At 42.6% G+C, this 115343-nt stretch carries 84 protein-coding genes and 1 tRNA gene (1 of these 85 running past the window's edge); 60 read left to right on the top strand and 25 right to left on the bottom strand.

Annotated elements, in window-relative coordinates; translation table 11 throughout:
• A protein-coding gene (gene ppdK / locus JHU38_RS01320) for a pyruvate, phosphate dikinase (protein ID WP_107582483.1) crosses the window boundary here: on the top strand, window positions 1–1069 show its end. 1652 nt of this gene lie to the left of the window's left edge; only the last 1069 of its 2721 coding nucleotides appear in the window; the start codon falls outside the window, past its left edge; its stop codon occupies window positions 1067–1069.
• 259 nt (window positions 1070–1328) lie between these two features.
• Here ppdK and JHU38_RS01315 read toward each other — a convergent pair whose 3' ends face one another.
• Complete coding sequence (locus JHU38_RS01315) at window positions 1329–1949, bottom strand: DUF3256 family protein (protein ID WP_107582484.1); 621 nt, start codon at window positions 1947–1949, stop codon at window positions 1329–1331.
• Between the two features lie 167 nt (window positions 1950–2116).
• On the opposite strand from JHU38_RS01315, the gene JHU38_RS01310 reads away from it, so the two are divergent.
• From JHU38_RS01310 to JHU38_RS01270, 9 genes are all read left to right on the top strand, one after another.
• A complete protein-coding gene (locus JHU38_RS01310; protein WP_107582485.1) occupies window positions 2117–3364 on the top strand; it encodes a nucleoside permease in 1248 nt (415 codons plus the stop codon).
• Complete coding sequence (locus JHU38_RS01305; protein WP_107582486.1) at window positions 3342–3893, top strand: bifunctional nuclease domain-containing protein; 552 nt, start codon at window positions 3342–3344, stop codon at window positions 3891–3893. The genes JHU38_RS01310 and JHU38_RS01305 overlap by 23 nt, the downstream gene beginning before the upstream one ends.
• Window positions 3880–4605, top strand: a complete 726-nt coding sequence (locus JHU38_RS01300; protein WP_107582487.1) for a 16S rRNA (uracil(1498)-N(3))-methyltransferase — start codon at window positions 3880–3882, stop codon at window positions 4603–4605. The genes JHU38_RS01305 and JHU38_RS01300 overlap by 14 nt, the downstream gene beginning before the upstream one ends.
• On the top strand, window positions 4602–5957 hold the full coding sequence (locus JHU38_RS01295; protein ID WP_107582488.1) for a DUF4836 family protein: 1356 nt from the start codon (window positions 4602–4604) through the stop codon (window positions 5955–5957). Before JHU38_RS01300 ends, JHU38_RS01295 begins: the two co-directional genes overlap by 4 nt.
• Entirely contained in the window at window positions 5957–6604 is a 648-nt protein-coding gene (locus JHU38_RS01290) for an ATP-binding cassette domain-containing protein (RefSeq protein WP_107582489.1), read from the top strand. The genes JHU38_RS01295 and JHU38_RS01290 overlap by 1 nt, the downstream gene beginning before the upstream one ends.
• Window positions 6605–6615: 11 nt before the next feature.
• Window positions 6616–7815 (top strand): FtsX-like permease family protein, encoded by a 1200-nt coding sequence (locus tag JHU38_RS01285; RefSeq protein WP_107582490.1) that lies wholly within the window; start codon window positions 6616–6618, stop codon window positions 7813–7815.
• Window positions 7816–8811: 996 nt separating this feature from the next.
• On the top strand, window positions 8812–11985 hold the full coding sequence (locus tag JHU38_RS01280; RefSeq protein ID WP_107582492.1) for a TonB-dependent receptor: 3174 nt from the start codon (window positions 8812–8814) through the stop codon (window positions 11983–11985).
• A 172-nt stretch (window positions 11986–12157) separates the two neighbouring features.
• Entirely contained in the window at window positions 12158–12490 is a 333-nt protein-coding gene (locus tag JHU38_RS01275; RefSeq protein ID WP_107582493.1) for a cupin domain-containing protein, read from the top strand.
• A complete protein-coding gene (locus JHU38_RS01270) occupies window positions 12487–13176 on the top strand; it encodes an HAD family hydrolase (protein WP_107582494.1) in 690 nt (229 codons plus the stop codon). Before JHU38_RS01275 ends, JHU38_RS01270 begins: the two co-directional genes overlap by 4 nt.
• Here the strand turns inward: JHU38_RS01270 and JHU38_RS01265 are convergent.
• The 3 genes from JHU38_RS01265 to JHU38_RS01255 are packed head-to-tail and all read right to left on the bottom strand — an operon-like array spanning window position 13140 to window position 21298.
• Window positions 13140–16046 carry a PD-(D/E)XK nuclease family protein gene (locus JHU38_RS01265; protein WP_107582495.1) on the bottom strand — a complete coding sequence of 969 codons (2907 nt, stop codon included), beginning with the start codon at window positions 16044–16046 and terminating at the stop codon, window positions 13140–13142. The two genes, JHU38_RS01270 and JHU38_RS01265, sit on opposite strands and share 37 nt — an antisense overlap.
• Window positions 16043–19228, bottom strand: a complete 3186-nt coding sequence (locus JHU38_RS01260) for a UvrD-helicase domain-containing protein (protein WP_107582496.1) — start codon at window positions 19226–19228, stop codon at window positions 16043–16045. Before JHU38_RS01260 ends, JHU38_RS01265 begins: the two co-directional genes overlap by 4 nt.
• A gap of 30 nt (window positions 19229–19258) precedes the next feature.
• Window positions 19259–21298, bottom strand: a complete 2040-nt coding sequence (locus JHU38_RS01255) for a DUF5686 family protein (RefSeq protein WP_232369794.1) — start codon at window positions 21296–21298, stop codon at window positions 19259–19261.
• Between the two features lie 140 nt (window positions 21299–21438).
• Between JHU38_RS01255 and JHU38_RS01250 the strand changes: the two genes are divergently transcribed.
• Window positions 21439–22929, top strand: a complete 1491-nt coding sequence (locus JHU38_RS01250) for a glycoside hydrolase family 10 protein (protein WP_107582498.1) — start codon at window positions 21439–21441, stop codon at window positions 22927–22929.
• A gap of 40 nt (window positions 22930–22969) precedes the next feature.
• Here the strand turns inward: JHU38_RS01250 and JHU38_RS01245 are convergent, their stop codons facing one another.
• Together JHU38_RS01245 and JHU38_RS01240 are read right to left on the bottom strand one after the other, a co-directional pair.
• Window positions 22970–23359, bottom strand: coding sequence for a rhodanese-like domain-containing protein (locus JHU38_RS01245; protein WP_107582499.1), 390 nt, complete (start codon window positions 23357–23359; stop codon window positions 22970–22972).
• Between the two features lie 605 nt (window positions 23360–23964).
• Window positions 23965–24522: an NAD(P)H-dependent oxidoreductase gene (locus tag JHU38_RS01240; protein WP_107582500.1), complete on the bottom strand. Its 558-nt coding sequence runs from the start codon at window positions 24520–24522 to the stop codon at window positions 23965–23967.
• 228 nt (window positions 24523–24750) lie between these two features.
• Here JHU38_RS01240 and purN point away from each other — a divergent pair, with 228 nt between their 5' ends.
• A complete protein-coding gene (purN, locus tag JHU38_RS01235) occupies window positions 24751–25335 on the top strand; it encodes a phosphoribosylglycinamide formyltransferase (protein WP_107582501.1) in 585 nt (194 codons plus the stop codon).
• Window positions 25336–25351: 16 nt separating this feature from the next.
• On the opposite strand, the gene JHU38_RS01230 is transcribed toward purN, so the two are convergent.
• Window positions 25352–26272 carry a DMT family transporter gene (locus JHU38_RS01230; RefSeq protein WP_107582502.1) on the bottom strand — a complete coding sequence of 307 codons (921 nt, stop codon included), beginning with the start codon at window positions 26270–26272 and terminating at the stop codon, window positions 25352–25354.
• A gap of 48 nt (window positions 26273–26320) precedes the next feature.
• Window positions 26321–26698: a YccF domain-containing protein gene (locus tag JHU38_RS01225; RefSeq protein ID WP_107582503.1), complete on the bottom strand. Its 378-nt coding sequence runs from the start codon at window positions 26696–26698 to the stop codon at window positions 26321–26323.
• A gap of 247 nt (window positions 26699–26945) precedes the next feature.
• Here JHU38_RS01225 and JHU38_RS01220 point away from each other — a divergent pair, with 247 nt between their 5' ends.
• The 4 genes from JHU38_RS01220 to JHU38_RS01205 all read left to right on the top strand — a co-directional run bounded on the left by JHU38_RS01220 (window position 26946) and on the right by JHU38_RS01205 (window position 30647).
• Window positions 26946–28022, top strand: coding sequence for a bifunctional hydroxymethylpyrimidine kinase/phosphomethylpyrimidine kinase (locus JHU38_RS01220; RefSeq protein ID WP_107583123.1), 1077 nt, complete (start codon window positions 26946–26948; stop codon window positions 28020–28022).
• A 168-nt stretch (window positions 28023–28190) separates the two neighbouring features.
• Window positions 28191–29063, top strand: coding sequence for a pyridoxal 5'-phosphate synthase lyase subunit PdxS (pdxS, locus tag JHU38_RS01215; protein ID WP_107583125.1), 873 nt, complete (start codon window positions 28191–28193; stop codon window positions 29061–29063).
• The gene (gene pdxT / locus JHU38_RS01210) at window positions 29063–29641 is read left to right on the top strand and encodes a pyridoxal 5'-phosphate synthase glutaminase subunit PdxT (RefSeq protein ID WP_107583127.1); all 579 of its coding nucleotides are present in this window, start codon (window positions 29063–29065) and stop codon (window positions 29639–29641) included. Before pdxS ends, pdxT begins: the two co-directional genes overlap by 1 nt.
• A gap of 40 nt (window positions 29642–29681) precedes the next feature.
• A complete protein-coding gene (locus JHU38_RS01205; protein WP_233246623.1) occupies window positions 29682–30647 on the top strand; it encodes a winged helix DNA-binding domain-containing protein in 966 nt (321 codons plus the stop codon).
• Between the two features lie 43 nt (window positions 30648–30690).
• Here JHU38_RS01205 and mnmE read toward each other — a convergent pair whose 3' ends face one another.
• From mnmE to JHU38_RS01175, 6 genes are all read right to left on the bottom strand, one after another.
• Entirely contained in the window at window positions 30691–32079 is a 1389-nt protein-coding gene (gene mnmE / locus JHU38_RS01200) for a tRNA uridine-5-carboxymethylaminomethyl(34) synthesis GTPase MnmE (protein WP_107582505.1), read from the bottom strand.
• Window positions 32079–32948 (bottom strand): nucleoside phosphorylase, encoded by an 870-nt coding sequence (locus JHU38_RS01195; protein ID WP_107583128.1) that lies wholly within the window; start codon window positions 32946–32948, stop codon window positions 32079–32081. The genes mnmE and JHU38_RS01195 overlap by 1 nt, the downstream gene beginning before the upstream one ends.
• Window positions 32949–32953: 5 nt before the next feature.
• Window positions 32954–34126: a hypothetical protein gene (locus JHU38_RS01190; RefSeq protein ID WP_107582506.1), complete on the bottom strand. Its 1173-nt coding sequence runs from the start codon at window positions 34124–34126 to the stop codon at window positions 32954–32956.
• A 90-nt stretch (window positions 34127–34216) separates the two neighbouring features.
• A complete protein-coding gene (locus tag JHU38_RS01185) occupies window positions 34217–36556 on the bottom strand; it encodes a bifunctional dihydroorotate dehydrogenase B NAD binding subunit/NADPH-dependent glutamate synthase (RefSeq protein ID WP_107582507.1) in 2340 nt (779 codons plus the stop codon).
• 64 nt (window positions 36557–36620) lie between these two features.
• Window positions 36621–37910 (bottom strand): serine--tRNA ligase, encoded by a 1290-nt coding sequence (serS, locus tag JHU38_RS01180; RefSeq protein WP_107582508.1) that lies wholly within the window; start codon window positions 37908–37910, stop codon window positions 36621–36623.
• A 691-nt stretch (window positions 37911–38601) separates the two neighbouring features.
• Complete coding sequence (locus JHU38_RS01175) at window positions 38602–42972, bottom strand: translocation/assembly module TamB domain-containing protein (RefSeq protein ID WP_158267312.1); 4371 nt, start codon at window positions 42970–42972, stop codon at window positions 38602–38604.
• A gap of 229 nt (window positions 42973–43201) precedes the next feature.
• On the opposite strand from JHU38_RS01175, the gene JHU38_RS01170 reads away from it, so the two are divergent.
• The 16 genes from JHU38_RS01170 (at window position 43202) to JHU38_RS01095 (ending at window position 62251) form a co-directional block, all read left to right on the top strand.
• The gene (locus tag JHU38_RS01170; RefSeq protein ID WP_107582510.1) at window positions 43202–44554 is read left to right on the top strand and encodes a Na(+)-translocating NADH-quinone reductase subunit A; all 1353 of its coding nucleotides are present in this window, start codon (window positions 43202–43204) and stop codon (window positions 44552–44554) included.
• A 5-nt stretch (window positions 44555–44559) separates the two neighbouring features.
• The gene (locus tag JHU38_RS01165) at window positions 44560–45714 is read left to right on the top strand and encodes an NADH:ubiquinone reductase (Na(+)-transporting) subunit B (RefSeq protein ID WP_107582511.1); all 1155 of its coding nucleotides are present in this window, start codon (window positions 44560–44562) and stop codon (window positions 45712–45714) included.
• An 11-nt stretch (window positions 45715–45725) separates the two neighbouring features.
• A complete protein-coding gene (locus JHU38_RS01160; RefSeq protein ID WP_107582512.1) occupies window positions 45726–46352 on the top strand; it encodes an FMN-binding protein in 627 nt (208 codons plus the stop codon).
• Window positions 46353–46358: 6 nt separating this feature from the next.
• A complete protein-coding gene (locus JHU38_RS01155; protein ID WP_107582513.1) occupies window positions 46359–46982 on the top strand; it encodes an NADH:ubiquinone reductase (Na(+)-transporting) subunit D in 624 nt (207 codons plus the stop codon).
• 3 nt (window positions 46983–46985) lie between these two features.
• Window positions 46986–47612 (top strand): NADH:ubiquinone reductase (Na(+)-transporting) subunit E, encoded by a 627-nt coding sequence (gene nqrE / locus JHU38_RS01150; protein WP_107582514.1) that lies wholly within the window; start codon window positions 46986–46988, stop codon window positions 47610–47612.
• 16 nt (window positions 47613–47628) lie between these two features.
• Window positions 47629–48897, top strand: a complete 1269-nt coding sequence (gene nqrF, locus JHU38_RS01145) for an NADH:ubiquinone reductase (Na(+)-transporting) subunit F (RefSeq protein ID WP_107582515.1) — start codon at window positions 47629–47631, stop codon at window positions 48895–48897.
• Window positions 48898–49766: 869 nt separating this feature from the next.
• Window positions 49767–52394, top strand: a complete 2628-nt coding sequence (gene gyrA / locus JHU38_RS01140) for a DNA gyrase subunit A (RefSeq protein ID WP_107582516.1) — start codon at window positions 49767–49769, stop codon at window positions 52392–52394.
• A 45-nt stretch (window positions 52395–52439) separates the two neighbouring features.
• Window positions 52440–53660 carry a tetratricopeptide repeat protein gene (locus JHU38_RS01135; RefSeq protein ID WP_107582517.1) on the top strand — a complete coding sequence of 407 codons (1221 nt, stop codon included), beginning with the start codon at window positions 52440–52442 and terminating at the stop codon, window positions 53658–53660.
• Between the two features lie 138 nt (window positions 53661–53798).
• Window positions 53799–55004: a tetratricopeptide repeat protein gene (locus JHU38_RS01130; RefSeq protein ID WP_107582518.1), complete on the top strand. Its 1206-nt coding sequence runs from the start codon at window positions 53799–53801 to the stop codon at window positions 55002–55004.
• A gap of 18 nt (window positions 55005–55022) precedes the next feature.
• A complete protein-coding gene (locus JHU38_RS01125; RefSeq protein WP_199222672.1) occupies window positions 55023–56369 on the top strand; it encodes a DEAD/DEAH box helicase in 1347 nt (448 codons plus the stop codon).
• A gap of 271 nt (window positions 56370–56640) precedes the next feature.
• Window positions 56641–57714, top strand: a complete 1074-nt coding sequence (serC, locus tag JHU38_RS01120; RefSeq protein ID WP_107582519.1) for a 3-phosphoserine/phosphohydroxythreonine transaminase — start codon at window positions 56641–56643, stop codon at window positions 57712–57714.
• A gap of 17 nt (window positions 57715–57731) precedes the next feature.
• Window positions 57732–58649, top strand: a complete 918-nt coding sequence (locus JHU38_RS01115; RefSeq protein ID WP_107582520.1) for a 3-phosphoglycerate dehydrogenase — start codon at window positions 57732–57734, stop codon at window positions 58647–58649.
• A 78-nt stretch (window positions 58650–58727) separates the two neighbouring features.
• A complete protein-coding gene (locus JHU38_RS01110; RefSeq protein ID WP_107582521.1) occupies window positions 58728–59975 on the top strand; it encodes a DUF1015 domain-containing protein in 1248 nt (415 codons plus the stop codon).
• The gene (locus JHU38_RS01105; protein WP_107582522.1) at window positions 59976–60560 is read left to right on the top strand and encodes an IMPACT family protein; all 585 of its coding nucleotides are present in this window, start codon (window positions 59976–59978) and stop codon (window positions 60558–60560) included.
• Between the two features lie 94 nt (window positions 60561–60654).
• Window positions 60655–60745 (top strand) — tRNA-Ser (locus JHU38_RS01100).
• 198 nt (window positions 60746–60943) lie between these two features.
• A complete protein-coding gene (locus JHU38_RS01095; RefSeq protein WP_107582523.1) occupies window positions 60944–62251 on the top strand; it encodes an NCS2 family permease in 1308 nt (435 codons plus the stop codon).
• A gap of 75 nt (window positions 62252–62326) precedes the next feature.
• Here the strand turns inward: JHU38_RS01095 and JHU38_RS01090 are convergent, their stop codons facing one another.
• The 6 genes from JHU38_RS01090 to JHU38_RS01065 form a co-directional block, all read right to left on the bottom strand.
• The gene (locus JHU38_RS01090; protein ID WP_107583132.1) at window positions 62327–65149 is read right to left on the bottom strand and encodes a M16 family metallopeptidase; all 2823 of its coding nucleotides are present in this window, start codon (window positions 65147–65149) and stop codon (window positions 62327–62329) included.
• A gap of 90 nt (window positions 65150–65239) precedes the next feature.
• Entirely contained in the window at window positions 65240–66976 is a 1737-nt protein-coding gene (locus tag JHU38_RS01085) for a hypothetical protein (protein WP_317195999.1), read from the bottom strand.
• Window positions 66977–67060: 84 nt separating this feature from the next.
• Complete coding sequence (locus tag JHU38_RS01080) at window positions 67061–68596, bottom strand: DUF6850 family outer membrane beta-barrel protein (protein ID WP_107582525.1); 1536 nt, start codon at window positions 68594–68596, stop codon at window positions 67061–67063.
• A 19-nt stretch (window positions 68597–68615) separates the two neighbouring features.
• Complete coding sequence (locus tag JHU38_RS01075; RefSeq protein ID WP_107582526.1) at window positions 68616–69935, bottom strand: DUF4876 domain-containing protein; 1320 nt, start codon at window positions 69933–69935, stop codon at window positions 68616–68618.
• A gap of 13 nt (window positions 69936–69948) precedes the next feature.
• Complete coding sequence (locus JHU38_RS01070) at window positions 69949–72744, bottom strand: TonB-dependent receptor (RefSeq protein WP_107582527.1); 2796 nt, start codon at window positions 72742–72744, stop codon at window positions 69949–69951.
• 620 nt (window positions 72745–73364) lie between these two features.
• Window positions 73365–74027, bottom strand: a complete 663-nt coding sequence (locus tag JHU38_RS01065) for a nitroreductase family protein (protein ID WP_107582528.1) — start codon at window positions 74025–74027, stop codon at window positions 73365–73367.
• A gap of 343 nt (window positions 74028–74370) precedes the next feature.
• Between JHU38_RS01065 and JHU38_RS01060 the strand changes: the two genes are divergently transcribed.
• From JHU38_RS01060 to uvrA, 15 genes are all read left to right on the top strand, one after another.
• Window positions 74371–75024 (top strand): carbohydrate-binding family 9-like protein, encoded by a 654-nt coding sequence (locus JHU38_RS01060; protein ID WP_107582529.1) that lies wholly within the window; start codon window positions 74371–74373, stop codon window positions 75022–75024.
• A gap of 79 nt (window positions 75025–75103) precedes the next feature.
• Entirely contained in the window at window positions 75104–76816 is a 1713-nt protein-coding gene (locus tag JHU38_RS01055) for a glutamine--tRNA ligase/YqeY domain fusion protein (protein ID WP_107582530.1), read from the top strand.
• 129 nt (window positions 76817–76945) lie between these two features.
• Window positions 76946–77575, top strand: coding sequence for a DedA family protein (locus tag JHU38_RS01050; RefSeq protein WP_107582531.1), 630 nt, complete (start codon window positions 76946–76948; stop codon window positions 77573–77575).
• A 17-nt stretch (window positions 77576–77592) separates the two neighbouring features.
• Window positions 77593–79116 (top strand): DUF4301 family protein, encoded by a 1524-nt coding sequence (locus JHU38_RS01045; protein WP_107582532.1) that lies wholly within the window; start codon window positions 77593–77595, stop codon window positions 79114–79116.
• Between the two features lie 15 nt (window positions 79117–79131).
• Window positions 79132–81348 (top strand): RelA/SpoT family protein, encoded by a 2217-nt coding sequence (locus JHU38_RS01040; RefSeq protein WP_107582533.1) that lies wholly within the window; start codon window positions 79132–79134, stop codon window positions 81346–81348.
• A 28-nt stretch (window positions 81349–81376) separates the two neighbouring features.
• Window positions 81377–82285 carry an N-acetylmuramoyl-L-alanine amidase-like domain-containing protein gene (locus JHU38_RS01035; RefSeq protein WP_107582534.1) on the top strand — a complete coding sequence of 303 codons (909 nt, stop codon included), beginning with the start codon at window positions 81377–81379 and terminating at the stop codon, window positions 82283–82285.
• Window positions 82286–82468: 183 nt separating this feature from the next.
• Complete coding sequence (locus JHU38_RS01030) at window positions 82469–84085, top strand: ABC-F family ATP-binding cassette domain-containing protein (protein WP_107582535.1); 1617 nt, start codon at window positions 82469–82471, stop codon at window positions 84083–84085.
• A gap of 78 nt (window positions 84086–84163) precedes the next feature.
• The gene (locus JHU38_RS01025) at window positions 84164–84760 is read left to right on the top strand and encodes a nucleotide exchange factor GrpE (protein WP_107582536.1); all 597 of its coding nucleotides are present in this window, start codon (window positions 84164–84166) and stop codon (window positions 84758–84760) included.
• Between the two features lie 18 nt (window positions 84761–84778).
• The gene (gene dnaJ, locus JHU38_RS01020; protein ID WP_107582537.1) at window positions 84779–85933 is read left to right on the top strand and encodes a molecular chaperone DnaJ; all 1155 of its coding nucleotides are present in this window, start codon (window positions 84779–84781) and stop codon (window positions 85931–85933) included.
• An 8-nt stretch (window positions 85934–85941) separates the two neighbouring features.
• Window positions 85942–87243 carry a bifunctional folylpolyglutamate synthase/dihydrofolate synthase gene (locus tag JHU38_RS01015; protein WP_107582538.1) on the top strand — a complete coding sequence of 434 codons (1302 nt, stop codon included), beginning with the start codon at window positions 85942–85944 and terminating at the stop codon, window positions 87241–87243.
• Between the two features lie 129 nt (window positions 87244–87372).
• Complete coding sequence (locus JHU38_RS01010; RefSeq protein ID WP_369917266.1) at window positions 87373–88452, top strand: aldose epimerase family protein; 1080 nt, start codon at window positions 87373–87375, stop codon at window positions 88450–88452.
• A 57-nt stretch (window positions 88453–88509) separates the two neighbouring features.
• The gene (locus tag JHU38_RS01005; protein WP_107582540.1) at window positions 88510–89820 is read left to right on the top strand and encodes an MFS transporter; all 1311 of its coding nucleotides are present in this window, start codon (window positions 88510–88512) and stop codon (window positions 89818–89820) included.
• Window positions 89821–90426: 606 nt separating this feature from the next.
• Window positions 90427–92451 carry a transketolase family protein gene (locus JHU38_RS01000; RefSeq protein WP_232369793.1) on the top strand — a complete coding sequence of 675 codons (2025 nt, stop codon included), beginning with the start codon at window positions 90427–90429 and terminating at the stop codon, window positions 92449–92451.
• A gap of 86 nt (window positions 92452–92537) precedes the next feature.
• A complete protein-coding gene (gene rpiB, locus JHU38_RS00995) occupies window positions 92538–92984 on the top strand; it encodes a ribose 5-phosphate isomerase B (RefSeq protein ID WP_107582541.1) in 447 nt (148 codons plus the stop codon).
• 163 nt (window positions 92985–93147) lie between these two features.
• Complete coding sequence (gene uvrA / locus JHU38_RS00990) at window positions 93148–96006, top strand: excinuclease ABC subunit UvrA (RefSeq protein WP_107582542.1); 2859 nt, start codon at window positions 93148–93150, stop codon at window positions 96004–96006.
• Between the two features lie 141 nt (window positions 96007–96147).
• On the opposite strand, the gene JHU38_RS00985 is transcribed toward uvrA, so the two are convergent.
• Both JHU38_RS00985 and JHU38_RS00980 read right to left on the bottom strand, forming a co-directional pair.
• The gene (locus JHU38_RS00985) at window positions 96148–97065 is read right to left on the bottom strand and encodes a glycosyltransferase family 2 protein (RefSeq protein ID WP_107582543.1); all 918 of its coding nucleotides are present in this window, start codon (window positions 97063–97065) and stop codon (window positions 96148–96150) included.
• Between the two features lie 8 nt (window positions 97066–97073).
• Entirely contained in the window at window positions 97074–97451 is a 378-nt protein-coding gene (locus JHU38_RS00980; protein ID WP_107582544.1) for a hypothetical protein, read from the bottom strand.
• A gap of 157 nt (window positions 97452–97608) precedes the next feature.
• Here JHU38_RS00980 and JHU38_RS00975 point away from each other — a divergent pair, with 157 nt between their 5' ends.
• The gene (locus tag JHU38_RS00975; protein ID WP_107582545.1) at window positions 97609–98421 is read left to right on the top strand and encodes an MBL fold metallo-hydrolase; all 813 of its coding nucleotides are present in this window, start codon (window positions 97609–97611) and stop codon (window positions 98419–98421) included.
• An 11-nt stretch (window positions 98422–98432) separates the two neighbouring features.
• On the opposite strand, the gene tamL is transcribed toward JHU38_RS00975, so the two are convergent.
• Window positions 98433–100664, bottom strand: a complete 2232-nt coding sequence (tamL, locus tag JHU38_RS00970; RefSeq protein ID WP_107582546.1) for a translocation and assembly module lipoprotein TamL — start codon at window positions 100662–100664, stop codon at window positions 98433–98435.
• 29 nt (window positions 100665–100693) lie between these two features.
• The gene (locus tag JHU38_RS00965; RefSeq protein WP_107582547.1) at window positions 100694–101887 is read right to left on the bottom strand and encodes a transglycosylase SLT domain-containing protein; all 1194 of its coding nucleotides are present in this window, start codon (window positions 101885–101887) and stop codon (window positions 100694–100696) included.
• 141 nt (window positions 101888–102028) lie between these two features.
• On the opposite strand from JHU38_RS00965, the gene hisG reads away from it, so the two are divergent.
• The 8 genes from hisG to JHU38_RS00925 all read left to right on the top strand — a co-directional run bounded on the left by hisG (window position 102029) and on the right by JHU38_RS00925 (window position 110471).
• A complete protein-coding gene (gene hisG / locus JHU38_RS00960; protein WP_107582548.1) occupies window positions 102029–102880 on the top strand; it encodes an ATP phosphoribosyltransferase in 852 nt (283 codons plus the stop codon).
• A gap of 30 nt (window positions 102881–102910) precedes the next feature.
• Window positions 102911–104194: a histidinol dehydrogenase gene (gene hisD, locus JHU38_RS00955; protein ID WP_107582549.1), complete on the top strand. Its 1284-nt coding sequence runs from the start codon at window positions 102911–102913 to the stop codon at window positions 104192–104194.
• A 6-nt stretch (window positions 104195–104200) separates the two neighbouring features.
• Window positions 104201–105238, top strand: a complete 1038-nt coding sequence (gene hisC, locus JHU38_RS00950) for a histidinol-phosphate transaminase (protein ID WP_107582550.1) — start codon at window positions 104201–104203, stop codon at window positions 105236–105238.
• A 101-nt stretch (window positions 105239–105339) separates the two neighbouring features.
• Window positions 105340–106905, top strand: a complete 1566-nt coding sequence (locus tag JHU38_RS00945) for an acyl-CoA carboxylase subunit beta (protein ID WP_107582551.1) — start codon at window positions 105340–105342, stop codon at window positions 106903–106905.
• 44 nt (window positions 106906–106949) lie between these two features.
• Window positions 106950–107099, top strand: a complete 150-nt coding sequence (locus tag JHU38_RS00940) for a hypothetical protein (RefSeq protein ID WP_199222673.1) — start codon at window positions 106950–106952, stop codon at window positions 107097–107099.
• A gap of 18 nt (window positions 107100–107117) precedes the next feature.
• Window positions 107118–107543, top strand: a complete 426-nt coding sequence (locus JHU38_RS00935; protein ID WP_107582552.1) for a biotin/lipoyl-containing protein — start codon at window positions 107118–107120, stop codon at window positions 107541–107543.
• 633 nt (window positions 107544–108176) lie between these two features.
• Window positions 108177–108980: a glycogen/starch synthase gene (locus JHU38_RS00930; protein WP_107582554.1), complete on the top strand. Its 804-nt coding sequence runs from the start codon at window positions 108177–108179 to the stop codon at window positions 108978–108980.
• A gap of 27 nt (window positions 108981–109007) precedes the next feature.
• Complete coding sequence (locus tag JHU38_RS00925; protein WP_107582555.1) at window positions 109008–110471, top strand: DUF4270 domain-containing protein; 1464 nt, start codon at window positions 109008–109010, stop codon at window positions 110469–110471.
• Between the two features lie 433 nt (window positions 110472–110904).
• Here the strand turns inward: JHU38_RS00925 and JHU38_RS00920 are convergent, their stop codons facing one another.
• Entirely contained in the window at window positions 110905–111795 is an 891-nt protein-coding gene (locus JHU38_RS00920; protein ID WP_107582558.1) for an RluA family pseudouridine synthase, read from the bottom strand.
• A gap of 35 nt (window positions 111796–111830) precedes the next feature.
• Here JHU38_RS00920 and JHU38_RS00915 point away from each other — a divergent pair, with 35 nt between their 5' ends.
• The 4 genes from JHU38_RS00915 to JHU38_RS00900 all read left to right on the top strand — a co-directional run bounded on the left by JHU38_RS00915 (window position 111831) and on the right by JHU38_RS00900 (window position 115222).
• A complete protein-coding gene (locus JHU38_RS00915) occupies window positions 111831–112757 on the top strand; it encodes a glycosyltransferase family 2 protein (protein WP_207859270.1) in 927 nt (308 codons plus the stop codon).
• Window positions 112709–113683, top strand: coding sequence for a glycosyltransferase family 2 protein (locus tag JHU38_RS00910; RefSeq protein WP_107582560.1), 975 nt, complete (start codon window positions 112709–112711; stop codon window positions 113681–113683). The genes JHU38_RS00915 and JHU38_RS00910 overlap by 49 nt, the downstream gene beginning before the upstream one ends.
• A 26-nt stretch (window positions 113684–113709) precedes the next feature.
• Window positions 113710–114888 carry a glycosyltransferase family protein gene (locus tag JHU38_RS00905; protein WP_107582561.1) on the top strand — a complete coding sequence of 393 codons (1179 nt, stop codon included), beginning with the start codon at window positions 113710–113712 and terminating at the stop codon, window positions 114886–114888.
• A gap of 166 nt (window positions 114889–115054) precedes the next feature.
• Window positions 115055–115222 carry a PG1828 family lipoprotein gene (locus tag JHU38_RS00900; protein ID WP_199222674.1) on the top strand — a complete coding sequence of 56 codons (168 nt, stop codon included), beginning with the start codon at window positions 115055–115057 and terminating at the stop codon, window positions 115220–115222.
• Window positions 115223–115343: the final 121 nt, after the last annotated feature.

Below are 115343 nucleotides of genomic sequence, written 5' to 3'. Positions count from 1 at the left end.
AAGCGGTGATTTTAAGGAGTTGATGGATCTCTGCGATAAGTACACCAAACTGCAGGTGCGTACCAATGCCGATACTCCCCATGACGCGAGTGTTGGAAGAGCTTTTGGAGCCAAAGGAATCGGCCTTACCCGTACGGAACACATGTTTTTTGATGACAAAAAAATCATCGCAATGCGTGAGATGATTCTGGCAGACACACCAGAAGGCCGAGAAAAAGCACTCAATAAACTGCTCCCGTATCAGAAAGCGGACTTTAAAGGAATCTTAGAAGCCATGGATGGACTACCGGTTAATATCCGTTTACTGGATCCTCCTTTGCATGAATTTGTTCCTCATGATTTAGTCGGCCAACAGGTAATGGCAGATGAAATGGGTGTAGACTTGTCTACGATACAACGTCGGGTAGCCTCTTTGGCTGAAAACAACCCAATGCTGGGACATCGTGGTTGCCGTTTAGGCATTACTTTCCCGGAGATTACGGCCATGCAGACCAGAGCAATTATCAGTGCCGCCTGCGAACTGAAGAAGGAAGGCAAGAATCCTAAACCGGAAATTATGGTACCATTGATTGGTACAGTGGCAGAATTCCGTCAGCAGAAGGCCGTCATACTAAAGAGTGCCCGTAGAACATTTGACGAGTACGGATTCAAGTTGGAATTTGAAATCGGTACGATGATTGAAATTCCAAGAGCGGCTCTTACCGCTGATCTTATTGCTTCAGAAGCACAATATTTCTCATTTGGTACCAATGACTTAACCCAGATGACGTTTGGCTATTCACGTGATGATATTGCTTCATTCCTGCCCGCATATCTTGACAAGAAGATTTTGAAGGTAGATCCATTTCAGGTATTGGATCAAGAGGGGGTTGGCCAGTTGATTCACATGGCTGTAGAAAAGGGTCGTCGTGTGCGTCCGAATATCCGTACGGGAATCTGTGGAGAGCACGGAGGAGAACCAAGCTCTGTGAAATTCTGTGCAAAATTAGGTATGAACTATGCTTCATGTTCACCGTATCGTGTACCAATCGCACGACTTGCAGCGGCGCAAGCTGCCGTGGAAGAGTAACAACCTTTACATTTTACACTAAAACAATAACGAGGATAAAGTCCAAACTAATTTGGCTTTATCCTCTATTTTGTTATATGAAGTATGATAAAGCGCGGATAATTAGCCGGTAAATTATGAGACAAAAAAAATTGATTGTCTCACGACAACCAATCTTTATTAACCTTAATAATCTAATACCATGAAAAACACATTGCAAATTTAGCCTTTATAATTGAATGGACAAAGCTTTTTAAAAGCAATATTGTTTCATTAAACATTAATTAAATGTTTTCCCGTTCCATTTAATGGTTGTTTGCAAAAGATTAGTGTTTATATCTTTCTTTTCTGTATTTGTCACCATAGTGACTGACCTATGTATAACTAATATATCATCGTTGATGTCTAACGACATCCAAATCATAACCGGATCTGAAATATAGGTGGAATCATTTGTAAAAGAGGTGAGTTTGCTTTCCGTGACAGATGGACTACTTATTTGAGCAACGTTGATTGGCAATAAGGTCCAATTCTGGTCGTAGAAATATATCTGACTTTCTTTATTCTCGTCACCATAAGTTTTTACCACACAGAGAATGCTGTCATTATTGGCGTATGGCAAAAGCCGCATCTCTATCGAAGAACAGGGAGTTAGGCTTACGTGTACATAGTTGGATGTAAGCGTGTCCATTTTACATTCACCCTGTAATTTATTGGTTACGGTAGCCTGAACATGCAGATCGTTGTAATCAATAAATTGAAGGCGGTCGTTAGCATTTAAGTATGGAATAATGGAGTCGGGCATTGTCAGCCATAAATCTTTCATACTTTTAGCATATAAAGTATTGTTTATGGCTATGAATAGTAGTATAAAGATAAATAATTGTTTTATCAGTCGCATTGTACAGACATAATTTATAGACTACAAAATTAAATAATAATTCTGATAACGTCTCTTTTTTATTGAATTATTAATGATTTGACTTTTAAAGATAAAAAAGTATATTTATTTTGCGTAGTATTAATAATATATTAATTTTGCAGGGAATTACATATTATAGGACCACAATGAATCTAAAAGTGCGTTTAGCCATCATGAATTTCTTAGAGTTTGCTGCTTGGGGCGCTTACTTGACATCGATGGGAACTTATTTGACGAATATTGGAATGGCTTCACAAATAGGTTGGTTTTATGCCATTCAAGGTGTAGTTTCTATTTTCATGCCAGCCTTGGCCGGCATTGTGGCCGACCGCTGGATTCCGGCTCAGCGCATGTTGGGTGTTTGTCATCTTCTGGCCGGCCTCTGTATGTTTGCCGCCGCTTATGCAGAGGTCTCTGGTAATGCGGATTATATCTTCCCGCTTTATTCTTTGAGTGTCGCGTTCTATATGCCAACCCTCGCTTTGAGCAATTCTGTGGCTTATTATGGTTTGACAAAGGCCGGCATGGACACCGTGAAGGACTTCCCACCTATTCGTGTGTTTGGCACCATCGGCTTCATCTGTATGATGTGGTTTGTCGACTTAAAGGGATTTCAGCCTAACCAGAATCAATTTGTGGCATCGGGCGTTGTCAGCCTATTGCTGTTCCTTTATACATTCTCGTTGCCGCATTGCCCAATCAGTAAGGACACCGACAAGAAAAGTATGGTCGATGCGTTCGGCCTGCGTGCCTTTGCGTTGTTCAAGCAAAAAAAGATGGCTATCTTCTTCATCTTCTCCATGTTGCTGGGCGTGAGTTTGCAAATCACGAATGGTTTCGCCAACCCATTCATTACATCGTTTAAAGACATTCCCGAATATTCCGACACATTTGGTGTACAGCATGCCAATATACTGATTTCGCTGTCCCAAATCAGCGAAACCTGTTGCATTCTATTGATTCCATTTTTCATGAAACGGTTCGGAATCAAGAATGTCATGCTGATAGCCATGTTTGCGTGGGTGCTTCGCTTCGGACTTTTTGGTGCCGGAAATCCCGGTTCAGGCGTTTGGATGTTCGTTTTGTCCATGCTTGTCTATGGCGTAGCCTTCGACTTTTTCAACATCTCCGGTTCGCTGTTTGTTGACCAGTCCACCGATCCGTCGCTTCGTTCCAGTGCCCAAGGCCTGTTCATGCTGATGACCAATGGTATTGGCGCAACCGTAGGAACGTTGTCGGCTCAGGCTGTCGTGAACGACCGCACTGTCAATGGCGTGACGGATTGGCAAAGTTGCTGGTTTATTTTCGCGGGCTATGCCTTGGTCGTTTGTCTGAGCTTTGGCCTAATGTTCCGTCCGAAGAAAAAAACAAATGAAAGTAAAGTTACATTATAAATCTATCTCCGAAGTCGTCGGTATCGATGATGCCGGACTTATAACGCTGCTTGATGAACTCGAGCAGCGTCAATTGAATATAGTCTGTGACAAGTTTATTGTCGACCAGATTCAGTTGCGCGACATGGGGCAGGCCATTGATAGCAACATGTTGCTGCCCGAGGCCCTGCTGTCCCTGTTGCAGTCCGAAGCGGAGCCGTCGTTTGAGATATTCATCGCAGCGGTCAATGAGGGTGAATACGTTGCCGAACTGCGTATGGAGCAGGCCAATCGGACGGTGAAATTACGTGCGCCCGACGCAGTGTTGCTTTCCTTCATCAGCCGGCAACCTATCTTCATAGACGAACAGCTGATGAATTTTCAGAGCGTTCCTTATCAGGGGCATTCCAAGTCGATGGCCTTACCTATTAATACATTGAGCGCCAAGATGATCAGAAAGTCGCTGAAAAAGGCCATTGAGGAAGAGAATTATGAGTTGGCGTCGCAGTTGCGCGACGAACTTAATTCGCGAAAGAATGAGAGAAGTTAGATTTTTTTATGTGCCCGACGCTTCTACGGTAACAGAGCTACCTGTAGAGGAGGCCGCGCACGCCGTGAAGGTTTTACGACTGCACCAAGATGACGAGATATTCCTGATTGACGGTAAGGGCATTTTCTATAAGGCCGTGGTAGATATGGCGAACCACAAGCATTGTCTTTATCACGTGGTAGAAACTTTACCACAAAAGAAAAGCTGGCGGGGGCGCATCCAATTGGCTATTGCGCCAACCAAACATATTGACAGGATAGAATGGATGGCTGAGAAAGCGACGGAGATAGGCTTTGACGGCTTATATTTTTTACGTTGCGATTATTCGGAGCGCACGGTCATTCGCCGCGATCGAGTCGAAAAGGTGGTCGTGGCGGCTGTGAAACAAAGCCGCAAGCCTTATATGCCGGAGATCGGCGAACTGATGGCTTTTGGCGACTTCATCCATCTTCCTTTGCAGGGACACAGGTTCATTGCTCATTGCTACGACGAAATTTCCAAGACAGAATTATACAAGGAACTGGACGCGTTGTCGCCGGATGATGACGTGACAGTATTAGTGGGGCCGGAAGGTGATTTTTCTGTCAACGAAGTACGAGAGGCTATAGCCTGCGGTTTTAAGCCTATTTCCTTGGGGCAAAGTCGATTGCGAACGGAAACGGCAGGCTTGGCGGCAGTCATGATGTGTAATCTTAAAAAGCAATTTGTATGAAAACAAGCAATCTCCGTCTGCTGGTAAAAGGCTGCTTAGCACTGGTCATCATGTTGGCTTTGGCCTCTTGTCATGATTCTGATTATCTGAACGCCATACCCACCGAAAGCAAGGCCTTGATGTCAATCGATATCTCCGGACTGGACGCGAAGCAGGCTGCGGCATTCACGCGGTTGTTGCCCGGGCAGAATGTAGAAAAGAGCGGTTTGGACTTTTCTAAGAAGGTTTATCTGTTTGAATCATCCGACGGCAATCTGGGATTCTGCGGGAGAGTGAAGAGTGCGGATGATATCGTTTCATTCCTCGAAAGTATGAAATCGTCAGCCGTTTCGCGAGTTGAGCAATATCGGGGCGCACGTTTTGCGATGGTTAAGGACGCTTGGCTCGTAGGCTTTAACGACCGAAGTTTTCTGTTGATGGGACCTGTTTCGGCTGACGGGCAAAAGGTGTTGCGCCAACAGATGGCCAAATATCTTAACCAAGACGAAGACCAAGGCGTTACCGGTAGTCGTATATTCGCCAGACTCGACAGCATAGACAGCCCGATGGCGCTGGTTGCTCAAGTCCAGGCCTTGCCCGACAAAATGATTGCGCCGTTTACTTTGGGGGCTCCGAAGTCGGCCGATGCGTCTCAAGTCTTCATTGCGGCGAAAATGAATGTCAGCGACAAGATGTTGACGATAGAAGGCGAGACATTCTCATTTAACAAATCCACTAACAACGCATTGCAAGCTGCTTATAATGAGTACTATCCCATCACGGATAAGTTCGTCGGCAACGTGTCTGCTTCCTGCTTATTCTCTATTTTTATGAATGTAGACGGAAGCAAATTCATCCATCATCTTCATGATAATAGTTTGCTGACAGGCTTGCTGGCCGGCATCAATGCCGCCATAGACATGGACAACATCATAAAAAGTTTTAAGGGTGATGTGCTAATAGAGATACCGAGCTACGCCAACGAGCAATTACAACTGGCCATGACCGCACGGCTGGGCAACGCCCAATGGCTCAAGGATGTAGCCTATTGGAAGAAATCGTGCCCGCCCGGCAGCAAGATTATCGATTGGCAGAAAAATGCCTATTATTATAAAGGTGACGATATTTCCTATTATTTTGGCGTATCTCCTTCCAATCTGTTCTATAGTGGCAGCAGCGCGATATTGGCGCAGTCTACCTTAAATAGGGCAACTTTGCCTTTACCATCGGCGGTTGCAGAACGGGTTAAAGGAAAGAAGATAGCCATGGTTATCAATTTGAACGCAATCGACAATGACAAGGCCGGACTGATAAGAGATTTCCTGAAACCGGTCTTTGGCGACTTGTCCACGATTGTATATACATTAAAATAATGGATCAGATAACGTTTAGCTCCGTAGTTCCACAAGTCTTTTCCGCTCAAGTTGCACGGCTGAATACCGATATTTGGAATGCGGAAACGGTTTTTCAAAAGGGTAAACTTTATTTGTTAGAGGCCGATAGCGGCAAGGGCAAGAGCACTTTCTGCAGCTATGTACTGGGCTATCGGCATGACTATAGTGGTCAAATTTTGTTTGACACACGGCCGGCCGAAGAAATGAAAATCCGCGATTGGACCGATATTCGTAAGCGACATATCAGTTTGTTGTTTCAAGAACTCAGATTGTTTCCCGAACTGACAGCACTTGAAAATGTGCAGATTAAAAACCGATTGACGGAATTCAAGTCTCGGCAGGACATCGTAAGATGGTTTGAACAGCTGGGAATCGCCGACAAATTAGACGCTCCCGTCAGATTCATGTCATTCGGTCAGCAGCAGCGTGTAGCCATGATGAGGGCGTTGGCTCAGCCTTTTGACTTTATCGTGGTGGATGAGCCTATCAGTCATTTGGATGACAACAACTCACGCGTCATGAGTGACATTCTGATGAGCGAAGCGCGTGCGCAGGGTGCCGGTATTATCGCTACAAGCATAGGAAAACGTATGGAGTTGCCGTATGATAAGGTATTGAGGTTATAAGCAGACACAGGATGAATATTGTTTGGAAATTATTGCGACAGCATATCAGCATGCCACAGATGTTCGGCTTCTTTTTTGCCAACCTGTTCGGTATGCTTATCGTTCTTTTGGGATATCAGTTTTTTCAGGATGTAGTGCCCGTCTTCACAGCCGAAGACAGCTTCATGAAGCAAGGTTATCTGATTGTCAGTAAAAAGGTGGGCACGGCCGGAACGATATCCGGACGGGCAAGCATGTTTGATAACGCAGAGATAGACGAGCTGAAGGACCAGAAGTTTGTCACTAAGTTCGGCGTTTTCACAAGTACGGACTACAAGGTTCTTGCGAACATGAGCATCAATGGAGTGAATATCGCCAATACAGAGCTTTTCTTTGAAAGCATTCCCGACGAATTTATTGAAGTAGACAAAAGTCTGTGGCAATACAAACCGGGCGACCATGTGGTACCTATCATTTTGCCGAAGACCTATCTGACGATATACAATTTCGGGTTTGCCCAAAGCCACAGCCTGCCAAAGTTGAGTGAAGGCCTGGTCGGAATGATCGACTTTCGGCTGTTCATCCAGGGAAATCACCATGAAGCGAGCTTTCAAGGAAAGGTTATCGGCTTCTCCGGTAAGCTGTCCTCGATTCTCGTTCCGCAATCTTTCATGGATTGGAGCAATGATTATTTCTCCCCGGGACGGAACGCCGAACCCACACGATTGATTCTTGAAGTGGGAAATCCTTCAGATATGGCCGTTTCAAAATACTTCGACAAGAAAGGTTATGAGCTGGAAGATGACAAGTTGAATTCGGAGAAATCCATCTATTTTCTGAAACTTGTCGTGATGATCGTGATGACGGTAGGGCTTGTTATTTCTGTCTTGAGTTTTTATATTCTCATGCTGAGCATTTATCTTTTGGTACAGAAAAACGCGGATAAGCTTGAAAATCTTTTACTCATAGGTTATAGTCCGGGCGCGGTCGCCAAACCCTATCAGCTGTTGACGCTGGCTCTCAACGCTGTCGTGCTGGTCGTTGCGCTCTCGGTTCTGTTTTTTATACGCGGCTATTATATGGATATCATCCAAACGCTTCAACCTGCCGTCGACGACAGTTCCATGATACCGAGCTTCATACTGGGACTCATTTTATTGCTGCTCGTCACCGTATTGAATGTCGCTGTTATCCGACGAAAGATACTTCGAATATGGTTTAGAAAAGATTAGACCACATTTTGTTCAACCCATAAAACAAGTTTGAATGTAAATTGACTCTGCTTGTTTTGTGGGCGTTTTCTTTTGATGATGCCATATCGTGGAAGTTTCGGCTCATGATAAACCTTCTCCCGTGATTTTGTCAGAAAAAACTACCAGATTTTAACACTTCCGCAACATGTCATCTAAGTGCCGGCATGCCGAAAAAACATTTCGGTTTGCCGATTTTTATACCCCTTTATGCCCAAAGCTGTCCTTTTATCGGCTCAAAGCATAGCGATTACCTTGTCAAAGCATAGCTTTTAGCAGATGAAAGGGCCGCGATTACGGCCTGAAAGCATAGCTATTAAGGGCAAAAAAGCGAAGGGAAAATACCATGAAAAACGCAAAATGTTGATAACCAGCATTTTATAACGTTGCTCTACAATCGCTTATTTTCGTCCGTCTCTTTTCTTTTTCAGAATAATGCCACTTTTTTGATGGTATATGTAAAGATTATTCAGGGTAAAGACATAAGGACATATTCTTCGCATGATATTTTTTTTGACATAAAGACATAAAAACATATTTTTCAGGCTGTGAGGAACAAAGACATAAGGGCCGCAAGCGGCCAAGAAAGACATAAAACTAAGTGGGAAATGTGAAGAGTGAAATAGGAAGTGTGAAGCGTGAAATGTAAAATAGAGTGCGAAGTATGAAAAGTAGATAGCTTACCTTTTCGCATTTCACACTCTTCAGTTAGTTCACCCTCCCTTTGGGTAGGTCTTCCAATTCCGTTTTTTGGGCATAAAGACCGGCAGGCCTCGATCTTTCGTACCCCCTTCTTTAGCACACAACTTGACAACCCGTCCCCACTAATTTCCTACAGCCTCCGAAGATTCTCTTATCGTCATGCTGTTTTTTTATTACTTTGTACTTCTTTTTTGGAAAGTTTTAATTAATTTTGTATCTGTATCGTGTTAACTGGGTTTATCCCTCAATTTATTCATTAAATTTCAGTTAAAGTCTATGCAAAAGAAATTGCATTTTTTAATGGCGGTCATGCTCTTTTTTGCAACAAGCATGATGGCTCAAGTCACAACTTCAGGTATTAATGGCAAGGTGCTTGCCGGCGGCGAAGATGTAATTGGCGCCACAGTTACAGCCGTTCATGTGCCTTCCGGTACGACTTACAACAGCGTAACCAACACGAGTGGCCGTTTCAACATTCAGGGTATGCGTGTAGGCGGACCTTATACCGTGACGATTTCTTACATCGGTTACAAGAATGATGTGCGTTCAAACATCTTTTTGAGCTTAGGTGAGAATTCTGTTATTAATGCCGATCTGAAAGAAGACGCTCAGGTCTTGGGCGAAGTTGTCGTGTCTGGTGTTGCCGGCAAAAGCGGTATGGGAGCTTCCTCTAACTTTAATCAGAAGCAGATAGATAATACGCCGACTATCAACCGTAATGTATACGACGTGGCAAAACTCTCTCCGCTGGTAAACGCTTCTAAGATTGGAGGTCTTTCTATCGCGGGTTCGAACAACCGTTACAATTCTTTCCAAATCGACGGTATGGTTTCTAACGACGTATTCGGCCTTTCCAGTTCCGGTACAAACGGAGGTCAAACCGGTACAAACCCTATTTCAATGGATGCCATTGAGCAGATTCAGGTGGTAGCTTCTCCATTTGATGTTCGTCAGGGCGGTTTCACCGGTGGTGGCATCAACGCTATTACAAAATCAGGTACCAATACTTTCCGTGCTTCCGCCTATACATATTATACGGATGAGAACATGTTTGGCACTTGGAGCCAGGTGCTTGACAAGAAACAGAAGCTTGGCGACCAGTCGACCAAGACTTACGGCGCTTCTTTAGGCGGCGCTTTTGTAAAGGATAAGGTGTTCTTCTTCACTAATTTTGAATATAAGAAAAACTCTTATCCTTCAACTTATTTCCCCGGCTATAAGTCTGATTATATTACAGAGAGCCAGGCTCAGGAGGTTATTGATATCTATAAAAAGTATACCGGCGTAGAGGAAAGTAAAGCTCACCGTTCACTCGACACCCGCTCTATCTCTGCCTTGGCCCGTTTGGACTGGAACATAGATGACAATAACAAGTTCACTTTCCGTTATCAGTTGAATGATTCTTACAAAGATGTTTACGCTGCAGGTTCGACCACTTATTACTTTGCCAATAGTGGCTATCGCATGAACAATCGTACCAACTCTTTCGTTGCGGAATTAAACTCTCGCTTGAACGACGCGCTCTATAACGAGGCTCGTGTAGGTATGACTTTCGTTCGTGATAACCGTGGCGTAGCCTATGGTGCTCCAAATGTTGAAATCCAGGGCTTTGGTGAGAAGAAAGGCCAGAGAGTCTATATTGGTACGGAATACTCTTCCGGCGCCAACATGTTGGATCAGGACATCTATACCATCGAAGACAACCTGACATGGTCTACCGGCAACCACAGCATTACTTTTGGTACGCATAACGAGTTCTATCATATGCAGAACCTTTTTATTCAGGCGAACAATGGCGCTTACTATTATAAGTCTTTAGAGGATTTCAAAAATGATAACGCTTGGAAATTTGTCTATAACTATTCTGATGTCGATATGACCGGTACAACCAAATGGGCCGGAACCGTAGAAGCGGCTCAGCTTGGTTTCTATGTACAGGACAAATGGGACGTAAGCACAAACTTGAATCTTACTTATGGCTTGCGTTTGGATATGCCGATGACGATGAGCAGTCCTACGGCAAATCCGGAGTTCAATGCCAGCGACTACGCAAAGGACTTTGGCGTGAAGGTTGGCGAACTCCCATCTACAAAGTTTATGTTTTCCCCTCGTCTCGGCTTCCGTTGGTATACGGATGACAGCCACAAGAACCTGATTCGTGGCGGCGCGGGGCTCTTCACAGGGCGTGTTCCTTTTGTATGGTTGTCCAATGCCTGGAACAACACAGGTATGGAAATGAAGGGTACTACCATCCAAAACAAGAATGTACCTTCTTTCAGCAAGTACGGTGTCGATGCTTACGCTGCAGCCATGTCTGCCGCAGGCAAAGCAGCCAAGCCGACCATCAATACTATTGGCAAGAACTTTAAGTATCCGCAGGTGTTCCGTGCCAACTTGGCTTGGGAAACAACGTTGCCCGGTGATGTTAAAATGACGTTGGAAGGCTTATATTCCAAAACGTTGAACAATGTATGGTTTGAGAATCTTGCCATTAAGGACAACGGCAAGAGAGTATACGCGGTGAGCGAAGACGTTCCGGCTTCTGAAACTACATATTTCGACACGAAGGCAGGTGACTATTACGCTATCGTGAACTTGAAGAATACAAACAAGGGTTACAGCTATAGTGTCAGTGGAAAGTTGGAGAAGAGTTTCGCTTGGGGCCTCGATTTGATGGCAAGCTATACCTTTGGGCATTCTTATGGTGTCATCGACGGTACTTCTTCGATTGCTTATTCTAACTGGAAATACAACTATTGCGTAAACCCGAACAACAAGAATGAGCTTTCAAAGACGATGTTCGATATTCCTCATCGTGTTCTTGCCGTGGCTTCTTATTCTTCTCCTAAATACGCGAACGGACGCTTCTCAACCAACGTTTCCGTAACCTATAACGGAACTTCCGGCCAGCGTTACAGCTTTACCATGAATGAAAACGGTGCGGATTTCAATGGTGATACCCAGAAAGGCAATACCTTGCTTTATATCCCAACGAAGGATGAATTAGCCAAGATGACATTTGTTGATGTTAAAGATAAGTCTGGTAAAGTAATCATGACAGCCGAAGAAGGTCGTACAGCCTTTGGTAACTGGATAGAAGGAAACAGGTATGCCAAAAACAATCGCGGTAAGTATTCTGAGCGCAATCAAGCTGCAGCTCCTTGGGAGAATCGCTTCGACGTTCACTTCGCGCAGAGCTTCTATTACTTGAAAGAACGTGGCAGCAAGGTTGAATTGACATTGGACATTCTGAACTTTGCGAATTTGCTGAACCATGATTGGGGGACGAACTACGCAAGCGCCTATAGTGAAACCATCTTGAAAGTGGAAAAACTTACCGAGAATAACGGCAAATATACCCCTTCTTATACATTCCTCGGCTATGCGCCAAACAAGAGCGACATTTACAGCCGTTGGCAAATGCAGGTAGGTTTGCGTGTGACTTTCTAAGATTTCATCAAATCCGGATAAATTAAAAAGTGCATCTCTCTTATGGGGTGCACTTTTGTTTGTATTTACTTCATACTTTTTGTGGCGTCCTAACTTAGAATTTAGTATAAAAGTATTTTGTGGCGACATGGATTTTATATAATTTTGCGAAAACTAACTATACGCAAAAATTATGATAATAGATTTTAATGACATACCGGAAACACGCATTCTGGGTTTCAAAGGCGGAGAGGGAGAGTTGCGGACACACAACTATGTGGATGACAACATTAAGATTATGAAGAGTGTCCTCACGCCCGGTGCTTCCAGCGGCGACCATCCGCATGAAGTAAACTGTGAGGTGATTTATATTTTAAAAGGTGTAATGACCTTTTATTATGATGGTGAGAAAGAATGGGCAGAAGCGGGACAAGTTCATTATTGTCCCAAGGGCCATAAACATCACTTTGTGAATGAAACGACAGAAAATGTCGAGTATTTAGCAATCGTTCCTGAACTTCGATGAAAATAAAAGTTATCGCGTTTGACGCAGATGATACATTGTGGGATTGTCAATCTTATTTTGATAAGGTTGAAACACAGTATACTTCTATCTTATCTGCTTATGGTACGGCAGAGCAGGTTAAGAGTTGCCTGTTTAAGACCGAAACCGCCAATATGCCGGCGTTGGGATATGGCTGTAAAGCATTTACCATTTCATTGGTTGAGAATGCGATAAAAATGAGTAGGGGGGATATTCCGGCGTCAGCTATCGCAGACATTGTGACTCTTGGCAAGTCCCTGCTTAACATTCCTGCGCATCCACTGCCACAAGTAGAAGATACATTGAACTTCTTTCGGAAGCATACACCATTTAAGCTGGCAGTATTCACAAAAGGAGAATTACTCGATCAAGAAAATAAATTAAAGCGCTCCGGCCTTACCTCATATTTTCATCATGTCAAAATCGTTTCTGATAAAACGCCGGCAGAGTTTCAAAACTTATGCGAAACCTTGCATGCGCGTCCTCAAGATTTATTGATGGTTGGCAATTCCCTGAAGTCCGATATTATCCCTGCGCTGCAGATTGGCGCGCATGCTGTTCATATCCCGTTTCATACGACATGGCTGCATGAGAGCGTTGACGATTTCGTGCATAATGACCTCATCACGATTCAGCATTTTTCTGAGCTTTTACAGATTTGCCTATAAGGACAATTTGTACAGCGATGAGTTTCTGCCGTTGGTTCAAAATTATTATCGGGATTCAGTATTTCGGCGACGAGTCTCATAACTTCTTCGGTGAAAACATCCTTGTAGTCCGCTATATCTGTAATTTCTTTTTTATTAATAGCCAGTATTGGATTGTAATCATTATTGAATGTGCTCTGAATGAATAGAAGCGAAGGACTGACAGCCCTTTTATTTGGATTGATTTTAGTATCTTCGCTCACCATTAGGGCATAGAGCATGGCTTGAAGGTAATAATCTGCGTGCTTGTCAACACTTTTAGGAGTGAAGATTTCGTCTACACTACCAAAGACCATACTTTTGCTTGCGCGGCCTGTTTTATAATCTATAATCTGAAGCTCATCTTGAACCGTTCTGTCTAATCGGTCTATTTTGCCATAAAGGTTGATTCTTCTTTCTGCCGAACCAACTTTTATGTTATACCACAGATCTATCTCTTTTTCTGTTCCAATAACAAAGAAGGGGGCTTTCTTCATATCCAGTTCGATGAGATTCTTCATATAGGATAAGATCACCTGCCGAGTTATCAGTTGCAGCCCATTATATTCAACTTGCTCATTTGCGGAAGAATTAAAGAACTCTTCTTTAAAGGCTCGATCTATCAATCGTTTCAAAGCAAGCTCGTCCTTTTTGATTTGCTGAAGATCTTCTAATTCTATCCGATTGCCACGCTCTGTATAAGGTAAGTATAATAATTCTGCCGCTCTATGGAATATATTGCCGAAAATGCGGTTGTCGATCTCTTCTTCTTGATTATCAGGTTGTTTTATTCCGGCAATATATTGATAATAAAATCGCAACTGGCATCTTAAATATACTCCTAATGCCGATGGTGATATCTTTTCCATCCCATCGAGAACCTTCATTACGTTTTCATCCTTCTTTATACCGGCACTCATCAGAGAGAGCGGTGTCTGGCCCGCATTCAAGTTTTCCCGCCTAATGGGATGATTACTTTCAACCAACAGCTGAAGCATAAAGCGACTCATTTCTCCCTTTTGACCGTCGTTGCATGCGTTGTTATAAAGAATAGTTACGTCTTGGGCACGCTGCAGCAATCTATAAAAATAGTACGCGTAGATATTTACTTTGTTATCGATGGTCGTAAGTTCATTAGCCTTACGTATAGAATAGGGGATAAACGAAGCGTCATTGACACCTTTGGGCATATTTCCTTCATTACATGAAAGAATCAAAACATGCTTAAAGTCTAAGTTTCTGGTTTCCAGCACTCCCATCACTTGTACCCCTATGATAGGTTCACCATGGAACGGAATGGCTGTGGAAGCTATGAGTTGCTGTAAAAGACTTTGTAAAGTCATGACATCTACCGACAGATCGCCGGATTGAATGAGAGAAAGCAGCCTATTCATCAGCGTGTACATCCTAAAGAGTGACTCCTGCAGTAGGGGATCTAATGCTTCTTGACGATTGTTCATTTGTTTGGCCACGGCTATTCCTAAGTACTGTAGCACCTCACATATCCAACTACAGATCGCCTCATTCCCTTCCACCGGTTTGAAAAGAAGTTGCGTGCCCTCATCATCTCCAAGCTCTTCTTTTTGAAGTAAAACTCTGGGCCTATCATTCAATTTAATCAGCAATTCATGTATGTTCTCTGATAGATATGCGCTATAGGGGTGGCCTAAGACTTTCTTTACCCAATACCATCTATATTTTCTAAGATCCGCCTTATAGCCTTCTGTCTGAAGCAAAAATAACGATTTGACAAATGTAGAAACGGGAGATTGCTGAAGCGGATAACCGGTTGTAACATTCACTTTTAGCTCTTTTTCCCCGCTGATATCAGAATATGTCGACGGCAAACTGTGAATAACCGTTTGCAATAACCCTTCATTGCACAAAATGATAGCTGTTTGGGAACCGTCTTCCATACGCCGGCCCTGTTGCAACCAGTGACTTACGTAGCGTCCTTGAATATTTTCCGTGGCCGAACTGACAAAAGTTATAGCCTTGGGTTCCGTAAAATGGTTATATATGGCAGGATCGTGATTGTCAAATTCATTAGGGTAGTTGCGCAGATAGGAAGCTACGTAGCGACCGGCTTCTTGATCTATTTCGCTTTCTTTTTCTTTTGGCATATAATACCGGTCAAAATCCCAGTAAAATTTTGCTTTCCCTATTGCTCGTAGTTTATCGCAGATAGCTAACTCCGCCTTGTGCATCATGTTGAACCCTACGAAAATATATAAATCATACTTGAACTCAATATCCCGCAGTTCGGCAACCTCGCGGTAAAGCATCCCTTCATAAGCGATGTTTTGTCGCGCAAGTCGTTTTTTGAAATCATTGTAAATCAATTCAATATTGCTCCATAATTGTAGGAAACGCCTCTTTAACTCTGAATCTTGTTCCTCACTGAAATTACTGAAAAAACGCTTGAGCGCAACAAGTTGATCGCTTGTCAAATATTCCAGATTATCCAACTCGTGGATATCTTTCAAATTGGAGAATATCAATTGCGGATTCCCCATGTTTTTATCAACATCATCAAAGTCCGACAATAATAACTCCCCCCATCCATAAAAGTGATCAAGTGATTCATTCAGCATCGTCACTTCGTTAAAACTTTTATGCAAATCGCAAATCAACTTGATAGGATCTGCAACGACTTTAGTCGAATGTTGTCGGAACAGATCACTAATGGTTATGTACGCCGGACTCCATAGCGGTTTATCCACCGATTTAGCCAGATACTGGTTCAGAAACAAAGAAGCTCGTTTATTGGGAAAGACGACTGCTATTCTTGACAGGTTGGTACCGTATTTTTGAATAATGTCATTGGCGACATCGTGTAGGAATGTGTTCATAATACTTGCTCTATATGATTTGCGTAAACATACCAAAGATACCCTTCAACTTGTTGATATCCCATATCTCGAAGCAGTTGCATGTATTCTTTCACTTGATCTTTATATTGTTCTCGCTCTTTTCCAAACTTAAAGTCGACAACAACCATTCTTTTTCCGTCACTCATCACACGATCCGGACGCCTTTCTATCACTTGATCCGTAATAGGATCATAACGAAGAATAGTACACTCGTTAAACAACTCCCACTTATCTGAAAACCAGTCTTTTACTATTTTATTACTAAAGCGTTTCTCAAGCATGGATGTAAGTTTTTCTCTCGTCAAATAATTGTCGAAGAGAATTCCTTCTTTTTCCAAGTCCGCAAGGATCTTCGGAATATCCTGTGTTGTTTTGATAGATGCGAATATCTGGTGAAATACATTGCCAAGTTGAATGTATTGCCGTTGTTCTGCGGAACTATCCTCTGCTTCTGCTGTAACAAAATCTTTGCTTTTATTGCTTTGCCTGAAGTCTACAATCGCTTTAAAGTTCTCTATCTTAATGGTAATATCACGGGGTATCGACTCAAAGACATTCTTCGCGACCGTAATCTTCTGCTCACGCTTAGGCCGAGGCACATCAAGTGCTCCCATACGGTAATTGTCACCTTGAATATATTGCTGTAATATTTGAGATCGGCTACCGGCTTTACTGTTTTTTTGTCCATAGACAAACAGATTTCTTTTAGCCCGGGTAAATCCTACATAAAGCAGATTAAGGTTATCTACGACATTCTGTAAGTGCTCCAGCTTGTAGTCTTTGTCAAATATACTGTTTGTCATCTTGTATTTGTTATAATCGACAGGAACCAAGCTAAGTTGATTATAAGGGGCTTCGGTTGGTTTACACCAGATGACATTCTGTTTTTCCATGGGCCAATCGCAGAATGGCATGAGTACATTATCAAATTCCAAGCCCTTGCTCTTGTGGAGGGTAATCAACCGAATTCCCTTGTGCTCACTGCTTTGGATTGATACTTTATGCAGGTCTTCATCCCAATACTTCAAAAAAGACCCAATGTCTGTTATATTGTCTTTCAGATATTCGCCTAACTGGTCGAAGAAAGCACAAATATACGCGCTTTGTTTTTCCAACAAACAGAGTTCGAAAACCTGGTACACGCTTTCTGCCATTTCCATAATAGGCATTACGGCCAAGTTTTCCAGACGATCTATAAATTCTGTTGGAAGCTGGTCATCTATACTCTTATCTCTTATTAGTATTTCTGATACCGGCCCATCAAAACCTTTGATGTTTTTGCGATAGTTTAATAGAAGAGCCGCTTTAGCCAGGGTATTACTTGGATCGACGATGACACGCATGGCCTCGATCATCATATTGACCGCCAGCGAAGCGTCCAAATGAAAAGCTTCGTCGCTGACAAGTCTCACATGGGGCATATATTCCATGAAATAATCGCCTATTTCCTGAATAATCGGGTTTGTACGGACAAGGATGGCTATCTGATCTTCGGCAATCCCTTCGTCAAGAAGCTCCTGCACTTGACCGGCCACAAGTTCTAATGTTTCACGGTGATAGGCTTCTGACTTGCTGTCTATCAGTTTTATTTCAACTAATCCCTTCTCTTCCTTATTCCGGTCCGGAATGAGTTGAACTACATCTGCATAAGCTTTCAGCAGCTCTTCAGCCTCTACCGGATTGTCAGCTTTAAGCGTCTTATATTCCTCTTCTTTCGCAAAGGTGAAAAAGTCGTTATTAAAACGAATGATATTGCTGTCAGAACGATAATTCGTTCTTAGGGTTTGCGAATTGAGTTGACTGCTGTTGAATTGCTTTTCCAGATTATTGAGTAATTGCCAATTTCCGTCTCGCCAGCGATATATGCTCTGTTTTACATCGCCAACAATCAAGTTGAAAGCATTTTCATGGCTCATACACTCTTGAAGCAGCACTTTGAAGTTATTCCATTGGATATTACTTGTGTCTTGAAACTCATCGATCATGATGTGTTCCAATTGCATTCCTATTTTCTCAAAAACAAAAGGAGAATCACTTTGCCCTATCAGCTCATGCAACAAGGTTTGTGTATTACTCAATAAAAAGCGGTTATGGTCATTATTTAATTCTCTTACTTTGTCTTCAATTTGTTTCAATAGGCGTAACTGATCAATATGTTTTCTGATTATTTGCGCAGTAAATATCTGTCGCAATTGGCTTGTCCGCAACGATTCTGTTTGTTGTAAAAAAACGACCAATTGATTTTGAGCCAAGTCATAGGCGGCGTTCCCGTTAACTCTGTCTGCTTTCCTTACCCATCCGTCAGCCCCTGATGCGGCCGTTTGCATCGTTTTATTGTAAATTTCCTGTTTGTTTACGTCCTGATACTTACCGGCCTTTAGTTTAGCAAAGTAATTAACGACATTATTTAAATAAGCGTCTGTAGAAATGCCATGCTCTTCGAGTATGCCGAAAAAGGAATTCCCTTGCTCGATTATGGAATGAATGCCTTGATCTTCAATATCTTTCAATTGCTTTTTAAAACGATAGAAGAATTCTTTGTCCTTAAATATATGCTCTAATCCTGCAACGTTAGCTTTATAATCATCACGGAAAATATTTCTTCCAAACTCTTTTATTTTCCCAATCACATTCCATGATTTATCATCACGCATCGTATCAGAAATATACTCCATGATCCAGTATAGTACGGGAGCGTGTTCGTTGAGTTCTTCTATCATTTCATCCACAGCAGCATCCTCTATTTGTTGATCATTCAGCGCGATGTTCAGATTTGCGTTCAACTCAAGTTCGCGTGCCAGATTTCTCAGTACGGTTTGAAAGAACGCGTCTATCGTCTCAACTCTGAAATAGTTATAATTGTGAAGCAGAAGCTGTAGTGCCGTCTTTGCTCGGCGGCGGATGGTCGCGTCGTCCAGTCCTGTTTTAGCCTTTATCTGTAACAGATAATTGTTGTTGTCCTCTTTCGGCAGGTATGCTAAGGCATAGAGCTGTGAAAGAATCCTCATTTTCATCTCTTCGGTGGCTTTGTTGGTAAAGGTCACAGCCAAAATATGCTTATAGGCATGGGGATTGCTAATCAACAAAGCCATGTACTCTACAGCCAGCGTAAATGTTTTGCCAGAACCGGCACTGGCTCTATATATTGTCAAACTCGCCATAAATTATCTCCTCAAATCATTCGATGATTACTACCAACGTCTGAACAGTTCAAAACCAAACTTACATCCCCATTCTTTAAACTTTCCGTTTCTGCTGCTTACAAACAATCCCATACTGAATAGCCGGGTCGTAAATCCTAATCCCGCTTCAAGATGGGGGTGTAACTTCTTGGCTGTCAGGCAACTCAAATAGATTCGCTCCATTTCAACGAAATTACCAACCCATGGTAGATGTGAAACAACAAGAATTGGACTCTCATACGTCAGGTTGCTTCTTACGTACCAGTTGGACATGTTATACTCTTCACTGCCTAAGAGCGCGAACTCACAGCTCCAATCATCATTCCATCCTCCTGGAATGTTATTCGCCCTAAAATTAGAATAGTCTAAAAAATAGGCATGCCCATCTTTTCGTGTATAAAATCCAGTGCCCATGCGCATCTGAATGGCATGGAGTTTCGTAGGCTTTAGAATCCACTGACCGTCCAATTCCCATTGCTCATAATTGATATCCCCGTTTAAAAACTTCTTGATACCCCGCTCCCAGCCTAATGTGATATAGGGACCATTCCATCCTGTCGGCCGCCATTGCCATTCAATCATAGGCGCCACAGATTTGTAAACAGTGGGAAGTTTTGCCTTCTTGTAAAAACTCTTTTCTACCGCGGATCTACAGTGATAGATAAAACCTGCCTGAAAACTCCAGTTATCACTGATATCATAATTATTCGCGATTTTAAAATGGGTGTTTTTGAAAAAAGCTCTTCTGTCTTCCTGTCTTCTTGAGATAGGATCATTGGGGGGCGTAGCCTGAGGTTGAGATTCATGCTGTTCTTTTATTGCCTGATCAGCGCTATTCTTAATCCATTGGTTTCCAATCCAGTTGCCATTTCCTACTTCTATATTTAAAAAGCCATTTCTGCGCTTATTATAATAAAAGTACAATGGAATACCGAAATAAAACTGCTTTTGCTTGAATGCGTATCCGGCTTTAAATCGCAGGTTTAGTTCGCGGTTTGGTGTAAAAAGGTAGCTTGTTCTGACATTGATTTTATACGTGAAGCCTCGCTTGTGATCATATTCCATATACAGCGGATTCATAATCGGGTTGATACGGATATAACCTTGGTTTTTATTACCGAAGTTACTCTTGATTCTATTGATGAGATTATCTCCGATCATATCCCATATAATAGCTGAAAGTTTGGGAGTTTTGCTCTTTAAAGAATCCTGCCGAAGGGCGTGCTCTGCTCTTTCCCGCACATGTTGCGAAAGAATTTGAAGTTCCTCGGCGTTTAAGGTAATAGGTCGCAACTGCTCCATGTAGTGAAAGTCGTCAAGGGTAGCGCATGAGTCCAGATTGATTTGAGGCAGATCGTATACAGCTCTGAAACTGCCTTTCGTATGATTACCCATGAAATTAAAATTACAGAAGAGCCGCACATCCTTAGGCATAAGCGATTTGATGCCATTTTCACCCATGTAAATGATCATGTTGAATCTGATCATATCATATTCACCGCTAAATGTCGCGCTGATGATTTTACCGTCATCATAGTTTGCCATAGCCTGCCCTTCGACAAGCTGCGTGTTCTTGTACCTGGGCTTGAACGTAACTCTTACGATTCGGTTAGGCAGATATATGATATTATATTTGTAAAACTTGTAATTATTGATGTGGAAGGGAGAAAAAATAGTATTATCAATTACAGTTTCATCATAGATTTCGGGGGTCATGTATTTTAAAACAGTCGACATGCTTTTCTGACGGTGTGGAATTGTCGTCAATTCAAGTATTTTTTGAGTGTCGTACTTTTTCGCGCCGTTGAAGATTACTTTCTCATACGTCTCTGTGACATATTTGCGTTTCTTCCCATGGGCAATGGCATACATGTTTGGGACGGCCAAAAGTACCAGGTTTCGCCTACTTACCGTTAGTGTATATTTAGTATAGGCGTATGTCGTAAGGCCGTGGCTGTTTGTCGTATCAACCTGCCGGGCATAGTTGAGTATCTTGCTGAGCATGAAAGAATCGGGCCGCTCGATACTTCTCGATGGCAGAAAGCGCATTGCTAAAATAATCACTAACAACAATAAAGTTAGTGATCTGTTATGTATAAGTCGTGCTTTCATCGAGCTACAAATGTATAAGATTTTTTCTACATCTCAAAATTTATAATTATTTTTGTAGCGAAATAAAAAAGAATGAAATGAAGAATTATCTTTTATTCCTGCTTATCTTCGTGTCTGTTCAATTGGAAGCACAGAATAAACGGGAATTTCGAGGTGCTTGGATTCAAATTGTCAATGGCCAGTTCCAGGGTTTAAGCACAGAAAAAATGCAGTCTACTTTATCGTCACAGTTGAATGAACTCCGGCGTGATGGCGTCAACGCGATCATCTTTCAGGTTAGGGCTGAATGCGATGCGCTCTATCCCAGCAAATATGAACCATGGAGTCGTTTTCTTACCGGTGAACAGGGTAGGGCACCATCGCCCTATTGGGACCCCTTGGCCTGGATGGTTGAGCAGTGTCATAAACGTGGTATGGAAATTCACGCTTGGATCAATCCCTACAGAGCCAAGACAAAATCGACATCGCAGCTGGCTTCAAACCATATTGCGGTAACGAGACCACAAAGCGTATTCGCATACGATCAACAATATATCCTTAACCCCGGACTGGCAGAAAACAGGCGTTATATTTGTCAAGTCGCGGCCGATATTATCCGCAGGTATGACATTGATGGTTTTCATATTGACGACTATTTCTATCCTTATCCTGCCGCAGGACAGCCCATTCCTGACCGGGAGACTTTCAGACAGCAAAACAACGGATTCAGAGATATTGCGGATTGGCGACGCGATAACGTCAATCTTTTTATCAAACAACTGAATGATACAATCCATTCCATCAAGCCTTGGGTTAAGTTTGGCGTATCACCATTTGGCATTTATCGGAACAAGAAGCAGGACCCTCTGAATGGCAGCGACACACATGGTTTGTCAAACTACGATGATCTCTATGCCGACGTGCTTTTCTGGGTCAATAAAGGATGGGTCGATTACACGGTTCCTCAAATCTATTGGGAGATAGGAAACAAGGCCGCAGACTATAAAACACTGATTACCTGGTGGAATCGTTATGCCTCCAATCGTCCTCTTTTTATTGGAGAAGATATCGTCAGAACTTCAAAATTCCCGGATCCGGCCAATCCCAACAGCCATCAACTGCCGGCAAAGCATAATTTGCACCAGCAAATGAAAAACGTGCAAGGCACTGTTTTATGGTATGCCAAGGCGGCGGTTGATAATATCGGCAATATCGGCTCTACACTTCGCGATTATTATTGGAAATATCCGGCTTTGTCACCACGCATGCCCTTTATTGACGGAAAAGCTCCTAAAAAGCCCCGAAAACTGAAAATAATCACGACAGATGACGGTCCGGTATTGTTCTGGACTGCTCCACGAGGTAAGAAATGGGGTGATATTGCCGCCAAATATGTGGTTTATAGATTTGAGACAAATGACGCCGTCAATCTGGCCGATCCGTCAAAGATCGTCAATATAACAACTGAAACCATGTATAAGCTGCCTGCGACAGCGGCAAAAGGTCGTTGTATCTATATCGTAACAGCCCTTGATCGCATGAGTAACGAGAGCAAAGGAGCCAAAAGAAAAGTCCGCTTAAAAGAATAAGCGGATTATAACTTCATAAAAGAAAAATAGTTTGGCAAGATTATTCTCGGTTACTCTTGATAGTCTTGCCTTTTGCTGACCATTCCATGATACCTCCTCGAAGATTCACAACCTTAAACTTCGATTTTACGAGTATGTTGGCGCCTACCAGACTTCGCTTGCCCGAACGGCAGTAAATGCCAATAGGCTTGCTCTTGTCGAAGGTAGATTCGGCCTTTTCTTTAAAATCACTCTTCTTAACGTCAATATTGACGGCATTAGGAATAAAGCCCTCGGCATATTCCTCGGCCGTGCGTGCGTCGAGTAATTGTATTTTATTGAGTGATATCATTGATTCAAACCGGTCCGCGTCGACAGTTTGAATATCTTGATGATTGCAACTACTCAGCGAGGCGATTGCGCCCATGAGCGCCAAAACAATTTTCTTCATAATGTTCCATACATTTTTGTTCGGTGCAAAAATACAAAGAATTTGCGATAATATTTTACAAAAGGTACTAAAATAGTGCCATTATTATTCTTGAGCCACTAATCGGCCGCAAATAATCAATTTAAACGCGAAGTTACATATTGCTGAATATCAAACAGTTAGGCGTTATGTCTCTTAAAAAGCGCTTCTTGGATGGCTCGTTTTGCATGCTTTTACGTTATAATTAGCCCTCTTTTACTAACTAAAAGCATAGCTTTTGGCCGGTAAAAGCACTGCTTTTGGCTGCTTATAGCTATGCTTTTACGATCAAATGGGCTCAAATGACCTCTCAATACCTGAATTTCGACCTCACAATTATTCATTAATAGCCTTATTCCAATCTATTTGAAGATTTTAATACACACCTTTTTATGGTAATGAAACTTAACAAAACATGACCATCATGTCCTACCATTATCCTCAAATATGGTGGGGTAGTGTACCTTACGCCTGTCTGCAGCCCGTTTTAAATAAGAGACTGTAGATTATAAATACAAAAAACGATCGGAATAGGGCTATATGTCTCTATTCCGATCGTCAATTATGGTCTATAAGAAAGTCGCTTTTTAAGCTTGTTTGATTTGCTCGAGAAGCCGTTCCGCATGCTCCTTGCTGAGCTTTTTGATTTCTTCGAGTTGCTGTGCGTCACTTCGCAAGGCATAAGATACACCTCCGGTATAAACCGAAGGTTGTAGATCGAGTTTGCACAATCCGGCAATCGATTTGATTTGTGAGCCTATAAGTTCGTCTATTGTATACCCCAAGGCTTCATGCGAATAGTAGACTTCAGGCGCGCCGGTCGTAAATGACGGAATCAGTTTTTTACCTTCGAGTGCCGTACCTGTTGAACCGTGGGCAAAACCATGTACGCAAACCTTCTCGATCCAACGATGCAGGATAGAGGGCATGCTATACCAGAAAACAGGGAACTGCCATACGATGACGTCAGCTTTTCTCAATTTGTGCTGTTCGGCCTCTACATTAATATTGAAAGTCGGGTATTCCTCGCTCAAAATGTCAAACTCCGCCTGGGGAAGCGCCTTCTTTAATTCCTCCAACACAATCTTGTTGGCGACAGAGTCGTTCAAGTCCGTATGACCTGAGATTACTAATACATTCTTCATCTTTTATTGTTTAATTTGTATATTTTTGTTTCGTTGTGCTACAAAAATAGTACGAATCTCTAAACCGGCGAAATAAAAGTTCATTTAGTTTGCATCTATTACATTATTTTGACACTATAAATAGAAAATAATTATAACTTTGCAACGCATCAACTTTCGAAAAGTTATAAATTGGAATTATCCTTTATAAAGACTACAATATAAACTGCTCCATTTATCTTTTATCGTATGTCAACAATCAACATAGCCATTTTCGCTTCGGGCAATGGCACTAACTGCGAGAATATAATACGCTATTTTAAAAATTCCGAAACCATCCGAGTGGCTTTAGTCGTTTCCGACAAGAGCCGGGCGTATGTGCTTCAAAGAGCGGAACGCCTCCAGATAGAAACGAGAATTATTTCTAAAGCTGATCTCAGTAACGCGGAGATACTGTTGCCATTGCTTCGCGACTTTGATATTCAGTTTATCGTATTGGCCGGTTTCCTGCAAATGATACCCGCTTATTTGATCCGGAGGTACCGGCGGAAAATGATAAATATTCATCCTTCGCTCTTGCCCAAGTTCGGAGGTAAGGGGATGTATGGCATACATGTACATGAAGCGGTGTTCATGGCGCGTGAGAAAGAAACCGGAATGACGGTGCATTGGGTTTCGGAACAATGTGATGGCGGCGAAATTATTGCGCAGTACAAGACGCCTCTTTCATCTTCCGACACAATAGAAACGATTGCGGCCAAGGAGCATGAGCTGGAAATGGCGTATTTCCCCAAAGTGGTAGAGAGTGTGGTTCTGGATAGTTGTCGTTTATAACAACAGAAACAAAAGATTATCCTTTATATCGATTAATAATGAATATGCCCGAAGCGGACAGGAGACCCGCAATGACATATTTCCAATAAAACGGTTCTTGCAAACAAATGCAAGACGTAACCGCGCCGACAATGGGAATAAGCGAATTGTAAATGGCGACTTTACCCACCGGGTTGCATGTCAACAATTTGTTATATAGCGTGAATCCCAAAGTACTGATACCTATCAAGAAAAGAAGATAGATACAGCCTAAAATCGTTATTTGTGGGAAATGGCCACCCAACAGGACACCCGGCATTATCAACAATACGCCTCCTATGGTCAGACTCACGCCTGTTCCGACAAAGACATCCATACGCTGCCCCAATCCCCGAATCATCAGTGAGGCGGTAGCGCCACACAAGGCATTCAGTATGATCATACCATCGCCCAACCATGTGAAACGTCCACTGTCTACAGAACCAAGATTTAAGGACAGGATTCCCGCAAAACCGAGTATGCAACCAAGAAGTTTATGCAGCGTCATCTTGTCGCTTTTAAAGAAGACGCATGCGAAGATGACAACCAAGAAGACGCTCATAGAGTTGAGGATTGCCGCCCGTGAACCCGCACTGTGAGAAAGGCCGAAATAGAAAAACGCGTAGTGGAGAGTTGTATTGATCAAGCAAAATAACAAAATATACCACCAACTCCCCGCCTTCTTTAATCTGAATGTTCGATGAGTAGATTTTGCGGCAAGGAGAATTATGATTCCGGCCAGACTGAACCGTACACCCGCAAAGAGCATTTTGCTACCCGTCATGCCGGGAGTAATCCCAAATTCATGAAATCCGAGCTTGATGAGCGGATAGGCCCATCCCCAAGCTATCGCAACCAACAGGGCAAACAAAGACACGAATAGGGGGCGCTGAAAGATGCTGGTATTTGGTTCTGTCATTTGATATCCTTTTATTTTAATCTTTAATCATGCCACATGGCCCCCCTTTTATAAGCCTAACTCTACCTCTTTGCCAAAAGGTGCCAATGCCAATCCTGCCATCTTAAAATGTTGTTTGCCAAAAGGTATCCCTATCACGGTGATACATAGCAGAATTCCAAAGAAGACATGGGAAAGCCAAGCCCACAATCCTCCGAATATCAACCATAATATATTCAAAGGAACAGTGATGCACCCGCCGGGGGCCTTAGCCTCTTTGACTGTGGACCCGAATGGCCATAGGCAAAGCAAACCAATCTTAAATGTCTGCAACGCGACCGGAATTCCTATAATAGTAATGGCTAATACTAAACTGCCTGTAAAATAGCCGATAGCTGATTGAAGCCCTCCGCAAAGCAGCCATATAATATTTCCGATTATTTTCATGTGCTAATGAATAAAAGAGAAAGTTCTTATTATTTATTGTCAATCTCTATGATTGATTCACGTTTTTATCCTTTTCAGCAGGATAGGCGTTACAAAAGTAAGGCTATTCTCCGGATTCCGGCCTAAGACACTTATCTTTTTTCACCTCAAGGCGCTCTTTTCTCTATTTATTTTCAGTAACTTTGTCATGAGGAATCTATATAATTTACACCAACCAGTAGTAAAACCATATTATTTCAAGTCAACAATGAAGCGAATTGTACCGGTTTTAAGTGTCACGGGGTCAGATTGTAGCGGAAACGTTGGGGTACAGGCTGACGTGAAAACCATAGCCGATATGGGCGGTTATCCATTGACGGCAGTCACGGCCATTACGATTCAGAATAGCCAGTCGCTTATAGATATTTCGCATCTATCTGCAGAGTTGGTATTGAAGCAAGTAAGAACTGTTCTTGATGACATGCGTCCGGCCGTTGCCAAAGTAGGTTTGTTGGGAGATAGCGATGTTATCTCACCACTACGTAACGAAATCATCAGTTGTAAATATATAGTGCTCGATCCGGGAATCATCAGTTCGAGTGGGAGGAGATTGATTGACAACGAAACACTGGCAGCCATCCGGAATTATCTGATACCGGAAACATCTTTGCTCATGCTCAAATGTAAAGAAGCGGAATTGATACTTAAAACACCCATATTGTCGGATGAAGATATGCTGAATGCCGCCCGACAACTACATGAGATGGGAGCTCAATGGGTGTTGTTACGTGGGGGAAGCCATGTTCGGGGACAGCTGACCGCGCTTCTCTATGGGCAAAATAAGAAAAAGTTCTTTACCTCTTATAATACGGAAGGCTGGCGACGGCATGGAGTCGGTGGAGCTTTGTCTGCCGCGATAGCAACTCGTCTGGGATTTGGTGATGACATGGAGCAAGCCATCAGTAAGGCACATGAGTATATACATAGTCAGGTTGTTTACGCGGTATCTGCGGAAAACAAGAGTCTGCGCCCCTCTGATATTTATAACCAGTTTCTTTCTTTAATCGCCGAAAACTATCAGACGGCTCATGATGTGCGGTTTTATGCGGAAAAATTATGTATTACTCCCCGCTATTTATGCCAAATAACGGACAAGGTGGTAGCCAAAACACCCAAACAGGTAATTGCTGATTATGTGATAAGTCAGGCCAAGGTTTTGCTTGATTCTTCTCGATTGACCATTCAAGAGATTGCCAATAAACTTGGATTCTCATCGCAGGCTTTATTTGGCAGGTTCTTTAAGAGCCAGGAAGGGCGCAGCCCCTCGGCGTATAGAGGATTGTGATTTCAGTTGTATGATATGATAATTTTTCTTCATCATACAACCGTCGTGAAATAATAGAAATATCTTACTTGTGATTTTCAGAGCAATCTTTTGCAGGAAAGGAACATGTTCTTCCTTGTTTTGAAGATTATGCTGACTTTTGTTGCCGAAAATCATAAATTAAAGAAAATGGAAGACAGAACAAAACTTAATCGCCAGTTGGCTCAAATGCTGAAAGGTGGCGTTATCATGGATGTTACAACACCTGAACAGGCACGCATAGCAGAGGCTGCGGGCGCTTGTGCCGTGATGGCTTTAGAGAGAATTCCTGCCGACATACGTGCCGCGGGAGGCGTGAGTCGCATGAGCGATCCTAAAATGATACGGGGAATCCAGGAGGCCGTGACTATTCCCGTCATGGCAAAATGCCGTATCGGTCATTTTGCGGAGGCTCAGATTTTGGAGGCTATCGAGATAGATTATATTGATGAAAGTGAAGTGCTTTCGCCTGCTGATGACATTTATCACATTGACAAACGCCAATTCAAGGTTCCTTTTGTCTGTGGTGCCAAAGATTTAGGTGAGGCTTTGAGGCGTGTCAACGAGGGGGCAACGATGATTCGGACCAAGGGAGAGCCCGGAACGGGAGATATCATTCAAGCTGTCAGACACATGCGTATGATGCAGAGTGAGATTCGTCGGCTCACCTCACTTGCGGAAGAAGAGCTTTACGAAGCAGCCAAACAACTTCGTGTTCCTTTTGAACTTGTAGCATATGTTCGTGCCAATGGCAAACTCCCTGTCGTTAACTTTGCTGCCGGTGGCGTGGCTACACCCGCGGACGCGGCCCTTATGATGCAGCTTGGAGCAGAAGGCGTATTCGTCGGTAGCGGAATCTTTAAGAGTGGGAATCCTGAAAAGCGTGCGCAAGCTATTGTCAAGGCCGTAACTAATTATCAGAATCCAAAGATTCTGGCAGAGCTAAGTGAAGACTTAGGTGAGGCAATGGTTGGTATCAATGAAAGCGAAATTCAACTGCTCATGGCAGAAAGGGGCAAATGATGCGCATTGCGATTTTGGCTCTTCAGGGAGCGTTTGCCGAGCATCGGCAAATGCTCTCAAGAATAGGGATCGACTCTTTTTTCGTGCGTAATGCCGCCGATTGGCAGCAGACAAAGGATGGGTTGATTATTCCCGGTGGTGAAAGTACGGCCATGATGCGGATAATCTCGGATGAAGGATTGTCGCAACCGATTCGTGAAGCCATCACGCATGGTTTACCTACCTTTGGAACATGCGCCGGGCTTATCATGCTTGATCGCGTTCATCTCAATACTATGAATATCTTGGCCAAACGTAATGCCTATGGACGGCAGCTGGGAAGTTTTAGAACAATAGCGGAATTCAAGGAAATAGGTCGTGTTCCGATGACTTTTATCCGTGCTCCTTTTGTAGCTGAAACCGATACTGATGTGGAGATATTGGCCGAGGTGGATGGGCGTATTGTTGCCGCCCGTCAGGGAAAGCAGCTGGTAACAGCCTTCCATCCGGAACTGGATGAGGATGAACGTATTCATCGGTTGTTCATAGACATGTGTAGAGCTTTCAAATATGAATCCAATCACGCTTCGACTTCTTAATCAGCAACTTATTTGTCCTCTGTTTAATACTCCGGTTGAAGTGGTTGATTATATGGGGGCTATGCAGGCTCAGGAATATCGTATGATGCGATGGGCTGTAGCTATGCGAACTCGTAAACCATCTGCTGAGGCATTCAAAAAGGCTTTTGACAGTGGAAAAATCATTCGTCTGCACTTGCAGCGTGGGACGTGGCAGTTGGTTGCGGCTACCGACTATTGGGCTTGGCTTGCCCTTTGCGCTCCCAAGGCAATAGCGATGACCAAAGGATGGATGAGCAGTAATAAAGTCGTTATTACGGAAGAGGAGCTAATGCGCATCCGTGATATCCTTGTCCGAACGGCGGCAGACAAGGGCAGTGCAACGAAAGAGGACTTTATTCAGTCGCTGGCGGAAAAGGATGTGCGAATGGACGCCCATCGATTATCATATCATATCCGAATGGCTGAATTTGCTGGAATTATTTGTAGTGGAAAGTTATTGCCTGGGAAGGTTACTTACGCATTGGTGACAGACAGGGTAGGGGCACCGGTCCAAATCGACAGGGATGAGGCTTTAATGCGTTTTGCCTATAAATATTTTCAGAGCCATCAACCTGCAACATTGGAGGATTTCGTATGGTGGTCGGGACTGAATATCACAGATTGCCGCAGAGGCATGGCATTGTTGGGTAAAACTATCCATCTTGAGAAATGGGATGGCCGAGACTTTTATCTAACAGACGATGGGCGTACGCGAGGATTTCGTAAGGGGAAATATCTTTTGATTCCCCCTTATGATGAGTATTTAATAGGTTATAAGAGTCGCGATATCGTGTTGGCGCCCGAACACAAGCACAAGGCTTATAACAATAATGGGATATTCCAACCTGTCATTATCCATGACGGGCGGGTATGTGGTAACTGGAGCCCCTTTAAAGATACTTGCCAAGTGGAATTCTTCACGGGAGAACACGATAGGGATATACATGAAGAATGGACTACTTATATGAGATTTCAAACAAGGTAAAAAAGCATTTTGTGAAATAATGGCAAGTATCAGACAGCTAAGTCTATTTGCCGATGCAAAAGTGTTGAAAGATATTTCCCAAGACTTCATCTGTTGTTATCTGACCGCCTGTTATCTCCGCGAGTTGCTCAAGACAAATGCGGAGATCTTCACTGATCAGATCGCCACTAAGGCCCATTTCCATGGACAGGAGAACTCGTGAAATACTTTCGTTTGCGTGAGTAAGGGCTTCATAGTGGCGTGCATTTGTTACGATGATGCTATCTTCGCTGATTTCCGGAATACGCGCACTCTCATAGATAGCCTTTTCCAATGCTTGGAGGCCTTGATTTAATTTGGCAGAAATAAACACCTCCGCGGCAAAAATATTGTTATTACCGCAGGAGAGAATAACTGGACGATTACTACTATTTGTTTCTTTATCTATTTTGTTATGTACAAGGATGAGCTGTTTTCCGACGGTCCGATTCAACATGCCTTTTATTTCATCTTTTGTGGGCAAGGTATCAATAACCCACAAAACGATAGTCGCCTCTTCCAGCTTTTTATACGCACGCTCTATTCCCAATTGCTCTATAGTATCCTGTGTTTTGCGTATACCCGCCGTGTCTATAAAGCGGAAAGTTACTCCTTCTATGACGGTCGTATCTTCTATAATATCCCTTGTCGTCCCATGAATATCGCTCACTATCGCTTTTTCTTCATGGAGCAATCGATTGAGCAAGGTGCTTTTTCCAACATTCGTTTGGCCAACAATGGCAACGGGTATTCCTTTTTTTAAAGCAATCCCTGTTTCAAATGAGTGGGCAAGCGTTGAAATACGATTCTGAATCTTATGGGCAAGTTCCAACAGTTCACCTCTGTCAGCGAATTCTAATTCTTCATGGTCTGAAAAATCAAGTTCCAATTCCAACAGAGATGTAATCTTGAGAAGTTGCTCACGCAAAGTTGCCAGTTCACTACTGAAATGTCCTTTCAGCTGACTTAGCGCCAACTTATACGATGCTTTATTGGACGAACTGATCAAGTCAGCCACAGCTTCAGCTTGGCTCAAGTCCATTTTCCCATTCAGATAGGCCCGTTTGGTATATTCACCCGGCTGCGCCTGCCTGCATCCTGCATCGATAAGCGCTTGCAACACCGCCTGTAGAACATACTGTGAACCGTGACAGGAAATTTCAACACTGTCTTCCCCCGTATAACTATGTGGCGCACGATAGACGCTGGTAACGACCTCATCTAAGAGCGTACCTTGTTGGTCATATATCTCACCATAATGTAAGGTGTTGCCTTTGGCTTGATTTAGCGGTTTCTTATTTTTAGCTATAAATACCGAATCGGCAATGCTGATAGCACAGTCACCGCTGATTCGGATTATACCAATAGCCCCACCGGTAGATGTGGCCAACGCACAGATAGTATCGCTCCCCATTAAATACGTTCTAAAACTTTTTCTATGAGCCCGTCAATCGTGTTCTTATATCCGGTATTGGCCTCTTTGGCTCTTCTGTTGGCTATCACCATGCAACATGTTAAAGCTTTATGTCCCATCAGTTTGCTTAGGCCGGCAAGTGCCGAACTTTCCATTTCAAAGTTGGTGACCTTGAGATTGTTAAACGAAAATTGCTCAATCTTTTGATTTAAATAAGGATCAGCCAATGGCAACCGTAGCTTTCTTCCTTGCGGGCCAAAGAAGCCTCCGCAGGCGATTGTTACACCGCGAATCATATCATCGGCTGCAATACGGTCAAGAAGTTCCGGATCGTTATCTACAACATAGGGATTGCCAATTTGGTCGTTCCATTTGACTTGTGACTTAAACGCTTTTTCAAATTCCAAATCACACGCTTCATTGCGTCCTGCATAAAAATTCAACAAACCGTCAAAGCCAATACTTTTTGCACTGGCGATAAAAGTGCCGGTAGGCGTATTTGGCTGTAAACCGCCACATGTGCCAATGCGTACGAATGTTAATGATTTTAATTGGTCCTTATTGGTCCGTGTCTCAAAATCGATATTAGCCAAAGCATCCATTTCGTTCACAACAATGTCAATATTGTCGCAGCCGATACCTGTGCTTTGCACCGTGATGCGCTTACCTTTGTAACGTCCCGTAATCGTATGAAATTCTCTGCTTGTTACCTCGCATTCTATTTCTGAGAAATGAGACGCAACAAGAGGAACTCGGCCCGGATCGCCTACAAGGATAACATTGTCTGCCAGTTGTTCCGGCTTTAAATGCAGATGGAAGATACTTCCATCCTGATTGATAATTAGTTCTGATTCTGGATAATAGTTCATGATGCTCAATTGTTAATTAGATTGTTTTCTGAATTTATAATACTTTTATGAATACGCTTTACGCGCAGATTTAATTTTATATATTCATTCTCCAACATCCTTACTTTCTCCGTCAAATTGGCTTTAAGAGCTTCACCACTCTCTTTGTATTTGTCCCAAAACTGATTCAGTTGCTGTTCAAGCTCTGTTAATCGTTGCAGTCCTGCTTGATATTCTTCCAGTTGTCGAATATTCTGTGGTTCCTTGAAATCTTCTTTTCTCGTATAAATCGTATGATCATCAATGGGAAAAGAAAATCTTCGAGTAACTGAAGTCTCTGCTCCTTGTCTAAGTCGTTTCAGTCTCTTAAAGGCTGCTTGTCGATCACCAAACTGCCAAGTATCTGCTATTCTGTTGATGATGGCAAAATTGTAGAGCTCCGTTTCTGTCAAGTTATCAACTTCATAGGTCTGCCGGACCTTTGTTGGCACAAAGGTATAGATACATACCTTGCCTTCCGGCTGACGACGGTCGGTAACCAACCAGCCCAGTGAGTCGGGCTCGTCTATAACCAGCAGATAATCATTAGCTGTAGAATTAAAGGGCAATCCGTAATTCTCAGGTACCAGGTATGAACCTTTTTCACGGTCATAGCGTGTCATGAAGATATCATAACCGCCCAATGCTTTTTTGTCTTTCGCAGCAAAGAACAGAGTCATGCCGTCAGACTGTTGACAAGGATAGCCTACAAAGTTAAAGTTGTTATCAATATCTTCCATCTTCTTAGGCTCTCCCCAGCCGTTAGCGAGTTGATCCATGCAGAAAAGAGAAGATGAAATCGTATCCCCTGCAGCATAGAAGCATTGCTTACCCAGTCCGTTTATGAACGCGGCTCCAACGAGATCTTGTTTCTTAGTAGGTGTTGTTGCGACAAATTTACCAATCTCCACCGGCAATGGAATATATTTGTAAAAATCATCTTTCTCGACAACAATACTGTCGACAAACATTAGTTTTGCGGTCGAAGCAAGCAACTCTTTCGGTAACAAGTGTTCCTTTGGGCGAGAATTCGCCGCAACCGGCAGACTTTTTCCTTTTTTAGAAGCAGCAGTGACGGTTCGGTTCTTCAACACCTTGCGTTGCGCACTTCCGGGAATAGCCATCAGGCAAACCAGTAGAATGACTAACAATTTCTTCATTGACAATCAATAATGCTATTTTATGAATATGAAATAAACGGCAGCCACTAAATAAATTAATTATTCATACTGCAGTCGATACTCTTTGTGTCAAGCCAGAGCTCCCGCCATGTTGGCCGCGGCCCTGCGCCCATCACCCATCGCCAAGATGACCGTGGCTCCGCCTCTGACGATATCACCTCCCGCATAGATGTTCTTTCTTGAACTTTGCATTGCCTCATCTACAACGATCGTATTCTTCTTGCCCAGTTCCAGTCCTTCAATACTCTTGGGTACCAGTGGATTCGGACTGACACCTACAGCGATAATAACCTGGTCGCAGTCTATCGTGACTGTCTTTCCCGTAGTTTCAGGGCGGCGTCTGCCCGAGGCGTCGGGGGCGCCAAGCTCCATCACGTCGAGAACAGCCGCTTTCACGGCACCGTTTTCATCGGTCAGGTATGCTTGTGGATTGTGCAGCGTCAGGAAATGAATGCCTTCTTCCTTCGCATGTTTCACCTCTTCAAGCCGAGCCGGCATTTCGGCCTCAGACCGCCGATAGACCAATGTAACATCGGCACCCAGCCGTTTAGCTGTACGACAGGAGTCCATAGCCGTGTTGCCACCACCGACCACTACCACTTTCTTACCAAGATTGATAGGCGTATCTGTCCTTGGGTTGGCCGCGTCCATTAGATTGACTCTTGTCAGATACTCGTTCGATGACATGACATTGAGCGCGTTTTCACCGGGAATGTTCATGAAATTGGGCAATCCCGCACCCGAACCCACAAAGACTCCTTTGAATCCTCGCTCCTCCAACTCACTAACAGATATGGTTTTACCAATGATGACGTCGGTCTGAAAGTGGACTCCCATCTTACGTAGATTGTCTATTTCTACGTCAACGATACGGTTGGGCAGACGAAACTCGGGAATTCCGTACTTCAGTACGCCGCCGATCTCGTGGAGTGCTTCAAACACGTAGACATCGAAGCCTCGTTTAGCCATGTCGCCCGCAAAACTAAGTCCCGCCGGGCCGGAACCAACCACGGCCACTTTAATTCCGTTGGCCGGACTCATTTCCGGCAAAGCCATCTGTCCGCTCTCCCGTTCATAGTCGGCGGCAAAACGCTCCAGATAGCCGATAGCTACCGGTTCGCCATTCATCTTGTGATGGATACAGCGGCTTTCGCATTGTTTTTCCTGCGGACATACACGGCCACAGACTGCCGGCAAGGCCGAAGTGTTCTTCAAGACCTTGGCAGCAGCCAAAAACTGTCCTCGCTCGATGTTTTTGATGAATGATGGAATATTGATGCTAACCGGACAGCCTTCCACGCAAGTAGGCTTAGCACAGTCGAGACACCGCTTGGCTTCGGTGAGTGCCATTTCTTTTGTCAGTCCGCAGTTGACTTCTTCCAACCGGGTTGTCGCACGATACTCGGGATCCAGTTCCGGCATGACCACCCGCTTGATGGCAGCCCGTTCTTTTGCCTTAAGGCTCTTTCGCAATTCCACGCGCCAAGCAGCGTCACGATTGGTCAGTTCGTCTATCGAGGCTTCGGTAGGAGAGACGTCCATTGTTATATCGGTTTTGAATAGGCTTTCCTGCCGTTCAGACAACTCAAGATGCTCCTGATAGTGCTCCATTTCCTCTCTTTCGGCTGCCTTGAAAGTTCCCATTCGCTTAAACATCTCGTCCCAATCGACCAATGCTCCGTCAAATTCCGGGCCATCAATACACACAAATTTGGTCTTCCCGCCTATTGTCAGGCGGCATGCGCCACACATCCCCGTACCATCAACCATGATGGTGTTGAGCGAAACGTCGGTCGGGATATTATACTTTTGGGTGAGCAGACAACAGAACTTCATCATGATAGGTGGACCGATGGCAAACACCTTGTCGATATGTTCCTGATTGATGAACTTCTCTATGCCGACCGTCACGACGCCCTTTTCTCCATACGAGCCATCGTCTGTCATGATGATTATCTCATCAGAACTACCGCGCACTTCATCTTCCATAATGATGAGTTCCTTGTTGCGCCCGGCGAGAACCGACAAGACACGATTGCCCGCCGCCTTCAACGCACGGATAATCGGCAACATAGGCGCTACTCCCACGCCACCGCCCGCGCAAATCACCGTACCGAAGTTCTCGATATGCGTAGGGTTTCCCAAAGGCCCCACGATATCGGCTACCGTATCGCCTTCCTGTTTGTCGCACAATTTGGTAGACGACAAGCCCACGCGTTGCACCACCAGCGTAATGGTGCCTTCCTGCAGGTTGGCATCGGCAATGGTCAGGGGCATACGCTCACTGTTTTTGTCTACACGAACAATAATAAAGTTACCTGCTTTGCGGCTTTTTGCAATGAGGGGCGCCTCCACGTCGAAGCGGAAAACCTTCTCGGAGAATTGAACTTTATGGACGATTTTATACATACGATGTCTGGTATTATTGATTGTAAAGTTGGCGGGGAGCTACCACGTTATCTGTGGATAGCTGTTAAAAGTTCTTGTCGTCAAGCATTTCAAAGCCACAATAGGGCACCAAGACCTTCGGAACTCTGATTCCTTCTTCGGCCTGATTGTTCTCGATGATAGTGGCTACGATTCGCGGCAATGCCAACGCCGAGCCGTTCAGGGTGTGGCACAGCTCTATCTTCTTGTCTTCCGCATGACGATAACGACACTTCAGACGATTGGCCTGGTAGCTGTCGAAGTTGGACACGGAAGACACTTCCAACCAACGGCTCTGAGCCGCGCTCCATGTTTCAAAGTCATAGCAGATGGCCGACGTGAAGCTCATGTCGCCACCGCACAGTTTCAAGATGTGATAGGGGAGTTCCAATTTCTGAAGCAAACCTTCTACGTGGTTCAGCATTTCTTTCAGGCTTTCCTGAGAATGCTGCGGCGTATCGATTCTTACGATTTCAACCTTGTCAAACTGGTGCAGTCTGTTCAGCCCGCGCACGTCTTTGCCGTAACTGCCGGCCTCTCTGCGGAAGCATGCCGAATAGGCGCAACGCTTAATCGGCAGTTCCTGCTCATTGAGAATCACGTCGCGGAAGATATTGGTAACAGGTACCTCGGCCGTAGGTATGAGGAACAGGTTATCCATATCGGCATGATACATCTGGCCTTCCTTGTCGGGCAGCTGCCCCGTTCCATAGCCCGATGCTTCATTGACGACATAGGGAGGTTGGATTTCCCAATAGCCCGACTTGCGTGCCTCGTCGAGGAAGAACGCCTCCAAGGCACGTTGAAAACGGGCCATCTTGCCGATATAGATTGGGAAGCCGGCACCTGTAATCTTGACACCAAGGTCAAAATCCACTAAGTTATATTTCTTCAACAAGTCCCAGTGGCACAAGGCGTCGGCCGGCAGTTCGGGCTTTTCGCCACCCTCTTTTACAACCACATTGGCAGAAGCGTCGGCTCCTTCGGGGACTTCGTCATAAGGCAGGTTGGGTATTTGGCACAACAATTCTGTGAGATCCTGCTCTGCCTTGGCCAGGATTTCCTCCAAAGCCTTGCCCGAAGCCTTCAGTTCCGCAACCTGCTCTTTGATGGCGTTGGCCTCGTCGCGTTTGCCCTGAGCCATGAGGGCGCCGATTTGCTTTGACATCCGGTTGGCCTGTTGCTTGCCGGAATCAAGTTTCTGTTGAGTCTCACGACGGATTCTGTCATATTCCAAAACTTTCTCGACAGCTTCGCGGGCACCCTTAAAATGCTTTTTCTCAAGACCTTTGATTACGTGTTCGGTCTCCTCATTGATGAGTTTTAATGTAAGCATGACAATATTAATTTATTAATTGATTTTCCTGTTGTGTAATTAATGGCTGCAACATTTATAATTTCAAAAGAAACTCACAGTCATACAACGTGCAAAGATACAATAAATTTTGATTGCAACAAGAATTAATCACAGGTTTTAAGCCTGCCTGAAGCGCCGGCATCACGTGTTTCGGCCGTCCGACACCTTTCAAATACACACACCGAGAATCTGACGAAGATATCTCATGCTGCGACAAGAACCGAATGCGACGGTGCGGTGTGATAAATCACGTCCCTGCGGCTCGCGCCATGTCCTGCCGTTTAAAAAACACGTGCGAAAACTAACAAAGCCGTTCTGTTTGTTACAAAATGCGTGGAAAATTTCACGACGACATTTGCTTTGTGACAAAATGCGAAGAAAAATTTACCTCGTCGTTCTATTTGATAAAAAACGCGCGCAAAAATTAACCGCGACGTTTCCTTTGTTAAAAAACGCGCGCAGAATTTTACCGCGACATTTCATTTGATAAAAAAATGCGCACAGAATTTTACCCCGTCGTTCTATTTATTTAAAAACGCACGGGAAAATTAACAAAGAGATTCTGTTTGTTTAAAAAAAATATGTTTTTTGATTTGTTTTCGAGAGAGAAAGAGAAAAAAATTGCGCGTTTAATATCGGGAACATTTGTCATGAAGATATCTACGGTCTCTTATTTCTTCTTTTTCTTTTTCCGGAACAGACTTTTCCAACTGTCAAATTCCTTCTTAATGACAAAGCCTATTCCCTGCGTATTGAGGCTGTTTCTGGTAAAATAGCGATCGTTTGATTGATTGTAAACTCTGATTGCGTAGTTGCCGCCGGGCGCAAGCAGGTATTTAGCCTCGAAATCGCCAATGAAGCTTGTCGAAGTCTTGGGATTATCTCTGTAGCCAAACTGTCCGTTGATTAACAACCGGTTGTTCAATAATCTTCCGGAGAGGAGGCCTTCGTATTCTGCGTTGTTCCAGCCTTCGTTACCTGTCGAGATGTTGGCGCCAAAATTCCAATTGTCGTTTTTAGAAAGTGACGAAATCACATTGTTAATCTGCTGGCTTACAGTGCCGCTTAATATGCTTTGCATGGCAAGACTGGTCTGGCTTTGCTGTGCGCCGGGCGCGATTTCGCTATTATTGTTATTTCTCTGTGAGTAGAATCGTCCTACTGCCAGCAGATATAGAACTTGCTGATTCATCTCATTTTCACTGTTGATAATGCTGAAAACCATTCGTTTGGCTTCATTGTCCAGCGACGGCATGTCCAAGGAGAAGTCTATTTTGGGATAGGCCGGAGTTCCCGTAATGTTCATGATACAATTCACCCGGATATTGTTGGTCGTAATGTTTTGGGCGAGGTTCAGATCGGAGAGGCTTACGGCCGGTACAATATATTGAGCTTTCAAATCGAGCGTGGCGTCGTATGGATCCCCGCCGAATGCTATGGATCCGTTAGGGTTGAATTGAAATTCTTTTTTGATAATGTTTTGAATCGTAAGTTTGTAAATTCCGTGATCGATCACATAATTACCATACATATTAAACCTACCTTTATTAAAGTAGGTGGCCCGAAGGGCTCCATTGCCGCTTAAAGCTATATAATCGCCTGTCTTTTCGTCCATCAGGAGCTTTAGTGTGGCGTGCGGGGTCATGTTGATAAGAAAATTAATATGTATATCCGATGGGGGAGAGTCTTCATCTTCTTCATCATCGGTTTGTTTGCGGATTTCCTGTCTCTTCCCCGTATCCGCCATCTCCGCATCAGGCTCTGTGAGCCAATGAATAAATTGTTGATTATCGACACCGCCGGGACTTGTTGTATTGTAAACAAATTGCGATCCTTTTTCGGGCAGGACGTCAATGTCTATAGTAATTTCTCCATTATGCTCATAAATATGGCACGTGCCGGTTGTATAAGCCGTTCCATAAAATGTATTATCTCCAAATCCATGAGTGTCATACGAAAGAAGATTCTTCGCGTTAATATTCAGATCGTAGGTGAGTTGCGTGAGATCGTGATGTCGGAGCACGCCGTTGATCACGCCGATATTTCCATCCTTATCATATACAGTATCTCTTGCAAGAATGATCTTGTCAGGTATCATCCGAATCGTGTCATTAACCAAGCGATAGGTTGTGTTGGTGGGTGTTATCCTTAGGGAACCGTTGGCTACCAGCTCTCCTGACAGGTTGATAGCGCTAAGCGGGCCTGCTACTCTTACTTTTCCCGAGGCGGAAGCTTCAATATTGCTCATAAAACTTCCACAGAAACTTTTCAGAAACTCAATATTGGTGTCTTGAGCCGTTATCTCTAAATTGATATTGTCATTTTTAGGGGAAACATAACCATTGATAAAGGTTTTCCGGTCGTCTTCCTGCGCGATGGCCTTCAAATTTATTTTGCCCTCTGTGTTATCATATACGGCCATGGCTTGCAAATCTCCCATCCTGCCATCTTCAAATTTAAAGTCCTCAACCTGCAAGTTTGCCGTTGCTTCCGGACGTCGAAAGGCCGACACGATTTCTGCCGTTCCGGAAGCCTTTCCACTGAAGCTGACCGCATGGAAGTTTACTAAATTCAATATATAGCTGAGATCTACTTCCTTTAAATCCGCGGTTAACTTATCATTTCTGCTGTTGGAAGCCAAGCCCGAAACGATAATATGTTGCCTGTTATGTTGAACCGCAAAATGATCAATAGTCAGATGGTTTTTTGAATAGATAATATCGCTGGGTTCAACCTGCCAAACGGAATCACTTACCATGATATTTGATGGCAGAACTTTAACATGGGCGGTTGCTTGCTTGTTTTTATTAAGGAAAAAATAGGTCTGGGCGTCAAAATAGCCTCTTAACCGCTTTGCTCTTCCATTATCAAAGCTGATCTTGGTAAGGAGGTTATTATGGACTGCCGCCGCGTCTATGGCTACGGATAATTTATGTCCTTTCTCTTCGACACGTTGAAAAGAGACCTTCAGTTGTAATGTATCATTAGGAGAAGATATGTTGATTCGCCCGTTTTCGATCGTATTGTTATCGTATTCGAAATGAGGAAGATTAACATCTAAGGAAATTTTCTTGTTCTTATCATTGATATCACCGGTGAGATCGGCTGGTTGACGCAAAATAATAGGGAAGTTACATAATTCCGCGAGAAAATCAGAATTGTTGATATGAGCTGTTATGTGAAAATTATTGTTTGTCGCTTTCGATTTTGGTAATCCGGGAATGGTAGGAAGTTTATCTCCTATCAAATTGAAAACGGTATAGGGCAATTGTGAATAGTCAAGATTACCATTGATGTAGATTCTGCCAAAGTCACTCAGAAATGAAGCATAGTTATTTCCTTTTTCTTTACCCATTTCAAAATGTATGGTATTCATTGTATAATCTTTGGAACCACCTCTCATCTTGAAATTAGAGATATCTATATAGCCTGTCGCGTCTTTAATATCACTTCCGTTAAACCGGGTTTCTATGTCTGCGTCAATACTGGCTGTTCCCAATTTGTCGTAGAGTTTTAGTGCCGACAGATTAAGACTTTGGATATGCATCGTAGCCTGAATATTGGGTTGCGATGAGTGAAGATTACATTTTCCCTCAAGACTGATGACTCCATTTGGATCATCTAAATTAATATTCACGTCTGCACAATGGCTACTTGAGCTTTTTTGGTATCGGCCTTTGAATATAATGTCTTTATATTTGTAATTATTATAGCTTAATCCGTTGATCCGGCCATTGCTTGTAACATCAACAGTCGTTTTATCGATTATACCTTTGAAAGACGCTGTTGTAGAGATATCGCCTAAAAATTTGGTGTTTATCAATTTATCCATATTAAAATGTTCTACTTGAACGGATCCGTCAACCGATCGTCCCAACTTGGATAAAAAGAATTTAGAACGCCCAAGCGCACTTGAAAAGTTACCTTTCAATATAACGTTATTTTTCTCGTAAGAAAATAAAGCTTGTGCTTTCATCCAGCTTATAGCATGTAAAGTAGAAGGTAATTTGGCAATTTTTATGAGTTCATCAATACCTTTTTGTTGAATCTCAACATGCTTTAATTTAACAGCCCAACGTCCATTTTTCAAAGGATTATAACTCGTAGCCATTGCTTCAAGATTCAATCCGTATTCTTTACAACGGACAGAAAGACCGGCGATCGTTGCTTTCGAGTTGTTGCCTTTCAGACTTGCGTGCAAATAGACTGGAGCTTCATATTGCTTCAATACAGGTGACAAGAAAGAAAAGTCTTTCGGAGAAATTCTGCTTTTGGAGATAGAACCTTTAAATTGTAATTTCGACTTCAATGAAAGTTGCTTATTCGTAGGATAACGAACTTCTGCCTGTTTGATATCGACAAAAGATTTCGGAAGCGCTAAATAAAAATCTTGAAGCGTACCGCTACCTTTACCCAAGAATAATCTAAAGCGAAGTGAATTTACAATAAGTCCTGATTTCTCATTTAATGACAGACTTTTAACTTGGGCAATAACGGAGTCTGTCGGGTAGAATTCCAACCCAATGTGGGCATTTAGATGCGTAATACTTAAATGGTTGGCATCTAATTTATTCTGTGTCTTGTCTTCGGGGACAAACCATTTGTCGAATTGTATGTTTCCATTTCTTATTACTAACGCCCCTAATGAGAAATCAACAGGTTTGCCGGATGTTGTGTTATCTTTAGATTTGAATACATCTATAAGAAATTGGCAGTTAAGCTTGTCTTTTGGCGTATTTTGGTACAAATAGACATGCATGCCAAACAGCTGGGCAGATGAAATATTTATTTTCCCATGAAAAAGATCTAAAACGGAAATCTTTGTTGAAACGCGATTCGCGGAGAGCATAAGCTTCTGTTTCTGATCGTAAATTTCTACATTGTCAATAATTAAGCGATTGAGGATACCTAAATCAATTCTCTCAAGTTTCACTTTTGCTCCTATTTCCTTTTCGAGAATGTTGCTGACAAGATTACCAAAGCCTTTCTGTACTACCGGAATGTTCAGTAATACAATACAAGCAATGTATATGGAAAACAAAATCCATATAAGGCCATTAACAATATGTGCGATCTTTTTCAGTTGATTTGGACAACAAATTATTTGACAAAAGTACATTATTCAAGCTAAATATTAAAATAAATAATATGTTTTATTTTTAAATACATTTAATTTTGAGTATATTTGCAACAGATTTCTTGACATTACGATCGAGAAATTGTTTGTTTTTTTTATTTGAATTATAATTGATAAACGTAGTTTGTAAACAATGGTGAATGTCGTTAAGTTACGCAAAGGCTTAAACATAAACCTTAAAGGAAAAGCTATTCAAAAAAAGGTAACCATAGAGCTTCCGTCTGAAATAGGGCTCGTTCCGGCGGCGTTCGAAGGTGTTGTTCCTAAAGTAGTTGTTAATGAAGGTGACTCGGTGAAAGTCGGTGATGCGTTGTTCGTTAATAAAGCCTTCCCGGAGATTAAATTTGCTTCGCCTGTCAGCGGTAAAGTTACCAAAGTAGTAAGAGGTGATCGAAGAAAAGTTCTCTGTGTTAAAGTACAAGTTGCTAACGAACAGCAATATGTAGATTTTGGAATTAAGGATCTGTCAAAGTTAAATGGAGAAGATGTCAAAAGAGACTTACTGGATGCAGGTTTGTTTGGCTATATCAATCAGTTGCCTTATGCAATATCTACAAACCCGAAAGTCCATCCGGAAGCTATTTTTGTTTCTGCATTGAGAGATATGCCGTTAGCTTCTGATTTTGAAGTAGAGCTTGAAGGTAATGAAGAAGCTTTTCAAGTTGGTTTATCGGCATTGAGTAAAATAGCGAAAGTACATTTAGGCATAGGCCCCAATCAATCAAACCGTTCGCTTACAGAGGCTGCTGATGTAGAAGTAACCATCTATGATGGCCCATGTCCGGCAGGAAATGTTGGAGTGCAGATAAACCATACAAGACCAATAACCAAAGGTGAAGTCATCTGGACAATTGATCCCACAACCGTAATTTTTATAGGAAGATTATTCCTTACAGGTAAGGTTGATCTACGAAAAGTGGTAGCAGTCGCCGGTAGTGAGGTTAATAATCCATGCTATGTCAATACGATTGTCGGAGCACCGTTTTCAGCCTTGCTGAAAGGACAGATAAAAGAAACTGCCCATGTAAGAATTATCAATGGAAATCCATTGGTAGGTCATAAGAGTTGTATGACGGATTATATCGGGGGGCATACCTCCGAAGTGACGGTTATACCGGAAGGTGATGATGTCAACGAGATGTTGGGCTGGATTTCTCCTCGGTTAAGTAATTTCTCTGTATCGCATAGTTATTTCACTTGGTTGCTTGGTAAGAAGAAAGAGTATTGCCTCGACGCAAGAATAAAAGGAGGAGAGCGCCATATGATTATGAGTGGCGAATATGATAAAGTGCTGCCTATGGATATTTATGCCGAGTATCTTATAAAAGCGATTATTGCAGGAAATATAGATCGACAGGAACAATTAGGAATTTATGAGGTTAGTCCGGAAGATTTTGCATTAGCAGAATTTGTCGACAGTTCCAAAATGCCTCTTCAGAAAATAGTTCGTGACGGTCTTAATACATTAAGAAAAGAAAACGCATAGAAGATATGAACTTACGAAACTATCTCAATAAAATTAAACCAAACTTTCAAGAAGGAGGTAAACTTCACGCATTCGAAAGTATTTTTGATGGTTTTGAAACATTTTTGTATGTACCCAATCGAACATCAACAAGCGGAGTAAACATTCATGACGCCATTGATTCGAAACGTATTATGAGCATGGTAGTGATAGCATTACTACCCGCTATGCTATTTGGCATGTATAATGTAGGCTATCAGAATTATCTTGCGGCAGGAACTTTGGCAACAGCTTCTTTGTTTGAGGTGTTCTTGTTTGGTTTTCTCGCTGTTCTACCCAAAATTTTAGTTAGCTATATAGTAGGCTTAGGGATAGAATTTGCTTGGGCACAATGGAAACATGAAGAAATTCAAGAGGGGTATCTCGTTTCCGGTATCATCATTCCGTTGATTATTCCCGTCACAACTCCTTTATGGATGCTGGCTTTAGCTTGTGCTTTCGCAGTTATATTTTGTAAGGAGATTTTTGGTGGAACAGGCATGAATATATTCAACGTTGCTGTAGGTGCACGTATGTTTTTGTTCTTTTCATACTCATCAAAAATGACAGGTGACGCCGTATGGGTGGCACAAGAATCTATCTTGGGATTGGGAAACAATCTGCCAGATGGTTTTACGATGGCTACTCCTTTGAGCCAAATAGGCCAAGGTATTCTGCCCAATACAAGTATATATAATATGGTGACAGGTCTTATTCCCGGATCAATAGGCGAGACTTCGGTTATTGCCATAGGAATTGGCGCATTCATTCTATTGTGGACTGGTATTGCTTCATGGAAGACAATGAGTAGTGTTTTCTTTGGTGGTGTTGTAATGGCATTGATATTCAAAACTTTGGGCATGACGCCGATCGCTTGGTATGAACATCTTATTTTAGGTGGATTTTGTTTTGGAGCAGTCTTTATGGCTACGGATCCCGTAACGTCGGCACGTACTGAGACCGGGAAATATATATATGGTTTCATGATAGGTGCCATGGCGATTATTGTGAGAGTAATGAATCCCGGTTATCCGGAAGGTATGATGCTGGCTATTTTCTTTGGAAACATGTTTGCGCCATTGATTGATTATTGTGTGGTAAACCAGAATGTTTCGCGTCGTGTAAATCGTTTAAAAAAGTAGGAGACTATAGCATGAAAACAACATCAAACACATATACCATTATCTATTCGGTAGTATTGGTAGTTATCGTAGCTTTTCTGCTGGCTTTTGTCTATACAGCCTTAAAGCCTATGCAAGATGCGAATGTAGCTCTTGATAAGAAGAAACAGATTCTTAACTCTCTGAATATGCGTAATTTACCAAGTGATCAAGCAGAACAAACGTATAATCAAATCATTCAAAAACAAGAGGTTGGTAATAAGGTTTATTATAAATGTAAGGTAAAAGGAAAGACGGTCTTTGTTTTTCCATTGAAAGGTATGGGATTATGGGGGGGAATTTCCGGTTTCCTTGCTGTGGACGGCTATGATATGAAGACCGTTTATGGCGTATATTTTAATCATGAGAGTGAGACTGCAGGCCTGGGAGCAGAAATAAAAGATAATCAGAAATGGCAGGAGAAGTTTATTGGAAAGAAAATTTTCAATGACGGATCATCTGATATTGCTCTTGGCGTGAAAAAGGTAGTAAAGAACCCTGTGAGTGAGGTTGACGCTGTTACAGGTGCAACTTTGACATCTAATGGTGTTGACGCGATGCTCAAAGATTGTTTGAAAGCATATAATCTCCCGACAATACGAACTTTGGCAAATAATTAAAATAATATGGCATTATTTAGTAAACAAAATAAAGAGATATTTTGCAATCCACTCAACTTGGATAATCCTATTATGGTTCAGGTGTTGGGTATTTGCTCATCTTTGGCTGTCACTTCGTTATTGAAGCCTGCCATAGTAATGGGATTAGCAGTAACAATCATCACAGCCTTCTCAAACGTGATCATTGCCGCCATCCGTAATACGATACCCAACCGTATTCGTATTATAGTCCAGTTAGTCGTTGTCGCCGCTTTAGTAACTATCGTGAGTCAAATATTAAAAGCTGTGGCATATGACGTAAGCGTTCAACTTTCAGTTTACGTAGGTTTAATTATTACAAACTGTATTTTAATGGGACGTTTAGAAGCATTTGCCATGACTAATAAACCATGGCCAAGTTTTCTCGATGGCGTCGGCAATGGCCTGGGATACGCACTGATTCTTGTCATTGTTGGAGCTTTGCGTGAGTTCGTGGGGCGTGGCAGCCTGTTGGGATTTCAGTTAATCCCCCAAAGTGCATACGATGCAGGGTATATGAATAATGGTATGATGACCATGTCGGCAATGGCTTTGATTCTTCTCGGGTGCGTTATCTGGGTACATCGTGCTTATTTTTATAAGGAGAAATAAAGGATGGAACACTTAATAAACTTATTTTTTCGTTCAATTTTTGTTGATAATATGATCTTCGCATACTTTTTGGGTATGTGCTCTTATTTGGCTGTATCTAAGAATGTGAAGACTTCATTGGGGTTGGGACTGGCAGTGACGTTCGTGTTGCTCATTACCGTCCCCGTAGACTATTTTCTTCAGACAAAAGTGTTGGGGCCAGATTGCCTGGTGTCTGGAGTTGATCTCTCATATTTGAGCTTTATTCTGTTCATTGCCGTCATTGCCGGTATTACACAATTGGTAGAGATGGTGGTTGAAAAGTATTCTCCATCACTATATAGCGCACTGGGCATCTTTTTACCATTGATTGCCGTGAACTGCGCGATCATGGGCGCTTCTCTCTTCATGCAACAGCGTATTCTAATGGATCCTGATAGTACTCAGTCAATCGTTAGTGTGTGGGATAGTATTGCTTATGCCATAGGCTCAGGATTAGGATGGACGCTTGCTATTGTGTCCATGGGAGCAATTCGTGAGAAAATGGAATATTGCAACGTTCCAAAACCCTTGCAAGGTCTTGGAATAACTTTTATTACTGTTGGGCTTATGGCAATGGCCATGCTATGCTTCAGTGGTTTGAAATTTTAAAGAGGAGGATGTTTAAATGGCAGAATTTATATCAGCAAGCATAGGAGTTTTTCTGGTAACAATCATTCTCTTGGTTGTCATTTTGTTGGTGGCAAAGAAATATCTGAGTCCCAGCGGAAATGTTGCGATTGATATTAATGGCGAAAAAAGTCTTTCTGTAGGGCAGGGGGCTTCTTTAATGGCCACGTTGAATGAGAATGGAATTTTCCTACCTTCTGCATGTGGTGGTAAAGCCAGTTGTGGACAATGTAAAGTGCAGGTCCTTGAAGGAGGCGGAGAAATTCTTGATTCGGAGCGGCCTCATTTCACTCGCAAGCAAATAAAAGACCATTGGCGTTTAGGCTGTCAGTGTAAGGTAAAGGGTGATTTGAAGATTTTAGTTCCGGAAACCATAATGGGTGTAAAAGAATGGGAATGTACTGTTATTTCCAATAATAATGTCAGTTCGTTCATCAAAGAGTTCAAAGTGGCGCTCCCCGCCGGTGAGCATATGGACTTTATTCCCGGTTCTTACGCTCAAATCAAGATACCGGCTTATGATTGTATAGATTATGATAAAGATTTTGATAAAAAGGCCATCGGAGAAGATTATATAGAAACTTGGAAGAAGTTTAATATTTTCTCATTGAAGGCTCATAATCCGGAACCTACAGTGCGGGCATATTCCATGGCAAACTATCCTGCGGAAGGTGATATCATAACCCTGACCGTTCGAATTGCCAGCACTCCTTTCTTACCTCGCCCTCAAGTCGGTTTCCAAGATGTTCCTACCGGTATTGGCTCTTCTTATATCTTTAGCCTTAAACCAGGCGACAAGGTCATGATGAGTGGTCCTTATGGCGAATTTCATCCTAATTTTACTTCCGGTAAAGAGATGATTTGGATTGGTGGTGGAGCAGGAATGGCGCCTCTTCGCGCTCAGATTATGCACATGACGAAGACATTGCATACAACTGACCGACAGATGCATTTTTTCTATGGCGCCCGAGCTTTAAGAGAGGCTTTCTTCTTGGAAGATTTTTGGGAATTAGAAAAAGAATATCCCAATTTCCATTTCCACCTTTCTCTTGATCAAAAGGATCCTATTGCAGACGCGCAAGGGGTGAAATATTATGAAGGTTTTGCGGTAAATTGCATTCGCGATACCTATTTGAAAGATCATGACGCACCGGAAGATTGTGAATATTATCTTTGCGGACCGCCAATGCTTATTAAAACCGTAACAGATTATCTGGATAGTTTGGGCGTAGAACAAGATGCTATCATGTACGATAATTTTGGATAATAACGTTTAAGGGCCCCAAACATTGAATATCAAATTCAAATTAAATATTTATCTCTTTAGAATGAGCTCGGTAATAGAACCGGGCTCATTTTATTTTTAGACTGACGCAACGCTTATAAATTGGGCTTACGACAAATCTACCGGCCCTGAATTATCTTTACATATACCATCAAAAAAGTGGCATTATTTCGGAAAAGAAAAGAGACGGGCGAAAATAAGCGATTTTTGAGCAAGTTTATAAAGCTTTGATTATCAAAACATTGCATTTTTAGGTGTGTTTTTCCGTCACTTTTTTACCCTTAATCGCTATGCTTTTAGGCCGTAATCGCGGCCCTTTCATTGGCTAAAAGCTATGCTTTGACGAGCTAATCGCTATGCTTTGAGCCGATAAAAGGATAGCTTTGAGCATAAAAAGATATAAAAATCGACAAATCAAAGACGTTTTTCGCCATTTCGGCAGCTAAATGACGTATTGCGGAAGTGTTAAAATCAGGTAGTTTTTTCTGACAAAATCACGGAACACTGAATCAATATGAGGATGGGCTTACAAATGATGTGTATTCTTTCAAGTGGTCACGTCGAGGCTCTTCAACACGTTCCGATATCGTATATAATAAACGGATTTTAATGCCTTCTCCTTTTTTTGGTGAGTTTCGACCGTTTCATTAATCTTATTGTGAAGTTTAATGCAGCCAATTATTCGTAAAAGCAATGTGAATTAGTTGTAATAATTTGATTAAACCATTTTTTTTAATTAATTTAGCCGCTTGAAAGTATGTAAAACGTCTTAAATCGCAAGAAAACGCGGTTACGCTCAATTTCTAACAGTTTAGGACAAGCTAATTGATAAAATAAAAAGAGAAAACTTTATGGACGAAAACCAAACTATTGATCAGGACCGTATTTTAAAAATAAATATAGAAGAAGAAATGAAGTCTTCTTATATAGATTATTCGATGTCGGTGATCGTAGCCCGTGCGCTTCCTGATGTTCGGGATGGATTTAAACCTGTTCATCGGCGTATTTTATACGGTATGCTCGGAATAGGTAATACAAGTACAAACCCTTATAAGAAGTGCGCTCGCGTCGTTGGTGAGGTTCTTGGAAAATATCATCCGCATGGTGATAGCTCTGTCTATGGTGCCCTGGTCCGTATGGGGCAAGACTGGAATATGCGGTATAAGCTTGTAGATGGTCAAGGAAACTTTGGTTCGGTTGATGGCGACTCGCCTGCCGCCATGCGTTATACGGAATGTCGCTTGTCAAAAATGGGCGAACATGTTATGGACGATCTTGAAAAAGATACGGTGGATATGACCAATAACTTTGATGATACTCTTCAAGAGCCGACCGTGATGCCAACAAGGATTCCAAATCTTTTGGTGAACGGCGGCAATGGCATCGCTGTGGGTATGGCTACGAATATGCCCACCCACAATCTTGGAGAAGTAATTGACAGTTGTTGCGCGTATATTGACAATCCCGATATAGATACAGAGGGATTAATGAAGTTTTTGCCTGCGCCGGATTTCCCGACAGGCGCAACTATATATGGTTTACAGGGAGTAAAAGACGCGTATGAGACGGGGCGTGGGCGTATCATCATCCGAGCCACGGCTGATATAGAGAGCGATGACGACCATGATAAGATCGTCATTACAGAAATACCTTACGGAGTCAATAAGCAACAACTTATTGAATATATCGCAGAACTTGTTAAAGAAGGCAAACTCGACGGAATCTCGAACGCGAATGATGAGTCGGGCCGTCAAGGTATGCGCATTGTAATAGATGTAAAACGTGACGCTAATGCTAATGTCGTTTTGAATAAGCTTTTTAAAATGACTGCACTGCAAAGTTCTTTCTCTGTTAATTGCATCGCGCTGGTTAAGGGGCGTCCACGGCTTCTTTGCTTAAAAGAATGTATTAAATATTTTGTCGAACATCGTCACGAAGTCACAATCCGGCGTACCCAATACGATTTAAACAAAGCTCAAGAAAGAGCGCATATCTTAGAAGGATTAATAATCGCATGTGATAATATTGATGAAGTTGTTCATATAATCCGGAACAGTAAAACGCCATCTGAGGCTCAAAGTAATTTGGAGCAACGCTTTAATCTCGATGAACTGCAAAGCAAGGCTATTGTAGACATGAGATTGAGTCAGTTGACAGGCCTAAGAATGGACCAGTTACATACCGAATATGAAGAATTGGAACGACAGATAGACTATTTCAATCAGATTTTGAGTGATCCTGAACTTTGTAAAAAAGTTATGAAAGATGACCTTTTAGAAGTGAAGGAGAAATATGGCGACGTTCGTCGTACAAAGATTAAGCCATACGATCACGAGTTTAATCCCGAAGACTTCTATCCTAACGATCCGGTAGTTATTACTGTCAGTCATATGGGATATATCAAGCGCACTCCTCTGTCTGAGTTCAGAGAGCAGGCCAGAGGCGGTGTTGGCAGTAAGGGAGCACGTCATCGTGAGCAGGATTTCACAGAGTTTATTTATCCTGCCACAATGCACCAAACCATGTTGTTCTTTACAAAGAAGGGTAGATGTTATTGGCTGAAATGCTATGAGATTCCGGAAGGAGGTAAAGATTCCAAGGGACGCGCTATCCAGAATATGCTTAATATAGAGCCTGACGACGCGATTAACGCAATACTTCGATTGCAAGGGTTGAATGACGAAGAATTTATCAATTCGCATTATGTGATCTTCGCAACAAAGAACGGTACTGTTAAGAAAACAACTCTTGAAGCCTATTCACGTCCCCGCACCAATGGCGTGATAGCGATAAATATTGCTGAAGGTGACGAGGTTGTTGATGTTCGCCTTACAAATGGTCATAATGAATTGATTATGGCCAACCGAAATGGCCGTGCTGTCCGTTTTGACGAAAACACGGTTCGTACCATGGGAAGAACTGCCACCGGAGTTCGAGGAATGAGACTTGACGGAGGTGATGACCAGGTTATTGGAATGGTTGTTGTCAACAATCCTGAGGAAGAAACGATCATGGTGGTTAGTGAAAACGGGTATGGTAAACGTTCGCAGGTAGAAGATTATCGTGTCACGAATCGGGGTGGAAAGGGTGTGAAAACCTTGAACATCACAGAGAAGACGGGACTTTTGGTCGCAATTAAGAATGTAACGGATAAAAATGATTTGATGATCATCAATAAGAGTGGTATCGTAATTCGCTTGTCCGTTGCCGACTGCCGCGTTATGGGACGTGCGACCCAGGGTGTGAAACTTATTAATCTGGAAAAGAAAAATGATGTTATCGCCAGCGTCTGCAAAGTGATGTGTTCTGATTTAGAGGCTTCTGTAGAAGAGGAAAGCCGTTCAAATTGGACTCGAAAAAATGAAGAAATTCAGAACGATATTAATTCTACCGCCACTTTACAAAGTGACTTCTCGCCTAATCCAATCGAAGTAGAGGATACAGCGAAATCGACTCAAGACGAATCTGTATCCGATTAGCAATTAAATTAATTACGAAATATCAACCTTTTAAACAATTCAATTATGAAAAAATTGATGCTTGCAGCAATGATGTTACTAAGTACATCTACTGTATTTGCCGGTGACAGCGAACCTTTGAAGGCCATCTTAAAGTCGAAAACTTATGACGAGGCACAGACTCTTTTGAAATCAAACTTGAATCAACTTACGAATGCGGAAGAGAAAGCCAAAGCATATAACAAGTTAGTTGATCTTGCAATGGACAAGGTGAACAAAGAGCAGGCTATTATAACATCCAATCAGATGGCTGCTCAGTTTGGCCAAGGTAAACAACAGGCATTTGATACATTGGGCTTCTACAATGCTGTCATGAACGCGATGGAAAACGCAATCCTCTGCAATACCTTTGATCAACAGCCAAATGAAAAAGGTAAGGTAAAGCCTAAATTCCAAAAGGCTAATGCTGACAGGCTGTGGGGACTTAGAACCCACTTAATCAATGGTGGTCAACAGGCCGGTAATGCTGAAAATACGGCATTGGCATTCAAAAATTATGCTTTGTATGTAGATTCTTCTACAGATCCATTGTTTAGTGGCATTGATAAAACCAAAACTCCGGATCAGTATCTTGGTGAAGTAGCTCGTGTAGCCGCAGTCTTTGCTTTCCAGAACAAACAAATAGAGAATGCTAACAAATATGTTGACATCGCAATGAAGGATACGGCTGTTTACAAAGACGCGCTGAACTTGAAGTTGTACATTATGCAACAGGGACTTAAAACAAAAGAAGATTCTTTGGGCTATGTAAATAAGTTGAAAGAACTTTACATGCAGGACAGCAATAATGATCAAATCTTTGCAACACTGGTGGGTATGTATGGTAGTCTGAAGATGAACGCGGAACAAGATCAGATTATTAATGATAAATTGGCAAAAGCCCCCAATAATTTCTCCGCATGGGCTTTAAAAGGGCAGAATGAAATGAATTTAGGGAAAATGGAAGACGCAATCGTTAGTTTTAAGAAAGCTTCTGCCATTGATGATAAGAATGTCGTAATTCTGACTTATTTAGGCTTCTGTCTAAACTCAAAAGCTGCTAATCTTAATACTCCATCTGAGCAGAAGGCGTTGTACCAAGAGTCTATGGGCATCTTGGAAAAAGCGAAATCATTGGATCCAAATCGTGAAAAAGCCAACTGGAGTTATCCTTTGTACCAATGCTATTATACGATCTATGGTGCCAACGACCAGCGTACAAAAGAAATGGAAAATTTAAATAAGTAATTTTTTGTAGGCAGCAGTCGTTTGGCTGCTGCCTTTATTTATTTCAGTCTCTCCTCTAAAACCCTTAGGGGTAAGCTAATCTTACTGTCTAAATATTTTAAGTATTTATAGAATAGTAATGGTACAACTTCCAACAAGATGAAGAATATATTTTTGGTATTACTATTGCTTACTTCAAGCCTTTCTTGTTATTCTCAAAAGAAAGATATTTCTACGGCACGCGGTTATATTAAATCGGGTAAGAATCTGCATAAAGCGGAAGAATTGATGTGGCAACTTCTGGACGATTCTCTGAATCGTGGTAATAAGAAGATTTGGCTTACCCTATATGAATCTATCTATAAACAGTATGAAATAGAAAACGAGAAGCTATATCTGAACCAAAAGTATGACACGGTTGCATTGTTCATGCAAACAAAGAAAATGTTCTCCGTTTTGGAAAGTTTGGACTCTGTCGACGCACTTCCCGGCGGGGATGGCAAGGTAGCGCTTTCTTTTCGTAAGAAGCACGCAGAAACGCTTAATCAATTCCGTCCGAATTTATATAGTGGTGGCATCTATTTTATCCGACAGCAGCAGTATGATGTTGCTTTCCAATTTTTTAACGAATACATTAATTGCGCTACCAAGCCCCTCTTTGCTTTATACCACTATCTTAACAATGACAAGATGATTTCGAAAGCCGCTTATTGGGCAGTTTATTGCGGCTATAAACTTAATGATCCGAAGGCAACTCTACGTCATTCATACTTAGCTTTGAAAGACTCGTCTAATTATTGCCTGATGCTTCAATACTTATCTGAGACTTATCTAATAGAAAATGATAGTAACCGGTATTATAATACGATAAGCGAAGGCTTTAAAAAATATCCCACCTTCCCATACTTTTTTCCAAGATTGATTGATTACTACTCAAAAAGAAATCTGTTTGATAAAGCCTTGGAGGTATGTGATCAGGCTTTAACAACTGATAGTTTGAATATCAACTTCCTCTTTGCCAAAAGCACGATACTTCTAAATACTTCGCGTTATGATAAGTGTTTGGAAGTGTGTGACCGGCTCATTGCGTTAAATGACAGTTTTCCCGACGCGTATCTGAACGCAGGATTGGCATATTATAATCAAGCTGTTGAGATTGACAAAAACTTTTCTATAGCTCGAAAACAACACGCGAAAATAATACAATTTTATAAATGCGCTTTGAGTTATTTTGAGAAATACAAGATATTAGCTCCTGATCAAAAAAAGAAATGGGCGTTGCCATTATATACAATTTACTTAAACTTAAACATGGGAAAAGAATTTGATGCCATTAATCAAATCTTACGCGAAATGAAGAATTAACAATAAAGCTGACACTTTATGATAAAAATAGAAGCTGTAATAGCCAAGTTAGGAATTAAGCTGAATCGGATGCAAGAAGAGGTATATAAATTCCTAAACCAAGACAGAGGGCAAGACCTTATCCTGCTTTCACCAACAGGGTCAGGAAAGACATTGGCGTATCTTCTCCCAATCTTAAATCGCATAGATCAAACGAAAGACTCTGTACAATGTATAGTTGTGGTTCCCGGCCGAGAATTGGCTATCCAGTCGTCTGAAGTTCTTGCAAAGATGGGTACAGGACATAGATCTTGCGCTTGCTATGGAGGGCGTCCTACCATGGACGAGCACAGGGTTATTCGAAAAGTACAACCTTCTATTGTTTTTGGAACTCCCGGACGATTGATTGATCATATTGTGAAGGAAAATATTGATACCACTAATATTCATTACATTGTTTTAGATGAATATGACAAGTGCTTAGAAATGGGCTTCCGTGAAGAGATAGTAACATTATTATCATACTTGCCCAATAACGCAAAGCATATTTTATTATCGGCAACACGCTATAGGGAGTCGGACATCTCTCCACTATTAACCAATTACAAGCAAATGGACTATCTGCCTAAAGCGGATAGCTTACCCTCAAAAATAGAATTATTTCAGGTTAATAGTCCGGATAAAGATAAATTAGATTGTCTTTTAAGACTTCTATTATATATAGGTGAGCAGAGTTCTATCATATTCTTAAATTATCGCGATTCCGTTGTTCGGGTTGCCGATTTTTTGCATGCGAATGGTTTTTCTCCAACGATTTATCATGGAGGGCTGGATCAGAATCTGCGTGAAGAATCTATTTATAAGTTTATGAATGGAAGCACCAATATCTTGGTTTGTACAGACTTAGGGTCAAGAGGCCTGGATATTCCAAATGTTCAAAATATAATAAATTACCATCTTCCGGAATCTTCAGAAGCTTTTGTCCATAGAATAGGGCGTACGGCCAGATGGGACGCAGAAGGTAGAGGGTTTCTGTTGCTTGGTCCTGAAGAAGCTATTCCTGCATTTATTAATTCTGAAATAAAGCAATTTGTCTTTCCCGGCCAATTGGTTGGTGACAATTTCAAAATAGAGGATTACACTATTCCCCAAGCTCAGATGGTTACTTTATATATCGGCAAGGGGAAAAAGCATAAAATCAGCAAAGGTGACATTGTGGGATTCTTTTGTAAGCAATGTGGTCTACATGCAGACAAGATTGGGAGAATTGATGTGTACGAGTATTTTTCCTTAGTTGCAATCAACAGAAAGGAGGCTTCCGGCATCATACAGAAAGCCCAGGGACAGAAAATTAAAGGAATTAAGACAATAATAGAACAAAAGTGATTTTCTTATGTAAATTATTTTGTAATTTGAGAATTGTTGTTTACCTTTGAAGCGATTGATTAAAGAAGTTATTTCAGTAATTTATAATTTACCTTAACCGCTTTATTACCTTGAATTGAAATTCTGATACCTATTTATAACTGATTCTTATAGCAAAAGTATTACTACTTCATATTTCAGTACGAATACTTGCTTGAATCAAATTAATTATGTATTTTCACCGTGTGAATTATTTGCTAACTATTTACGTCTAACATTAAACTTAAACTAAATGAAAAAGTACAACTTTAATGCAGGCCCTTCAATGCTTCCTCGCGAGGTTATTGAGAATACGGCTAAACAGATTTTGGATTTTAATGGTTCCGGACTTTCCTTAATGGAAATCAGCCATCGTGCAAAAGATTTTCAGCCTGTTGTTGACGAGTGTGTTGCTCTGTTTAAAGAACTCTTGCAGATTCCTGACGGATATTCTGTGATCTTCTTGGGGGGAGGAGCTTCATTGCAGTTTATGCAGATTCCTGCAAACTTCTTGATCAAGAAAGCCGCTTATGTAAATTCCGGGACTTGGGCAAAGAAAGCTCTCAAAGAAGCTAAGCTGTATGGCGAAGTTATTGAAGTCGCAACATCCGCTGAAGCAAATTACACTTACTATCCTTCCGGCTTTGAAGCCTTAGTACCTGCAGACGCAGATTACTTACATATCACGACGAATAATACGATTTACGGCACACAACTCCGAAAAGATCCCTGCGTGGCTGTTCCCTTAATTGCGGATATGAGTTCTGATATAATGAGTCGCCCTGTTGATGTTTCAAAATATACAGCAATTTATGGTGGCGCGCAAAAGAATATTGCCATGGCTGGCGTAACTGTTGTAATATTAAAAGACGACATGCTTGGCAAGGCTCCTCGAACCTTACCGACAATGATAGACTATAGGACCCATGTGGAAAAGGGCTCTATGTTTAATACTCCTCCTGTTGTGCCAATTTATTCTATGTTGGAGAACTTGAGATGGATCAAAAAGAATGGTGGAGTAGAGGCTGCAGCCCAAAGAGCACAGGAGCGTGCCGATCTGCTTTATGCGGAAATAGACAGAAATAAGTTATTCCATGGCACAGTAGACGAAGCTTCAAGATCATGGATGAATATTTGCTTTGTAATGAATGATGAATACAAAGAACTGGAAAAAACATTCTTTGATTTTGCTACAGAGCGCGGAATGGTTGGCATTAAAGGACACAGAAGTGTTGGTGGCTTCCGTGCGTCTTGCTATAATGCCCAAACTATAGAAGGTGTAGAAGCTTTTATTGCCGCAATGAGAGATTTTGAAGCTCGTTATTAATCTAATTCTTTTGTATTATGAAAATATTAATAGCAACCGAAAAACCCTTTGCACCTGCTGCAGTAGAATGTATGCGTTCTGAAATTCAGAAGGGGGGACATGAAATCGTGTTATTAGAAAAGTATACAGATAAGTCAGAGTTGTTGTCTGCGGTCGCTGCGGTTGACGCATTAATCGTACGTTCCGATAAGATTGACGCAGAAGTTTTTGACGCGGCTAAACAATTAAAAATAGTTGTTCGTGCTGGAGCAGGTTATGACAACATTGATTTAGAAGCAGCTACCAAGCATGGCGTCGTAGTTGAAAATACTCCCGGGCAAAATGCCAATGCTGTTGCCGAATTAGTTTTTGGACTGTTGGTATTTGCGGTACGTAATTTCTATAACGGCAAATCCGGAACAGAACTTCAAGGGAAAAATATTGGGTTATTGGCTTTTGGAAACGTAGGAAAGAATGTTGCACGTATTGCCAAGGGCTTTGGTTTGGAGGTCTATGCTTACGATGCCTTTTGTCCTGCGGATGTAATAGAGCAGGCGGGTGTGCATGCCGTGGCCAATCAAGATGAATTATTTGCAACTTGTGATATTGTTTCATTACATATTCCCGCAACTCCCGAGACGCGTCAAAGTATTAATTATGAGCTTGTCAATAAGATGAGAAAGGGTGGTATCTTGATTAATACGGCTCGGAAAGAGATTATTGATGAGGCAGGTCTGTTGAAATTGCTTACAGAACGAAGCGACATTAAATATATTACAGATATTAAACCCGATGCAGATAAGGCTTTTGCTGCTTTAGAAGGGCAGTATTTCTCTACTCCCAAGAAAATGGGAGCTCAAACAGCTGAGGCAAATCTTAATGCAGGTGTTGCGGCTACACGCCAGATTAACGCTTTCTTTGCAGATGGATGTAAAAAGTTTCAAGTTAACAAATAAGCTATTTCTCCCCAACTCTCAAATTAATGAGGGTAGGGGAGTTTTTTATAAACTTTATAAAGCTATCAATATTCACCCATGGCAATTATCAAACCTTTTAAGGGAATTCGTCCTCCCAAGCAATTTGTTCAAGAAGTCCAAAGCAGACCATACGATGTTTTAGATTCTGAAGAAGCACGTAAAGAAGCAGGAAACAATGAAAAAAGTCTTTACCATATTATCAAGCCGGAAATAAACTTTCCGGAGGGAACTTCAGAATATGATCCAAGAGTTTATCAAAGTGGCGCGGAACATTTTCAAACCTTTATGAATAAAGGATGGCTCGTTCAAGACACAAAAGACTGTTATTATCTTTATGCACAAACAATGAATAACAAAACTCAATATGGTTTAGTTGTTGGTGCATATGTAAATGACTATCTTACGGGAGTTATCAAAAAACACGAACTGACCAGAAGAGATAAGGAAGAGGACCGTATGAAGCATGTACGGGTTAATAATGCTAATATCGAACCGGTTTTTTTCGCATATCCCGACAATGACAAACTTAATGAACTTATTCGACGATATGCAACTCTTACTCCGGAATATGATTTTATTGCGGCAGAAGATGGATTCCGACATCGTTTTTGGATTATTGACAATTTAGATGATATCAAGGTGATTACTATGGAATTTCAAAAAATGCCATCACTCTATATCGCCGACGGTCATCATAGATCAGCTGCAGCAGCATTGGTGGGAGCAGAGCGAGCAAAACAAAATCCTCATCATTCTGGTAATGAAGAATATAATTACTTTATGGCTGTTTGTTTCCCATCGAGCCAGTTGACAATCTTGGACTATAATCGTGTTGTAAAAGAATTGAATGGACTTACGTCTGAAGCGTTTTTAGAAAAGTTAAAGAAAAACTTTGATGTGATAGATAGGGGAACAGCTCCCTATAAGCCTCAATGTCTACACGAATTCTCACTCTATTTAGACAATCATTGGTTTAGTCTGACTGCCCATTCCGGCACTTTTGACGAAACCGATCCCATTGGAGTATTGGATGTCGATATCTCTTCTCGGCTTATTTTAGATGAAATATTAGGAATAAAAGATCTACGAAGTGATAAACGGATTGACTTTGTTGGTGGATTGAGAGGGCTTGAAGAACTCAAACGGCGAGTCGATAGTGGAGAAATGCGTATGGCCCTTGCATTATATCCGGTTACGATGGAGCAGATTATGAATATTGCTGATAGCGGGAAAATTATGCCTCCCAAAGCGACATGGTTTGAACCTAAGCTACGCAGTGGCTTGGTTATTCACAAGTTAGATTAAATGACAGACGAATATAAAACTATAACTGGTGATAAAATAGGCGAGGGATCATATACTGAAAGCAAAAGTAGGTTCCTCGCCTTTGCACACCATGTAGATAATATTGATGATATAAAATCATTATTAAATCAATATAAAAAAACATATTATGATGCTCGACATATTTGTTATGCGTATATGTTGGGGAATGAGCGGATTGTATTTAGAGCTAATGACGATGGTGAGCCTAATAATACTGCCGGGAAACCATTGTTAGGGCAAATCAATAGTAAAGAATTGACGGATATTTTAATAGTTGTTGTGCGCTATTATGGAGGAATAAAATTAGGAACCAGTAGATTGACTGTAGCTTATCGTACAGCAGCCGCATTAGCAATAGAGAATTCTATTATCGAAGTTCTTCAAGTAAAGAAAAACTTCACCTTCAGTTTTCCCTATGAAAAGACCAAAGAAGTAATGAAGATTTTGAAAGAGATTTCTCCTGAAATTCTTCATCAGAATTTCGAACAAGAATGCTCTATGACTGTCGCGGTCCGTCTACGAGACGCAGTCTTATTGGAAACGATGATCAAGAAAATTTTGTAGAAAATTTTGTCATATCACTAAATATTTATACTTTTGTATTCAACAAAAAAAGATGTAGAAACATTGTATTTGTAATTTCATCTTTTGTTAACAAGGAAGATTGGCAGAGTGACCGAATGCGCTGGACTCGAAATCCGGTATACCCATTACGGGTATCGGGGGTTTGAATCCCTCATCTTCCGCCATAGGGACATAAAGTCCATTTTAGATTGCTGCAAGACTGTGAGTTTGCAGCAATTTGTTTTTAGAATCAGAAGAGTTAACTATATATGAAAACTGACAACAACTATATCTCGCTAAAGCAGAGTCTTAGTTGCTGTCAGTTTTTGATATAATTGCTATTATGATAAATATATACCCATATAATCGTTAATAAATCAACTATGCAAACAAAGATCTTTGAAAAGTTTTTGGGATTCGATTCTCAAAAAGCGAGTTTTAAAACTGAGATTGTCGCAGGTGCAACAACTTTTTTGACAATGAGCTATATCTTGGCAGTCAATCCCGCCATCTTGAGTTCTACGGGAATGGATAAGGCCGCCTTGTTTACAGCAACAGCAATTGCTTCTGCAATTGCCACATTCTTATTAGCATTCATGGCCAAATTACCATTTGCCCAAGCACCAAGTATGGGATTGAATGCTTTTTTTGCTTATACGCTATGCCAAGCTATGGGCTATACCTGGCAACAGTCCTTAGCAATTATGCTTGTTGAAGGGATTCTTTTTTTGTTAATTACTTTTATTAATGTCCGTGAGCATATTCTTGCCGCTATTCCTGAGAACCTTAGATTTGCTATATCAGCAGGTATTGGTATGTTCATAGCATTCATTGGTTTAAAGAATGCTGATATTATAGTTGCTAATCCAGCTACCTTTGTCGGATTGGGTAAATTTACTCCGACAGCAATACTGGGCGTGATAGCTATTGTTTTAAGTGGAATATTGATGGCCAAACAAGTTAAAGGTGCCCTCTTTTACAGCATTGTAATAACAACTGTCGTAGGCATCCCGATGGGAGTTACGGCAATACCCAACGATTGGCTGCCTGTTTCTACGCCCCAAAGTCTCAAACCGATATTCATGCAGTTTGATTTTAACGGACTGCTTAATTTTAAATCTGTTTTGGTTGTTATATCTTTGCTTCTCGTTAACATCTTTGATACTGTTGGAACACTGGTCGGTTTGGCTTATAAAACGAAAATCGTTAAAGAAGATGGTACGATTCCTCATATTAAAGAAGCCATGATGAGTGACGCGATCGGCACCACCTGTGGAGCGTTCCTGGGATCCAGTACGCTTACAACCTACGTAGAAAGTGCGTCCGGAATTGCTGAAGGAGGAAAATCCGGCGTAACCTCAGCTTTTGTTGGTTTGCTTTTCTTGTTATCCCTATTCCTTGCTCCTATTTTCCTTTTGATTCCCAGTGCCGCAACAAGTGGTGCTCTTGTCTTGGTGGGTGTATTAATGATTGATAGTGTCAAGAAGATTAATTTGACAGATGTGAGTGAAGCATTCCCTGCTTTTATTACAATGATAACGATGGTATTATGCTACTCTATCGCCGATGGTATCTGCTTGGGTATTTTAAGCTTTGTAATATTAAAAGCATGTACGGGGCGATGGAAAGAACTAAATCTGACTTTGATTATCCTCTCTCTCCTATTTATCGTAAACTTTATATTTGGTTAAATTGCTAAGTGCAAAAAATAAAGGCTCGGTGTGAATATTTGCATACCGAGCCTTTTTAATACATAGAGTCTTAGACTATTCACTCAGCATCGTCACTTCGATGCGCCGACGGCTGCCGAGAAGGTCTTTCGCCATCTGCTGCACATCTCCGGCCGTGAGGTTGCGTACCAGTTGTTCGTAGCCGGTGTGGAAATCGATGCCGTCTTGTAGCTGATGATAGATAACATAATCCCAATAGCCGTTATCTATAACGTTCTGTCCGTATGTTTTCAACAGATATTTCTTCACCTTGTCCATGCTTATGGGGTTAGGTCCCCGGTTGGCGATGTGCGCCACCTGCCTGTAGACGATCGGTATCAGTGCCTCGTACTTGGCGGGATCGGTGCGGAAGGATATGCGTAACATGGCTGTGGGATGGTTGTCTTTCTCGAGCGCATAGTCTACACTCACCCCATACGTGCCGCCTTTCTCCTCGCGCACACTGTCAGTATAAGCCATTTGCAACACCCGTTGCAGCACGTCTAAGGCAAGGTCGCTCTTGGGCGTGTAAGGTTCCTCAAAGGTGTAGAAGATATTAACCAGCGCTGAGGGCGTATTCATCGGTTTTCTGAAAAGATGCGTCTCGTCGGCCTTGCGCACGTTGGGAGTAGGATATTTCTTTCCGCCCACCGGTTCGGCCGCCGCCGTATGATTCTTGCTCGACGGCAGTGTGGCGATATATTGGCAAAGCAAAGGTCGCAAGGAGTCGATGTCGATGTTGCCCACCAGCAGCATCTTGAACTTGGAAGCATCGGCAAAACTCTCCCGGTATATCTGCCACACGCGGTCGTAGGATACACGGTCGAGCGTCTCTCGCTTGGTAGGCTGCATGCGCGGATGGTTGCCATAGAGTACCGACACCAGCGAATCGTTGTAGCTCACCTGCGGGTTGGCCTCCCTGTTGGTCAGGAAAGAGCGCATGCGGTCTATTTCTCCATTGAAGGCAACGGTGTCGCGTCGGGGCTGTGCGAAGTAAAGATAGGTAAGTTCTAGCATCGTCTTCAGGTCTTTGATCGACGACTTTCCGGAGAGTTGCTGCGTGTCGTCGTTAAGAGAAGGAGTCACTCCGGCTATCTTCGACGAGAGCATCTTGCGTAACGTGTTCTTGTCGAAATTCCCCACACCGGCATTAGTAATGGCACTTGCGACAAACGGGAAGTTGAGCGCATCGCTGTCGGGATAGCGCGAAGTGCCACCCTCGCCCCACAGGCGCATGGCTATCTGGTCTTTGCTGAAATCGGTTCGCTTGACGTAGACGGTGGTGCCGTTGCTCAGTTCCAGTACTTTTGTTCCGTGCAAGCCTACTCGTTCGCCGATGATTTTTCCCGGTTTGGGCAGCCGAGAGATGAGTTCGCCGGCAAGTTCCGGTTCGTTGTAAGGCTTATAAGCCTTCGCCTGCGCGTCGAGCACATACTGCTCAAGCGTGTCGTTCGGCGGCAGTTTAAACTCAGGTTTGTCCGGCGCATAGACAACGAGCACCTGATTCTTGTCTGAAATCAGCTCTTTCGCCACCCTGTTCACCTGCTCCGGTGTGACGGTACGGTTGAATTCCCTGATCAGTTCAAGCTGAAAAGCCTCCGTGACCACCGGTTCGGCCGAGAGGAAATGCTGCAAAGCCTTATTCACGAAGTAGCGGTTGCGCCGATCGTCGCGCTCGGCATATTGACGCTCGGCCACCTTCAGCTGTCTGTCTTGCGCACGCTGCAGTTCGCTCGCGGTGAAGCCATAGCGGCGGGCACGCTCGCTCTCCCCTATCACAGCATCAAACGAGCCTTTCACGTTCTCCTGCCTACAGCCGAAAGAAAGCCAGAAAGCATCCTTGGTGCGCGAAACGAGAAAACGACCGGCATGAGCCGTAGCCGAGAGGAAGGGCGGAACAGCCTGTTGTTGCAGTTCCTGCAAACGGGCGTTGAGCATCGAGGTGATGAGCGACTCGATGTAACTGTCCCGCAGATAGCCAACGTCGGTCTTCTTCCCGTCGGGCACAACATCGTGCTTCATGTAGAGGTTGGCCAGCATGATGGGCTGCTCGCTGTCGCGGTCGGTGGCCACTATCATCCGATCGTTGTCGGTCACAGGATAATAGATGCGCTCCGCGACACGCTTGGGCCGGGGAATAGCACCGAACAGACGCTTGATCTTCGCCTCCACCTCGGCCGGCTTGATGTCACCCACTACGATGACGGCCTGCAAGTCCGGGCGATACCATTTCTTGTAATAGTCGCGCAGGTCTTGGTAGAGGAAATGATCTACGATGTCCATCGAGCCGATGGGCAGGCAGTCTTCATATTTCGTGCCCCGATAGACCACCGGCAGCACCCGCTCCATCATGCGCTGTGTGGCCTTTCCGGCACGGCGCGTGCGCCACTCCTCGTGTATCACCCCGCGCTCCTTGTCTATCTCCTTGTCGGCGAGCAGCAGGTCGTGGCTCCAGTCGTGCAGGATGAGCAGGGCCGAGTCGAGCACGGCTTCACGCTTCACAGGCACGGCCGAGATATTGTACACCGTTTGGTCTACGCTCGTATAGGCATTGAGATTGGCCCCGAACTTCACCCCAACGCTCTCACACCACGGCACTATGCCCGGCGATTTGCCTTCGCCCCGGAAGTTTGTTGTGCCGTTGAAAGCCATGTGTTCCAGAAAGTGGGCCAATCCACGCTGCCGGGGTTCTTCGAGAATAGAACCCACCCGCTGGGCGATGTAGAAGTCGGCAATGCCCGGCTCCTTGGCGTTGTGGCGGATATAGTAGGTCAGCCCGTTCTTCAGTGTGCCCGTAAGAAAGGAAGCGTCCTGTTCCAATGGTTGGGCGGAAGCCACAAACGGAAACAGGAACAGCAGCCAAAAATAGTTTTTCTTCATGTAGAGAGGATATTTCAAATTGCGAAGTCCGGCAGAAGACGATGGAAAAACAGCCTCTGCCAGACTTGCAAAAAATTAATCACATTGTTTTTACTTCACGATAATCTTCTTACCACCGATGATGTAAAGTCCGGAAGGCAAACCGCTAATAGCCTCCTTCAAACTCTTGGCTTTCTTAATAAGCATACCGGCAAGCGAATAAACATTATAGTCAGTTGCCTTAACTTTTTGCATGATAATACCATCGATGGCGGTAGGCGTGGCTGGAAGAAAATCTTCGCAGGTATGTTTACAGAGAACAAGCCCCCAATTAAAGAATTCTGTAGGTTCAGCAGAGGTTCCCCAAACTTTACCAGAGTTATTACGTGTCCTTCCCATAGTGATGATTCCAGTACCATCTACCAATGGGTCACACACCATACCAATTGAAGCTTCATTAAGTGCCACCTGTTCGGTTCCCTTTACCAATTTATCACCTTCAAGTGTATATTTATTAAGTCTAGACATTCCCGACAAAGCATACCCATAAAGCCATATAGAAGACGGATCTTTTGTTTCGACAACGGCAAATGCTCCACTAATACCTTTCCCATCTGTGCCTGCGGCAAGACGTTTACCATTTTGGGCATCCACTTTCACAACCATTGCTTCATACCATCTATCCGTTGTTGCGATAAAAGGGGATGAAGCTTCATCATCTGCCATGCTTCCTATTAGCAATCCTGTGATATAAAGACTCCCGTTACAATACTGTAGATTTTTATTTTGTATCCCTTGGTTTTTCCCGTTGAATTTCCCTGTCACGAATGACTTCATATAATTGATGCTCAAATTGTTACAGTTTAAAGACGCATAATAAATACTCCAGCAGTTATTAGGTTTCAAAGTAATATCACCAAACTTGATGGTAGATGTACCGTCTCCCACGATCCGTCCACTTACATAGATAATATCGTTTTTAATGACCATCTTATCAAACGAAGCAAACTTGATGCTACTCTCGTCTTCTGTCATGAACTGGAGTAGATAGCCATCCTTGTCGAGTTTGGCAATAAATGGGTCGCCGGCAGAGGTCTGTATGGTTCCATCCCAAGCTGCCGTATTCTTTGCCTCATGAGTTTCCTCTGTCCCATCACGTTTGATAAATGTCATAGAAGACATGTAATTACCACAGACATAAATATTTTCTTTACTATCCACCACTACTCCGCGATAATAAGCAGCGTATCCACCGTAATCCTTGCCTTCGATGGTAGGATGAGTGGTGGTGGCTATCAACTTTGCCCATTTCACTTTCCCGTCTTTATCTATCTTGGCGATGACACCTTCAACGGTGGAGGTCTTTTCGTTTCCGGCCGGTGTGTAGCTCACTTCGGTCTTTTTGTTGTCAGCCCCGACCATTCGGAAAAGCGTAGTTTCTGTCTTGTTGGCGAGATTGCGCACATCGGAAATCATAATCAGTCCTCCGTCTGATGTCGGATAAATGGCTTGATTATTGTACAGATAACCTTTATCCGAGTACACCGTCCAAAGTACTTCCCCAGTCTGCTGATTGTATTTCTGCAACAAGAGATTATGATTTACCGCATTGTCATTATTTCCCGCATACGGGCATCCCTCAATGGCTTTGCCTTCAGCGTCTTTAAACGGTTCCCCGTCGAAATAAACATTGGTTCCGGTAAGAGTGTTAGAACCGAAAGAGGCAAATGCCACATAGTTACCATCAGTAGTCTTGATGATGGAAACAGGCGTGTTTCCGGCTTTGGTCTTTCCATAAATAGTGTGGTGCCACTGATACTTGATGTCCGCAGCGTGGACAGCAGCCACGATTGTTAACATTACAAACAATAGGAGTAATTTTTTCATCATAGTCTTTAGAGTTTTTAATTGAATATTTATTTAAAATTAAAATCAGAATTCCAGGCCCAATGAGAGGCGCAGGAGGCTGTTGTGTTCTGTCTTCATGTAGTGCGCGTAGTCCCAATTAGCGACAACAAACACGCAGTAGTCGCGTTTCACGGCATAGTTGGCTTCGGCCCGTAAACCGGCATCATAACGGTTGTTACCATAGAAAGCGTAACGATGGTACACGGGCACCATCATATTCTCATTGACACTTCCGTTCAGCACCATGTTGCAACGGCTGTTCCAAATGTAGTCCAGATGTGCGGAAGTTTGTAAAAGCCACTGCTTCATCCGCCACATTCCTTTCAGCGAGAGAGCCGAGACCTGTGCCGAAGAGGCCATCTTCCGCCACGGTTCGGCATAGGTTTCGCGGATGTGACGGTAGTGTTGGCTCAACGAAAGGTCATATACAGCCATGCCCGACGGGCGATATTGGCATAACAGAGCGCCCGAGAGCTTCCATCGGGTCTCTTGATACTGCCGGCCGGAAGCAATCTGCGGATAGATGTTATCTTGTGCCGAACCGAAGATGTTTTCTATTCCCCGACGCCCGTCGTAGGTCTCCGCCAGCCTCACACCCCACGTGCAGGTTTGTCCTTTGTGCATATAGCCGGCTTCAAAGCCCTGATGTCGTAATTCCAACTTCGTCAAAGGCAATTCGTTGAGGTCGGAAATGATTTTCTCTATCGATAGAGAACTGTAGCTCAACGAGACATATACGCCATTTCGAGGGATCACAGGACGTAGTTCCATGGTGGCCTCCCACCCCAGCCCTTTATAGTAAGTGGAAGTGTAGGAACCCCTGAAACGGTAATAATCCATGCCCAGTCCGGTAAGCTGATAGACGACCGGTCGCGATGTTTCGTTATAAAACTCAAGCGTATTCGTCTGCTTGTATCGTCGGAAACCTGCCGACAGCCCGCCTTCATAAGTCCCATTGAACAGTCCGGAATAGGCCATTCCCGCCTTCACTTTCAAATAACCCGTGAGATTTTTGGGGCGGGGATCCACCGTCCGATATTCCAACCGGGCCGTATAGCGACCTTCCACGCCGACCGTCCATCTGTTCTTGTGATAGGCAAATCCTCCCATGAAGTCGTAAGTCTCCTTTCGCGAGCCCCCTCCCCCGATGGTATCGGCCATGACATAGGGGTAAAGGAGGTCGAAATCGGTGGTTTCGTTGTAGCGTATGTGGTGGGTCTTGCCATTGGCGTAGTGGGCTGTTCCCCACAGGGAAATCATCTTTTTTCGCAGAAAAGCGTCTATATCGCCCCCTGCGGCCGCTACCTTATCACCATATTCCAGCTGTTGCGGAAGGGTGGCTCGGCTGTCGGTGTAGGTCGCGCTCAAGCGATTCAGCGAATACCGGTAACGATTCCATTGCATGGCAGGATTGAGATAGATATCCGGAAACCATGAACGAGTGTCGCTCCGGTGCTCCACCTGTCGTTCCACCACATCGTCGGTAGCCTTTGCCGATGCCACGCAGCCAAAGGAAACAAGCGAAACCGCTATCAGAAATTGAACTGTCTTCTTATCCACATTTTTTGTTTTTAGTCGTTTACTTCTTCGGAGTCACGCCATCGTAGGTATGTGTCGAAGCCTTCGTGCCGTCCGCACTGATGGCCGTGCCCTGCTCCTCTATCACCGAGGGAATGCACTCTGTGTTGAAATCTTCGGTGGAATTGTTGGTGTCTTGTAGGTGTATGACACCTTTGCCGTCTATAAACTGCAACTTGCGGCGGATGCTTTTGAAGTAGCGAGTCTTGTCGTGGTCCACATGCCCGACGTGTGTCCACCCCGCATCCACCGACGGCGGGAGGATGTTCCACAGCCGGCTGCTCTGCACACTACAATTCACCCCGTCCACAATCCACGCATTGGGAATCTTATAAGCCGTCTGTTGCATGGGGAAAGTGCCTTGCGGAAGATACATCGTATAATAATAGGTGTACAGATAGTCTTTGAGATACTGCTCCTTAGTGACGTTTTTCGGGATGCGGGCGAGGGCAAACGACGTGAAGCCTCTGTTGTGCAGGACATAGAAACTCAACGTGTAGCAATACCACTTGTCCAGATTGGGCACCGTGGGACTGTCTATATCCAAATGAGAGGGGGATGTGGAAATGTCATACCACTCAAAGTCGGCCTTGCTCAAATCGAATGAATTGGGATTGGCCACCCGATGGTCGATGCCCGTGTCGCAGATGAGCAGCGACTTACCAGGCATAACCGGATGTTCCGTTCCATTACCGGGAATCACGTAAACAGACCACACCGTGAACGTGTCTTTGCGAATGTCGGGCGAGTATTCAAAATATTGCACCGACTTAAACTTCGACTCACAGAAGGCCAGGCCATCGGCATAGAGCACATGGTCGGTGTTATTGAATATCTTGATGTACCCGTCGCCATAATATTGCGACCCCGAAGCGCGCAACGTGCCGGCAAAGAATATCTCCTCGAAGATGAAGTCTTCGTTTGCCGCCGAGAGGAAAGTCTCTATCCGAAGACTTTCCGACGCTCCCGTGAGGGTGATGTTTTCAGCCTTTCCGGTGAGGTGTCCTTTCGCCGTGGCGACCTCTGTTCCGTCACCGTTATCGTAGGTCACATCGGCCGAATACACACAGTCGTAAAGTCCTTCCGGCAACCGAATGTTGCCGGAACGGGCCACACTCGTCTTCTCGCCCGACGTAAGGTTGGTGAATTCGATCTTCTCCGAAACCACCTTGAGGTTTTTCACGTTCGTGGGATAATCTATCATGAGACTTGGGGAAACCTCCGCAAGCGTCTTGTCTTCGGTACACGACGACAGCAGGGCAAGCATGACCAGCGCCAAAGTATATATAACGTTTTTCATATTCTTATTCCTTTCAGTCATTAGCAGGTTGTGTTTATATCGTAAGATTGGCCTCCACCCCGAAATAAGGCGAAGCGTTACGGCGTATCACCTTACCGTTAGACTTATAATCGGGCAGGTAATCCAATATCTTATTGGCAAAGAAAGACAAACGCATGTAGCGCCCGATGCGCTTGGTAGCCTTGAGGTTGACGATCATCGACATCGGCACCGTGAACGGGCGGAACATATCTTCCTTATAGGTCTGCACCAACTGCTTCAGGAAGACATTCTGCTCGCTCTCCGAAGTGTATGGGTGCACCTTACCGTCGGCCGCCGAAATGTAGGCTATGGGGTAGCCGCTCTTCTCCTGCCGCTTCGTCTTGATGAGCCACATGCACTGCACCGACGTGGTGAAGATGAATCCCCATTCGGGCACTTGGGTATCGAGCGTAAAGTTGGTGTTCACCCGATCGTTCACCCTCCCGTCGTTCCAGTCGTAGAGTCCTACGTATGACTCGCTCACGGGGCGGTTGTCTATCACGGTGCTCACGGGGTCGAACATCGGCTGGCTGTTGGTGTAGGTGGTGTGAAACCATGCTCCACTGACATTGAAGCGGGTGCGCAGGGCGCGGACGCGAGCGGAAGTGAATTGCAGTTCGACGCCCTGTTTCACCATCTTGCTGCCGTTCGATGCCTGCTGATAGCCGTCGAGCACGTGTCTATTCTCAAAAGGCAGCGTGCGCCAGTCCGTTGCGGCGGACATCTGCGTGGCGTCATATTTCTTGTATAGATAGTCACCGTAGATGCGGGAGTATCTGAAGCCCGAGGTCATTTGCTCATAAAAATAGTCCACGCTCAGCGAGTTCTCCTTCCAGTCTACATCCAATCGCACCTCCCATTTCCGATTACGGGCCGGCTTGATGGCATAATTCGTAGGATCCTGTCGGTAGCTCATCACCACAAAGCGGCTGTCGCGCTCGGGATTCTGGGTGTCGTAGTAGGCCAGTTCTACGAAGTCGCTGTAGTAGTTGTCAGGATAGAGATAGTTAAGTGTGGGATTTTTTGTCGTCAGCCCCCATCCCGAGGCGAGCGCAAGGCGTAGCGGACTACCCCCGACCGTGAGATAGGGCAACCGCCAGTTGAGGTTGACGCGCGGGTCGGCATACACCTTTCCGCTCATTTCAAAACGCTTGTCAAGTCCCGGCATGGTGTTCAGCCTCACTCCGAACATGCCTTCCAGCACGCTACCCCCAATCTTCGCCATGAAGTTTTCTTCGCCAAAGGCCGACAGATTTTGCAGTCCGGGAATATCCTTATAGCGCCGCGGCCTGGCCGACCAGCCGTTCACACTGAGCGGATGGCTCATGTCGTACACCTGTCCGTCGCCGTAGTTCTTGGAAAAGTCCCAGTTGAGGCCCACCTTCAGGCGGTTTTCCACCTTACCTACATCCAACCGGAGCAGTCCCTTGGCTTTAAGCCAGGCGTTGAAGGGTTTGCCGTCGCACAGATAATCGGCCACATATTCGGCATAGACGGCAGCGGCCTCACGTTCTCCTTCCTCCCATCCCGTGGGCACGATGCCATAGCGTTGCGGGGCCACGAGACGTCTCTCACGCAGACGGTCCAGCTGCTGCGCCACGGAGCTGTTGACTTCTATCTCGCGGAGCAGCCCCTTTTCGCGCTTCAGCGACCAGCTGTTGGTGAAGACCATACGATTGTAGTTGGATCGGTATTCGTCGATGCGCCCGTAGTTGAGATCGGGGTCAGCCTTACTGTTGTCGAAAGAGCCGGAATAATCGAGTGCCGACTCCCACTTCCATTCCGCTTGTCCCGCCGTCGTCTTCCTGAATGTGTAGCGCAGCGAAGCATTCAACCGCTTGTAGTTTTCGAGATTGTCGGTAGGGTCTACCTTCGAATCCAGATAACCGAGGTCTACATTGAGCACCCGCCTGTCACCATTCCCGATGGCGATGCCTTTCCCCAGGGAGAACAACTTACTGTAGCCGTCGGCTTTAAAACGAGCCGAGAGCGGTATCTTCCGGCGTATCTTCTTGATGTTTACGATACCGCTGGTCAGGTTTCCATATTCCGCCGAGGGTATTCCCCGTATCACCTCCACGCGCTCAATGTCGTCGGTGCCTATCGTACGCATGTCCACGCCCTTGTTGGTGATGTTGCGATAATTTTCCGCCCCACCCCCCGAAGTGATGTGTTGCGTGTCGGAAAGCGGAGAGAATTGCAGGTTGGCATCGGTATTGATGGGTGTGCCGTCCACGACAAACTGCGTGCCGAGCGACGATATGGCAAAGGCATTGTTATGCGACAAGGCCCCTCCGGCAGTCAGGCTTCCCGTTTCGCGCAAGGCTATCGTGTTGGCCACGCCCATGTTCGGGTCTTTGGAATAACCTCCCGGCAGCAACTCCATAAGGTCGGCCAGACTGTTGGGCTGTAGCTGGTTCATCGCGTCCCGCCCGATAACTGACTTGGTGACGAGCCCTTGGGCCTCTTTGGCCGTGACCGTCACCTCACTGAGACGGAGGTTGGCCTTCAGCCCCACGTTCAAGATCGTGCTTTTGGTAAAAGTCACCGTGCGCCTATAAGGTTCATACCCTACATAGCTCACTTTCATCACGTAGCTTTCGCCGGCCACCACATCAATGGAGAAACGCCCGTTGGCATTGGCCAGCGTGGCTCTTGAATGCTTGCCTTGAAAAGAAACGGTGGCCGCGGCAAGCGTGCTTTTATCCGCGACATCAGTCACAACACCACTCACATTGACGTATTTCTGTCCTACACAGTTCAGCGAACCCCAACAAAACAAAACGGTAAAAATGTATCTTAAATCCATCAGATAAAGGATATGCGCATCTAAAGACAATGTATTTATGAAACAAAGTTAAGGCCATTTAACATCATTATCAATACCTAAAAATGATTATTTTGCAACCGGTCGGGTACGATATAGCTCTCACGCTTACTGCTCAGAGAACTTTCCTTTTGTAAACATTTGCTCATAAAAAACGACCTTATTTATTTTGTCAATTAGCGCAAATATTTTTCTCCAATAGCCATTTAATACCCTATTTTAGTACTTTTTATGCTTCTTGTTCAAGGGTTCTCATTGTAAAAGCAGCCCTTTCACTCCCCTATTTTGCAGTTTTCTCGTGCTCAAAGGGCTGCTATTATATTCCAATCGCAGCCCTTTGAGCTTGCAAAAGCATAGCTATTGCAAGGAGATATACCTCCACGCAATAGCTATTTTGTATTTAAGTTATTGGTAATCAATGGTTAACACAATATTCAAATTCCTGCCGTTTTTCTCGCCGAAATCCTTTTTGAATTTAAATATTGCCACTTTTTTACTGCTCTTTGTCAAATAAATTCATAGTACAACATGATAATCCTATCACGATAATTCCCTCTTTGGAAATTATCAATAGCTTTACCACATTAAGTTTTGATAAAGGTTTACTTCCACGTGAAGTTCTCTTTTCCGGCTCCAACCTCGAAATGATATTTTACAATTCCAAGATCCGTATTGCTCCAACGACCATTGTCGCAAGTGATGCTCACCTCATTGCCTTTGCCGACAATCATGAAGTTTTGTTTATTCAAAGCAGTTGGCGCAAGCAGCGTTGCATTTACTCCATTCGTGAACCATTCGGGAGCATTGCCATCATAACGGCTTACTTCCTCCGGTGTTTTCGACTTATGAGGAACACCCTGACTTGCGCCATAGCCAACGGCTATTATGCCATTCAGCACAGTACCTTCACAATTTCGCCGGGCAGCGCTTTTACTGTAAGTTCCGCCTATCCACCACGAATTCAAACCGATTGTCTGAGCGTAGAGCACGAGAGCTATTCCTGTGTAACCCAGCAGTTCCTCTATATTAGAAATGTCGGGACCTGATAATACGAGATAGTTCTTCACTCCTTTGGCGCGGAACAGTCGTATGATTCCCCATATCGGTGATAACTCGACGTTTGTCACGAGGGCTATGTTCACGCCATACTTCTTGTTAATCTCTTCGATTCTTGCATTCAGTTTTGCAACGATGTCAGCCGGTATCGGCCTGTCCGTATACTTACGCACCATGTGACGCGCGCTTATCGCTTCTTTTATACCCATATCGTTTTCTTTTTTATAATTAGTTCATCATAAATATTGTGCGGATAATAGTCGGTCAGAGCAAATTCATATTAGCATAGCACACATCGCCATTTTCATTTTTCGTCTTGTTTGTACTAAATACCTTTCACTGACATAGACGATTCATCGACAAAAATATTTTAAGTTTTTAGATGTTTTAACTAGATTCCGGCGCTCAAACCGCCGACAAAATCCTATACCAACTCTCCTGTATCAATAGACTACCGCGGAAAAGTCGATTTACGTTAAACTTCTTATTTCTTTCAAATATTATATTGTTTTTTCGTAAGTTTGCAAGAAATAATCATACAAATATCGTTTTATGGAAAATATAGAAGTGAGCAGGCTCGAAACGCAGCCCCAAGATTTCAGCACGGCAATCAAATTGCTGGATGAGCGGCATGTGGCATATACTGATGTGACTAACGCTAACTGGTCGACAGATTATCCTTACAAACCGGCGTTTTCATTTCGCATGGCACATACAGCTCAAAGTCTGATTATAGAATATCGTGTGAGAGAGACCAGTATCGCTTCGGTAGCCGGTCGTGATAATGGTAAGGTGTGGGAAGACTCTTGCTGTGAATTCTTCTCACAGCTCCCCGGCGATAACTTCTACTATAATATGGAATGTAATTGTACGGGCAGGTTGCTCATCGGATGTGGCCCTACGCGCGAAGGCAGACAATTAGCTCCAGCGGCTGTTCTTGATAAAGTGATGAGATGGAGTTCTTTAGGTTCGGATGATATAGCGCTTGTTGAAGGAGATTTCTCATGGAATATGGTTCTTGTCATTCCCAAAGAAGCATGGTTTCAATCAAACATCCGGAGCTTTGACGGTATGAAACTGAAAGCCAACGTCTACAAATGCGGCGACAAACTGAGCCAACCCCATTTCTTGTCATGGAATAAAATCGATATTGAAAAACCGGATTTCCATCGTCCGGATTTCTTTGGAGACATGCTCATGATGTAATATGATAAATATAGGGAGAGCTTTTATTTTGTGAATTGATACTTTTCTATTACTTTTGCATTATTAATTATAATGAAATATGGCAGTTACAGAAGAATTACCCAAAGAGGATAAACGTGGAATAAGTTTTGTAGAACAACTTGTTGAAAAAGATTTGGAGGAAGGAAAAAACAACGGACGAATCCAAACTCGTTTCCCGCCAGAGCCTAACGGCTATCTTCATATAGGGCACGCAAAGGCTATCTGCATGGACTTTGGAATAGCAGAAAAATATCATGGCGTTTGTAATTTGCGATTTGATGATACGAATCCCAGCAAGGAAAATACAGAGTATGTCGAGAATATCTTAAATGATATAGAGTGGCTTGGCTTCAAGTGGCAAAATATTTACTATGCTTCCGATTATTTTGATAAGCTCTGGGAGTTTGCGGTTTGGATGATTCAAAAAGGTTATGCTTACGTTGATGAACAGACTGCGCAGGAAATCGCTGACCAGAAGGGTACCCCGACCAGTCCCGGTACTGCCAGTCCCTACAGAGACAGACCTGTCGAGGAGAATCTTCGTCTGTTCGAACAGATGAATACCCCCGAAGCCGTGGAAGGAAGCATGGTGCTTCGTGCCAAGCTTGACATGGCGAACTCGAACATGCACTTCCGTGATCCTATCATGTACAGAATCATTCACACGCCACACCACCGCACGGGGACGAAATGGCACGCCTATCCCATGTATGATTTTGCGCATGGGCAAAGCGATTTCTTTGAAGGCGTGACGCATAGTATCTGTACGCTCGAGTTTGTTCCCCACCGCCCATTATACGACAAGTTTGTCGATTTCTTGTTGGAAAAAGAAAATGACAATCAAGCAAATTACAGACCCAGGCAGATAGAATTCAACCGTCTTAATCTGACCTATACGGTTATGAGCAAGCGTAAGTTGCATGCCCTGGTGGATATGAATTTGGTCAATGGTTGGGACGACCCACGTATGCCGACACTCTGTGGAATGCGGCGCAGAGGCTACAGTCCACAGAGTATTCGTAACTTTATTGATTCTATCGGCTATACGAAATTTGACGCCTTGAATGACATCGCGTTATTGGAGTCGTGCGTGCGCGAAGACTTAAATAAAAGAGCCTGCCGCGTGAGCGCCGTACTCGATCCCGTGAAGCTCGTTATAACTAATTATCCCAATGATTTAAAAGAGGATTTGGTTGCAGTAAACAATCCTGAAAACGAGCAGGATGGTACTCATACAATAACTTTCTCAAAGAATTTATGGATAGAGCGTGATGATTTTATGGAAGAAGCGCCGAAGAAATTCTTCCGTATGACCCCCGGCAAAGAGGTTCGCTTGAAAAACGCCTATATCGTTATGTGCACCGGCTGCACAAAGGATGAGGACGGCAATGTCATAGAGATTCAGGCAGAGTACGATCCGACGAGCAAGAGCGGAGAGAGCGGTGCTAACAGAAAAGTAAAAGGCACGCTGCATTGGGTATCTGCCGACGATTGCCAGAAAGCTGAGGTTCGTGAATATGACCGACTCTTTTCTGTGGAAGATCCGTCTTCCGATGAGCGCGAGTTTTTGGAATTGCTTAATAAAGACAGTTATATCGTAAGGAATAATTGCTATGTAGAAAACTGGGCGGCCGAAAAGCAGCCCGGCGAGTATTTGCAGTTCCAACGGATCGGATATTTCATGAAGGATCCGGACGCTGTAGTCGACCATCTTGTCTTTAATAAGACAGTAGGCCTAAAAGATACATGGGCAAAACTTAGTACCAAATAAATACAGTTGAGCCATGGATGAATCCTATGGCTCAATTTGTTTTCGCGCCCCAAGACGCTACGCATGAGCGTCTCTCCCCTATTCCAAATGTCATGCGAGAATAATAAGTAACATTTTATATATCAAGAAATGTCCGTACTCTCTTACCTTTTAAGCAATCTCAATTATTTCACCGTCTGGTTTCTGATGATGTTGGAAAGCACAGTCATACCTGTTCCCTCAGAATTGGTTGTTTCTCCGGCTGCCTATCACGCGGCAGGAGGCAACTTGAACATCTGGCTCGTCATTCTTTTGGCAACATTAGGCGCTGATTGCGGCGCGACAATCAATTACCTTGCGGGCTATTATTTAGGTCGCCCCATTATCTATCGTTTTGCGGAAAGCAAGTGGGGAAAGGTATGTCTGCTCAACAGGCAGAAAGTTGAGAAAAGCGAATCCTATTTTAACAATCATGGTATGGTTGCCACGATAACGGGAAGATTGATTCCCGGTATTCGTCACCTTATATCTATTCCGGCAGGTCTGGCCAAGATGCACTATGGCAAATTCATTCTCTATACCACGATTGGTGCCGGTGTTTGGAATTGTATTCTCGCTTTCCTTGGCTGGTATTTGTTTTCCATCGTTCCGGAGGATAAACTTGGCGAAGCCATAGAGTCTTATAGTGAATATATAAAATATGCAATCATCGGTATACTTTTATTGGCAATCATGTATTTTGCCTTCAAGAAACTATTAACATATATACACAAGAAATAAATTACGGAGGATTATTTATGCTACTAACAGAAATTGATAAAATTCAGATTGAGAAACGGGGGATGACCGAATCCCAAGTCTTTAACCAACTGAGACAACTGTCAGAGGGATTCCCTTATTTGAAACTTAAAGGCGCAGCAACAATTGACGCCGGCGTTTTGAGAGTTTCCGAACAAGAAAAGGAAGAATACCAAAAAAGGTGGAGAGATTATCGGGCGGGCGGAAAGAAACAAATCTTGAAGTTCGTTCCTGCCAGCGGTGCCGCGAGCAGAATGTTTAAGGATTTATTCGCGTTTCTTTCCGCGGATTATGATACACCGCAAACCGATTATGAAAAGGAATTCTTTACACACATTACGAAATTTGCTTTTTATAATGCACTGAATGAAGCATGCCTTAAAAATCAAGGCAAGACAATCACAGAACTTCTCGATTCCACTCATTACAAAGCCATTGTTGAAAACCTGTTGTTGCCATGCGGCCTGAATTACGGGCAGCTGCCCAAAGGACTCATCCTGTTTCACCATTACCATGATGAGGATCGTACTCCGATGGAAGAGCATTTGGTGGAAGCAGCCTTGTATGCAAATGCCAACAATACGGCAAACGTGCATTATACCGTCAGTCACGAGCACCTGGAATTATTTAAGGAGAAAGTAAATAAGAAAGCGCCCGGCATAGAGAAAAAGTATGGGATGAAATTGAATATTTCTTTTTCAGAACAGAAAGCCAGCACCGATACGATCGCGGTAAATCCTGACAATACCCCTTTCAGAAATGAAGACGGTTCCCTGCTCTTCCGTCCCGGGGGGCATGGCGCCTTGATTGAGAACTTGAACGATGTCAATGCTGATATTATCTTTGTAAAAAATATCGATAATGTAACTCCTGACAAATTCAAAACCGGCACGATAACTTACAAAGAGGTTATCGCAGGGGTTCTTGTAGAGAAGCAGGCCAAGACTTTTGAATATTTAAAGGTTTTGGATAGCGGAGAATATTCACACGAGTTACTGCAAGAAATTGTCAGATTTTTACAACGAGACTTGTATTGCAGAAAGGATGACCTGAAAGAGTTGGAAGATGCCGATTTGACTTGCTATCTGAAGCAAAAGTTGAATCGCCCCATGCGTGTCTGTGGCGTTGTTAAAAATGTAGGTGAACCCGGAGGCGGTCCTTTTATTGTTTATAATCAGGACGGAACGACAAGCCTCCAAATTCTTGAAAGCAGTCAGATCGACACCAATAATAAGGAGTTTGTCAAGATGTTTACCAATGGCACGCATTTTAATCCGGTCGATCTGGTGTGCGCGGTCTATAATTATAAGGGCGAGAAATTCAATCTTCCGGATTACGTGGACCATAGCACCGGTTTCATCAGCCATAAAAGTAAGAATGGAAAAGAACTGAAGGCATTAGAACTTCCCGGACTTTGGAATGGCGCCATGAGCGATTGGAATACGATTTTCGTTGAAGTTCCTCTCAGCACTTTTAATCCGGTTAAGGTGGTGAATGATTTACTAAGGGAACAACATCAATAATATTGTTTATAAGATATGATAGAGAGATTTGAGTTCACACAAGATGAATTGTCTGAAACGATACGATTGCTGTCACTCTTGAGGAAAACCCTCTCGGAGTCGTTGTGGGCTGACGACGAAAGAAAGCTCCGTCGACAAATCATCCGGGCGATTCGTGAGGGAAGGTTAAAGCGGGACGCTTTTGGCCTGAATCCTATCCTGCAAGGATTGCGCACGGCGGAAATTGCCGTAGATGAGATAGGCCTGAAGCGTGACAGCGTTCTCTCTATTCTACTCTATTATGGTGTTGTGACCGAATCCTCTACTTTAGATACGATAAAAGCCGAATATGGAGAAAACGTGGCCCACATTATCCATGGCTTGGTAAAGGTTCAGGAATTATACAAGAAGAATCCCGTCATAGAGAGCGAAAACTTCAGGAATCTGTTGGTCTCATTCTCTGAAGACATGCGCGTTATCCTGATCATGATTGCAGACCGTGTCAATCTGATGCGTCAGATCCGTGATACCACGCAAAAAGAAGCTCAACGGGCCATTTCGGAGGAGGCAAGTTATTTGTATGCTCCTTTAGCGCATAAGCTGGGACTCTATAAGCTGAAGAGCGAACTGGAGGACTTAAGCTTGAAATATCTGGAGCATGACGCGTATTACCTGATTAAGGAGAAGCTGAACGCTACAAAGGCGGCACGAGACACATATATCAAAAGATTTGTACAGCCTCTGGACGAACGCCTGAAAGCCGCGGGCTTGCGCTATCACATGAAAGGGCGTACAAAGAGCATTCACTCCATTTGGCAAAAGATGAAGAAGCAGAAATGCGGCTTTGAAGGTATTTATGATCTTTTTGCCATACGCATTATAATAGATTCCCCGATCGAGCGTGAAAAGATGTTGTGCTGGCAAGTCTATTCTATTGTGACCGATATGTACCAGCCCAATCCCAAAAGACTCCGCGACTGGTTGAGTGTTCCTAAGACCAATGGTTATGAGAGTTTGCATATCACGGTATTGGGACCGGAAAACAAGTGGGTTGAAGTCCAAATACGCACGGAGCGAATGGACCAGGTGGCCGAACATGGTCTGGCTGCCCACTGGCGTTATAAGGGTGTCAAGAGTGAAGGCGGAATCGATGAATGGCTCGGCAGTATAAGGTCGGCATTGGAGAATAATGACGACCTTCAGCTGATGGACCAATTTAAGATGGATTTATATGAAGATGAAGTCTATGTATTCACTCCCAAGGGGGATTTGATCAAATTTCCCAAGGGAGCAACTATTTTGGATTTCGCATATCATATCCATACCAATATTGGCAATACCTGTGTGGGCGGCAAGATAAACGGAAAGGCCGTGTCTTTCAGAGACGTGTTACATTCCGGCGATACTGTTGAGATTCTTACGCAAAGCAATCAGAAGCCCAAGCGTGATTGGTTGAATATTGTGAAGAGTAGTAAAGCCAAGTCGAAGATACGGCTCGCTTTGAAAGAAACTCAGGCCAAGGAAGGGCTGATGGCGAAAGAACTGCTGGAACGAAGGTTTAAAAATCGCAAGATAGAGATACAAGAATCGACGATGGCCCATCTTATCAAAAAAATGGGTTATAAGGAAAATTCGGATTTCTATAAGGATGTCGCAGATGGTAAGCTTGACTCCAATCTGATCATTGAGCAATATACGGAGGTGTATAACCATCAGCAGAATCTGCCGACTACGCCTCGGACGGCGGCGAGCGCGGACCGGTTTGAGTTCGAGAATCCTCACGAAGAGCTGGCGCAGGGAAATGATGACGTCTTGATTATCGACCGCAATCTTAAAGGTATAGACTACAAGCTGGCTAAGTGCTGCCATCCTATATATGGAGATCAGGTCTTTGGGTTTGTTACCGTAAACGGTGGTATCACGATTCATCGTTCGGATTGTCCGAACGCTCCCGAACTGCGCAAACGATTTGGCTATCGCATAGTCAAAGCCAAGTGGAGCGGCAAGGGAAATGGTCAATACAGCATAGCGATTCGAGTAATTGGCGTTGACGATATCGGTATTGTAAGTAATATTACCAATATTATTTCCAAGGAAGAGAAAATTGTCATGAGAAGTATCAATATCGATAGCAATGATGGTATCTTCAAAGGCAATCTTGTCGTGCAACTTGATGACAAAGGTAAACTTGAGACTCTATTGAAGAGAATCCGAACGGTAAAGGGAGTGAAGCAAGTTGAAAGAATCTATTAATATTCACCGCGTAACCCCATTTCATAAAATGATGAAGAATATCCTTGCCCTTGTGATTGTCATGTGGTTTTCCGCCTTACGCGTTGAGGCCGGAACGGCAATGGATTATCGTGGAATAGATTATACGAAAGCCGACAGCCTGAAAGTCGTTCAGCTACTGAGTAAAGCGAATAGGGAATTGTCTACAGGGAAACTGGTCATATACTTTGCCCGGCAGCTGCGAAACTTACCCTATGTAGCTAAGACTTTGGAAAGGAATAAGCGGGAAAGGTTGGTTATAAACCTGCGTCAGCTGGATTGCACTACGTATGTAGAGAATGTCATAGCATTGGTAATGTGCGCAAAGGCGAAGATGACGCGCTTTCAAGACTTTTGCCAAACTTTACAAGCAATTCGCTACCATAACGGTACTGTTGATTATGTGACAAGAAAGCATTATTTTACCGATTGGATAGACGCTAATTCAGAGAATGGTTATGTTACAGAAATCAGCGAGCCTACTCCCCCATTCTCTGCCATTCAGCAGTTGCAATTGGATTATATGTCGACCCATGTGGACTTCTATCCCATGTTGAAGAATCGGGCTGATAGGGTCTCTCGAATCAAGATTATTGAGAAAAGCCTAAGTAATAGGGTCTGCCGATATATTCCTAAATCGGAAATCAAGAATACCAAACTTTTGCGTAAGGTCATTCATGACGGCGATATCATTGCGATTGTTACGAATAAGAAAGGGCTTGATACAAGTCATTTGGGTATCGCCATTTGGCATGCCGATGGTTTGCACATGTTGAATGCCAGTCAGGTTCGGAAAAAAGTCGTTGAAGAGCCGATGACACTTCGGCAATATATGGGACAACATCCATCACAGTTAGGTATCAGGATTGTAAGAGTTCATCATCATCTTTACAAAAAAGCTGATACAGATAGGAATTAGCTTGGGTAAAAGTAAAAAAAGCAGTACTTTTGCAGCAGAAAATTAAAATAAAAGAAATAATTAACTATAGTTTCGTGGTTTTTCACCCAATCTTAAGCTATTCCATATCTGTTGCTTTTGATATTCTAAATAGCAATCAGAGGGCTTATGACGCTAACGAAACTCCTATAATTCAAAAAAAGAATGATAACAGTAACTAATCTTGCGATTCAATTTGGAAAGCGGGTTTTGTACAAAGATGTGAATATCAAATTCACTCACGGTAATATTTATGGTGTGATTGGTGCGAATGGCGCAGGTAAGTCTACCCTTCTCAGAGCTATTAGCGGCGATCTGGAGCCAAACAAAGGTACTGTAGAATTAGGCCCCGGCGAACGTCTCTCGGTATTGGAGCAGGATCATTTCAAATATGACGAGTTTTCTGTGTTGGACACAGTGTTGATGGGACATCAACCCTTGTGGACCAACATGCAAGAGAGAAATAAGTTGTATTCCAAACCCGAAATGACTGAAGAAGATGGAAACCGGGCTGCAGAGCTGGAAGAGAAATTTGCCGAGATGAATGGTTGGGAAGCAGAAAGTGACGCAGCTCAACTTTTACAGAATCTTGGCATCAAGGAGAATCTGCACGCCAAATTGATGGGTGAGCTTTCTAATAACGAAAAAGTGAGAGTTATGCTGGCAAAAGCCCTATTTGGAAAGCCGGACAATCTGCTGCTCGACGAGCCAACCAACGATCTTGACTTGGATACGGTAGAGTGGCTGGAAGAATATTTGGGCAATGTAGAGCAGACGGTTTTGGTCGTAAGCCACGACCGCCACTTCCTGGATGCGGTTAGTACACAGACCGTGGATATTGACTTTGGTAAAGTAACCGTATTCTCAGGAAACTATTCTTTCTGGTATGAAAGTTCGCAATTGGCTTTGCGCCAGGCACAGAATCAACGCCAGAAGGCTGAAGAAAAGAAGAAAGAACTCGAAGAGTTTATCCGTCGTTTTTCTGCGAATGTGGCAAAGAGCCGGCAGACTACCTCTCGTAAGAAAATGTTGGAGAAATTGAATATAGAAGAAATTCGTCCTTCCAGCAGAAAATATCCGGGCATTATCTTCCAAATGGAACGGGAACCGGGTAACCAGATACTGGAAGTCGATAATCTGAAAGCCGTTGATACTGACGGAACAGTTTTGTTCGACCATGTAAATTTTAATATAGAGAAAGGAGAGAAGGTCGTCTTCTTGAGCCATAATCCCAAAGCGATGACCGCGCTTTTTGAGATTATTAATGGTAACAGGGCCGCTGATGCCGGCGAGTATAAGTGGGGAGTGACGATTACAACGGCCTATCTTCCCTTAGACAATACAAAATTCTTTGATACGGACAAGAATCTTGTAGAATGGTTAAGCCAGTACGGTGCCGGCAATGAGGTCGTGATGAAAGGCTTCTTGGGCAGAATGCTCTTCAAGCAAGAAGAGGTGGAAAAGAAAGTGAACGTATTATCAGGGGGAGAGAAAATGCGCTGTATGATAGCCCGTATGCAGTTGCAGAACGCCAATTGCCTGATTCTTGACACACCGACTAACCATCTTGATTTGGAAAGTATACAGGCTTTCAATAATAATTTAAGCGTATTTAAGGGAAATATTCTCTTTGCGAGTCATGACCACGAATTTATAGAAACGGTAGCCAACAGAATTATAGAACTGACTCCCAATGGAACTATCGACAAGCTGATGAGCTATGATGAATATATCTATGACAACGCTATCAAGGAGCTGAAAGCGAAAATGTATCAAAATTAAAAACAGCGACTCCCCTTCCCAATCAATGAAGGGGATTTTTATGGCACAGTATTTGTAATACAATCTGATAAAATTATTATGATGAAGGACAAAGCTATGAATAAAGAGAATATCAACCGGCAAGAAACAGAAGAGTTGAAGGATTCCAAGGAAAAAGAGACTTCCAACGACACTGAGGTCGAAACACAATCATCAGAGCGTTGTGACAAAACGTCAGATATATCATCCGACGATATCGTGTTGAAACTGGAGGAGGAAAACGCACAATTAAAAGACCAGTTGCTGAGAAAGGTTGCGGAATTTGACAATTACCGGAAGCGCACTATTAAGGAAAAAGAAGAACTTCGGCAGAATGGTGGTGAAAAAGTCGTTGACGCTATATTACCAGTTTTAGATGATTTTGAGCGTGCTTTGAAAGACAAAAGTGAGGATCCGGCAGCTATAAGGGCTGGCGTAGAGATGATATATAACAAATTCATCAAGGTTCTTGAGGGACTGGGCGTAAGGAAAATTGAGACGGATGATGTTGATTTCAACGTAGATTTCCATGAGGCCATTGCCATGGTTCCAAGTCCTATCGACGAGAAGAAAGGAAAGGTAATTGATTGTGTTCAAAATGGGTATATGATGAATGATAAAGTGATTCGTCATGCGAAGGTTGCTGTCGGACAATAAATATTTTTCAGTTGGTTTATGGCAAAACGTGACTATTACGAAGTCTTAGGCGTCGACAAGTCAGCGTCAGATGACGAAATAAAGAAAGCATATAGAAAAATTGCGATTGAAAATCATCCGGATCGCAATCCCGGAAATAAAGGAGCAGAGGAAAGATTCAAAGAGGCGGCAGAAGCCTATGATGTTCTTCGCGATCCGCAAAAACGCCAACAGTATGATCAATTTGGCTTTAACGGCCCCCAGGGAAGCGGCTTCAGCGGTTTTGGCGGCGGTATGGATATGGACGATATTTTCTCAATGTTTGGTGATATCTTTGGAGGTCGCGGCGGTTTCTCAAGTTTTGGCGGTTTTGGTGGCGGTAGCCAACGCCAGCAGTATCGTGGCAATGACTTACGCTTAAAAGTAAAGCTTTCTTTACAAGAAATATCTACAGGTGTTACTAAGAAGTTCAAGGTTCGCAAGGATATTACCTGTGATCATTGTCATGGTAGCGGCGCGGAAGCAGGGAGTGATACGGAGACCTGTCCTACTTGTCATGGGCATGGCGTTGTCGTTAGATCTGTCCACACCATGCTTGGCATGATGCAAACCCAAACAGAATGTCCTACTTGCCATGGTGAAGGAACTGTCATTAAGAATAAGTGTAAACATTGTGGCGGTTCCGGCGTAGTAAAGGGTGAAGAGGTTGTTGAAATCAAAATCCCGGCCGGTGTAGCCGAAGGCATGGTAGTCAATGTGCCCGGTAAGGGTAATGCTGGAGCTCACAATGGCGTTAGTGGCAATATTCAGGTTCTCATTGAAGAAGAACCTAATAATACCTTTGTAAGAGACGGGCAGGATATTATTTATAATCTACTGTTGGATTTCCCGACCGCGACTTTGGGCGGTGATATGGAAATTCCGACAATTACGGGCAATAAGGTTAAAATAAAGATTGAACAAGGAACGCAACCGGGAAAGACGCTTCGCTTGCGGCACAAAGGCTTGCCCGCTGTTCAGGGGTATGGCTCGGGCTTAGGAGATTTAGTCGTCAACATAAGTGTATTTATCCCTAAGACCCTGACCAAGGATGAGAAAGAAAAGATAGAAGGATTTAGAAATAGTGACAATTTTAGAGGTGACTCCGTAACGAAAGAATCTATTTTTAACAGGTTCAAGAATTATTTTAATTAATCCCCATCATGTCATACCAGGAAACGATTGAGTATTTATTTAAAAGCACCCCTGTTTTCGAACATGTGGGTGCTTCTGCTTATAAAGAGGGCTTGGATAACAGTTTAGCAATGGATGCGTTTTTGGGCCATCCACACCAAAAGTATAAGACGGTTCATGTTGCGGGAACCAATGGAAAAGGTTCTTGCTCTCATACTTTGGCATCTATTTTGCAGACCGACGGCCATAAGGTAGGCTTATACACAAGTCCACATCTCATTGATTTCAGGGAGAGAATCAAAGTAAATGGAGTTTGCATCAGCGAATCCTATGTTGTTGATTTTGTAGAAAAATATCGTTCTTTCTTCGAGCCTTTACACCCAAGTTTCTTTGAACTGACTACCGCAATGGCATTTAAATATTTTGCAGATTGTCAGGTAGATATCGCGATTATAGAAGTAGGACTTGGCGGTCGGCTTGATTGTACCAATATCATCACGCCGATATTGTCTGTCATAACGAATATTAGCCTTGATCATGTCAAATTCCTGGGAAATACTTTAGGCAAGATTGCCAGAGAGAAAGCCGGTATCATAAAAAAGAATGTTCCGGTGATTATAGGTGAAAACAATTCTGAAAGCAAACCTGTCTTTATACAAAGAGCTAAAGAGTTAAATGCCCCAATTGTTTTGGCGGAGGATTTACAAAATAAGATTGTTATTTCTTCTAAATCGGCGGAGGCAGGTGGACGAATGTATCACTTGTCAGATGGACAATATGTACGGGGAGACTTGATGGGAGACTATCAGGAGAAAAACATGAATACGGTATTAGTGGCAGCCAAGGAGCTTAAGCGTCAACGCATTATAAAAAATGAAGAAGCAATCACCAAAGGAATTGGATGCGTTGTAAAGCAAACAGGACTTTTAGGACGCTGGCAATGTCTTGGTAAAAAGCCATACGTTATCTGCGATACGGGACACAATTCAGGTGGCTGGAAGTATTTAAGTCGACAAATCGCGCAACAGCCCGGCAATACGAAGCGTATAGTCTTTGGCATGGTAGACGACAAAGATTTGGATACTGTGATGACTATGCTTCCTAAAGATGGAACCTTTTATTGGACCCAACCTTCTACACATAGAGCTTTCCCCGTAGAAAAGATTGCTGCTTGTGGTGTCCGTCATGGATTAACGGGAAGCATTTTCCATGATGTTATGAGTGCCTATAATCAGGCTCTCTCAGATGCCAAAGCAGAAGATTTTGTGTTTATAGGTGGAAGTAGTTACATTGTTGCGGATCTGCAGTCAGGTTTGCTGCACACGAAATAACCATTTTGCTGTCAAATTATTATTACTTTTTTTATTTCTTTATTTGTGGTTTCCGTTTTTTTTCAGTTACTTTGCAACAAAATCGTAAATCTAAAAAAATAAGTACTAAACAATTTGATGGTGAACACGATGGATAAAAAATACATCTGTGGCTTGAAACAAAGCGATTTTCAAACCACCGTTGATCATAAGAAAACTGATCTTTTTATTTTAAGTAATACCCATGGCAATGAAGTTGCAATAACAAACTATGGTGGTGCTGTTGTTGCGTTAATGATTCCGGATAGAAATGGTGTAAAGGCTAATATTATCCAAGGACATGATAACATTCAAGATGTAATGTCCTCTCCGGAACCTTTTCTGTCAACTCTAATTGGCCGTTATGGAAATAGGATTTGCAAAGGGAAATTCAAATTACATGGAAAGGAATATCAATTAGGAATCAATAACGGCCCTAACCATCTCCATGGTGGTCCCACAGGATTCCATGCCAGGGTGTGGGATGCGCAGATGATGAATGAGCAGACACTGGTTCTCCACTATGTAAGCGCTTATGGAGAGGAAGGCTATTCCGGAGAACTGAAGACCACGGTAATGTACACTTTTACCAATGATAATGAATTGGTAATAGAGTATTTGGCCACCACTAATAAAAAGACAATTATTAACCTGACTCATCATGGCTTTTTCTCTTTGTCCGGTATAGGTACCCCTACTCCATCTATTGAAAACATGATGTGTGAGATTAATGCAAATTACTATATTCCAATTGATGAGAATAGTATACCAACCGGTGAGATTCTTAAAGTTGACAATACTCCTTTCGATTTCCGAACACCTAAAACCATTGGTCAGGATATAGGCGCTGATCATGAACAGATAAAATATGGCGCGGGCTATGATCATTGCTTTGTATTAAATAAGGAAGAGGAGGACGAATTAAGTTTTGCTGCCAGAATTACCGATCCTGCAAGTGGCAGAGTCATGGAAGTCTATACGACAGAGCCGGGCGTTCAGATTTATACCGATAATTGGGCGACCGGTTATAAGGGACAGTTTGGGGCAACATTCCCCAAACGTAGTGCCATTTGTATTGAAGCACAGCATTTCCCGGACTCTCCCAATCATACTTATTTCCCCTCTGTCGTATTGGAACCTAATATGCAATACAAGCAAAAAACGGTATATAAGTTTAGCGTAGCAGATTAAAAAACCGCAATCGCGCATATTACAAAGAATTTCATTAAATTATAATTAAAACCTAATATGGAAAATCAAACAAAACAAAATGGAAGCATAATTGCTATCATCACGATGATGTTCCTTTATGCTATGATTTCATTCGTTACGAATCTTGCAGCCCCAATTGGTGTTATTTGGAAAAATGCTTTTGCGGGAGAGAGTGCTAATACAGTAGGCATGCTTGGTAATGCTATGAACTTCTTAGCATACTTATTCATGGGCATACCTGCCGGAAAGCTTTTGACTAAAATCGGTTACAAGAAAACCGCAATGATTGGTATCGCTGTCGGTTTCGTAGGTGTATTGACACAGTTTATCTCAGGAACTATCGATGCAAAGACCGTAGGCTTTGGCGTATATTTATTAGGCGCATTTATTTCAGGTTTCTCTGTATGTATCTTGAATACGGTTGTAAATCCAATGCTGAACCTCCTTGGTGGCGGTGGAAACAGAGGTAACCAGTTGAACATGATAGGTGGAACGCTTAACTCTCTCTCCGGAACACTGACCCCGCTTTTCGTAGGAGCTTTGATCGGTACCGTTACAGCTTCCACTAAGATGGTAAACGTAAATCTTGTGCTCTATATCGCGATGGCTGTATTTGCTGCCGCATTTATAATATTGAGCTTTATTCCTATTTCCGATCCTGACAAGGGAAAAGTAACGAAAGACACCGTGTTTGAGCATAGTCCTTGGGCTTTCCGCCATTTCGTTTTAGGTGTTATCGCAATCTTTGTTTATGTGGGCGTAGAGGTCGGTATTCCCGGAACACTGATTTATTATCTAAGCGACCAAACCAACGCAGGCGCAGACCTAACAGGAAACGCTGTAGCCATTGCCGGTTCTGTAGCTGCTACTTATTGGTTCCTGATGCTTGTTGGCCGTTTTTGCTCAAGTTTTATCGCAAACAAAGTTTCAAGTAAGGCAATGATGACGATCGCGACTTCTGTAGCAATGGTATTCATTGTCTTGGCAATTTTCTTGGGAAAAACCGTTACGGTTTCTATGCCTGTATTCTCCGGTTCTTCTTTCGATACAGTAGTAGTTCCTATTGCAGCCGTTCTTTTAGTACTCTGTGGTCTCTGTACTTCCATCATGTGGACGTCTATCTTTAACCTGGCTACAGAAGGTCTTGGAAAGTATACTGCAGCAGCTTCAGGTATTTTCATGATGATGGTCGTTGGCGGTGGCCTACTTCCATTGCTCCAAAGTTTTATAGCAGACCATGCAGGGTATCTGATTTCATACATGGTTCCACTTATTGCGATCGCCTATATGTTCTTCTATGCGGTTGCAGGTTGTAAGAATGTGAACAAAGATATTCCTGTTGAATAATATATAATAAAGGAAACAAGAAGCCTCTTGTGTATTTATGATGCGCAAGAGGCTTTTTTGTGCTCTTCTGTCGCGATAATGGACGGCAGACTTGCCGAAGCTCGGCAAACGTCACGGCAAATGACGGCAGACTTGCCGAAGCTCGGCAACCGTCACGGCAAATGACGGCAGATTTGCCGGAGCTCGGCAAACGCCAAGGTATAACAGGTGTTAAATGCCGGAGCTCGGCAAACGCCAAGGTATAACAGGTGTTAAATGCCGGAGCTCGGCAAACGCCAAGGCAAATGACGGCAGACTTGCTCAACCCGAGCAAACGCCAAAGCTTGATTGCCAAGGCGGAACGTGATAAGCAAGCCATTATTTATCACGTTCTGCCTTGGCAATCGAACATTAAACACGGCTAATTTTAGAATACTTATTCCGAACCGAACAAAATGGTACTCCTGTGGGTATCGTCAGCGTGAATCTATGTTAATATTAAAGAGAATCAAGAGTTTGATGCACGAAATTGCTATCTAATCAACAAATAACTAAAGAAATCAGTTGGGTTTATAAATAATAAATAGTATATTTGCAATATTAAGTTATAACCTCTTTTTTATAGCAATGGAAAGTACAACACTAATGAATCTTGCAGCAGATAACATACGCATTTTAGCTGCTTCTATGGTTGAGAAGGCTAAGTCCGGGCATCCTGGAGGTGCGATGGGCGGTGCTGATTTTATAAATATATTATTTGCGAAGTTTCTGGTTTATGATCCTGAAGATCCAACATGGAGTGGCCGAGATCGTTTTTATCTTGATCCCGGGCATATGTCGCCAATGTTATATTCTGCCTTAGCCTTACAAGGTAAATTTTCTCTTGCCGAGTTACAGCAGTTTAGACAATGGGGGTCTCCCACTCCCGGCCATCCTGAGCGTGACATTGCAAGAGGTATAGAAAACACTTCCGGTCCTTTGGGGCAAGGGCATGCTTTTGCTGCCGGCGCGGCTATTGCGGAGAAATTCTTGGAAGCAAGATTGGGGAAGACCGTTATGCAACATAAGATATACGCCTATATTTCTGATGGAGGTATTCAGGAGGAAATATCACAAGGTGTAGGTCGTCTCGCCGGTACGCTCGGGCTGAATAATCTGATCATGTTCTATGATTCAAATGATATTCAGCTGTCTACTGAATGTGGTGTTGTCATGACGGAGGATACTGCGGCTAAGTATCGAGCTTGGAATTGGAATGTCCTTACCATCAACGGTAATGATCCCGAAGAAATAAGCCAAGCTATCAGCGCTGCTCAAAAAGAAAAAAGCAGACCAACGCTCATCATTGGAAATACAACGATGGGTAAAGGCGCACTAAAAGAGGACGGAACAAGTTACGAGCATAGTATAAAAACGCATGGCGCACCACTCGGAGGTCAAGCCTATATCAATACTATCAAGAATCTTGGAGGTGATCCAACAAATCCTTTTGTTATATTTGAGGATGTAAAGCAACTTTATGAACGACGTCGTTCTGAACTTAAAGCTATCGTTGCAGAACGACGTAAGGCTGAAGAAAGTTGGGCACAGGCAAATCCGAACTTGGCAAAACAGAAAGATCAATGGTTTTCTGGTAAGGCTCCCATCATTGATTGGAGCAAGGTGGAGCAAAAAGCCGGTGATTCAACGCGGGCAGCAAGCGCAGAATGCTTGAAAACGCTGGCACAGCAAGTTCCCAATATGATTTGTGCCAGTGCGGACTTATCAAATTCTGATAAGACAGATGGTTTCTTAAAGCAAACAACATCCTTGACAAAAGGTGATTTTAGCGGAGCTTTCTTCCAAGCAGGAGTCTCAGAACTGGCAATGGCTTGCATGTGTATCGGCATGATGTTGCATGGTGGTGTCATTGCGGCAATGGGAACATTCTTTGTTTTCTCTGATTATATGAAGCCTGCCATCCGAATGGCCGCATTAATGCAAATCCCTGTAAAGTTTATTTGGAGTCACGACTCTTTCAGAGTTGGAGAAGACGGTCCTACTCATGAACCCGTGGAGCAAGAAGCCCAAATCCGATTAATGGAGAAGTTAAAGAATCATCATGGATTGGATAGCGTGAGGGTTTTCCGTCCTGCGGATGCAAATGAGACGACTGAATGCTGGAAGATTGGAATGAACAATGTAGATACCCCCACAGCATTTATTTTGTCACGGCAAAATATTGACCAATTACCCGTTGGCAATGATTATGCCAATGTGGCACGAGGGGCGTATATTGTCGCCGGCAGTGATGATAATCCTGATATTATCTTAGTCGCAAGCGGCTCTGAAGTCTCAACTCTTGAAGCGGGCGCTAAACTTTTACGACAAGATAAAATTAAAGTTCGTGTTGTAAGTTGTCCCTCTGAAGGATTGTTCTGTAGACAACCAAAGTCTTATCAACAAGAAGTACTTCCCGAAGACGTCAAGAAATTTGGGTTGACAGCAGGTCTTCCTGTAACACTTGAAGGGCTCGTCGGCATTGGAAGTAAGTCTTGTATATACGGATTAACTTCATTTGGATTCTCCGCACCATTTAAAGTATTAAACGAAAAATTGGGTTATACCGGCGAGAATGTTTACAAGCAAGTAAAAGCGTTCTTAGGTCTGTAATAGCAGGACATTGCTTTTGTAACATAAATTAAAGCAAGCAGTTAACAATTCACATAAAAATATTAACCATAAATTTGTAAGAGCCTATGGAAATTAAAACAGTTGGACTTGCCTGCGATCACGCAGGATTTCCATTGAAACAATTTGTTCTTGACTACCTTGAGAAGAAGGGTTATCCAATAAAAGATTTTGGCACTTATAGTGATGAGAGTGTAGATTATCCGGATTTTGCCCATCCTTTGGCAGAAGCTGTTGAGTCGGGTGAAGTCTACCCCGGTATTGCTATTTGTGGAAGTGGTGAAGGGATGGTGATAACCCTTAACAAGCATCAAGGTGTCCGTGCGGGATTAGTATGGAACAAGGATTTGGCTGAATTGATTCGTCAACATAATGATGCGAATATCTTGGTTATGCCCGGGCGCTTTATAGATAATCGTACAGCCGAAGGCATTATGGACGAATTCTTTAAAGCAACTTTTGAAGGTGGACGTCATGAAAGACGTATTAAGAAAATACCTTTCACCGCAAAATAGTTTTACTTACCTACCATAAATTGGGGGCACATCAAATATATATTGTCTTTTGATGTGCCCCATTTCATTGCATTTGCATAAATAGAGTCTGAGTATCGCTGCTTCGTTGAGCTTTCAAATATCCGGCGTCAGACTATTTTCATATATATCTTGGAATTATCGTATGTCAGAGAATCAGTCTTTTATAAATATAAGAGGGGCACGAGTCAATAATTTAAAGAATATTTCACTTAAAATTCCACGAAATAATTTCATAACAATTTCTGGTGTATCAGGCTCCGGCAAGTCGAGTTTAGCCTTTGACACTTTATATTCAGAGGGGCAACGTCGTTATGTAGAAAGCTTATCTGCTTACGCTCGGCAGTTTCTGGGACGAATGAAAAAGCCGGAATGTGATTTTATAACAGGTCTACCTCCGGCAATCGCAATCGAGCAAAAGGTTATTTCACGCAATCCTCGTTCTACTGTTGGTACTACAACTGAGATATATGACTATTTGCGCCTTCTATTCGCACGTATTGGCAAGACATTTTCACCAATTAGTGGAGAAGAGGTAAAAAAGCATTCTGTCGAAGATGTTTTGAAAGTTATTTCGCAATATAGTGTCGGTACTAAATTTCTCATACTTGCTCCCTTACGCATTTCCGCAAAACGAACATTGCCGGAGCAACTCAAGATGTCTTATCAGGAAGGTTATACAAGATTGTTTTCTAACGGTGAAATATTTCGTATTGATGATTATATCTCTCAGTTGGAAGATAAAACTTCACGGAATTCAAACGCGACTTTATTGCCAGAACACCCTGTCAGCCCCTATTTAGTCATCGATCGTTTGAGTGTATCTAACGAGAAAGACACACTTAACCGTATCTATGACTCTGCTGAAACAGCCTTTTATGAGGGAGATGGAAAATTAAGGCTGATGTTCTTACCTTCAAAAATATCTTATGACTTTTCAACAAGTTTTGAAGCAGACGGAATTCGCTTTGAAGAACCCAATGAGAATATGTTTTCCTTCAACAGTCCTGCCGGTGCTTGTCCCACCTGTGAAGGCTTTGGAAATGTTATCGGTATAGACGATAGATTAGTTATTCCAAATACATCTTTGAGTGTCCATGAAGGTTGCGTACAGTGTTGGCATGGTGAAAAACTTAAAGTTTGGAACGAAGAATTTTGCCGACGAGCTGTCAGCGACAACTTCCCGATCTTTGAACCATACTATAAATTATCCAAGACGCATAAGGACTGGTTATGGCACGGACTCCCTTCTGAGCAGAAATCTGACATACACGATAAGATCTGCATTGATTCTTTCTTCCAAATGGTGAAAGAAAATCAATACAAGATTCAGTATAGAGTTCTGATGAGCCGTTATCGTGGCAAAATGCTCTGTCCTGACTGTCATGGCACAAAGTTGAAAAAAGAAGCCCTTTGGGTAAAAATCAATGGTATGAACATAGCTGATTTGGTACAAATGCCTGTTGCCAATCTAAATAACTGGTTCAAAAGACTTGAACTCGATCAGCGTGATTCTGAAATTGGCAAACGCCTTCTGACAGAGATAAACAGCCGTCTTGATTTTCTTTTGGACGTGGGACTTGGTTATCTTACCCTTAATCGCTTGAGCAGTACATTGAGTGGTGGCGAAAGCCAGCGCATAAACCTTACTACCTCTTTGGGAAGTTCTTTGGTCGGTTCACTCTATATCCTTGATGAGCCAAGTATTGGTTTACATAGTCGTGATACCGAGCGGTTAATTCAGGTACTTAGGAAGTTGAGAGATATCGGCAATACCGTTATTGTCGTAGAACATGATGAAGAGATTTTGCGTGCTTCTGACTATCTTATCGATATAGGTCCTAATGCCGGAAAATTGGGGGGCGAAGTGGTCTATTCAGGAAGACTGGTTGACAGTTTAAAAGAAAAAACAGATTTGCCGGCATTATTTCCTGATAGCTATACTATTCAGTATCTTGCCGGAAACCTTCAGATAGCCCTTCCGTCATCACGTCGTGCATGGAATAACTCCATCACATTGAAAGGCTGCCGAATGAATAATCTAAAAGGAATTGACGTTAGCTTTCCACTCAATGTGATGACAGTTGTTACCGGAGTTTCCGGGTCGGGAAAATCGAGCTTGGTCAAAGGCATTCTTTACCCTGCTTTGAAGCGTCATCTTGACGAGGGAGCCGAACTGCCTGGGGAATACGTGTCACTTACGGGCGACCTGTCTCTCATTCAACATGTTGAATTTGTAGATCAAAATTTGATCGGGAAAAGTACGCGTTCCAATCCCGCTACCTATGTGAAAGCCTACGACTTGATTCGCCAACTTTATGCAGAACAGCCGCTTGCAAAGCAATTAGGATTCACGCCACAATATTTTTCGTTCAATGCAGAAGGAGGACGCTGCGAGGAATGCAAGGGAGCGGGCGTAATCAATGTCGAGATGCAGTTCATGGCCGATTTGGTTCTCACTTGTGAATCCTGTCACGGTCAGCGTTTCAAGCAAGACGTCTTAGACGTCAGATTTCATGATAAAAATATCTTTGATATTCTGGAGATGACCATCGATGAAGCGATAGAGTTTTTTATGCAGCATAAGCAAAAAGCGATTGTCAACAAGCTCAAACCACTTCAAGATGTCGGACTTGGATATATCAAAATGGGGCAAAACTCAAGTACATTGTCAGGCGGTGAAAACCAGCGTGTCAAACTTGCCTACTTTATTGGACAGGAACGCCAGGAGCCCACTTGGTTTATTTTTGATGAACCAACAACCGGCTTGCATTTCCATGACATCAATAAACTGCTGGCAGCATTTAATACGCTAATTGCCCATGGACATTCCATCCTCATCGTAGAGCATAATATGGATGTTATCAAATGTGCGGACTGGATTATTGATTTAGGTCCTGACGGTGGAGATAAGGGAGGAAATCTGGTGTTTTGTGGCCGGCCGGAAGAACTTGCTCAATGTCCAAACAGTATCACAGGAAAGTTCCTGAAAGCCAAACTTTGAGTTTGCTTTTTAAAAGCTATGCTTTTACACGCCAAAAGCAGCCCTTTTAGAGGCTAAAAGCATAGCTTTGAGGAGCTAAAAGCAGCCCTTTTAGAAGCCCATTGACACGCATTTTGAAAGGCAAACGTAATCTCCTTGAAATCAATCAGTTACACTGTTGCTATGCCGCAACGAAAGACTGTATGACAAATAATAGCCTAACTTATACCAATACAATAAGTATAAGTTAGGCTTTTTGTTAATGAGCGCGTGGCGTATCGCCTTATGGCCCATTTTAAACATATTTCCTAACGGAATATTTAACCCAAGTTTTTCCAAAAGACAAACGATCTTTAGTAGCAACGAGTAATCCTTTAAGTCTTTTTCGTGTGTTTTTAAGTTGCGCAATGCTTCTTCCGTCTTTTGAATAAAGGCTTCATTCGATTCAAAATGAGAAAATATGACGGGATTATCACAGAGGAATATGGGAATATTTGCTGAATACAGATTGCCGGCAAACAGCAAATCTTCATAACCATACTGTTTAATATGCTCATCAAAAGGATGACAAATAAGGATTTCCTTCTCTATCAGAAAATTGCATGAGCAAAACTGCTTATGAGCAAAAAGTCCTTGCTTTTGCAGACGATGCAGGCCTCTTACATATTTTTTTTCATAATTCCATCGCAAATTCTCACGAAAATCGCCACCTATCTTATAGCCTCCATATACAAATGTCCAACTCTCTTCTTGATTCATATATTGTCGAATATAGTCAGAATGGGCTATCGACATATCGCCATCAATATACAGCAGCCACTTGAAAGAGGCCATGGACGCTAATTTATTACGTGTCGCAGCCCGACCAAGATTCTGCTCATTCATGACAAAGTGGCAGTGGGGCCAATCGTTGACGCACTGATTAATCCGGATATGTTCGGTACTCGTTGAACAATCGTCCAACACCCAAATTTCATAGCGCGGCAACGAGAGCGCTTCGCACTGATTACGCAGTGTGCGTACCAAATCGAAGCAGGCTGCATTGAATACAGGTATTAATATGGAAAGCTCGGATCTCATTTAACAGTTTACCGTTGTACGCGCCGAGGGCGCAGTGGACGCTTCAATGTCACCAGCCATTGCTTATCCTGATAACACATCGGAATCATAAATGTTATTTTGCTTTCCTCGTGTCCCATGCTATCTATCGTCGCATTGATATAATAATCATACACTTCCAATGTGGCAATAGACAAGCTGTCGGATTGTTTTTCAATACTATTGACAACATAACTGGCACCATATTTTTTTGCAACCAAGCGTTCGACATCAGATTTTTTCATTTGACTGGCTTCATACCGCAACCATTTTTCCGACTCAGGCGTACAGAACTTAGCCGCAGTCCGGAAATCGTAGTTGAAATAGGATGTCGCGAATCCATCCAGCGTTTCCATCTGTTGGTCCATGTGAAAGCTATGGGTGCATGAAACTGCCAAAACAAACAAGGCGAAAAGAAATATACTTTGCTTGTACAACATAATTTGATTCTTATCTTAACAAAGGTATTTAAAAATCTTGGTAATTTAAAGAAATATCTATACTTTTGTAAGAAATAATGATATAATGCTCAATTTTATTTCGTTTGGAAGCGGCAGTAGCGGTAATTGCTACTTACTATATACAGAAACAGACAGTTTGTTGATCGATGCGGGCGTAGGAGTACGAGTTCTTAAAAAACACATGAGAAACTATGGCTTGAGTTTAAGCTCCATTCATCATATTTTAATTACACACGATCACGCGGATCATATCAAAAGTGTAGGTAATATCAGTTCCGAATACGACATTCCCGTTTACGCTACGAAAAAAGTACATAGTGGCATAAAGGGTAATTATAGCATTAAGAAAAAAGTCCCTTCTCACAATATCCATTCAATTGACACGAACGTTCCTTTCGTTTTGGGCGATTTTGTCATCACAGCTTTCACGGTACCACATGACAGCTCTGATAATGTAGGATATCATATTGTATATAAGAATCATGTTGAGTTTTGTATCATGACTGATATTGGCTACGTCACAGATGAAATGAAAGCATTTATTGCCAGTGCCGATTATCTGATCATAGAAGCCAACCATGATGTAGAAATGCTTAAAAACGGCCCCTACCCACAGTATTTGAGAGATCGAATTACGAGTGGTTTCGGCCACTTAAACAATGTAGCATGTGGTGAGGCCATAGCCTTGAACGCTACTTCTAAGCTCAAGCATATATGGCTTTGTCATCTCAGTGAAGAAAACAACCATCCTATATTGGCATTCAAGACGATAGAACAGATTTTGACAAGTCAGGGCGCAGACCTTCGGCCCGACTATGTTCTTGAGGTGCTGAAGCGCAAGTTGCCTTCCGGACCATATCGATTGGTGCAAGAATAAGTTTTCTTGGATTAGAATGGAAGACCTACGGCAAAGTGGAAAGTAAAATCGCGCTTGAAGTCAGGATGAAGAATCGCGTAATGTTTTCTCGTCGAGTCGTATGCCGGGTTTATGGCTTTCATGCCTGCGTCAAATCGCAAAATGAAATAGCTGAAATTTAATCTGAGTCCCAAACCATACGACAGGGCAATTTGCTTGTAAAATGTGTCGAGTTTGAACTGACCATCAGGCTGATCCGCATAATTTCGGAGCGTCCAGATGTTACCTGCATCCACAAACAGCGCGCCATCAAACTTCCAGAACAGCCAAGTGCGATATTCCAAATTAACATCTAATTTCATGTCGCCTGTTTGGTTGATAAAATCTATCCTGCGGTCTTTTCCTTTGAATCCTCCCGGCCCCAGTTCGCGAACACTCCAGCCGCGAACACTATTCGGACCTCCTGCAAAATAACGTTTTTCAAATGGCAGGACTTTGCTGTTACCGTAAGGCCAAGCTACTCCCAAGCCAAGGTGTATGGCCAAATTGTTTCGTTTATCGAAGAAAAACAATCTGGTATAGTCAAGATCTAATTTCAGATATTGGGCATAGGCCGTATTAAAGATAATGTGGCGCCCCTGATTATCGCTGCCAAATCGGAAGAGTGGCGATGACAACTGCAGCAGATTGCCTGCGGTCTCAATATTTCCTTTAATCGCGTCCGTTCCATTATTATAGGCAACGCCGAATCCGACTTTCATGATGAGCAGATTCTCGTAGTTGTAGCGTAGGATTGCGTTACGGTTACTGACACTGTCAAGATAGTCATGCTTGAAAGTCGAGCTGATCCACGGCATATAAATATAGCTGAGATCTACCAGATCAAATCTGTATCTGATATGGTGATGCGGCTCCGACCAGCGATAACGCCATGAGGTCGTAAAATAGCGTCTATGAAACTCCGGCCTGTTTTGCAGATTGTAGCTCAGTGTGATTTCACTTGTCGCGTTACTTCTGCGCTTGAAAGACTTTGACAAAAACGGTGACAGAAATCGTGGAATCTGCAGATTAGCCTCTACCCCATATTCTTCGTACTTATGGTTCTGGTAACCTTCCAGTCCCTTGATCGCTTCATAAGCTCCCCGAAATTGGAGCGTAAGATGTTCGGATCCTCTAAACAGATTCAGATTTTCATAGGCCAGCGTCATAGCCGCGCCAAGATCGCCGGCTGTATTCGTTCCTTCCGGTTGCAAAGAAAGCAAATGCTTTTTATTCATTTGGAGAAGGATATTGCAGTCAAGCAACGTAGTATCCGGATGTTCACGAAAAGTTATATTTGCGTACCGCACAGCCCCGAGCTTGGCAAACTTACTATATGTCTTTTGCAGATCTTCGTTATCAAATGGCTTGTTTATAGAGATGAGGGTACTATTCTGCAAGACCTTTTGACGCAAGGGTATCGGAGATTTATCTATGTTAGCGTAATTAATTTCCTTTATGCTGTAACAGGGATGCCGGTTAATCGCCTTTCCATTTTCTCCATGAAACGGAAGTATCTTCATCCTAAGGAATACCGAGTTTGGTTTCGCAGAAGAATCCGCATCAAACGCGATGAAATCTTTATGAAACTTATAATATCCTGTTGAAAGAAGGTAGGCGGTAATCTGATTACGTTCGTTGTCCAGTCCTTCTACAGAAAACTGTTTGCCCCGCAGGTTTTGCGTGTGTAAAGTGCCGCCTCCGGTCGATGAGCGCGTCGAAACTTCGGCCAGCAGATTCGCTATAGCAGTGTCTCGGATATCATAAGCTACAGAATCAATGAAATAAGGGTCTCCCGGATGAAGCAAATAGGTGACATCCATCTTTTTTTTGTGTTGCCTGAGTTTCACTTCTACTTCGGCTTTCAGATAACCCATGTTAGACAATATTTGTAAAAAGTCATTCGAGGTAAGTCTGGTTTGAGTTGAATCGAACAACACGGGCTTCTCTCCTATTTTATTCAGAAGCCATTTGGACCATTTCGTTGCGTGGTTCAGGGTGTCTTCCGGGGCGACAAGAGGTACTCTGAATAATGAAAGCCATTTAGAATTAGGTTGTTGACGAATATACGCTTTAAACTTGGATGGATTTACATCCTTTCTGTCCGATTGAATCATGACTTTGTGTAATAGCAACTGCCCGCCAGGAATGCTGTTACTGACAGAACATGAAGTCACGGCTGCTGCCAATACAAGAAATATGAAGAGTCTGAAAGAATTACGCATGTTGAATAAAGTATAATCAGCTTAGTGAATCAGTCTTTAAAACCAATATTGAATCTGTTACGATGAGAAGCCTTATGGGGTACTTGATTTCCGAATTTGAATGAACCGGGATGGGCTACACCTCGATATTGCTCCCAACGGACCATGATACGATCTACGTACTCAACAGTCTCGTTACCTCGCATATAACCGTGTTTTACGATGGGATCATTATAGAACTGCGGTGATCGTAATTTTAATACATATTCGGCTACATCGGCCCATCGGTATGGATTTTTGCCATACTTGCGGGCAAGCGCCATCGCGTCACGGATATGAAATGCCCCTCCGTTATAGCTGGCAAGCACATATTTACACTTTTCAATAGGATGTTGTACATCTTTGAAATGCTGATTAAGCTCGGCCAGATATTTGGCCGATGCCGCAATATTGCTTTCCGGATCAAAGATATTTCCCATGGGCAGACCTAAGTGTTTGGCGGTCTCCGGCATAATCTGCATAAGACCACGGGCACCCGCCCATGAATGCGCTTTGGGGTCGAAGGTTGATTCCTGGTAACATTGTGCGGCCATCAGACGCCAGTCCCAGCGTGCCAAAGGGGCATACTGCATGAAATATTGATCATAGAGCGATATAGTTCCCTTGGCCCTGTTGAGCATGGGCGAATAAACATGCCTGACAACACTTCTTGCAGACAACAGAAAATTTTCTTCTTGTTCTATTTGCTTTACCATTTGGGGCTGAAACCATTGGTTGAGTTTTTCCGCTAATTCCTCATTATCTTTATTAACCCCCCATTTGTATTTCAAGGAGTCGGTGCTGACACCACACAACCTAACTTCTTTAGCGAAACTTGAAGGCAGCGGATAAGCTATGATGTCAGCTTCACCATCAGTCAGTCGCCTGATCATTTCCATTGTATCTTTACAGACTTCTACCCTCAAGGAGACACCTATCTTTTGAGCGAACTGTTCACACAACAGATAATGGAGACCAAGATTTTTCCCATGATAATCATAGTAAGTCTTGGGCCCCGACATGGTCAGCATGATCAATTCACCGTTATTTTGTATTTCAGATATTGAGAGCGCATCTGCCTGAGGTAAGATGGTATCTCCGTTAATACTTGTTCCCCAAGGAGTCAATTCCTCCTTTTTTTGCCCGGAACAGGATATAATCGTAGATGCCAATAATATAAGCAGCAAATGAAAAATATGTTGCATGTAATAACTTTGTCAATAATGTCTAACTCCAGACATGATAAATACAAAGTTACTGCTTTATTTGGAATTTCTATTGGAAATCCTTATTTTTGCAAATATTTAATGGGTACCAAACTCTAAAACATAAATATTATAAGCGATATGTTACGCATTGCGGTACAAGCAAAAGGACGTCTGCACGAAGATACAATGGCGCTTCTCTGTGAAGCCGATATAAAGGTTTGCTCAAGCAAGAGAACACTGTTGGTACAATCCTCCAACTTCCCATTGGAAGTGTTCTTTCTTAGAGATGATGATATTCCGCAAAGTGTTGCCAATGGCATTGCCGACGTCGGTATTGTCGGAGAAAATGAATATTTGGAAAGAAATAAAAACGCTCAAATTATCAGTCGGCTTGGATTCAGTAAGTGCCGTTTGTCTTTGGCTATTCCGAAAAATACAAATTATACGGGAATACATTGGTTTGACGGTAAGAAGATTGCGACATCTTATCCCAATATATTATCGGGCTTTTTTAGCGAAAACAATATCCATGCAGAAATCCATGTGATAACCGGGAGCGTAGAGATTAGTCCGGGGATAGGTTTGGCTGACGCAATATTCGACATTGTTAGTTCTGGCAGTACACTTGTAAGCAATAATCTTTGTGAAGTAGAGACCGTACTAAAGAGCGAAGCCCTACTCATAGGCAATCGGAATATGAACGAGGAAAAGCATAAAATTTTAAATGAAATGCTCTTCCGCTTTGAGGCTGTAAAATCTGCTCAAGACAAGAAATATGTCATGATGAATGCCCCTAAACAAAGACTTAGCGATATTATCGCGGTTCTGCCGGGTATCAAAAGTCCGACCATTATTCCATTGGCCGATGAGGAATGGTGCTCAATACATACCGTTTTAGACGAGAAGCGGTTTTGGGAGATCATTGGAAAATTAAAAGATTTAGGCGCGCAGGGAATTCTTGTCACTCCTATTGAGAAAATGATTTTGTGATGACAATTAAGAGGTGCTAAATAAAAGACAATGAATGTTTTAAAATACCCGGCAAAAACGGAGTGGTCACAGATTATACAGCGCCCACATTTGGAAGTTACGGAGTTAAAGAAAACTGTGGAAACTGTCTTGGACGATGTCAGGGTGAATGGAGATGAAGCCGTCTTTAGATACGAGGCAAAATTTGATCATGCCACCCTGCGCTCGTTGATGGTCTCTGAAGAAGAATTAAAAGAAGCTGACGGTATGGTCTCAAAAGACCTGAAAGAATCACTGCTTCTCGCCCATCACAATATTTCAAGATTTCATGAGAATCAACGGTTTGAAAGTAAACATATAGAAACTGCCCCCGGTGTAGAATGCTGGCAAAAAAGCGTTGCCATAGAAAAAGTGGGACTATATATCCCCGGTGGTACGGCACCATTGTTTTCCACCGTTTTGATGTTGGCAACACCGGCTAAGATCGCAGGATGTAAGGAGATTATTCTGTGCACTCCTCCCAACCATGATGGAAAGGTGCATCCTGCAATTTTGGCTGCCGCAAAGATCGCCGGGGTTAACAAGATTTTCAAAATCGGAGGAATCCAGGCAATAGGCGCCATGGCCTATGGCACGCAAAGTGTACCTAAAGTATATAAGATATTTGGCCCTGGTAATCAATATGTTATGGCCGCAAAGCAAATGGTCGGCATCCGCGACGTAGCGATTGACATGCCTGCAGGACCTTCGGAAGTCTGCATAGTGGCAGATCAATCAAGTTCGCCGTCCTACATTGCTGCGGATCTGCTTTCGCAAGCCGAACATGGAACAGACTCTCAGGTATTGTTAATTTGCATATCAGAATCAATCGTTAATCGTGTGCTGCGCGAAATAGAAAGCCAATTAGCGGTATTACCCCGAAGAGATATTGCTTCAAAAGCTTTGAACAATTCGAAAATTATTTTGGTAAAAGATCTTGATGAGGCTATAGAGCTGAGTAATATGTACGCGCCTGAACATCTGATTTTGGAAGTTGACCGGTGGAATCTGATGGTTGATAAAATCGTAAATGCCGGAAGTGTTTTCCTTGGAAGGTGGGCTTGTGAAAGTGCGGGCGACTATGCCAGCGGAACAAATCATACATTGCCTACACATGGTTATGCGGTAGCCTACAGCGGTGTGAATCTTGATAGTTATGTAAGGAAAATTACCTTCCAGCATCTTACGGAAGAAGGAGTCAAAAGCATAGGGCAAGCTGTCGTTACGATGGCTGTTGACGAACAGCTTGAGGCACATGCCAACGCGATGCGAATACGGTTAAATGATATAGAATAATAGTTGATGGAACAATTACAGAAGTTGGCGCGCAAAAATATATTGGAGTTAACCCCATACTCAAGTGCCAGGAATGAATATAGCGGTCACGAAGCGCGCGTGTTTCTCGACGCTAATGAAAATCCGTATAATTCACCGATTAACAGATACCCCGATCCTTTGCAAAGGAAGCTGAAGGCTGAATTTAGCAAAATAAAAGGGGTGGCGCCTGAGTGCATGTTTTTAGGCAACGGTTCAGATGAGGCTATTGATTTGCTTTATCGCATCTTTTGTAATCCCGGAATTGACAACGTGATAGCAATAGAGCCGACCTACGGCATGTATAAGGTTTGTGCCAATATAAATAATGTGGAGTATAGACCCGTTCCGTTGAATTCACATTTTCAAGTAGACGCGGCACAACTGTTGGCGGCTACTAATCAGTATACCAAGTTGATTTGGATTTGTTCACCTAACAACCCAACGGGTAATTGTATCAATCGCGAAACTATTATTCATCTGTTGGAGAATTTTGGCGGAATCGTTGTTGTAGATGAAGCTTATAGCGACTTCTCTTCTGAAACACCTTTTAGAAGACATCTTTCATCCTATCCGAATCTGGTTGTTCTTAACACGATGAGCAAAGCTTGGGGATGTGCGGCTATCCGTTTAGGGATGGCTTTTGCTTCGGAAGAAATCATCACTTTTTTTAATAAGGTCAAATACCCTTATAATGTCAATCAGTTGACACAGAACGAAGCGTTGCAAATGCTAAATGATGTGGTGCAAATAGAGAAATGGGTGAATCTTATTTTGGCAGAACGAGAACGCATGATAGACGCGTTTAAGCTATTACCAATCTGCCAACAGACATATCCTACAGAAGCAAATTTCTTCTTGGCCAAGATGACCGACGCAAATGCTATTTACCAGTATTTAATAGATAAAGGTATTGTGGTAAGGAATCGCAATTCTGTAACCCTCTGTCGTGATTGTCTACGAATAACGATAGGCATGAAATCTGAGAATCAGGAATTACTCGCTGCTTTGCGGTGCTACAAGTAAAAGGAACATTTATTATCGATTACAATTAATTATCAACAAGAGATACAATTCAATTATTATTACTATCTTTGCAAGCAATACGAATAGAATATTAAGTTATTATGACCAAGCAAGTAGAAAAAATCAAAGAACTTATAGCCAAGCGAGAGCAAGCTCGCTTGGGTGGAGGTGAAAAGGCTATTGACAAACAGCACGCCCGTGGGAAATATACCGCAAGAGAACGTATTGAAATGCTTGTGGATGAGGGTAGCTTTGAAGAATATGATATGTTTAAACTACACCGCTGCCATAATTTTGGCATGGAAAAGAAACAATATCTTGGCGATGGAGTTGTAACTGGTAGTGCCACGATTGACGGTCGCTTAGTCTATGTATATGCACAAGATTTTACGGTCAATGGAGGTTCTCTTTCTGAAACAATGGCACAAAAGATTTGCAAAGTCATGGATATGGCAATGCAGAATGGTGCTCCGGTGATTTGCATGAATGATTCTGGTGGCGCGCGTATTCAAGAAGGTATTTCTGCATTGGCAGGCTACGGCGAGATTTTTGAACGCAATATTTTGGCAAGTGGTGTTATCCCGCAAATCTCTGCAATTATGGGGCCATGTGCCGGAGGAGCCGTTTATTCTCCAGCACTTACCGACTTCGTCTTGATGATGGAGAATACATCTTATATGTTCCTTACGGGGCCAAAAGTAGTAAAGACCGTTACGGGTGAAGATATCGATGCAGAACATTTGGGCGGTGCCAGTGTTCACGCAACAAAAAGCGGTGTAACTCAGTTTACGGCAAAGACTGAAGAAGAAGCAATGCAGATTATTAAGACATTGCTGTCATATATTCCTTCTAACAATACAGAAGAAGCTCCTCGGATTGAATGCACGGATCCTATAGATCGTTGCGAAGATATTCTTAATGAAATCATTCCAGATGATCCCAATAAGGCTTACGATATGTATAGGGTAATCACCGCAATTACCGATGATGGAGAATTCTTTGAAGTGCAACCCAAATTCGCCAAGAATATTATCACAGGCTTTGCTCGTTTCAATGGCCAGAGCGTGGGTATTGTAGCTAACCAGCCTTCTGCTTATGCAGGCGTGCTTGATACAAATGCGAGCCGAAAAGGCGCCCGCTTTGTTCGTTTCTGCGATGCGTTCAATATTCCTATCGTAAGTCTTGTTGACGTTCCTGGATTCTTGCCGGGCACCGGACAGGAATATAATGCCGTCATTCTGCATGGCGCTCAGTTGCTCTACGCGTATGGAGAAGCTACTGTTCCAAAGATTACCATAACACTCAGAAAGAGTTATGGAGGATCACATATTGTGATGGGATGCAAGCAATTGCGCTCTGACCTTAATTTTGCTTGGCCCTCTTCTGAGATTGCTGTTATGGGAGCAAGCGGAGCCGTTGCAGTGTTGGCGGCCAAGGAAGCAAAAGCAGTGAAGGATGCCGGTGAAGATGTTCAAGCTTTCTTGGCACAAAAAGAAGAAGAATATACAGATCTTTTTGCCAATCCCTACCAAGCAGCCCAATTCGGTTATATTGATGACGTGATTGAGCCGAGAAATACCCGCTTCCGTATCTGTCGTGGTTTGGCCCAGCTTGCAACCAAGCGCCAGAGTCTGCCAGCAAAGAAACATGGTTGCATGCCTATGTAGGCCGAATCCATATATTTGATTGTTAAATTGTAAAATAGTTAATTATGGATCAAAATATTTATGCAGCAATTTCAATGGCCATCTTTGAATTTGAAGGAAATAATGTTCACGACAAAGAACCTGGAATTATTACCATCAAGCCAAAGTCAACAATGTGGAATGCGAAATTCTTATCTATGACTCAGAAACCATAAAACAAAATAGGATATATAATGAAAGAGTTTAAATATACAATTGACGGAAAAGAATATCAAGTAACGATTGGCGATATCAATAATAATATTGCAGAAGTTACTGTCAATGGTCAAAATTTCCAAGTTGAATTAGAGCAACAAGCTGAACCAGAAAAGAAGAAGGTTGTTTTGGGTGCCCCAACTCAGGAGACATCTTCGGAAGAAGTTGCAACACCACAAAATGTCAACACAGCCAATGCCGTCAAGGCCCCTCTTCCGGGAACAATTATAAATATCAATGTAGCTGTCGGTGACACGGTCAAGACCGGTGATACCGTATGTGTATTGGAAGCCATGAAGATGGCCAACAACATAGAAGCAGAACGCGATGGCAAAGTTACTGCTGTTTTGGTAAAACAAGGACAAAGTGTAATGGAAGAAGAAGCGTTGGTTGTTATCGAATAAGAAAGTCTTTTCGCAAAACGCACCAAAAGAGCCATATCAAAACTCGCTGTAAGAGTTGGATATGGCTCTTTTCTATTTTATTAACGATCATCATCTGTAACTCTCCGGAATGATTATAACGCCTTATGCTTCAAAAAATCGAAGAGATGAAGGCAAAACAATGTATTTTTTTTGTTCAAATCGCTAAAATGAAGGCAAAAACACAAATATTTTTTACCAAGACGTCACGATTGGTAAAATAAACTTCGGGCAATTTTACCACGACGTTACGATTGGTAAAATAAACTTCGGACAATTTTACCACGACGTCACGATTGGTAAAATAAACTTCGGACAATTTTACCAAGACGTTATGATTGATAAAATAAACTTCGGACAATTTTACCACAACGTTGCAATTGGTAAAATAAACTCTGGTTTTGCGCTATTTCTGTAAAAGTGATAACGTTTGAAAAACTAGATTCAACCCGAAAGAGATAGCTTTTTTATGTGCACTCTGTTTCAAGCGACATCCCTATGATAGTTATACTTTAAAATATGCCAATTTCGTCCATTGTTTGTTGATTATAATTAAAATTCGAGATTATATCAATAATTCTTCGTACCTTTGCATTATGTCAAATTTGAACATATATGCCAAAAAAAGTTTTATTTATTAACCAAGAGATCACGCCGTATGTCCCTGAGTCAGAATTGTCTATCATGGGACGAGACCTTCCTCAGAAGATACAAGAGAATGCTTTTGAAATAAGAACTTTTACTCCCAAATGGGGTACTATTAATGAGCGTAGGGGGCAATTGCATGAGGTGATACGTCTCTCTGGTATGAATTTAATCATAGACGACACCGATCATCCACTGATTATTAAAGTTGCTTCAATTCCACAATCACGTCTACAGATTTACTTCATAGATAATGATGACTATTTTATGAAGCGCCAGATGGATGTTGACGAACAGGGAGAAGAGTATCCCGATAATGGCGAACGCGCTATATTTTTTGCTCGAGGTGTGCTGGAAACAGTGAAGAAACTACGCTGGACACCGGATTTTATCGTATGTCAAGGATGGATGGGAGCAGTGGTTCCTTTATACATCAAGAAAGCATATAATGATGAGCCTTGTTTTGCAAAAACAAAGATTATTACTTCATTATTCCAAAAGCATTTGAAAAATGATCTGGGGAGCAATTTTAAAAAATGCGTAGGCTTTAGAGGGGCAGATGCGGAGCTCCTTAGCCCATATAATGAAACGTTCAACTTTGTTGAATTAGGCAAGCTGGCTTTAGACTATAGTGATGGTGTTGCCGTTGCAAGCGACTCTGTTAATGCAGATTTGCTCGATTATGCGCATAAAAAGCAGTTGCCCATTATGGAATATCCTGGCAATGACTATGTTCAGGCATATATAGATTTTATCAATAGAGTTTGTGAATAAAATATTTTCAAAGAAATATTTCTGAAAATGAAAGCTAAAATTTTGGTAAGTGTTTTGCTTGCCTCTCTTTCTCTCGCAGCCTGCGACGAATCAACTGAAGAAATTGGTATATCTCTTGTTGAGCATTCTGATTTATTAGATGTATCTACAGATTCATTTATAGTCGCTTCAAAGTCTATCTTAGTAGACTCTGTGTTCGGTAAAAGCAATATTGGGTATTTGGGACGAATTAAAGACCCTGAGACGGGAGCTTTTGTTAGTTCAAGTTTTATGACACAAGTGGCTACAATTGAGAATTATTCTTTCCCCAAAGAAGAATTTGTACAGAATAAGGTCGATGGAGAAGCGCAAGCCGATTCTTGTGTTCTGAATTTATTTTTCAGTGAGTTTTATGGCGATTCTTTGGCCCCACTGAAAATCAAGATGCAAGAACTTGTTAAGGTTTTGCCAGAAACGACTTACTATTATACCAATTTTGATATAAAAGAGCATGGGTATTTAAGAAAAGATGGTATTGATAAAGATAAGGTCTGTACCCTTGCTGATTTAACAGCCCCGGATTCTTTACGTGCTTCTACGAACTATGAGAAGCACATTAAATTTGCGTTGAATGATCCATATACAGATCAAAGTGGAAAGACTTATTCTAATTTTGGTACATATATCCTCCAGACTTACTACAAACACCCAGAGTATTTCCAGAATTCCCAATTGTTCAGAACACATGTCGTACCAGGATTCAACTTTACAATCCAAAGTGGCTTAGGAGCGATGATGTATATTGCTAATGTCCAACTCAATGTTTATTTGACATACAAAGTGAATGATAAGAGTAAGGCTCAAGTTCATATGGCATCGTTTCCAGGTACAGGTGAAATTCTGCAAATATCTAAAATCAATAATGACAAGTTGCGTTTGCAGCAGTTAGTAGATGATAATTCATGCACTTACCTAAAGACTCCTGCCGGAATTTTTACAGAATTGACACTCCCTGTTGACGACATTCTTAAAGGACATGAACGAGATTCTATAAATTCTGCTAAAATAGTTTTGCAGCGTATAAATGATAATGGGCTAAATGATTATAATCTGCCTGTTACCACACAATTATTGATGTTGCCGAAAGATAGTCTTATTTCTTTTTTTGAAAAGGGTTCTGTGGGTGACAATATCTATTCGTATGCTATTTCCAGAGATTATTCGGTAGATGCAAACAATAAATTTAGCAGTTATAAGAATACATTTACCTTTAGCAATATTTCCCAACTAATCAAAAACTTGGCGGCAAAGAAAGCGAATGGCAATCTTTCGCCTAATTGGAATAAGGTTGTCATAGTTCCGATAACAACGACTACCGCAACAATTAATAGAGTTACTTATACTACGAGTGTACGGCATAATATGGCTTTAACGAGTACACGCTTGGTTGGAGGAGCCAATAATTCACGTGCTCCTTTAAAAATAAGTGTCATTTATTCTAAGTTTAAGTAACTTTCATGGCTGATAATTTCTTAGAAACACACCGGGCAGAATACGAGAAACGTAAAGCTCGTTGGTTGAAAAAGAAAAAATATAGTTTTGCCAAGATCAGATTATCGTCGGATAAACCTGAGGATGAGTCTTTATAAATTTACGTTTTGAAAAAAAAGCTCATGTCTCAGAAAGCCGACATGTGAAGAGTGTAAAATAAAATACGTTAAACTACTTTGTTATTGTAGTCTAAGATAGTTTACTTTACACTCTTTTACCTATTTACCTAAGATTTCAGGAAATATAAAATAACTAAAAGAAGAAACAACAAAATGCCTACTAAGCTTTTGAATAGACAACTCGTTACTTTCTTCACAACGAAAAAGCCTACAATAATAACAACAAGGAGGTAGGCGAAATAAGTAATGCCTGAATTCATATATACGGAAAAATATTATTTGAAAACCTTTTGAAAAATAGAAGGAATCGGTGTTTCAAATTCCATTCGTTCATGTGTCACAGGATGATAGAAACACAACACATAGGCATGAAGACATAGACGCCCACAAGGATCGTCGCCGTTGCCATATTTAATGTCACCACACACAGGATGGGCCATATCGGCACTATGCACACGGATCTGATTTTTACGTCCGGTTTCCAAACGATATTCTACCAAACTGTGATAAGCAGTCCTTTGGAGAACATGAAAATGGGTTACGGCATACTTTCCGCCATTGTCAACGGGAGAAGAATACGTCATATAAGCCCTGTTGTCTTTCAACCAATTCGCAATCGTTCCCGTCTCTTCCTCCATTTTGCCGGAAACAACGGCTACATAACGACGATCGTATACAATATTATGCCAATCATGTTCCAGCAATTGCTCCGTCTGTATATCCTTGGCATAAATCATCAAACCGCTCGTATCACGATCAAGACGATGAACGACATGAGCTGTACACTTCTGACGAGACTGGCGGAGATAATCGTCAAGTACGGCTTTCACATTCAAGGAGGCGTGGCCGCCGGCCATGGAAAGAATACCGATATTTTTTTCTACAACAAGCAGGTAGCGATCTTCGTAGACAATCTTTACATAGCGGCTTTTGAACATTTCGTTACGTTTGCTTTTACTGACCATCACTTTTGCGCCTTCGGTCAGCACATGATCAAAACGGGAAACGGTCTTACCGTTGACCTTAACTCCTTTACCCTTGAGCGTGGCCTTTATTTTGGATTTGCTTTCATGAACATTAGCAAGTAACCACTCCAACAGTGGCGCTTGCTGCTTAACGATAAATTGCTCATGTTCATTGGACTGTGAGGGTCTGTTTGTCTTCATTTGTGCAAAGGTAATAAAAGAATATAGATTAGGTGGTGGATTCACGTATTTTTATTATCTTTGTCCGTATGAAACTGTCGGTCATTATTCCTATTTTCAATACAGGCCCAACACTCGAAAGATGTGTAAAAAGTGTAGCGATGCAGGGTATTGATAATATGGAAATTATCGTTATAGATGATGGCTCTACCGATCCACAATGCAACTTGTTATGCAAACAGTTATGCCTAACAATTCCACAGATGATTTATCAAAGGCAAAACCATGCCGGATTAAGTGCCGCAAGAAATCATGGGCTGGAGATAGCCACCGGAACCTATGTTACCTTTATTGATTCCGACGACTATCTTGAACCGGGAACCTTTGCGGCAGTACTTCCTTTATTTGATAAGGACTCAAAAATTGATCTTGTAGAGTTTTCGTATATCGATAAAGAAGGACATGATAAACTGTCACGAACGGTATGCTTTCAAGACTTGGAATATGAAGGATTTAGAGATTACTGGCTGAAAGGCAAAGCTTATCGCCATGCTTACATGTGGAACAAGATATTTAAAAGATGGCTGTTTGACAAAGTTAGATTCCCTGTTGCAAAGAATTTTGAAGATGTGGCAGTCCTGCCCGATATCGTAAAACAATGTCAGAAAGTGCTGACTACTCATCTCGGTTTCTATCATTATACATGGAATAAGAACGGAATTACTGCCAATGCTTCGGTGACCGATTTGTCCTTTCTTCTAAAAACGAATATTGAAATCCTGAAAGAAACCTCTGACAAAGAATATTATAAAAGTATTCTGAACATACAATTAGACGCTTATGGACTCGGTAATAAACAACTTGAGCTTCCCATAATGCCCTATTATGGAACTATCAAACTTTATGTATTACACCTACTTGGTCTTAAAAACTTATGCAAGTTGATTCTATTCTATCACAAAGTGATAAAAACTTTAAGATAAGTTTCATCATACCCTACTTTAATGAGCCGACAATTATCTTAAAAGAATGTATTGAAAGCATACTAAGGTTGCAACTCACCCCGGAAGAGCGCGAGATTATTATTGTTGATGACGGAAGTGATATTCCGCCATTGGATGATCTAATTGAATTTCAAGACCACCTTGTATATATAAGGTATAGGCATAAAGGAACTTCCGCGGCCCGCAACATCGGTATGCAAGTGGCTTCAGGTAGTTATATTCAGTTTGTTGACGCAGACGACTACTTGATTCCCGCCGCTTATAACCATTGTATTCAAATAGTCAAACACTACAATGGCGACATGGTTAGGTTTGGAGCTACCGACAATGAAAACAGCGATTATGCCATGGATATCAATGGCCCCGTTACCGGAAGTGACTATATGCGGACGCATAATCTGAAATCGTCGGTTTGGTGTTGCTGCTTCAGAAAGACCGTAGGCGAGACATTATCATTCTCTGAGGAGCTTACCTATGCAGAAGATGAAGAGTTTACAACCAAATTGATGCTACTTACGAAGAACGTTTTCTATACAGAAGCCAAGGCGTATTTCTATAGACAAAGAAGCGGATCATTGACACATAAAACGGATACAATGAGTAAAATCCAGCGTCTCAATAATAGTGTAGAGGTAATTCATAGGTTGTCACAAATGATTCCAACTCATCCAAGCAAGGAATCGGAAGCGCTTCAAAGAAGAGTGGCTCAACTCTCTATGGACTATTTATATAATGTAATACGACTTACCCATAGTAGAAAACATCTGAATCAAGCTTTAAATAATTTGAAGAAATACGATCTTTTCCCTCTTCCGGAAAAGAACTATACTAACAAATATGTGATTTTCAGAAAAGCAATCAAAACTAAAATCGGCAGATCATTATTATTAGCCGCTATCAGATAATCATTACAGATAAAAGAAAATAAAGGATGCGGATTCTTTTATTAGGTGAATATAGCAATGTTCATGCTACCTTAGCATTAGGATTCAGAAAGTTAGGCCACCAGGTAACAGTTGCTTCGAATGGCGACTTTTGGAAAAATTATGATCGGGATATTGACTTGGCCCGAAGTACAGCCCATTTTGGGGGAATACGACTTATAATAAAAATCATCAGAAAGTTAAATGCTTTCATGGGATATGACATCGTACAACTTATCAATCCCATGTTCTTGGAACTCAAGGCGGAATTACTATTTTTTGCCTATAAGTTTCTTAGGAAGCATAATAAACATGTTATCTTGGGCGCATTCGGCATGGATTATTACTGGGTAGAATCCGGTACGATTCATAAACCATTACGATACAGTGATTTCAACATTGGAAATCAAAACAGAACGAACAAAGACGCCATCAAAGAACAAAAGGATTGGGTCGGAACAGCAAAAGAAAGACTTAACAAAATGATAGCTTCCGACTGCGATGCTATAGTCTGTGGGCTTTATGAATATTGGATTGCTTACAAAGATCATTATCCGCAAAAAGTACACTTTATCCCGTTGCCTATCATTCCCGATTTGTCTGAGGGCGACACTTCATCTTCCAACCGACAAAAGTCTTTGGAATCCTCTCCCACGAAATATGAATCCATAAAGAAAACCACCTTCTTCATCGGCATTAACAAAGAGAGAAATGAATATAAAGGTACCGATATTATGTTACAAGCAGCCTTAGACGCCCAGGCAAAAATGCCAGATCGTATTGATTTACAAATTGTAGAGAGTATTCCGTTTAAGCAATATCGACAGCTAATGATTTCTGCAGACGCAATTCTCGACCAGTTGTACAGCTACACTCCTTCCATGAATTCATTAGAAGCAATGAGTCATGGAATTATATGTATTGGTGGTGGCGAACCTGAGAATTATGAAATACTTGGAGATACGGAGCTAAAACCAATTATCAATGTGCTTCCTACTTACCAAAGCGTATTTGACAAGGTGATATTTCTTGCCCAAAATCGTGGGCTTGTGGAAAGATTTAAAAAAGAGAGCAAAGAATACATTAATCTATATCACGACTATATAAAAGTCGCGTCAAAATATCTAACCATCTACAATGAAATCCTATGCCAAGACTGTGCTGTTAAGGCACACAAAAAGATTTAACATTCGTTCAACGTTTGTAAACTATTAATAATCAAATAGTTAGAAAAATGTTACAGTTTGGGCTAAAAAAAAAGGCAAAAAAAAGGACAACATATAAAAAAAATACTTACCTTTGCAACGTTTTAATAAACAAATGATTGTTTTACAGATTTAAAAAGCAAAGAAAATGAAGAAATTAGTTTTAATGTTCGTAGCTATTGCAGCTATCTCTTTTGCATCTTGTGGTAACAAAACTCAGGCTCCAGCTGCTAACGCTGACTCTGATACCGCTGTAGTTGATTCAGCTGCTGACTCTGCTGCTGTTGATACAGCTGCTGCTGAGAATGCAATGTAATTTTGCTAGAGCAAGAAAATGAGAGAACACCGCTAAGTTTTTACTTAGCGGTTTTTTTATTTACTTTTATTGCTGTCCGGTAAAACTTAAATAGCATAGATATCCTTTCGGAATTGCCTTT

The organism is Prevotella illustrans, from assembly GCF_017426725.1.
Lineage (GTDB): Bacteria > Bacteroidota > Bacteroidia > Bacteroidales > Bacteroidaceae > Prevotella > Prevotella illustrans.
The sequence above is the reverse complement of the archived record's forward strand: the minus strand, read 5'-3'. Positions and strand labels throughout refer to the sequence as shown.

Excerpts from the sequence above, each read along its gene's own strand:
- JHU38_RS01315 (WP_107582484.1), bottom strand. The coding sequence starts at position 1,949 with ATGCGACTGATAAAACAATTATTTATCTTTATACTACTATTCATAGCC.
- JHU38_RS01310 (WP_107582485.1), top strand. The coding sequence starts at position 2,117 with ATGAATCTAAAAGTGCGTTTAGCCATCATGAATTTCTTAGAGTTTGCT.
- JHU38_RS01305 (WP_107582486.1), top strand. The coding sequence starts at position 3,342 with ATGAAAGTAAAGTTACATTATAAATCTATCTCCGAAGTCGTCGGTATC.
- JHU38_RS01300 (WP_107582487.1), top strand. The coding sequence starts at position 3,880 with ATGAGAGAAGTTAGATTTTTTTATGTGCCCGACGCTTCTACGGTAACA.
- JHU38_RS01295 (WP_107582488.1), top strand. The coding sequence starts at position 4,602 with ATGAAAACAAGCAATCTCCGTCTGCTGGTAAAAGGCTGCTTAGCACTG.
- JHU38_RS01290 (WP_107582489.1), top strand. The coding sequence starts at position 5,957 with ATGGATCAGATAACGTTTAGCTCCGTAGTTCCACAAGTCTTTTCCGCT.
- JHU38_RS01285 (WP_107582490.1), top strand. The coding sequence starts at position 6,616 with ATGAATATTGTTTGGAAATTATTGCGACAGCATATCAGCATGCCACAG.
- JHU38_RS01280 (WP_107582492.1), top strand. The coding sequence starts at position 8,812 with ATGCAAAAGAAATTGCATTTTTTAATGGCGGTCATGCTCTTTTTTGCA.
- JHU38_RS01275 (WP_107582493.1), top strand. The coding sequence starts at position 12,158 with ATGATAATAGATTTTAATGACATACCGGAAACACGCATTCTGGGTTTC.
- JHU38_RS01270 (WP_107582494.1), top strand. The coding sequence starts at position 12,487 with ATGAAAATAAAAGTTATCGCGTTTGACGCAGATGATACATTGTGGGAT.
- JHU38_RS01265 (WP_107582495.1), bottom strand. The coding sequence starts at position 16,046 with ATGAACACATTCCTACACGATGTCGCCAATGACATTATTCAAAAATAC.
- JHU38_RS01260 (WP_107582496.1), bottom strand. The coding sequence starts at position 19,228 with ATGGCGAGTTTGACAATATATAGAGCCAGTGCCGGTTCTGGCAAAACA.
- JHU38_RS01255 (WP_232369794.1), bottom strand. The coding sequence starts at position 21,298 with ATGCGCTTTCTGCCATCGAGAAGTATCGAGCGGCCCGATTCTTTCATG.
- JHU38_RS01250 (WP_107582498.1), top strand. The coding sequence starts at position 21,439 with ATGAAGAATTATCTTTTATTCCTGCTTATCTTCGTGTCTGTTCAATTG.
- JHU38_RS01245 (WP_107582499.1), bottom strand. The coding sequence starts at position 23,359 with ATGAAGAAAATTGTTTTGGCGCTCATGGGCGCAATCGCCTCGCTGAGT.
- JHU38_RS01240 (WP_107582500.1), bottom strand. The coding sequence starts at position 24,522 with ATGAAGAATGTATTAGTAATCTCAGGTCATACGGACTTGAACGACTCT.
- purN (WP_107582501.1), top strand. The coding sequence starts at position 24,751 with ATGTCAACAATCAACATAGCCATTTTCGCTTCGGGCAATGGCACTAAC.
- JHU38_RS01230 (WP_107582502.1), bottom strand. The coding sequence starts at position 26,272 with ATGACAGAACCAAATACCAGCATCTTTCAGCGCCCCCTATTCGTGTCT.
- JHU38_RS01225 (WP_107582503.1), bottom strand. The coding sequence starts at position 26,698 with ATGAAAATAATCGGAAATATTATATGGCTGCTTTGCGGAGGGCTTCAA.
- JHU38_RS01220 (WP_107583123.1), top strand. The coding sequence starts at position 26,946 with ATGAAGCGAATTGTACCGGTTTTAAGTGTCACGGGGTCAGATTGTAGC.
- pdxS (WP_107583125.1), top strand. The coding sequence starts at position 28,191 with ATGGAAGACAGAACAAAACTTAATCGCCAGTTGGCTCAAATGCTGAAA.
- pdxT (WP_107583127.1), top strand. The coding sequence starts at position 29,063 with ATGCGCATTGCGATTTTGGCTCTTCAGGGAGCGTTTGCCGAGCATCGG.
- mnmE (WP_107582505.1), bottom strand. The coding sequence starts at position 32,079 with ATGGGGAGCGATACTATCTGTGCGTTGGCCACATCTACCGGTGGGGCT.
- JHU38_RS01195 (WP_107583128.1), bottom strand. The coding sequence starts at position 32,948 with ATGAACTATTATCCAGAATCAGAACTAATTATCAATCAGGATGGAAGT.
- JHU38_RS01190 (WP_107582506.1), bottom strand. The coding sequence starts at position 34,126 with ATGAAGAAATTGTTAGTCATTCTACTGGTTTGCCTGATGGCTATTCCC.
- JHU38_RS01185 (WP_107582507.1), bottom strand. The coding sequence starts at position 36,556 with ATGTATAAAATCGTCCATAAAGTTCAATTCTCCGAGAAGGTTTTCCGC.
- serS (WP_107582508.1), bottom strand. The coding sequence starts at position 37,910 with ATGCTTACATTAAAACTCATCAATGAGGAGACCGAACACGTAATCAAA.
- JHU38_RS01170 (WP_107582510.1), top strand. The coding sequence starts at position 43,202 with ATGGTGAATGTCGTTAAGTTACGCAAAGGCTTAAACATAAACCTTAAA.
- JHU38_RS01165 (WP_107582511.1), top strand. The coding sequence starts at position 44,560 with ATGAACTTACGAAACTATCTCAATAAAATTAAACCAAACTTTCAAGAA.
- JHU38_RS01160 (WP_107582512.1), top strand. The coding sequence starts at position 45,726 with ATGAAAACAACATCAAACACATATACCATTATCTATTCGGTAGTATTG.
- JHU38_RS01155 (WP_107582513.1), top strand. The coding sequence starts at position 46,359 with ATGGCATTATTTAGTAAACAAAATAAAGAGATATTTTGCAATCCACTC.
- nqrE (WP_107582514.1), top strand. The coding sequence starts at position 46,986 with ATGGAACACTTAATAAACTTATTTTTTCGTTCAATTTTTGTTGATAAT.
- nqrF (WP_107582515.1), top strand. The coding sequence starts at position 47,629 with ATGGCAGAATTTATATCAGCAAGCATAGGAGTTTTTCTGGTAACAATC.
- gyrA (WP_107582516.1), top strand. The coding sequence starts at position 49,767 with ATGGACGAAAACCAAACTATTGATCAGGACCGTATTTTAAAAATAAAT.
- JHU38_RS01135 (WP_107582517.1), top strand. The coding sequence starts at position 52,440 with ATGAAAAAATTGATGCTTGCAGCAATGATGTTACTAAGTACATCTACT.
- JHU38_RS01130 (WP_107582518.1), top strand. The coding sequence starts at position 53,799 with ATGAAGAATATATTTTTGGTATTACTATTGCTTACTTCAAGCCTTTCT.
- JHU38_RS01125 (WP_199222672.1), top strand. The coding sequence starts at position 55,023 with ATGATAAAAATAGAAGCTGTAATAGCCAAGTTAGGAATTAAGCTGAAT.
- serC (WP_107582519.1), top strand. The coding sequence starts at position 56,641 with ATGAAAAAGTACAACTTTAATGCAGGCCCTTCAATGCTTCCTCGCGAG.
- JHU38_RS01115 (WP_107582520.1), top strand. The coding sequence starts at position 57,732 with ATGAAAATATTAATAGCAACCGAAAAACCCTTTGCACCTGCTGCAGTA.
- JHU38_RS01110 (WP_107582521.1), top strand. The coding sequence starts at position 58,728 with ATGGCAATTATCAAACCTTTTAAGGGAATTCGTCCTCCCAAGCAATTT.
- JHU38_RS01105 (WP_107582522.1), top strand. The coding sequence starts at position 59,976 with ATGACAGACGAATATAAAACTATAACTGGTGATAAAATAGGCGAGGGA.
- JHU38_RS01095 (WP_107582523.1), top strand. The coding sequence starts at position 60,944 with ATGCAAACAAAGATCTTTGAAAAGTTTTTGGGATTCGATTCTCAAAAA.
- JHU38_RS01090 (WP_107583132.1), bottom strand. The coding sequence starts at position 65,149 with ATGAAGAAAAACTATTTTTGGCTGCTGTTCCTGTTTCCGTTTGTGGCT.
- JHU38_RS01075 (WP_107582526.1), bottom strand. The coding sequence starts at position 69,935 with ATGACTGAAAGGAATAAGAATATGAAAAACGTTATATATACTTTGGCG.
- JHU38_RS01070 (WP_107582527.1), bottom strand. The coding sequence starts at position 72,744 with ATGGATTTAAGATACATTTTTACCGTTTTGTTTTGTTGGGGTTCGCTG.
- JHU38_RS01065 (WP_107582528.1), bottom strand. The coding sequence starts at position 74,027 with ATGGGTATAAAAGAAGCGATAAGCGCGCGTCACATGGTGCGTAAGTAT.
- JHU38_RS01060 (WP_107582529.1), top strand. The coding sequence starts at position 74,371 with ATGGAAAATATAGAAGTGAGCAGGCTCGAAACGCAGCCCCAAGATTTC.
- JHU38_RS01055 (WP_107582530.1), top strand. The coding sequence starts at position 75,104 with ATGGCAGTTACAGAAGAATTACCCAAAGAGGATAAACGTGGAATAAGT.
- JHU38_RS01050 (WP_107582531.1), top strand. The coding sequence starts at position 76,946 with ATGTCCGTACTCTCTTACCTTTTAAGCAATCTCAATTATTTCACCGTC.
- JHU38_RS01045 (WP_107582532.1), top strand. The coding sequence starts at position 77,593 with ATGCTACTAACAGAAATTGATAAAATTCAGATTGAGAAACGGGGGATG.
- JHU38_RS01040 (WP_107582533.1), top strand. The coding sequence starts at position 79,132 with ATGATAGAGAGATTTGAGTTCACACAAGATGAATTGTCTGAAACGATA.
- JHU38_RS01035 (WP_107582534.1), top strand. The coding sequence starts at position 81,377 with ATGATGAAGAATATCCTTGCCCTTGTGATTGTCATGTGGTTTTCCGCC.
- JHU38_RS01030 (WP_107582535.1), top strand. The coding sequence starts at position 82,469 with ATGATAACAGTAACTAATCTTGCGATTCAATTTGGAAAGCGGGTTTTG.
- JHU38_RS01025 (WP_107582536.1), top strand. The coding sequence starts at position 84,164 with ATGATGAAGGACAAAGCTATGAATAAAGAGAATATCAACCGGCAAGAA.
- dnaJ (WP_107582537.1), top strand. The coding sequence starts at position 84,779 with ATGGCAAAACGTGACTATTACGAAGTCTTAGGCGTCGACAAGTCAGCG.
- JHU38_RS01015 (WP_107582538.1), top strand. The coding sequence starts at position 85,942 with ATGTCATACCAGGAAACGATTGAGTATTTATTTAAAAGCACCCCTGTT.
- JHU38_RS01010 (WP_369917266.1), top strand. The coding sequence starts at position 87,373 with ATGGATAAAAAATACATCTGTGGCTTGAAACAAAGCGATTTTCAAACC.
- JHU38_RS01005 (WP_107582540.1), top strand. The coding sequence starts at position 88,510 with ATGGAAAATCAAACAAAACAAAATGGAAGCATAATTGCTATCATCACG.
- JHU38_RS01000 (WP_232369793.1), top strand. The coding sequence starts at position 90,427 with ATGGAAAGTACAACACTAATGAATCTTGCAGCAGATAACATACGCATT.
- rpiB (WP_107582541.1), top strand. The coding sequence starts at position 92,538 with ATGGAAATTAAAACAGTTGGACTTGCCTGCGATCACGCAGGATTTCCA.
- uvrA (WP_107582542.1), top strand. The coding sequence starts at position 93,148 with ATGTCAGAGAATCAGTCTTTTATAAATATAAGAGGGGCACGAGTCAAT.
- JHU38_RS00985 (WP_107582543.1), bottom strand. The coding sequence starts at position 97,065 with ATGAGATCCGAGCTTTCCATATTAATACCTGTATTCAATGCAGCCTGC.
- JHU38_RS00980 (WP_107582544.1), bottom strand. The coding sequence starts at position 97,451 with ATGGACCAACAGATGGAAACGCTGGATGGATTCGCGACATCCTATTTC.
- JHU38_RS00975 (WP_107582545.1), top strand. The coding sequence starts at position 97,609 with ATGCTCAATTTTATTTCGTTTGGAAGCGGCAGTAGCGGTAATTGCTAC.
- tamL (WP_107582546.1), bottom strand. The coding sequence starts at position 100,664 with ATGCGTAATTCTTTCAGACTCTTCATATTTCTTGTATTGGCAGCAGCC.
- JHU38_RS00965 (WP_107582547.1), bottom strand. The coding sequence starts at position 101,887 with ATGCAACATATTTTTCATTTGCTGCTTATATTATTGGCATCTACGATT.
- hisG (WP_107582548.1), top strand. The coding sequence starts at position 102,029 with ATGTTACGCATTGCGGTACAAGCAAAAGGACGTCTGCACGAAGATACA.
- hisD (WP_107582549.1), top strand. The coding sequence starts at position 102,911 with ATGAATGTTTTAAAATACCCGGCAAAAACGGAGTGGTCACAGATTATA.
- hisC (WP_107582550.1), top strand. The coding sequence starts at position 104,201 with ATGGAACAATTACAGAAGTTGGCGCGCAAAAATATATTGGAGTTAACC.
- JHU38_RS00945 (WP_107582551.1), top strand. The coding sequence starts at position 105,340 with ATGACCAAGCAAGTAGAAAAAATCAAAGAACTTATAGCCAAGCGAGAG.
- JHU38_RS00940 (WP_199222673.1), top strand. The coding sequence starts at position 106,950 with ATGGATCAAAATATTTATGCAGCAATTTCAATGGCCATCTTTGAATTT.
- JHU38_RS00935 (WP_107582552.1), top strand. The coding sequence starts at position 107,118 with ATGAAAGAGTTTAAATATACAATTGACGGAAAAGAATATCAAGTAACG.
- JHU38_RS00930 (WP_107582554.1), top strand. The coding sequence starts at position 108,177 with ATGCCAAAAAAAGTTTTATTTATTAACCAAGAGATCACGCCGTATGTC.
- JHU38_RS00925 (WP_107582555.1), top strand. The coding sequence starts at position 109,008 with ATGAAAGCTAAAATTTTGGTAAGTGTTTTGCTTGCCTCTCTTTCTCTC.
- JHU38_RS00920 (WP_107582558.1), bottom strand. The coding sequence starts at position 111,795 with ATGAAGACAAACAGACCCTCACAGTCCAATGAACATGAGCAATTTATC.
- JHU38_RS00910 (WP_107582560.1), top strand. The coding sequence starts at position 112,709 with ATGCAAGTTGATTCTATTCTATCACAAAGTGATAAAAACTTTAAGATA.
- JHU38_RS00905 (WP_107582561.1), top strand. The coding sequence starts at position 113,710 with ATGCGGATTCTTTTATTAGGTGAATATAGCAATGTTCATGCTACCTTA.
- JHU38_RS00900 (WP_199222674.1), top strand. The coding sequence starts at position 115,055 with ATGAAGAAATTAGTTTTAATGTTCGTAGCTATTGCAGCTATCTCTTTT.